Here is a 111328-nt window from a genome sequence, read left to right as displayed (position 1 = left end):
AGTACGTGGTCATTCCTGGCGTTCATCAGTCGGGAGGTTTCCTGGAGTGCCAGGTAAACAGCAATACCTGGGAAAGCTTGAGCGAGCAGCAGCAACAGATGCTGCGGCTGGCGGGCAAGATGTCCGTGTTCGAAACATGGTTGGCCAGCTCTTTTGCTGACCTGGATGCCTACCAGGAACTGGTCGATGGGCCGAATGAAATCATCGAGCTGGATCAATCGTTCATCGATGCCATCTATGCCGAAACAGAGCTTTGGGAAGATGAATACGCCGCCGAAAACGAATGGTTTGCCCGCGTTCTCGAATCCCAGCGCGACTTCAAGAATGACATGAACAACTGGTCCCAGTATCGCCTGCCAATTGGTGTGATGGGCCGCTGATCCCTTGGCACATGCATGAAACAAGGAGGCCTGACCAGGCCTCCCTTTTCGTTTGGCTGCCTATACGCTGAGAGTTGGTCATGAAACTGATTAAAGCAATCGAAGCGCTGACCCGCCTGTCGGGATGGTTGGGCGCATTACTGGTGTTTCCTCTTATCGGTGCCCTGATCGTGGAAGTGTTCAGCCGATATGTGGCGGGCAGGCCCACGCTCTGGGCATTCGAGGTTAGTTACATGGTCATGGGGGCCATGTTCATGCTGGGCATGGCCAATGCCCTGAGAATTGGCCAACACGTCAGTGTCGATATCATGGCGCTGAAGCTGAGCGCCAGGGCCAATGCGGCAATACGTGCGGTTGGCTACGTCATGTTTTTGCCCGTGCTGGTGTGGCTGGTGTGGGAGCTATCGAAATACGCGCTGGGTGCGTTTGAAAGCAACGAGCGCTCAGGCCGTTCGGCCTGGAACCCGGTGGTATGGCCAATCTTCACCGTCTGGTTCATTGGCTTTGCCATTCTCTCCCTGCAAGTGGTTGCCGAGTTTCTGAAATCCGTCTGCTTGATCCGTGGCAAGGCATCCGTGGAGGGCGGCAACCATGAGTAGTTATCTCGCGCTGCTAATGTTTCCGGCGCTGATGGCGCTGATTATCTCGGGCTTTCCCATCGCCTTTTCCATGATCCTGGTCGCCACCGGGTTCGGGATCATTCAGTTTGGTGATGTGGCGGCCTACCAGCTGTTGACCAAAATCGAAGATACCGCTTCGAACTCCATTCTGGCGGCGGTGCCTCTGTTCATCTTCATGGGCGCCATGTTGGAAAGGTCGGGAATCGCCGAGCGGCTGTTTGAAGCCATTCACATGTGGACCCGGCGGCTGCCCGGCGGGCTGGGCGTCGGTGCCATCATCATGGGCACCCTGTTTGCCGCATCGAGCGGTGTGGTTGGCGCCACGGAAGCCGTCATCGGCATGCTGGCCATTCCCGTCATGCTCAAGCATCACTACAGTAAAAGCCTCATATCGGGCACCATTTGTGCCAGTGGCTCTTTGGGAACGGCGATTCCGCCATCCATCACCGTAGTCGTGCTGGGCCCCGTGGCAGGCGTATCCGTAGGGTCGCTGTTCAGTGGCCTGTTGATTCCCGGCTTTTTGATGGCGGTGATGTTCCTGGTGTACATCGTCGGGGTGGCTTATCTGAAGCCTGACATGGCCCCCAGGGTGCAAGAGCAGGAGCCTGACGTGGCTTGGGGTGAAAAGATCAAGGTCACCCTGGTGGCGTTGGTGCCGACCATGCTGCTGATCTTCATCGTGCTGGGCACCATCCTGATGGGGCTGGCAACGCCCACGGAAGCCGCTGCGTGCGGGGCGCTGGGGTCCATCGTGCTGGCGGCGGCGTATCGCAACCTGACGCTGGAAGTGCTGTGGAACTCCGCGATCAAGACGGTCAATATCTCGGCCATGATTCTCCTGATCGTTCTGGGGGGAAGCATGTTCGCAGGCGTGTTCTTCGCTTCTGGGGGGATGGCGACCGTACAAGCCTTGCTGATGGACACGGGACTCAGCCCATGGATGATTTTGGGGCTGATTCTGCTCATCGCGTTCATCGCCGGTTTCGTTCTCGACCTGATTTCCGTGGTGCTCATCATCATTCCCGTGGCCATGCCGATCGTGCGGATGCTTGGGTTCGATGAAATATGGTTCTGCGTTGCGTTCCTGGTCGTGTTGCAGACCAGCTACCTTACGCCACCGCTGGCGCCTGCCATCTTTTACTTGAGAGCCATTACGCCGCCGGAGGTCACCCTCAGGCACATGTACATGGGGGTCGTTCCATTCATTCTGGCGCAACTGGTCGTGCTGGCGCTGGTGCTGAGCTTTCCGCAGCTGGCGCTATGGCTGCCGGATGTCATGGGTGGACCCTCCTGGCGTTGAGCACCTGCCGCTAACCAATCCCCCTGCCATTGACTGCCGCCGCAAGGCGGCAGTGTCGTTATGGGCCATTAGTATCTTGCCTTAATACTCTTATTGTTAGCCTGCTAATAAATTTGTTAGACTAAAGTATTCCTTCTGATGCTATCCCCGGGGCTACCCGAGGGCAGTGAGTGAGTACGCCAATGACTCCTGATCAACGTTTCAGCCGCTGGGTACGTATTGCGCTAGCGGCGTTTGCGGTGCTGTTCGTCTATTTTCTGGTGGCTGACAGCTTCATGCCGATGACCCCAGAGGCGCGGGTGATGCGGCCGGTGACCCAGATAGCCCCGGAGCTGGGCGCGCCCGTGCAGGCGGTACTGGTGAACGACCACCAGCGGGTAGCCGCAGGGGAGGTGCTGTTCCGGCTGGAGCCCGCGCCGTTCGAGCTGGCCCGGCAGCAGGCCTTGCTGAACCGCGAGCAGGCCGAGCAGGAGAATGCGCGGCTGCGGGCAGAGCTGGCGGCGGCCAGGGCATCGCTGGTGTCTGCACAGGCAACCCTGGAGGAGCGCAGCGGTGAGCGTCGCCGCGCCGAGGCGCTGCTGGGGCGGCAGGGCATCTCCCGCCAGCAGTACGACCAGCAGGTGGCCGCCGAACATACCGCCCAGGCGGCCGTGACCTCCGCCCGGGCGCAAATCGATAGCCTGGAGGTGCAGTTGGGGGAGGAGGGCGAGGCCAATCTTCGCCTGCGCCAGGCCAACAATGCGCTGGCCCGCGCCGAACTGGATCTGGAAAGAACCCAGGTACGCGCCCGCGAGGCGGGCGTGGTGGCCAACCTGCAGCTTCAGCCGGGAGATTATGTGCCAGCGGGGCAGCCGGTGATTGCGCTGGTGGCCGACCGAGCAGAGATCGTCGCGGACTTCCGTGAAAAGAGCCTGCGACATGTGAACGTGGGCGACGAGGCCCAGGTCGTGTTCGATGCCTTGCCAGGGCACATTGCCAAGGGGCACGTTACCGCCCTGGAGGCAGGCGTGCGCGAAGGGCAGCTGGCAGCCGACGGTCAGTTGACCAGCATTCCTACCTCCGACCGCTGGGTAAGAGACGCCCAGCGCATGCGCCTGCACATCGCGCTGGACGATCCCTTGAGCACCCACCTGGCCTCACTACCCCCCAGCGGGGCACGTGCCACCGTGCAGCTATGGCCGGGCCAGCATGCCCTGGCGGCGCCCTTCGCTTGGCTGCAGGCGCACCTGGTGAGCTGGCTGCACTATGTCTATTGATACGCCCACTGATATGCCTACGGATAGGTCTATGGGTCGGTTTGCCAGGCGGCTGACTCACCGATTCAAACAGCGTTTCCGTCATCCGCCCAAGGCGCGGCCCGCGAGCCGCCTGGACCAGAACGGCCTGCGCCAGTGCGTGCGAGTGGCGGGGGGAGGACTGCTGGGGTTCGTGGTCAGCCAGTTGATGGGCTGGAACTACGGGGTGTTTTTCACCGTGTTCCCGATGTTCCTGCTGGGCATGGTACCTGTATTGAATGCGGGCATCATCCGTCAGTTTCTGGCCAATGGCAGCCTCAACGCGCTGGAGGTCAGTGTGGTGGTGGGGCTGTTGAAGCACATGCCGGTGGTGATGACGCTGGTGGTGCTGGGGCTGTTTCTGCTGCGCTTCTCCTTGATGGCCAGAGGGCCGCTGTTTCTGTTCGGTGCCAACGGCGTCTTGACGCTGAGCATACTGCTGCACTTTGCCAGCTACCCCAGCGTAGACCTGGGCGATTTGCTGGCCAGCAACCTGATGGCCAGCGTGCTGGCGGTGTTCATCGCCATGTTGATGCATACCCTGTTCCCCGATACCGAGCCCCGCCAGCCGCCGCCCAGGGCGACCAAGCCGCTTGCCCAGGTGCGCCATGAAACCCTGCTGGGCGGGATCACAGCCACGCTGTCGTTCGTGGTGTTCCAGGTGTTCGACCTGCAAGGTTCATTGTCGGCGCAAATGGCCACTATCCTGATTCTGTTCACGCTGGGGTATCAGGGCGCTCGGGTATCGGCAGCCAAGCGCGCCGTGGGCACCTTGCTGGGATGCAACCTGGCGCTGGCCATGCAGCTCGTCCTCTATAACCAAAGCCACCATTTCCTGCTGGTGATACTGCTCTATTGGTTGGGGCTGATGCTGTTCGCCCGCGAGCACATTCTGGAAGGCGGCGGCTCTGGCATCGGGTTTGGCGGCTTGACCACGCTGGGCATTCTGTTCGGGCAGTCGCTGGGGCCACAGCAGGACCTGGTGTATAGCGCGCTGTACCGCTTCGCTTCCATGAGCGTGGCGTTGGTGGCAACGCTGGTAGTGATGGCGTGCGTGCAACGGGTGCTGAACCGCTTTGCGGCCACTCGGATTGCGTGAAGGCTGCTTGAACAGGAGCCAAGCCTTTGCAAAAAAGAAAATGGGCAACTTTGGCAATACCCGCTACGCTGATAACAGGCCGCACGGTCAGGTAGACCCGTAGCACAGCGGCCGATTCCCTACTAACGGATTAGAGGTGTTCGTCATGGCAGGTACTTCAGATAAAGCAAAAGGCACGGCCAACAAGGCAGCAGGCAAAGTGAAAGAAGCGGCTGGCAAGGCAACGGGTAGCACTGAAACCGAGGCCAAAGGCAAAGCGCAGCAGGCCAAGGGCGAACTGCAAAAAGGCAAGGGAGATGTGAAGGACAAGCTCGATAAATAAGCAGCGTTCGTATTCGTTGCCGGATCGCTAGCCTGCCCCATGGGGCCAAACCGTTCAGGTTATCGATCCGGCGGCCAATACCCTCTCAATAACAACACCGGAGCCCCAAGGCTCCGGTGTTGTTTTGTGCGAGCCGTCAAAGGGGCCAGCAGGCTTAGGCTTTGTACGAAAACTGCCTACGCTCGCCCATACGGCGTTAAAAATCGGCTCAAAGTACTCATTTACACCTTGTAAACTCCGTCTTTTCGCCGATTTTTGCCTTGTCTGGCCATCGCTCGCCGACCTTTCGTACAAAGCCTAGTGCCCGTGAGAGACGCCGGTGCCGCCCACCGCCACGATATTGAACGGCTTGCCTTCAAGGGCCATCTCATCGACCTTTTCGAAGGTTTCCGCACTGACGAAGTGCAGCGTTTCGGTAGCGGGGTCGGTGACCACGATATGCTCACCCGCCACGGCAATGCGTGGGCGCGGGTCGTTCCAGTGGCCATCCATGGAGTAGGGCTCGGTCAGGCGCAGCGACTGGGTCAGCTCGCCGTTCAGCACATCCAGTTGATGCAGCTGGCCATCTTCGGTGAACACATAGGCGTAGCGGGCGCGAATCGGGTCCACCGCAAAATGCACGCGACGGGTAGGCAGTTGCACCAGCTGGAAGCCTTCTTCACCCTCGGTGGGGTCGACCAGCAGCACCCGGTCTGGCCCGTAGTTACCCAGGAAGTACTGTAGCCCGGTGCCACCTAATAGCGTGGAAGCACTGCCTTCCGGCAGGGAACTCGGGTAGGGCAGATGGGTGATCTGGGGCGTGCCGTCTTCCGTGGCGATCAGAAGCAGGCCGGTGTGGCAGGCCAACGCATAGAGGCTGCCAGAGCCCGCCGAGCCGTGCAGCCCAGGGCAGGCCACTTCGTCGCCGACCAGGTGGCCATCGCTATCCAGCACCTTCGCACCGACCGGGCGCTGGGACGCATCTTCCGGGTTGACCACCGTCACCACCGCATGCTGGTGGAATGGCACGGCCACCCCGTGGTGCGCTGCCTCCACCGGCACTGTACGAATCTCGGGGGAGTCTGCCAACAGGCTGCTTTCGGTGAACAGGCGGGCTTCGTCTTCACCATCGAACCACTGGGCAATGTAGCCCTGGCGCTCGACGAAGTGGGCGGGGCGCTCTCCTTCCAGAACCGTGCTCAGCAGCGCCGGGTCGGCCACTTCGATATCGGCGTGGTCGCCGTGGTCATGGAAAGCGATGCCGGTATTGATCACCGACACCGTGTTTGCCGCCCCTTGCACGGCAAATACCGCCTCGCCGCTACGGGTGCGATGCAGCGCCGCCGGGCCTTCCAGCTCGAAGGTGTCCAGCAGCGACTTCTCCGTGGCGTCGATGACGTGGACCACGGCATCCTGCTGGTCGGCGACTACCAGCCGCCAGGCCGTGACGTTTTCATCGTCGCCATGGCTGTGGCTATGGCTATGGGAGTGGTCGTGGGCCTGCACGGCGGCACTGCCTACCGCGAAAGCGAGCGCGGTCAACGCTTTGCCTACAAACATCGGGGTCATCGTTTCTCTCTCCTTGAGCCCAGAAGGGGCGTGGTTAATCACCTGAGTGGCTACTGCAGCGCCGTCACCAGGGTGTCGACGTTATGGCGCATCATGTCGAGGTAGCTGGCCGCCGGGCCATCCTCCCGCGACAGCGCGTCCGAGTAGAGGGTGCCGCTGAGCGACAGGCCGGCCTCCTGAGCGATTTGCTCGACCAGCCGAGGGTTGGAAATATTCTCGGCAAATACCGCCACGGCGCTCTGCTGCTCGATGGCATCGATCAGCTGCGCCACATGGGCGGCCGTGGCTTCGGACTCGGTGGAGACCCCCTGCGGGGCCAGAAAGCGCACGCCGTAGGCCTCTTCGAAGTAGCGAAAGGCATGGTGTGCCACCACCACGGTACGCCGGGATTCGGGAATCGTGGCGATGCGCTCATGGATTTCCTGCTCCAGCGCTTCCAGGTCCTGTGCGTAGCGCTGCTGGTTGGTGCGGTAGGTGTCGCAGCCTTCCGGGTCCGCCTCGCAGAAGGCGTCGGCAATGCGCACTACGTACGCCCTGGCATTGGGCACCGACTGCCACGCGTGGGGGTCATAGGGCGCTTCATGGAATACCGCCCGGTCGCCATAAAAGTGGTAGTGCCCGCCCATGGGGTCTTCGAGATGCACCGCGTGCTCCGAGACGGTGACCACGCTGGCCTCGGTACCGCTGGCCTCGATCAGGCGGGTAAGAAAGCCCTCGAACATCAGGCCATTGATGAGCACCACGTCTGCCTGCGCCACCTGGCGAACGTCGGCGGGGGTGGGCTCGTAAACGTGGGCGTCGTCATTGGCGCCCACGATGCTGGTCAGCGCGATGCGTTCGCCGCCAACCTGGCGGGCCAGGTCTTCGATGATCGAGAACGAGGCCACCACGTTCAGTGCGGGCTCATCGGCCATGGCGTTCAGGCTGCCCAGCGCCAACATGCCCGCCGCCAGCAGAGAAGGTACGCGTTTCAACAGACCCACGGTGAGGCTCCTTGATTGAGTATATATGTTATAACATAACAATAAAGGGGCCGAACATCAAAGGGGCCGAACATCCAGTGGGTTTCTCCCCCCGCCCGCAGGCGGGGGGAGAGCGGTCACACCTCCTGGTATAGCTCGCTGCCTTCCCGGCGGAACTTCTCCGCCTGCTCCTGCATGCCGCGCTTCACCGCCTCAGCGTCGCTTTCAGCGGCGTTTTCCGGGGTGCGGTCGCGGTAGGTGTCGCGCACTTCCTGGCTGATCTTCATGGAGCAGAACTTCGGCCCGCACATGGAGCAGAAGTGGGCCACCTTGGCGGAATCCTTCGGCAGGGTTTCATCGTGGAATTCCCGGGCGGTGTCCGGGTCCAGGCCCAGGTTGAACTGGTCTTCCCAGCGGAACTCGAAGCGCGCCTTGGAGAGCGCATTATCGCGACGCTGCGCGGCTGGGTGGCCCTTGGCTAAGTCTGCCGCGTGGGCGGCAATTTTGTAGGTGATGATGCCGGTTTTCACGTCGTCCTTGTTGGGCAGGCCCAGGTGCTCTTTCGGCGTCACGTAGCAGAGCATGGCGCAGCCAAACCAGCCAATCATCGCCGCCCCAATGCCAGAGGTAATGTGGTCGTAGCCGGGGGCGATATCCGTCACCAGCGGGCCGAGGGTATAGAAGGGCGCTTCGTCGCAGTACTCCAGCTGCTTGTCCATGTTCTCTTTCACCAGGTGCATGGGCACGTGGCCGGGGCCTTCGATCATCACCTGCACATCGTGCTTCCAGGCAATGTGGGTGAGTTCGCCGAGGGTTTTCAGCTCCGCCATTTGCGCTTCGTCGTTGGCATCGGCAATGGAGCCGGGGCGCAGGCCGTCGCCCAGCGAGAACGCCACATCGTACTGCTTGCAGATCTCGCAGATCTCCTCGAAGTGGGTGTACAGGAAGCTCTCCTGATGGTGATACAGGCACCACTTCGCCATGATGGAGCCGCCACGGCTGACGATACCGGTGACGCGGTTGGCGGTGAGCGGCACGTAACGCAGCAGTACCCCGGCGTGGATAGTGAAGTAATCCACCCCCTGTTCCGCCTGCTCGATCAGCGTATCGCGGAAGATCTCCCAGGTGAGGTTTTCGGCAATGCCGTTGACCTTCTCCAGCGCCTGATAAATGGGCACCGTACCAATCGGCACCGGCGAGTTGCGGATGATCCACTCGCGGGTTTCATGGATGTTCTGGCCGGTGGAGAGATCCATGATGGTATCCGCACCCCAGCGGATGCCCCAGGTCATCTTGTCCACTTCCTCTTCGATGGAAGAGGTGACCGCCGAGTTGCCCAGGTTGCCGTTGATCTTCACCAGGAAGTTGCGGCCAATGATCATCGGCTCGCTTTCCGGGTGGTTGATGTTGTTGGGAATGATCGCCCGGCCACGGGCCACCTCATCGCGCACGAACTCCGGCGTGATCTCCTTGGGCAGGCTGGCGCCAAAGCTCTGGCCTGCATGCTGATGGCCCAGAATGCGCTCCACCTCCGCCGTACCCAACGCCTGGCGGCGCTGGTTTTCCCGCAGGGCGATAAACTCCATTTCCGGCGTGGTGATGCCCTGGCGGGCGTAGTGCAGCTGGGTCACGTTCTTGCCCGCTTTCGCGCGGCGCGGGGTGCGGGTCAAATCAAAGCGCAGCTGGGCAAGGGTGGGGTCGTTGGCGCGGCGGGTGCCGTATTCCGAAGTCGGGCCATCCAAAAACTCGGTGTCGTTGCGCTCTTCGATCCAGGCCCGGCGCAGCTCCGGCAAGCCCTGGCGTAAATCGATGCGGGCGTTGGGGTCGGTGTAGGGGCCGGAGGTGTCGTACACCAGCAGCGGCGGGTTCTGCTCATCCACGCCGCTGGTTCTGGTGGGCGAGAGGGTGATTTCCCGAAACGGCACGCGAATATCTGGCCGCGAGCCTTCCACGTACACCTTGCGCGAGCCGGGCAGCGGCGCCACGGCGGCGGCATCGACTTGGGCGGTTTCGGCTAAAAAGTGCGCGGTTCTGCTTTTGACGGTCTTGGTCATGACGGTTGCTCTGTGTTGTAGGAGGTTATTCAGAAAGGTCTAAGCCCATCTGCCAGAAGTCGATTTCCAGGCGGGTGGCATCGCGGAAGATCTTGCTCAGCTCAGCAAAACGGGCAGGGGTGACATCCGCCAGGCGGGTATCGAGCCACGCAAGCTCTGCCTGCATGGCGGCCTGGAACTCCTCGCCTTCGTACATGGCGATCCAGGCATCGAACGGGTTTTGCGCGCCGCGCAGCGTAGAGGGCTGCGCGTTCAGCCAGTTGGCGATTTCGCCGTAGCCCACCAGGCATGGGGCCAGCGCCACGTGCAAATCGAGCAGGTCGCCGCGGTTGCCGGTATCCAACACATAGCGGGTGTAGGCCAGCGTGGCGCGGGCTTCGGGGAGTTCGGCAAGCTCTTGTTCGCTGATGCCCCACTCCTGACAAAAGCCCACGTGCAGGCCCAGCTCCACATCCACAATGGCTTTCAGGCCCTCGTGGGCCTGGCGCAAATCCGCCAGGGTGGAGCTTTTGTAAGCGGCCAGCGCGTAGGCACGGGCGAAGTGGATCAAGAACAGGTAATCCTGCTTCAGGTAGTGGCGAAACGACGCAGCAGGCAGCGTGGCGGTGCCCAGCTGGCGCACGAAATCGTGCTCGATATAAGCGCGCCAATCTTGCTGGCAAGCGGTGGTGAGATCGGTAAAGCGGTAGCCCATATTTAATGCCTCCGGTGGTACAGCGAACCGGCGCACGGGCGAAAGGAGAGTGAGTTGGGGCAAGGTATCAGGTGAACACGGCGCACCCCAACCACCGCTTGATTCCTACGCCGGTACTAGCCGGATCAGGTTCAACGGGCCCCGCCGTGACGACTTGCTGTAGCAGCCAGCCGTATAGCGATCTCAGCCGGTTCCACCGGCACCCCGTCAAGCAGTATTCAGCGCAGTGTAGGAGGCGAGTGGGGGAGATGCAAGGGTAGGCTATTTTATTGGGCGCAAAGAGGTGGTCTGCCGTGAAAGCAATGAACGACAAGAAAAGACGATGGCATTGAGTGCTTGATTCTGTGTAGCCGCTGCCACGTGCCTTTCGATTGCCAGATACTCCAAAAATTGCCGTACTTCATGACCTGTTAGCGTGGCAGGGTGACGTAAATTATTGAACCGAATATAAAATCGAATCCAGTAACAATAGGTTTTTTCGGTGCGTAAGCTATAGCGCTTGACCCTCATGGTTGCCTTGACGCGTTCCATCAGTTTCATGGGAGAATGCCTCAATAATGCTGTACATAAAAACAGTATTATTGAGACGAGCAAAACGCGCAAGCCCGCGAATTTTGGCTACATCGCCAAAATTCTCTTTGCACGCTGTAGAATCAATGAGGTAGATTCAATTTGGTGGCTATGAAACCTCAGTCATTGTGATGTCACGTTCATTGAGGTTTCATGGCAGGGCGTATAATCACTGTTAGGCAAAATGGGTGACTAATGAGACAAATTAGGTATGTTCATCTCGATGAAATTGAGCCTGAAAAATTTCTCCCAATATTAAACAAGTTAAGTATTCGAAAGCATCTAGTTGCTCACGATGAGTTTGATTCTGTGTCAGTGAAGTATTGGATTAAGGATAAACTCAACGAAGACCGAATTGAAGGTTGTAAAGTAAGAGCTATAGAGTTAGATGAAAACTTAGTTGGTTGGTGTGGTATTCAGTCGTCGGAGTTGGGCTTTGAAGTTGCTATGGTTCTCGATGATAGTTGTTAGGGGCTTGGTAAGCAGGTATTTAAGTCACTTATGACTTGGTCTCGAAACTATGGTCACGAGATAGTATATATCCACTTACTGCATACGCGTCCAGAGTACGATTTCTTGCGTAGAAAGTCTCAAAGAGTGTTTTCAACAAAGATGTTGGGTAATAGATTTACAACTTACGAGTTGAGCGTTAGAAATTTTGCCTAACAAAGCGTTAAAGAGGGACAGCCAACGCGTGGCATTTTGACTGTGCGTTGATTTCGGTGGTTACGGTGTTATGCAAAAAGTTAGTAGTAGCGTTGGCTGCCCCTTAACGCGGCGTTAGCAATCCATAGGATTCACCGAGGTGATAATGGACTTTTTTGATAAGTCAGATATTCAAGGGTCTCTTAGACGAATTGAAGAGCTTTTAGACTGTGGGATATTCGATCCGGAAAACTCACCGCATGTACTTATGAGAGCGGCGTTCATTGAACTGCTGATTTCACTTAGGGATTTGATGTATAAGACAGAGAAATACTCTTCCCGCATAGCTTTTACAGACGATGTTCCCGTAGGAGGGCGGATAAATGATGTTAGTGATCTGATCAAGTACGTCAGAGACGCACTTTGTCACCCGGATTCGGATAATCACTACATCGAACAAGGTAATATGAAAGCCATATTCAATGTGGCTTTTGGTAGAGCAAAATTATTGAAAATAGGTGACTTCGAACAAGAGTCGCTATATGACGACGACATTTGCTTTTTCTTTGGGTCGAAAGGAATTTACCTCAGAAGGCATATAATCCGGGCGTTCGAAGAAGCGAAGGGTAAACTTGAGCCGATAGTAAATTGCTAACAAGCGCATGCAGCCGACAAGCGGCTGATGTGAGCGTTAGCTTGCAAGGCAGGTCTGCCGTATTTAATTCATACTTTTGGGATGCAGCAATATGAGTGGAAATAGATATCCAGTAAAAATATCTGACAAAAAAATAGAGGAAGAACTTGCAAAGGGCAATTTCAAAGAAGATGGAGTTTTGATTCGAGATTCCTCAAATGGGCAAATAGTAAAAATACTGAAGAAGAAAGAGGAAAGTATCAATAATATCCCTTCAACATTTATTCAGGTGAATCATAGCTATATATATCAAGCAGATTTGTCTCCAGTCCTTCAAGCAATTTCCCATGAAAGGACATTAAGTCTATACAACGATCTAGAGGAGCAATATAACCTCGTTTTAAATTATTTAGATTCATTTGACACCTACGGGACTGGAATCGAGAAGGTTCATCAAATCTGCCTTGAAATATCAGTTTCATTCGACAACAAGATAAGGAGAGAGATACAAGGGCTTGATGTCGATAAGCTAGAAGAAATTGATGCAGAACGATTCATAGGCTCACTGAATGCATATGTAAAAATTATATTTACTTATATTTTAAGTACTTATATCCTTCATAGGAAAAAATTTGCGAAAGATAAAGTTATTATTTCTAAGATTCTTGGTTTTGAGGATTCTGTTAGAGCCTTGTACGAGCAGCTTCTTGCTAAATCTAATCAGAAAGAAAACGCTGAAGGAGGCTTGACTACCTATTTTACTATGTGTAGGGTCCCGGATGATCAAATCGCCTATAAGAGTTATCCTCTGCTAGCCGCCAGGGAGCTTCTTCAGCAATTCATCCGGGAACAGGTTCATGAACATCAAGCTGCATAAACAAGCGACGACGACACCGAAGATCCGTGCCGAGATCCAGGCAGCGCCTTCCAGCATCACGGATAGCGAACTGGCCCGGCAGTATGGTGTCGCTACTGCGACCATCCGGCGATGGCGTTACCGCGACGATGTCCATGACCGACCGCATACCCGTCACAACCTCCTGGCCACGCTCACAGCTGAGCAGGAGGAGGTGCTGATCACGGCTCGTGAGTTCCTGCGCCTCGGCTTGGATGACCTCCTCGTTGTGGCGCGTGAGTTCCTGAGCCAAGGCTTGTCGCGCTCTGCCTTGCATCGCATGCTCAAGCGGCGTGAGGTGCCGACGTTGGCGGAACTGGCGCGGCAAGATGCCGGTGGCGACGAGAAGCCCCGGCACAAGCCCTTCAAGGACTATGAGCCGGGCTACGTGCATATCGACATTAAGCACCTGCCTCAAATGCCCGACGAGGAGCAGAAGCGCTACTTGTACGTTGCCATCGACCGTGCGACACGCTGGGTCTACCTGGAGGTCCGAGGCAGCCAGTCCGCGAAGGATGCTCGGGCGTTTATGAATCAGGTGGAGAAAAAGGTGCCCTTCAAGATTCAGACGGTGCTGACCGACAACGGCAAGTCGTTTACGGATCGCTTCACGCGGGCAGGTGAGCGCAAGCCCAGCGGGCGCCATCCCTTCGATCAGGAGTGCCTGGCCCACGGGATTGAGCACCGCCTGATCAAGCCGGGAAGGCCGCAAACGAATGGAATGGTGGAGCGCTTCAACGGCCGTATCAGCGACGTGCTAGCGACCCGGCGCTATACCTCAGGCGAAGACCTCGAGCAGACGCTTAAGCGATACTGCTGGCTGTACAATCACCACATACCGCAGAAAGCGCTGCATCATCAATCGCCGATCACGGCGATGAAGGAATGGCAGGCCAAGCGGCCTGAGTTATTTACCAAACGGGTGGTCAATCACACGGGACCCGACAACTATGGAAGATTCACTCTATAGTATGTACCTATTTGATGATTCATATGATATCAGAGGCTTGGAGCGCATAGTATCTCAGGATTCAAGATTTTCAACATCACTTCAAGTGGTTGATTTTTTCAAAAAACACTATAAAAGTTTTTTAGGGCCGAGGCGCAGTTATGACCGCAGTCACAATGAGTTCAAAATCTCCATTAAGACTAGAAGATTAGTGAGTGATGGAAATATAAATAAAATAGCAGTCGCACTAATGCATATCTTAGAGGATATAGATAAATTGAAGGAGTTAAGAGAGGAGGTGGTGAATTTAGAAGAGCTTTCTGATCAAGACGTGTTGGTTTATTTCAGTAGCTCTTCAGCTAACAATCAAAATCAGCCGGACGCGTGACCGCGCCGCTGTTTTGGGCGTTAGATTCAAGGAGAAGTATGGAATTAATAATTAAGTTTAATCAGTTCATGCAAAATGCTACCCCGTACATATTGTCGATATATGCATTGCTGATAATCCCTTTGGTTGCCCTAGCAATAAAAGAATATAGAAAAAGAAAGGTAGATGTATCAAGGTTTAAAAGTGCGATCCATAAAGTTTTAGAATCAGAATCAGAAAGCATTGCATACAAAACAGCACTAAGAATCGGGAAAGGGTTTTCATTGAAAGACTTTCAAGTTCATGCCGCCATGTCGGAAATTTACTCTGATTTAGCTGGGAGTGAAAAGTTAAAAAAAATCGAAACCATACTAGATGACATTGAAAAAATCGACCCTTACAAATCTCTACCTGACGACTTAAAGTCGGTATTATTGCAGGTTGAGAAACAGCTTGATTCAGTAAATAAAGAGTCATCGTCATTACTTATCCAGCCTATCAAAAGTCATTTGGCGAAGTACTCTGAATTAATTGATGAAAGAGATTCTCTTAAGAAAAAGAGTCGAAGGAACACTCAAATCACCGTTGTCAGTGCAATAGTTGGTTTGTTTGGTCTACTTGGCACAATGACATCTCCAAGTGTTTCAGATATAGAAGCTCTTTTAGAGAAAAACCTGCAAACGCAAATAGAACGTCCCGAAATTGAATCTAATAAGTCAAGTAACTCGGACGGCGCGAGCGCCGCCGGTTCTTGAAGCGTTAGGCATCAGAATTCAACCGTCTCGTTCGCCACCCGCAAAAAACAGGACCCTCCTCCATGTCTCCAAAGATATTTCTGAGCCACAACTACAACGACAAGCCCTTGGTCGAACCCGTCGCATTAAGGCTGTCTGACATCTTTGGCCAACAAGACGTTTTTTACGACTCGTGGTCCATTCGCCCTGGCGATGGGATCATTGACCAAATGAGCAGGGGGCTTGAAGCCCCAGAATTCGTCTTCTTCTTCGTATCCGCGACCAGCCTCGTAAGTGGCATGGTTAAGTTGGAGTGGCAAAACGCTCTTTACGCGGCGAGTAAGGGGAAGACCCGCCTCGTACCTATTCGAGTCGATGGCAGCGACATGCCCGCTGTTCTAAGGCAGACACTATTTATCGACATGCACACCATAGGTCTTGAGGCAGCGATAGCTCAGATTGTCAGCGTTGCCCAAGGAAGCGCTTCTTTTACGCCGCAACACCAAGGCTTCTCGAATCTAACCTATTCGCTAGCCACACCGAACGACAACACAATTGAAATTACAGTCCATGCCTCCCACATGATGGAGCCAAATCCGAATTTCGCCTTCCCTGTCATGAACGAGAAGGACGAGATTTCTTGGTGGATAAAAGGGCACCCTGGAATAAACAGCTTGTTCAGAGCGAACGCCTTTCAACTGAACGAAGGCGGGACAGCCAACGCTGTGATCATGAGGCCGATGTCCAGCTCACTTACTCCCACTCACCCGTTGACCTTTCAGTTTCACAGGCAAGGGACGAAACCAATAAACTTGATCGATGTCTTGCACGACAAAGGAAATGATCAGTGGGCCAAGGTTCCTCCTATGTCGCAGTAGTCGGAATTAAGTCCACAAGCGATGGCTAACCATTCGCTCCAGCGGACGGCTTCGCCGCCCGCTGAGCTCAAACGTTAGGCTGCCGATAAGCATCGGCGAAAAAACGAATACATAATGAAAGCGAAAATTTGTGCATAGAGTAGAAATCACCCAGAAAAATAAAGATTTATCTAACGTTAAGCTGAAGTGGGGGCGTCCGGCTTTCACTGCTGATGATGGCTTGGGGTCACTCGATAGTTTGCACCAAGCGAGTGATGCTATCGTATGCATAGCTGGTTATTTTGGCGACAAGCTTACTTCGATAGGTAGTGGAATAATGATCGGCCCAGGCATGGTGTTAACAGCATCTCATGTCTTTGATGAGTTTCCTAAAGCTGGGTCAGGCCCTGTCTTGCTTTCATTTTTGCCCGATAACAAAGCGCGTGCTTGGCTCCCAACGGGTATAGTCACTTGTTCAGGCCCCAGCAAATATCTCCCCGATGACCCAGAATGCAAGATAGTTTCTGACCTTACGATATTATCTTGTGATCTTCATTCAGATGCTCACCTAGCACACCCGCAGTCCCTAGTTCCGTTAGAATTGTGTCTCCCATTACCGGGCTCTAGATTATGGGCTGTTGGGTATCGTCATGGCGCTTTTGATGAAGATACAGCTTTGGTATCTCCACTCGTCACTTCTGGTTTGGTTACTAACGTATTCCCCCATGGAAGGGGGGAAAGAATGCCTTCTTCTTGTATTGAGATTGATATGGAGTCTTTGGGAGGAATGAGTGGAGGCCCTGTATTTAATGAAGACGGAAGAATAGTTGGCATTGTTTCATCGTCATTTGATGGAGGGCCAACTTACGTGACACTTGTCTGGGATGCTATGAGGTTCTCAGTCGAAGGCCTTCCACATGAAATATGGGGGGCGGAGCATTCAGGAATACTGGAAGGGATTGAGCTTGGACTAGTTCGGGTAAAGGGGAAGTTTAAGGCGGGCCAAGGTAGAGATATTACACTGACCCTTTCTGACGCGGAGATGGTTTACTTGGTTCAAAGAGAATGATTGCACTCAAGCCTAACAATACGCTGTTGCCGGACAATTTTTACACCGCTTCGCGGCTCCAAAATTGCCGCAAAGCTCTGCGTTAAATTTTTTGCCTACCCTCGCAGACTATGCTGTAATACATTGTAGTCACCCAGTATGAGGGGCATAGTGATGAGCGTCACCACGGTTCGCCTTCAGGCAGAAGTTGAACAGCGTTTGGAAGCAATCGCCAGCAGGCTGCACCGTAGCAAAAGCTGGGTGATCAACCAGGCATTGTCGGAATACATAGAAAAGCAGCAGCTTGAGCAAGAGCGTTGGAAACAAACGCTAGAGGCAATGGAGTCTGCTGCCCAAGGCAAGGTCGTTGATGCCAGCGAGGTTCACAGTTGGCTTAATAGCTGGGGAACCGAAAACGAGCAGGATGCGCCGAGGTCAGGTAAGTGAAGCTGGTTTACACGGATGAAGCCATTGATGATTTGAAACGCCTCAGGGAGTTCGTTGCAGTGCACAGCCCGCCGACGGCAGCCAGGGTTGCTACCGAACTGGTTGGCAAAATCGAATTACTTCCCGACTTCCCCAGAATGGGCACACCAGTTGAAATGGCACCGGTGCCTGACTCTGTTCGAGACATGGTGTTCGGAAAATACGTTGTTCGATATTCAGTTCATGCCAGTGCCATCATTATTCTCCGGGTGTGGCATGGCCTTGAGGGCGAACGATAGCAATTTAACCAAACGCGGCACTTGGACGCCCTTGTCTCCGCTTCGCTACGTCCTGGTCACGGGTGCACTTTGGGGTTAGCCCATCACATTGAGGGTTGTGTTCTCGTGATATTGCGCATCGCTGTTGGTTTCTTGATCCTGTTCTCGGCATCTGGCTCGGCGAGCGAGCCGCATGCCCCGGCGCAGCCCAGCGAATCGGATGTTCGTTTGGAAACCGCCACCGGCACCCTTTTTGGTTCTCTGCTCCTGCCGCCCTCTACCGGGCCACATCCGCTTGTGTTGCTGCATGCCGGTTCCGGTCCCACGGATCGCAATGGCAACAGTGCTATTTTACCGGAGGCAAACGACAGCCTGAAGCTGCTTGCCGAGGCGCTTGCTGTGCGGGGGATCGCCTCGGTCCGCTATGACAAGCGGGGAGTGGCGGCCAGTGCAGCTGCTGCACCCACGGAGAGTGATCTTCGCTTCGACACCTACATAGAGGATGCCGCCGCATGGGTTCGTCAGCTTCGAACTGATCCTCGCTTCGATACGATCACCCTGCTCGGGCACAGTGAGGGGGCACTGATCGGCATGCTTGCAGCAAAGCAAGCGCGTGCGGATGCCTTCATTTCGGTTGCTGCACCGGCACGTTCCGCGCCAGAGATTATCCGCGATCAGTTGCGCCCGCAGCTTTCGGATGAGCTGTGGCAGGACAGTGAGCGCATTCTCTCCGAGCTGGAGCAAGGTCGCACGACAGAGGGCGTGCCGTTAGCGCTGGCCTCGTTGTTCCGTTCGAGCGTGCAGCCGTACCTGATCTCTTGGTTTCGGTACGTGCCGACCGAGAAAATCCAGCATGCCCCCGGCCAGGTGCTGATCATCCATGGCACCACGGACGTACAGGTCAGTCCGAGCGAAGCGGAGGCGCTCAAGCAAGTGCGTCCAGATGCAGAACTGTTGCTCGTGGAGGGAATGAACCACGTGCTCAAGATGGTTTCGACCAATCCGGCGCAGCAAAGCGCTTCGTACTCAGACGCATCGCTGCCTGTAGCCCCACTGTTGGTGGAGCGCATCGTCGAATACACCGACCGTGTGCAGCGTCTACCTTAGAAGCCCAACCAGCCTTATCGCCATTCAGGCGCTCCTGCCCTGGGCCGCTGGGGGCTGATATGTTAGGCCTTAAGTGGCTTATCCTGACAGCATCTGTTTGAAAAGCTGGCTGGTGATCTTACGAGGGCCTATCCACATTGAGGGAAAGCTCAGCGTTAAATCAGTAGTGATACCGCAGTTGGGCAACAAGCAAAGCGTCGTCCGTGACCTTGTAAACGATGCGGTGCTCTTCGTTGATTCGCCGAGACCAGTAACCCGCGAGGCTATGTTTAAGGGGTTCTGGCTTGCCGACTCCTTCAAATGGCTCTCGCTTGATTTCTTTGATTAGCTTGTTGATTCGGTTGAGAATCTTTTTGTCAGTTTTCTGCCAGTACAAATAGTCTTCCCAGGCGTTCTCGGAAAAGATGAGCTTCATTCAAGAAGCTCCTTTTCCTGACCGTCCCCTTGCTCCAACTCGGCAACGGATTCCAGTAAACGGCGGGCGTTTTTGGGCGCGCGCAGGAGGTAGGCTGTCTCTTGCAGTGCTTCATAGTCTTCGAGAGAGATCATGACCACGGATTGCGCCTTATTGCGGGTGATGATCACAGGGGAATGGTCTTCACAGACCCGCTCCATGGTTTTTGCTAGGTTGGTTCTAGCGGCGGTGTAGCTGATGGCATCCATAAAGGGTACTCCTGTACGCGATCTTGTTAATGTACAGAATAGCGTACAGGGTTGGGGTTGCCAATTGGCTTCGCCGCGTTCGGTTTTCTCCGCTTTATAACAGCGGTTGAGCCGGTGATGCCCACGAATCGTATCCCACGCTAAGCCGTTGATAGGCGATTGCTCACACCATCATTAAGCCCTGCTTGCGTGTTGGCGGCGGATAGGCGGCATCAATCTGTGCCAAGTCCTCATCATCGAGCCTGACCTTATCCGCATCAGCGTTCTGTTTGAGGTGGTCCAAATTCACAGCTTTAGGAATCGCGATCACGCCGGGGTGGCGCAGTGCCCAGGCAAGCGCGATTTGCGCGGGGGTGGCGCTGTGTTTGTCAGCGATGCGTTGCAGGGTCGCGTCACGCAGGAGCGCGCCGCCTTGCCCGATGGGGCAGTATGCCATAAGCGGCATGTTTTGCTGGGCTTGCCAGGGCAGCAGGTCGTACTCGATGCCCCGTGCTTCGGGATTGTAGAGGACTTGGTTAGTGGCGCACGCAGGCGCGTTTAGCTCTTCCAGGTTGTCAACGTCGAAGTTCGATACGCCCCAACGCAGGATCTTGCCCTGCTCGCGTAGCCGCTCAAACGCTTCCACGGTGTCGCTCAGCGGGTATTGGCCGCGCCAGTGCAGCAGGTAGAGATCAATCGTATCGGTGCCCAATCGGCGCAGGCTGAGTTCGCAGGCGGCTTGAACACCTTGGGTGCTGGCATTGTGGGGGTAAACCTTGCTGACCAGATACGCCTGCTCGCGCCGCCCCCGAATGGCTTCACCCACGATTTCTTCAGCGCCGCCCTCGGCATACATCTCGGCGGTATCGATCAGCGTCATCCCCAAATCCAGGCCTTCACGCAGCGCCCAGACCTCAGCCTGCCGCTGCCTGGTATCCTCGCCCATGTGCCAGGTGCCCTGACCAATACGGGGTACGCTGGTGCCGCCTAGCTCAATCATCTGCATATCTTGCTCTCCTGGTGGCATTTCTGTTGCGATGTGGTTCTGACTGCCCGAGGCCATCGCCGTTCATGCACCCAGCGTAGACGATCCGTGCCTCGAAAATTTTCTATTTTGTCTCTTCAAGGATACGTTGCTATAGTCTATTGAAGTAACAGGCGTTAGAGATACCATGCCGGAAATTGATGCGTTGCTAGGCCTTTCTTTTTGCTTGTATTTTTTTGATAACAAGCAACATAAGCTACCCCACCTTCATGTGAAGTATGGTAGCTACGAACTGATCATTGCGATTGAAACGGGTGAGTGCCTGGAGGGCTATCTACCTAACACGCAGCGTAAGAGAGCGGAGAGCCATATTTTCGATCACCGTGAACAGTTGATGGTGATGTGGCACAAAGCAGTGAATGGCGAAAACCCGGGTAAGCTAGGTGACGTATGCTAAAAATCGTGGATGTTGATGTCATTTCAGGTCATGCCTTGGCGCTAACGTTCAGCGATGGCTACTTCGGCCGCGCTGATCTGACAGCTTACTTCAGTAAGCCTCCCTTTTCTGAGATCAAGGATTTCAAGCGTTTTTCCTTAACACCAGAAGGATCCCTCAATTGGAGCGGCAACGAGCTTTCTGCGGCAACACTGCGTGCTATTACCAAAGGTGAGCAAAAATCCGCAGACGTTTTTGTTAACGTTCAAGAAATGGAAGCCGTCATTAAGCAGGCTTCCTGGGAGTCGATGAAAGAGGGACGCGCCGATATTTTGCAAGCCGCCATTCGCTCTTATGTGGAACAATTTGGTCATAGTCAAGTGATTGCGAAAGCAGGTATCAAAAGTCGCACCAGTGCTTATCGTTCCTTAAAACCTGAAACCAGGCCCAATTTTGATACGCTGGTTCAACTGGGGCACGCAGTGATTGAGCTCGCGCAAGAGCGTGCTGTCAGTATCAACGAGTCTTCCATTTAAGCTGTATTCTGCGTTTACGCATTGAAGGTATTCGCACCCAGCGATTGAGCCAAAGGAACCCTCATGGCCGAATACACCGCTTCCATTCACTGGGCCCGTGGGGCCGATGAAGCCTTTATAGATCAGCGCTATAGCCGTGGGCACGAGTGGGTGTTCGATGGGGGCGTCCGCGTGGCGGCGTCGTCATCGCCCCATGTGGTGCCGTTGCCCTACTCGGTGGAGGCCAACGTCGACCCGGAAGAGGCGTTCGTGGCTTCGCTTTCCAGCTGCCACATGTTGTTCTTCCTGGCCCTTGCCGCTCAGCAGGGCTTGGTGGTGGAAAGCTACGTGGACCACGCCGTGGGGGTAATGGAGAAGGGCAGCGACGGGAAAATTGCCATGACCAGGGTGACACTGCGGCCCAAAGCGCTGTTTGCAGGAGAAACACCTTCAGTCGAGACGCTCGAACAGCTTCATCACGCCGCCCATGAAAAGTGCTTTATCGCCAACTCCGTCAAGACCGAGGTTATAACTGAGATTCAGGAGTAGGTGGTGCTTACCGCTCCCGAGTGTAAGAAACGTCCAAAAAGGATTTTAAAGTGACCGTAAGAGCAGCAGAAAGAAGCGATATTGCCGCCATGGCCGAGGTGTATCAGGCCTGTTTCCCCCGCGAGAAGAACCATGCCCAGTGGATCGAGGCATCGTTTAACGCCTACCCGCGGGGCGTGTACTACGTGGTAGAAGTAGCGGGCGTGGTGCGTGGCTATATTCTGTGGTGCGTAAAGAACGGCTTTCGGGAAAAAAGCATCATCGAGCTGGAGCAGATCGGCATTCATCCCGACGCGGCGGGCCAGGGGCTGGGTAAGCGGCTCATCGTGGAGTCATTGGCACCGTTCAAGACCCACGTGCGAGGCCTGGGCTGCGGTGTCGGGGCGGTGATGGTGACCACCTCGGAAGGCAACTTCGCGGAAAAACTGTATCAATCGACCCTGGGGGTTTCCCGCGCGGCGGTGGTCAGCGGTTATGGTGCCGGGGATGAGGTGATTCTGTATAACCCCAGCATGGCGTAGCCAGCGATGGCGTGCGGAGAATTTTCAAGGAGCAGAACATGAAGGGCGAGTGCCTGTGTGGGGAAGTGGCGTTCACGATCGAGGGTGAGCTGCCTCACCTGTACCAGTGCCACTGTTCGTTATGTCGCAAGGCCACCGGCGCGGCGGCCAATGCGGCCACCTTCGTGCCGGGGGAGCAGTTTCAGTGGCGCTCGGGGCAGGGGAATGTCCGCTCGTATCAGCGGGAAAGCGGCTATCGCAGCGACTTTTGTGCCACCTGCGGTAGTCCGGTGCCGAATCAACTGCGCGGCAGCGACTGGATGTGGGTGCCTGCCGGGCTGTTGGAAGGCGAGACCGATGCCAGGGTGGCAGTGCATTTGCATGTGGCCTCGGCGGCTACCTGGGAGCAAGAAACCAACCACTGCCAGCGTATCCAGGCCTCGCCCGAGAGCCTTCAGGCACTTCACGCTCTGCTTCAGTAGGCATGTCATGCACGCTCACTCACATCACTATCGTATTCGTGCCTTTCAGGCGGACGACATGGAGGCCGTGCTGGCTATTTGGCTGGCGGCGTCTATCCAGGCGCATGATTTTATCGAGCCTGACTTTTGGCACGCCCAGCGCGATGCCATGCGGGAGCGATACCTTCCCGCCTCAGAAACCTACGTAGCCGAAACCTCAGGCCAGGTGGTGGGCTTCTATAGCCTTTACGAGAACACCCTGGCCGCGATTTTCGTGCAGCCAGAGGGGCAAGGCCGTGGCCTGGGTAGTGCGCTACTGGAAGATGCCAAACGCCGTCGAGCATGGCTGGAACTGACCGTCTATGCCCAGAATACGCCCAGCATTCGTTTTTACGAAGCGCGCGGCTTTGTGCGCATGGGCGAACAGCAGGATGAACACACGGGAGCGCCGGAGCTGCTGATGCGTTTTAGCCCCTCGTAAGAATAGCGCTACACTCATGTTGTCTATTTTCCCTTACTGCCCAGGAAGGTTACCCATGAATCACCGCCAACCACGCTGGATGCGTGCCACGCTATCGGCGTGCGTGCTGTTCGCTTCGTCTGTTGCAATGGCACAAGACGACCCTATCAGCGCTGAGCTGGCGCGTATCGAACAGGCGCTGGACGCGCGCATTGGCTTTGCGGCGCATGATCTGGCCACGGGCCAGCGCTGGGAGGTGAACGCGGATGAGCGCTTTGCCATGTCCAGCACGTTCAAAACGCTGGCGTGTGGCGCGCTGCTGGAGCAGGTGGATGAAGGGCGGCTAGCGCTGGATACCGAGGTCAGTTTCGATGAATCGGCGCTGGTGACTTACTCGCCGGTGACCGAGCAGTATGCGGGGCACCAGCCAATGACGCTGTTCGAGCTGTGCGATGCCACCATGACCACCAGCGACAACACGGCGGCCAACCTGATACTGGAAGCCCTGGGCGGGCCGGAAGCCATCACGGCTTTTGCGCGCCGCCTGGACGATTCCGTTACGCGGCTCGACCGTTTCGAGACCGAGCTGAACGAAGCCACGCCCGGGGATGAGCGCGACACCACCACGCCTAATGCCATGTTGGCCACGCTGGAAACGCTGGTGCTGGGCGATGTGCTCACCCCGGAATCTCGGCAGCAGTTACAAGACTGGATGAAGGGCAACGCCGTGGCCGATGGGCTGTTTCGTGCCGCCATGCCTTTCGATTGGGTGATCGCCGATAGAACCGGCGCAGGTGGCTATGGCTCTCGTTCCATCACGGCCATCATCTGGCCTCCTGAGCAGGCGCCCACCGTGGCTGTGTTCTACCTCACCGAAACAGACGCATCGTTCGAGGCACGCAACGAAGCCATTGCGTCGTTGGGGAAGGTGGTGCAAGCGTATCTGGATGAGCGCTAAACATCGCTCCTGATTACCCGCAGGGTGGCTCATGGGCTACCCTGCGGGTGATGTACATGAGGCTACGCAGGTTACAGTGCCTGTAGCATACCGGTAACGCCACCGCCGGTATGCTCTATCAGTACCATCACCCCAATCCCGATCAATACTACCCCGCCTATCAGTTCTGCCCAGTGGCCTACGTAGCGCCCCAGTTTGTGGCCAAGCAAGGTGCCCATCGAGGCCATGACGGTGGTCGCCAGGCCGATGGCCAGGCTGGTGGTAATGATATCCACGTCGATAAACGCCAGGCTGGCGCCGACGGCCATGGCATCCAGGCTGGTGGCAATGGCGGTCAGTACCAGCAGCCATAGCGTTTGCTTGCGGTGGGCTACCTGCTCTTCTTTTTTGAGCCCTTCGTACATCATGTGCAGGCCAATGGCGGTCAGCAGTACAAACGCGACCCAGTGGTCCCAGGCTTCCACATACTGTTGAGAAGCCTTGCCTGCTACCCAGCCCAGCACTGGGGTGATCGCTTCGATGGTGCCGAATATCAGGCCAATGCCCAAGGCATGTCGCCAGCGTGGTTTGGTCAGTTCGGCCCCTTTGCTGAGTGATGCAGCAAAGGCATCCGCCGACATGGAAACCGCTAAAAAGAGCAGGGCTACAGGTGTCATCGCAAACGGCTCACGTTATCTGAAGAACCAGTGAATACCTATACCCGAGTATGTGGGTCGGGTATTTGAATGGACGGAATCCTATCAGGTTTTAGAGTGATAACAAGCGCGTTATTAAAAAAATAAAGTTTGCGTTAAGTAATAAATATAGCCTTGGCTAAGAATATGAATGTCAGCTTATTTTGTTGGTGTTTATTAATCTTGCAGGCAGGTTGAAACGAAGAAAAGGCCAAACGTGTTAGCTTGACCCGCTAACCCCACTCAAGCGTGGGGCGCGCAGAAGCAAGGGAAGGGCGGTCTCTGTCGCGTAATCAAAAAATGGCACCGTGCTGCTGAGTGCCGTGACAGCCACACATCGCCAGTGGTTGGTGGCTCTGCTCAAGCGTACTGTGCATTCAGAGGAGACTGGTTCCAGGTGATGATCTTGTGAGTTGGTCAGGACAGCGCTATTCAACTGCTTTTGTACGTAATGCCATTCAAAAAGACAGCTCTGACATGGGAGTGCTCGATAGCTTTCTATTTGTTTTTGGTGCAAGTAGCCAAATACTTGCACTGCCGTGGGGCGCTATTTAAAACGCTATAAGTGATTGTTCCTGCTGGCGTGGCGGCGACCATGAAATAATATTTCTCTTGACGATGAAGAAGGAAATCGATATGAAATAAAATTCCTATAAAGGCGTTACAGGGGAAATAAATTGCTTATTGATCGGTTTGATTTGAAAATTCTTGAACAGCTTCAGCGCGATGATAGTCTTTCTATTGCACAGCTTGCAGAGGGAGTAGGGCTCTCTGTAACGCCATGCTGGCGGCGCATACAAAGGCTGGAAAAAGACGGAGTCATCGAAAAAAGAATTGCCGTACTCAACCCTGAGAAGTTGGATCTGGGGCTGACCGTTTTTGTGATGATTAAAACGGATAAACATAATCAGGCCTGGCTAAGTGAGTTTCAGGAAACGGTGGAAGCCTTTCCTGAAATTATCGAAGTAAATCGCTTGGCCGGTGAATATGATTACTTGCTCAAGGTGATTACGCGCAATAACCAGTCTTATGACGCTTTTTATAAAACCTGAATCCGTGAAGCCGGCGCCGACACTTTCCCTATCACCGCCAGCGAGCACTTTTTGATCATTCGCCCCGTGCAAGTTGGCTTTCGCAAGCCCGTTATTGCCAAAACCCACCGTGCTGATCGGTGCTGACGGCCCGTTTTGTCATGCCTTTCCACCCGCCAGGCACGACATATCTGGCGATCGCGTGTCGCTTGGAACTGCTTGTGGATAGAGTGTCGCCGATTGACGGTCAGCATGGCGTTCCTCGTGGATAACGCAGTCGGCTCCGCAGCGTCTTGAGCACCGTCATGCGCCCGATATCCTGCCCGAAGTCGAGGATGATCTGCCGTGCCTTGTGAATCACGAGAGCCGCACGGTGCACCAACTCTTGTAGCACGGTGCGCAGCCGGCGCCGCTTGGCCGGGTGGCGAACCGGGCTCAGCTCGCCGGTCATGCCTAGCTGTCCCATCAGGCGCAGGATGTTGTAGGCCAACTGGGCGAGATGCAGGATCAGATCGTTGGTGGCGAACTTGCCGGACGGCAAGCGCTCCAGGTCGAGATCGGTCTTGATCTCGCTGTGAAACTGCTCATGGGTGGCATGCGCCTGGTAGCGCTTGATCACCGCCTCCGGCGCCTCGTCCAGGCTGGTCCACCAGCCTTCCAACTCATAGTCCGGTTCGAGCAGCAACTGGCCATCGCGATCGGCGGTGCGCTCTACCAGGCGCATCACGCGTTGGACGACGTATTCGGTCTTGTTGTCGTCGTGGATCGAGACGGTCTGCGGCCACAGCGCCTGGCGCTTGCCAGGACGCAGCTCTTCCCAGTAGTCCGCCGCCACCGCCAGCCAGGTATCTCGATCAGCCGTGGCCGAGCCGCGCGGGTTCCATTTGACGACATAGTCGAGCCGGCGCCCCTCGTCGGCAAAGACCTGGCGTTGCTGTTCGAGAAGCGCCAGGTGCGCCTGGCTGTCGAAGCCGCTGTCCTCGCGTAACAGGATCGGTTGCCTGGTCAGGCATTGGGCGCGAGGCAGTACCCGCTCCAGGAAGGCGTTGCTCTCCTTCATGGTGTGCTGCTTGCCAGGCCGCAGTTCCAGACCCAGGCACCACCCTTCGTTGCCCAGATAGGCGGCGATCGGGGTGTAGCCATCGACCTTCTGGTAGGTCCGCGAGACGCCTTCCTTCTTCGAGTTGCTGTTGTCCATGACGAAGGTGTCGATGTCCAGGCAGACGTGTGTCGTCTCGGCGGTGATCGGTGCTTCGATCAGTGACAGCAGGGTCGTGGACCAGGTGGCGGTGCGCGCCTGCAGGTCGTTGGCGGCAAGTTTTTCCAGCCGCTGTCGCAGCGTCGCCGCGCTCGGCACCTTCTGCAGGGTCAGCAGTTGTTGGAAGGGCTTGTCGCGGCGGAAGTTCTCGACAGCGTCATAGTCGCTCATGCCCAGACACAGCAGGCCCAGGTAGCTCTTGATCACGTCACTGGTGCGCATGCCCAGCGTGGTGGGGAAGCGGCTGTCGATGCTGTCGACGCCAGCGATCTCGAAGCATTGCCCGATGATGGACAGCCCGGCGTGGCTGGTGAGGGTGCGGCGACTGGCGCGGAACTTTATGTTGGGCATGGCACTGTCTGGGTGAATGGCGATAATGGCTATATTGCCATGCAGGTCAGTGGGTTAGAAGTGCTTCCGGGGGCCGGTCTCACGGATTCAGGTAAAAGGCTGATTGCCAGAATAGAGCTTAGTAATGTCACATCGTGCTTTTCAATGGAACAAGTCAAGAAAACGACCGAGCTGCCACTTGGCGACCTCTCCTGACGCCAGAGCGACGCTACAACAGGATGTGATTGGCGAGGGGCGCTGGATACCAGGGCCGTTTGGTGAGCGCCCTTTGCTGTATGCCGATTACACCGCCTCAGGCAGAGCGCTGGGCATGGTGGAAAGTGCGATACAGGAACAGGTGCTGCCCCTCTATGCCAATACCCATACCGAAACGTCGTTTACCGGCAAAATGACCACGCGCCTGCGTGAGGCAGCGCGGCAAGCCGTTGCTCAATCGGTGGGGGCCAATGATCAATATGCCGTCATTTTCGCGGGCGCTGGCGCTACGGCAGCGATTGATCGGTGTTGCCGTATTCTGGAGCTGTCAGGAAAGCCCGTATCTGAACCCTCCGCGAGACCCATCATCTTCGTAGGCCCCTTCGAACACCATTCGAACGATTTGGTATGGCGTGAGTGCGAAGCCGATGTGGTACGCATTCCCTTGGCTAACGATGGCTTGCCGGATCTGGCGGTACTCGAACAACGGTTGCAAGAAAATGCTCACCGCCATACCAAGATCGTCGCGTTCTCTGCGGCTTCCAATGTCACCGGTCTCAAGGTGCCGGTGGCTGAGGTGGCGAGGGTGGCGCATCGGCATGGTGGTATCGTGCTATTTGATTACGCCGCCAGTGGTCCTTATGTGTCGATCAATGTGTCTGGGACAGGAGCATCTGACTACCTGGATGCCATTTTTCTTTCCCCTCACAAGTGTGTCGGCGGCCCCGGCAGCTCGGGGGTGTTGGTGATACGCAAGGCTTTGTGCGTGAACCCACGGCCGTCTATTGCAGGCGGGGGAACGGTCTCTTATGTCACGTCGGAGCATCACCACTACGTTTCCCATATCGAGCGCAGAGAAGAGGCAGGGACGCCCAATATCCTGGGCGATATTCGGGCCGGCCTGGCATTCCGAATCAAGGACATGGTGGGCGCGGAGTCCATCGAGCAGCGAGAGCAGGAGCTGGTGGAACTGGCGCTGGCTCGGTGGGGGCAAGTCGATAACATTCAGTTGCTGGGCCCTCAGGATGCACCCAAGCTGGCTATTTTCTCATTCAATATCATGGCGGGTGAAAAAGCCATTCATCACAACCTGGTCGTGGCCATGCTGAATGATTTGTTTGGCATTCAGGCAAGAGGCGGCTGTTCTTGTGCCGGGCCTTATGGTCATGAGCTGCTGTCGATTGATAAGCACAGAGCTGAAATTCATGAGGGTTTAGTTCAAAAAGGCAGAAGCATATATCGTCCAGGTTGGGTAAGGCTCGGTTTTAACTTCTTTTTTAGCAATGAGACGGCTAACTATGTAATATCTGCGGTCGAGTTTATTGCGCGTTATGCCCCGATATTGATGAAACTTTATTCCGTTGATGAGCGCAGCGGCGTTTGGGTCGCCCAGCGTATCGCTGTTGGGGAAGCGCCGGATGCCGCTGCCTCACCCTGCCTGTTGGATGCGCTCCTGGCTCATGAGATATCGGTGAGCGAAACGCGTGCTACTACCACGCTGGACTGTTTTGCCAAGGGGCTGGAGTTGGTTGAGCATGCCACGACGCTTCCCTTGCCTGCCCGTCATGCTGGCGACGATGTGCCAATACGTTGGTTCTGGTGGCCAGACGAGGCTGAACAGGCGATGCAAACCCATGTAGAGATGATGCCATGACCCTCACTCCCTCTTTGGCCGGTGCTGGCCTCGCTGCCCTGAATGAACGGGTCAAATACGACCTGGCATGCCTGAACCTCCCCCCCGCCAATTGGGTGCCTGCCCCGTTGGCGAACGATGCCCAGCATGTACATGACGTCGTGATTGTGGGGGGAGGGCAGTGCGGGTTAGTAGCTGCGTTTGCTCTGCTGTCTGGCGGTATTTCGAATATTCGTATCTTTGATCGTAACCCTGCTGGTCTCGAAGGGCCCTGGTTGAATTATGCGCGCATGGAAACCCTGCGTTCGCCCAAGACACTGCCAGGCCCGAGCTATGGATTTGCTTCGCTGACCTTCCGTGCCTGGTATGAGGCCCAGTTTGGCGAGGCGGCCTGGGAAGCGTTGGACAAGATTCCGCGGCCTACCTGGATGGCGTACTTATGCTGGTATCGTGAAGTGCTCAACCTGCCAGTAGAGAACTGTGTCGAAGTCGAACACGTTCAACCCGAAGGTGAGCTGTTAAGCCTCTCGCTGTCGGGCTCGGGGGCTCCTGCCCAGCGTATTCTGACGCGTAAGCTGATCATGGCCACTGGTCGCGAGGGCACCGGTGCGCCAAAGATTCCCGGCTTTGTGAATAGCCTGCCCCCGCAAGCCTGGGCGCATACCTCGGATGAGATCGATTTTACTGCGCTCAAGGGCAAGCGGGTCGTGGTGATCGGCGTCGGGGCATCCGCCATCGATAACGCGGCGGAGGCCCTGGAGCAAGGTGCACGCGAGGTCCGCTTCCTCATTCGTCGCCATCAGATGCCTACCATCAACAAGATGATGGGCATTGGATCGTATGGGTTTACCCACGGCTATGCCACCCTGCCAGATGCCTGGCGCTGGCGCATCATGCACTACTCATTCATTACCCAAACGCCGCCGCCCAGGGGCTCCACGTTACGGGTTAGTCGCCATGACAACGCCTACTTCCATTTTGGATGTGGCATTGAGGGCATGCGCATGGAAGGCGATGAGGTGGCCATTACCACCCAAGCCGGTAAAGAGGTGCGCTGTGACTTCGTCATCCTGGGCACCGGGTTCGAAATCGACCCGTTGGCACGCACCGAGCTTGCCGGATATGCCGACCGTATTCTGCTATGGCGAGATCGTTATACCCCGCCTGCGGAGCTGCAGCACACCGAACTGGGCAATTTCCCGTACGTTGATCGTGATTTCGCATTCCAGGAGCGGGAGCCGGGAACCGCGCCATGGCTGAGTAATATCCATTGCTTCAATTATGGCGCTTCTGTCAGCCTGGGTAAGGTGAGTGGTGACATTCCGGGCATCAGCGAAGGCGCTAGCTGGTTGGCAGGCGCCATTGCGGCGAGCCTGTACCGTGAAGACGTCGAGCATCATTGGCAGTCACTCCAGCAGTATGACTCTCCGGAGCTGCTCGGTGACGAGTGGGCACCATCGCCCCTGCCGTAAGGGCCGCTCGGTTGTCGCGGTTCTGTCTAAATACGTTAAGGAATTCAAATGTCTAATGTTCTGGAATTGGCTGCCGGTGTGCCGAGCAGCGGGCCATTGGCAGATGCCTTGCAAATGCGCGGCAAGCTGATGGACTTGACTCAAGGGTCTTATGAAGCGGCTCTGTTGCCGCAAGATGCAGGCAATCTTCCCGCTAGCCTCCGTGCGGTGCTGGCTTGTCGTATGGCTCGCCTATGCCAGCAGGAAGGCCTGACCCAGCACTATGCCTCCTTGCTGACCAGCTACGACGAAGAGGCAGACCCTTACGGGCTGGCAGAGCCTGGCCGTACCCCTCCGGCTGATAATGTCCGACTGACCGCTATCGTGAATTACGTGGACCTGGTTACCCAGCGCCCCAAGGATGCCAGTGAGCACACCATTGCATCGCTGCGTGAGGCAGGCATCGAAGAAGCCGATATCGTGCGTCTTGCTGGCCTGGTGGCATTCATCAACTATCAGCTGCGCGTTGCGGCGGTATTACATGTCATGGGGAAAGGCGCATGAGTCGTGTCATTCATAAATTCACCACCCGTGTTCCCACTTGGCGCCCCCATGTCACGCCCATCGATTTTGAGCAGGCAACGCCTGCGCAACGCGAGGCGCTGAAGGAAACGCCCTCCAACACCAAAATTTCCGATTACGTGCTGGTGTTGGCCCACGACCCGGAGTCCCTGCGGGTTCGCACGTCACTGTTCAATGGCATCATGTACGACAAGGGCGGACTTTCACGCGAGGAGCGTGAGCTGGGCGCGGTGGCTGCCTCGGTAGTAAACCGGTGTATCTACTGTGCCGCAGTGCATGCTCAGCGCTACAACAACCTGACCCATGATGAACGGGTCATGCAGGAAATATTCTTCAAGGGGGAGCAGGCCGATATCGATGCTCGGCAACGTGCCATTCTGAAGTTTGGCATGCAGCTCTCTGAGTGCCCGCCCAAGGTGACAGAAGACGATATTGCCAGCTTGCGCGCTGTGGGGCTCGATGATCAGGAAATTCTGGACCTGACCTTATCCACTACATTGTTTGGTTGGGCAAATCGCTTGATGCACACCTTGGGTGAGCCTGTCTCAGGTTCTTGACCATGCTGGGTTCCGACAAAAACGATACGTACGATTTTGGCTCCAAAAAAAGGATGATCCCCATGACAACACGACATTTCTCTCGGCTGGCTTTGGTTGCAGCGACCTCTTTCCTGTTGGCAACACCTGCCCTGGCAGAAACGTTGCGCTTGGGCACCGTAGTGAGTGCTCCCCACCCCTGGATCGACGCTGCTGAAGCCTTCAAGGCAAGCGTGGAAGAAGCGACCGATGGCCGGGTGAACGTACAGATTTTTCCCGGTGGCCAGTTAGGCAACGACCAGACCATGGTGGATGAAATCCGCATTGGCACCACCGACATGCTGATCGGCGGCGTCATGAACATTTCTCCGTACGTATCCGACTTCGAGATTTTCAGTCTCAACTATTTGTTCGAAGACATGGATGACTTCAAGGCAGCCACTGCGCCTGACTCTGCGGTTTTCGAGTATTTCGATAACGCGGTCAGTGACGCTGGTGTTGGCTTGAAGCTACTCAGCCTGACGGGAGGCGGCACGCGTAACCTCAGCACCAATACGGGGCCCGTGACTGAGCCCTCTGATATGAATGGTGTCAGGATGCGTGTCACCGGCTCACGTCTGGATGCGGAGACATGGCAATCCGTGGGTGCATTGACCACGTCCCTGCCCTGGACGGAGATCTACACTGGCCTGCAAACCGGCGTGGTGGGCGCTTTTGAAAGCACCATCAGCGGCTACTACTCAAGCCGCCTTTACGAAGTAGCGCCCTATCACGCTAAAACCGAACACCAGGTAATGATGAGCCATATTTCCATCAGCGAGAATCGGTTTAACCGCTTCTCCGAGGAGGATCAGGCGATCATTCTGGAAGCCGCGCAACAGGCAGGCGTATTGGGTACCGATAAAGGGGTCGAATACGATGCAGAGTTGATTCAGGAGTTCGAAGACCTGGGCGTGACCGTTACCGAGGTCGACAAGCAGGCCTTCATCGACGCCGTTGTGCCACTGCATAACTCCTTTGCTGAAGAGCGCGGTCTGACCGAGCTGCTTGAAACCATTCGTAATCTGTAAACCGCGATCCATTGCTGTTTTGGTGCATGGCAGGCGGCTCGCCAGGAAAGCCTGGCTGGCGCTTGCCACGCACTAACCAAAGGGAAGAACCATGCGGAAAATCAATGACGTGCTCGAGTGGCTGCTGACATGCATGGCCGGCTCGCTGTTCGCGGCCTTTATTCTAACGGTGCTATATCAGGTGGTTGCGCGTAATTACCTGAAGATTTCTGTGTCATGGACCGATGAAGTGGCCATGGCCTGCTTTATCTGGTCGGTGTTCATTGGCGCGGCTGTTGCGCTGCGTAAGCGTAAACACTACGTCGTCGATGCTTTTCCGTCTCGGTTCGTGGTGACCCAGCGCGTATTGAGGCTGTTCGGTAGTGTGGCATGCCTTCCGGTGATCTATGTCCTGATCGTGCATGGCCATGTGCTGGTGGATATGGGGTGGAACCGTCGTTCGGTGGCCCTGGGCACTCCCATGGCTTATGTGTTTGCCGCTATCCCGGTGGCTGGCGTTGCCATGCTGCTGTTTTCTATTGAGACTATTCGCGATGACATTGCCATGCTGCGGTCGGGCAAGCGGGTAGAGAGCACAGAGGCCTCTGAATCATGAGTCCATTGGTTACCCTGATTGGCAGTTTTCTGATTCTGATAGGCTTGAGTGTACCCATTGCATTCGCTATTGGTTTGGCATCCATTGTTACCATCATGCAGTTGGGGCTGCCCCTGACCTCGGTGGTCAACCAGATGTTTGCCAGCATCAACTCCTTTCCCTTGCTGGCCGTTCCCTTTTTTCTTTTGCTGGGACGCTTGATGAATGACGGCGGCATTACCGATCGTCTATTGCGTTTCGCAGACAGTACCGTAGGGCATATCCGTGGCGGCTTGGGCCATATCAACGTCATGGTCTCGATGATGTTCGCCAGCCTGTCGGGATCGGCGGCTGCCGACACCGCCAGCGTAGGAGCGGTGTTGATACCGGCAATGAAAAAGTCCGGCTATCCTGCTCCCTTCGCGGTTGCTCTTACGGCGGCTTCATCTGTGCTGGGAGGCATTATTCCACCTTCCATTCTCATGGTGATCTACGGTGCGTTTGGAAATGTGTCCGTTGGTGCCCTCTTCATGGGAGGTGTATTACCCGGGATTCTCGTGGGCCTGATGCAGATGGGCTACGTCTATTACGTGGCGCGCAAACACGGTATCAAGGCAACGGGTAAGTTCTCTTTTGGCCAGATGGGACGTACTGCCGTGACGGCAGCGCCGCCGATGGTATTGCCGCTCGTGGTGTTGGGGGGGATTACCGCCGGGGTGTTTACAGCCACAGAAGCTGCGTCGGTTGCCGTGTTGGTGGGCATGCTGCTGGCGTTTGTGTTTTATCGCGCCATCCGCTTGCGTCAATTACCGGGCATTCTCGCGGACTCCGTCGTGGCTTTTTCACTACCCATGTTTGCTGTGGCGTCGGCGGGTATCATGGGTTGGCTTATTTCCTATCTGGGTATTGCCCAGGAAGTCGCCAATTTCATTCTCTCGGTGACACAGTCCCGTGTTGGCATCATGTTGTTGGTGATGTTTTTCATGGTGGTCATTGGCACGGTGCTAAGCCCGGTAACGGCAGTGATCATCTTCCTGCCGATCATTCAGGGAATTTGTATTGCAGCCGGTATCAATCAGGTCCATATGGCTCTGGTCGTGGTGCTTTCGCTCACCCTGGGGCTGATTACGCCTCCGTATGGGATCTGCCTACTCATCGCCAGCCAGATTGGTGAAGTGTCCATGCCACGGGCGTTCATTGCCGTATTGCCATTGATTGCCCTGATCATGTCCGTCATTCTGGCGATGATTCTCCTGCCTAGTGTCTTTCTTTTCCTGCCGCAAATGATGTTTCCGAAAGCGTTTTAAGAGGCTTCGGTAACGTTCACTTCAACCGTGATTGCTCTTGGCCTGGTAGATGTTCGGGCCAAGAGTAGCAATATCCTGCTCAGAATCTTCCGCGCTGATGAAAGTCTTTCGTTACCCCGCTGACTGCGGGGTATTGCGTATTTACTATACTTTGTCGCGTTTGGATAGTGATGGGTGTCGAAGATGGTTGGGTTGCGAGGATGCAGCTTTTCAAAACAGATGGTGATTCATGAAAGACAGCAGCAACAGCATGCCATCGCGCAGTGAGAACGTCGTATTGACGCTTCGCGAGTTCAGTGGCGCCTTGGGGGACATGGGAACGCTGCTGCCGCTGATGTTGGGCGCGATTGCGATTGCGGGCATGGCCCCGGGGCCAGTGCTGCTGGGCTTTGCTCTCTTTTACCTGTTCACTGCCGGTTATTATCGGCTTCCCATCCCTGTTCAGCCCATGAAAGCAGTGGCGGCGGCCCTGTTGACGGCAGGCTTGGCGCCGTCCAGCCTGGCGGCTGCCGGTGTCATCATGGGCATCACGCTATTGGTGTTAGGGTTGACGGGCTGGATCAGCAAAGTGGCTCGCCTGGTGCCTCAATCTGTGTTGGCGGGTTTGCAGCTGGGCCTTGGGATCATGTTGGGCACGATGAGTCTGGGCTTGATGGCGTCAGCACCCTGGGTGGCTGGGGCCACGCTAGTGTAACTCGTCGGGCTGATGACGTTCACCCGTTGGCCAGCCGTATTCATCGCGCTTTTGGCCGCTACGGGGTTGGCATACCTGCTGGGGGAATCGGGAGTCATGATCGAGCCTGGTGGCATGGGTTGGGTGGCTGTACCTTCACTGCCTTCCATATCGGAGTTGCACGAAGCGCTCTTTAGCCTCGTACTGCCGCAGCTATCTCTGACGTTTACAAATGCCATTCTATTGACGGCCTTGTTGGCTAGCGATCATTTTGGTGAACGTGCTGCTCATGTGACCCCTGCACGTTTGTCGGTGACCAGTGGGTTGGCCAATACACTATTGACGCCACTGGGTGCTTTTCCCATGTGCCACGGTGCCGGCGGCGTAACTGCACATTACCGTTTTGGGGCGCGCAGTGGGGGAGCGCCATTGATGCTTGGTTTGCTGCTGTTGGGGTTGGTGGTGCTGCCGGGCAATGTGGGCCTGACATTACTGTCTTCCATACCGATGGCAGGTTTGGGGGCATTGCTGCTGGTGACTGCCTGGCAGTTGGCCATCACAAAGCGTTTGTTTGACTGTAGAGCGTCGTGTGTGCCGGTCATCGTGGTGACGGCTGCACTGACGGTGTGGGTCAATCCTTTCTGGGGGCTGCTTGCGGGGGGAGTGACGGAGTGGGGGCGCAAAATGGTGCTTCGTCGCTTGAGCGAACGCACTGCCTGACGCCGTTATGGCCCATCGATCCAGTCCATGATGTCCCGTGGGCCGAACCATGATGCACGCGGTGGCTTGGGAGGCCGCGAGTGGGCTGACACGCGAAGTGTCGTTCGCGGGGGCTTGAGCCACCCGCGAACGCACTGATGTGCCAGGCGCTTAACCGTTTGAAACACGTTCATCAGGCAGGAACACGCGGCTGTAAGTAGGACGGATCCAGGCATCGCCCCCCTGTTGAAGGCCCAGCGAGCGGTAGCGGTGTTTGCTGAGTTCGGCATGTACGAGGGTTTCGCTGTTATCCGTGCGTAGTTCAAGCCGCACGGTGGGCCCCACGACCGATACCAGTTCTATCCTGGCATGCAGGGCGTCTGCATGTTCCGATCCCGCGAACACCTCGATTTCGTGTGGCCGAACGTAGGCTTGCCCCTGCTCGTTTTTGTACCCTTCGAACTCTGGAGCAGGCAGGTGTACCTCCCCGATCTTGGCGATGCCATCATGCACACGTGCATGGAACAAGTTGACGTTGCCCAGGAACTGATAGACGAACGGATTGGCCGGGTGGTCGTACACGTCTTCTGGTGAACCATCCTGCTCTACGCGGCCTTTGTTCATTACAACAACCCGGTCTGAGACTTCCAGCGCCTCTTCCTGGTCATGGGTCACGAACACGCTGGTCACGTGGATATCGTCGTGTAATCGACGCAGCCAGCGGCGCAGCTCGGCACGCACTTTGGCATCCAGGGCGCCAAACGGTTCATCGAGTAGCAGTACTTTAGGCTCTACCGCCAGAGCACGCGCCAGTGCAATCCGCTGGCGCTGGCCACCCGAGAGCTGATGAGGATAGCGGTGTGCCGTCCAATCGAGCTGTACCAGCTCAAGCAACCGCATGACTTTCTGTTTGATCTCGGCTTTGTTGGGTCGCGTTTTCCGAGGGCGTACCGTCAAGCCATAGGCAACGTTTTGAAACACGGTCATGTGCTTGAACAGGGCGTAGTGCTGGAAAACAAAGCCTACGCCTCGTTCACTGACGTGCAGGTCTGTGGTGTCTTCGCCGTGAAAGCGGATTCTGCCGGTGTCTGGCTGCTCCAGTCCTGCAATGATCCGCAGCAGGGTGGTCTTGCCCGAACCCGAAGGGCCCAGCAGGGCGGTCAGCTCACCATCGCGAAAGGTCAGGCTGACGTTGTCTACGGCCACGAAGTCGCGAAAGTGCTTGTTGACGTGATCGATCTCTATGCTCATGTGTCGTCTCTTGTAACGTAAGCGTTCGTGGTTCAGGCGGCGGCAAGCCGCTGCCGACGTTCTTCTTGCCACTCCACCACGCTCTTGATCGCAATGGTGACCAGGGCCAGGCCCGTGAGCAGAGAAGAGACGGCAAAGGCCGCGGTGAACATGTATTCGTTGTAAAGCACTTCGATATGCAGCGGCATGGTGTTGGTTTCACCACGGATGCGTCCCGACACCACCGCGACAGCGCCAAATTCGCCCATGGCGCGTGCATTACACAGAATCACGCCATAAATAAGGCCCCATTTGATATTGGGCAGTGTCACGTGCCAGAAGGTTTGCCAACCGTTGGCTCCCAGCGTCAGGGAGGCTTCTTCTTCCTCTTTTCCCTGCTGTTGCATGAGCGGAATCAACTCGCGTGCGATGAAGGGCAGGGTGCCAAAGGCAATCACGATCACGATGCCGGGGACGGCAAAGATGATGCGCAGGTCATGGGCTGACAGCCACGGCCCCAGCCAGCCCTGTGAACCAAACAGGATGACGAAGATCAACCCGACCACCACGGGTGAAATGGCAAAAGGCATATCGATCAGCGAGATCAGGATGGGCTTGCCTCTGAACTCGAATTTGGCAATGGCCCAAGCGGCCGCCACGCCAAACAGCGTATTGAGGGGCACCACGATCGCGACGATCAACAGGGTCAGGCGGATGGCTGACATGGCATCGGGATCGCGAATGGCGTCGTACCACACGCTGATGCCTCGCTCGAAGGCGCCATAAAGCACGACCGAGAGAGGCAGCAACAGAAATAGCGCCACGAAGATCAGCGAGATCGTGATCAAGGTGACACGTATCCAGGCAGGCTCTTCGGTGGCTCTGCGCCAGCGTTTGGCTATGGTGTCATTGGTATCTATTACAGTGCTTGATGTGGCCACGTCGTAGGCTCCTTTATCCATGGCGTCGGCTTGTCCACCACTGCAGGCCGTTGATGACCAGCAGCATCAGAAAAGCGGCCAGCAGCATTACCGTGCCGATGGCAGCAGCGCCGTGGTAGTCGTACTGTTCGGTTTTCGCGACGATGAGAAGCGGTGTGATTTCAGTGCGAAAGGGGATGTTCCCCGAAATGAACACGACGGAACCGTACTCTCCCAAGGCGCGTGCAAACGCCAGCGCGTAGCCGGTCAACAGGGCTGGAAACAGCGCGGGGAAGATCACGCGACGAATCGTGGTGAGCCGGTCAGCCCCCAGGCTCGCTGATGCTTCTTCCAACTCGGCTTCCAGGTCCTCCAGCACGGGCTGCACCGTGCGCACCACGAAGGGCAAGCCGATATAGGTCAATGCAATGATGACCCCCAACTGCGTGTAGGCAACGCGAATACCGAACACGTCCAGGTATTGGCCCACCCAGCCGGTACTGGCATAGAGGGTAACAAGTGCGATGCCTGCAACCGCCGTCGGCAGAGCGAAAGGCAGGTCGACCAGGGCATCGATGAGCCGTTTGCCTGGAAAGCGGTAGCGTACCAATACCCAGGCAAGAAGCGCCCCGAAGACCAGATTGATGGTCGCGGCAATGAGTGATCCACCAAACGAAAGTTTGTAGGAGGCCACGACCTGGCGCTGGGTAATGGCGCTCCAGAAGGTGTCCCAGCTCATGGTCGTGGTGTAAAGAAGAAACGCGCCCACGGGAATGAAAAACACCAGCCCCATGTATAACAGCGTGAAGCCCATGGTGAGCCCAAAGCCGGGTATTACCCGTCGTTTGACCAGCGTAGCCGCCATAATCCCCCCTTGATGTAACGCCAGCAAGGAGCCACCGTGGGCTCCTTGCCAAAGGCCAGAACGAAAGATCAACGCGCGTTGATGTCTTCCAGAATACGGTCAAAAATGCCGCCATCGTTGAAGTGGGTTTCCTGGGCGTGCTGCCATCCCCCCAACGCTTCATCGATGGTGAAGAGCGTCAGTTCAGGGAAGCTATCGCTGTACTCAGCCAAAATGTCCGGATTGCTGGGACGATAGTAGTGCTTGGCTGCCAGATGTTGAGCGTCATCGGTGTAGAGAAACTCCAGGTAGGCTTCTGCCACCTCTCGGGTGCCTTTACGATCCACGTTCGCATCCACGACGGTGACAGGGGGTTCTGCCAGGATACTCTGGGAAGGCACGATGATTTCATATTCGCCTTGCCCCAACTGCTCCACCGATAGGAAAGCTTCGTTTTCCCAGGCAATGAAAACGTCCCCGATGCGACGCTGTACAAAGGTGTTCGTTGCACCGCGCGCTGCTGGGTCCAGAACGGGTACGTTTTCGTATACTTGACGAACGAATTCGTAGGTTTGCTCTTCATCGCCGTCAAACTTGTCCAGTCCATAGCCCCACAGTGCCAGGTAGTTCCAGCGGGCGCCTCCAGACGTTTTGGGGTTTGGCGTAATCACTTCTACGTCGTCACGTACCAGGTCATCCCAGTCTTGAATATTCTTGGGGTTACCGTCACGCACCAGCAGCACGATGGTAGACGTATAAGGAGAGCTGTTGTTGGGAAGGCGTGATTGCCAGTCTTCCGGGATCAGCTCACCGCGCTGGTGGAGAGCATCGACATCGTAGGCCAATGCCAGCGTCACCACATCGGCATCCAGGCCATCGATCACCGCACGACCTTGCGAACCTGAGCCGCCATGAGATTGGCGAACGTTGACCGTCTGGCCATGCTCGGCTTGCCAGTGCTCAGCGAAAATCGTGTTGTACTCGCGGTAAAACTCGCGGGTAGGGTCATAAGAGACGTTGAGCAGCTCGACGCGGTCGCTTTGCGCATGGCTGGGGCTGCTGACCATCACGCCGGCGACCACTGCACTGCTGAACAGTACAGCGGCGGCCAGTTTGGTCAGCGGGTGTGCGTTGGAAAGCGTTTGACGGAATGACAAGGTTGGCATGTTTGCGGCTCCCAGGATGATCATGATGATCGTTTGTTGTGTCGATCAATGGTGTTGATGAACACAGCGTAAGGGAGAGTCGTTATGCAAATTAACCAATAAAAAAAGGATTGCTTATATTCTTTTGTGATTAAAGGGGCCGCCCTGCCAACACGCGCTGAACCGTCTCTTCGTCCAGGTTTTCGCGGCAGAGTTTCAAGAACTGATAGGCATATCCACGCAGGAAGTGGCCACGGCGCAGGGCAAGGTAGGTGGTGTTGCGAGGGAAGAGGGCGCTTGCATCCAGGAGTTTCAATCCTTGATCGCGCTGCTCGTGGTACGCCATGGAGGCAATGAGCCCAACGCCCATTCCCAGCTCTACGTAAGTTTTGATGACGTCTGCATCCAGCGCGGTAAGCACGATGTCCGGGTACACATCCGCGGCAGAAAAGGCGGTATCAATGCGTGCTCGGCCAGTGAAGCCTTCGTGGTAGGTCACGATCGGGTGTTCGGTAATGCGTGCCAGTGTGAGCGGCAGGCCATCGTTGAGGGGGTGTTCCTCAGGCACCACGACTCCATGGTACCAGTGGTAGAACGGGAAACAGGCAAACAGCTGCCCCTCCTCGTGCAGTGCCTCTGTGGCGATACCGATATCCACCTTGCCCGCTTTGAGCAGCGAGACGATCTCTTCCGGACTGCACTGATGAAGCTCGAGATGCACTTTGGGAAAGGCCTGTTTGAAACGGGCAATGATCGGTGGCAGCGCATAGCGTGCCTGGGTGTGGGTCGTGGCAATGGCCAGGCTGCCCTGGTCTTCGTGGGTGAGCTGATGGGCCGAGCGCTTGAGGTTTTCGACATCGAGCAGGATACGCTCGATGAAGTCCATCAGCGTACTGCCCGCAATAGTAAGCCCAAGAATGCGTTTGCCACGGCGCTCGAAAAGCTCGACGCCGAGCTCTTCTTCCAGATCTCGAATATGTTTACTGGCACCAGATTGCGAGGTGAAAAGGGCGTTGGAAGCCTCGGTCAGGTTGAAATGCTGGCGTACCGTCTCACGCACGATGCGCAGTTGCTGTAAGTTCATAGCGAGCGTTACCCAGTCCATATGTGATTTGATATTCTTGAAAAGAATATTTAATCAATGCTCTTATTCCATAATTATATTTTGCGATATCTTTATCGCTCGCAGCGGAATGGCGCCGCATGGCAATCAGCCCGTGGTCGTGCGGCGCCGTCGATACAGCCACCATACGTCTACCCCAAAGGAGTAAGCCAGGCTGAGCAGGGCTCCCAGGGCCAGCAGGCTGGCGTAGAGGGGGGAGGTGAAGGGAGTCAGTGCCAACAGGAGTGCCGTGACCTGCCAGACACAGATCAGTTTACGGCGGAAGCTGTCGTACAACGGCGCCTCTAGCCAGGGCAGCAGCCATCCTGCTGCCACGAAGCCATAGCGCATTGCGCCAATCAGCAATACCCAGGGGCCCAGGGCTTCTGCGCGCATCAGGGCCAGGCATAATAGCAGGATCAGCAGGGCATCCAGCTCCATGTCAAAGCGTGCGCCAAAGGGCGAGTGGCTGTGGGTGCGGCGGGCAATCCAGCCGTCCACGCCGTCCAGCAGCAGGGCAATCACGGCGACACCCAGCCATAGCCCAATGGCCTGTTGAAAGGCGCCGCCCACCAGGGCGCCAGCCACCAGTGCCACCAGTACACCACGCACGAGGGTGACTCTATTCGCCCAGCCCAGCGCACCGTAGGGCCAAAACAACAGCACTAGCGCGCTCATCACGGCATATAAGCCGACGGCTAACCACCAGTTGGCGGCACTCGCCATGAGCGGACCCATGAGCCATCCCAAACCGCCCAGTAACAGGCCCCCCAGCAGCAGCTCCAGGCCGCTATGAAGCCGGTTGAAGCGTGGCGATTCCGAAGTGTGTGAGGCTGGGGGCATGGAGGCTCTCGAAGCGGCATCGTCATCCGCAGTTGAAATTAGTGGTGCAATAATTTATCAATGTATCATTATTGTATAGATATGACGCGCTGCTTGTGCTTTGCTGGTCAGCTGTCGAGCCGCGTCACGAAGGTTAATAAACGTTAATAGACCGTTTTCTTTTCTAAGCTAAGCTATAGGTTAGCCCTTGAAAAGTCGCCAACTCTTGCAAAGGCTTGGGTCAACGCAGGGAACTTGCGCTTCAACGATAAGGAAATGTCATGTCAGTGCCTGATACCGCTCAGGCCTTTTGGGTCACCCGCCCAGGCCACGGTGCAATCCAGTCCGAATCTCTCCCTGCCATGGGCCAGAACGATGTGCGTGTGCGTGCGCTTTACAGCGGCGTCAGTCGAGGCACCGAGTCGCTGGTGTTTCATGGCCGTGTGCCGAGCAGCGAGACCCAGCGTATGCGCGCGCCCTTTCAGGTGGGGGAGTTCCCTGGCCCTGTCAAATACGGGTATTGCAGTGTAGGCCGCGTGACCCATGGCCCTCAGGCGCTGGTCGACCAGACCGTATTTTGTCTTCACCCCCACCAGGATCGCTATATCGTCCCGGCCTCCATGGTGGTGCCGGTGCCCGCTGACGTACCGGCTTACCGGGCGGTGCTGGCCGCCAACATGGAAACGGCCATCAACGGCGTTTGGGATGCCAACCCCATGCTCGGTGAACGGGTATGTGTCGTGGGCGGCGGCGTCGTGGGTGCGCTGGTGGCTTACCTGTGCGCGCGTATTGCTGGGGTGCAGGTGCAGCTCATCGATATCAATGGCGAGCGTGAGGCGTTGGCCGATGCCTTGGGGGTGCCGTTTGCCCTGCCGGAGCAGGCCCCTGCGGATCAGGATTGCGTGGTTCATGCCAGCGGTCATCCTGAGGGCCTTCGCCTGGCCATGTCATTGGTGGGCCAGGAAGGGCGCGTGATCGAAATGAGCTGGTTCGGGGAGGGTGACGTGGCGCTGCCCCTGGGCGGCGCGTTCCATTCCCAACGTTTGACCCTGCGCGCCAGCCAGGTGGGCCAACTGCCTGCCAAGCTGCAACCTCGCTGGAACTACCAGCGTCGCCTGGCCCTGGCGTTGCGCCTGCTGGCCGATCCGACGCTAGATGTCTTGATCAGCGGTGAGAGCAATTTCATGGACTTGCCTGCCCTGGCGCCGGCGTTGTTTGGCCCGGGCAGCAAGGCATTGTGCCATCGCATTCGTTACCCCGTTCAGGATGAACCTGAATAACCCAAGGAGTTGCCATGTACCGTTTATGTGTTCGTGACCATTTCATGATTGCCCATAGCTTCAAAGGGGAGATCTTCGGCCCCGCCCAGCGTACCCACGGGGCAACGTATGTGGTGGATGTCATCTTTCAGCGCCCCGCGCTGGATGAAGATGGCCTGGTCATCGATATCGGGCTGGCCAGTGAAACCGTCAAGGAAGTGTTGGCGGGATACAACTACCGCAATCTGGACGAGGTGAGCGAGTTTACCGGCCAGAACACCACCACCGAATTCATGGCCAAGGTGATTTTCGACCAGCTGGCCGAAGCGATTCGTGGCGGCAGGATGGGGGAGACTGCCAAGGGGCTGACTCGCATGGAAATCAAGCTGCATGAATCCCATGTGGCTTGGGCAAGCTACGAAGGCGAGCTATGAGCCAACGATTTACCCTGATCGTGGCCGGCGACCCTGGCCAGCGTACTGGCGGCTATCTCTATGATGCCCGCATCGTGGAGGCGCTGCGCGAGCAGGGCCACCAAGTGACGGTGGTGGGCCTGGAAGGGTGCTTCCCGTTGGCCGATGAGGTCGCGGCGAGCGCCCTGGCCCACGCGCTGGAGCAGCAGGCGTCAGGCGCCCGAGTGATACTCGATGGCCTGGCCGTAGGTGCGCTGCCCGACGTGGTCGCACGACATGCCGACAGGCTAGACCTGACCGCGCTGCTGCATCACCCGCTGGGGGATGAGCAGGGGCTGTCCAGCGATGAGCAGCAGCATCTGCACCGCAGTGAGCTGACGGGGCTTGGCTGCGTGGCGCGTATCATCGTGACCAGCCGTTTCACCGCGCGGCGCTTGAAGGCGCTGGCCGAGCAGTACGCCGTGCCGATCACTGCGCCGATCAGCGTGGTGGAGCCTGGCGTGGCGCATGCCCCTATCAGCCCGGCGCCGCGTGAGGGTGAACCCCTACGCTTGCTGTGCGTTGCCACCCTGACGCCACGCAAGGGGCAGGACGTGCTGGTGAAGGCGCTGGCAGGGCTGACCCATCTGCCCTGGCAGTGTGACTGCTATGGTGCCGAGCGAGACGCCGAGTTCAGCGCCAGCGTTCGCCAGCGCGTGGAAGAGCACCACCTGGGCGAGCGCATCGCGCTGCACGGTGAGTGTGATGCCGCCACCCTGGAAGCTGCCTATCACCGGGCTCACGCGCTGGTACTGCCTTCCTGGTACGAAGGTTACGGCATGGTGGTGACCGAAGCCTTGGCCCATGGCCTTCCCGTGATCACCACCACCGGTGGCGCCCTGAGCGATACGCTACCCGAAGGCGCTGGCTTGAGCGTTGCGCCTGGCGACGTGCCCGCATTGCAGGCGGCGCTGGAGCAGTTCTGCAGTGACCAGGCCCTACGCACGGCGCTGCGGGCAGGCGCTGCGGTTGCACGCGGAGAGCTCAATGACTGGCAGGCGGCGGGTGCCCAGTTTGCCAGCGCGCTGAACATGGGGGCCGCGCCGAACATGCCCGCAGGCAGCCAGTTTGCATCCAGTTGGCTCAGCCAGCGCGAGCGTGTGGATAGCCAGTCGCGCAGCAGCGCGCTGGTGGCAGGTTTGAATGCCTGGCTGGCCAACCGTGACAGCGTCACCCTGGCAGATTTGGGCTGTGGGCGGGGCAGCAACGTACAGTTTTTGGTGCCCCGGCTGAGCGTTCCTCAGCGCTGGGTATTGTTCGACCACGACCCTGAATTGCTCAAGGAAGCCCGTGGCCGTGCCATGCAGCTCCACGATGCCCGTGGCCAGCCCGTCCAGGTGGCAACCCACTGCACCTCGCTGGCGACGCTGGCGCACCCTGCCTTGCTGGAAGCCGATGTGGTCAGTGCCTCGGCGCTCATCGATCTGGTCTCCCAGCCGTGGATCGATGCGCTGGCCGCCCAGTGCGCCGAGCAGCGGCAGGCGCTACTGGTCAGTCTCAGCGTGACGGGGGAGTGGTGCTTCATCGATGCGGAGCACCAGCCACTCGATCACCCCGAAGATCGCTTCGTACGGGGCCTGTTCAATGCCCACCAGCAGCGTGACAAGGGGCTGGGCGAGGCGCTGGGAGGCCACGCCCATGCGGCGCTCGCGGAGGCGCTCAAGCGCCGGGGGTATAGCCTTGAAGAGGCTGCCACGCCCTGGCAACTGGCCGCAGGAGACGCCACCCATGAGCCGCTGATTCGCTCGCTGATAGAGGGCTGGGCCGCCGCCGCCACGGAGCAGGCGCCGGAAGCGGCCACGCGTATTGCCGAATGGCGCACGGCCAGGCTGGACTCTGTGGAGCGTGGCCAATGGGGTGTGTGGGTAGGCCATCACGATCTGCTGGCGCTGCCAGCGGTGGCGGGGTAGCAGAGTGCTCGCGCGTGGCTGGCGTGCGCCCTGGGTACGACGTTGCCTGGTCAGCGGCATGCTGCTGCTGGCGGTCGCCTTGTGGGTCGAACCTGCCGATATCATGGCTGAAGTGCAGCGCTTCTCGCTGGGCTGGATGGTTCTGGCGCTGGCCATCAGCGTGCTGCAAGTCATGCTCAGTGCGTGGCGCTGGCAGCTCACGGCGGGGCTGATCGGTGTGCCGCTGCGTTTTGGCTACGCCCTGCGTGAATACTACCTGGCGCTGTTGGTCAATCAGCTGCTGCCAGGCGGGGTGCTGGGAGATGCCGGGCGCGCGCACCGCCATGCGGGCCAGGCCACTTCTCGTGGCAGCGCCTGGCGGGCGGTGGTGATCGAGCGCGCGTCTGGTCAGGTGGCCGTGGCGCTGCTCACGCTGGCAGCGCTGCTGGCATCGCCGCTGTGGCACGCTGCGCTGGGCCCTACGGTGTTGATGTCATTGGCGGCTGGCGCCCTATTTGGCCTGGCAGGACTGGCGCTGCTGATACATTGGGCGCGTCGCCAACGGCTGGCGCTACCGCGCTGGTGCCAAACTCTGGGGCGCGACCTGCGCCGGGGGCTGTTCCAGCGTCGCGTATGGCCCCTGCAACTGGGCTCGTCGCTGACCATCGTGATCAGCTATGGCCTGGTCATGCTGTGCGCGGCTAGGGCCATCGGTAGTCCGATACCTGCCTTTGAACTGCTGGCGTTGGCACCGGTACTGCTGCTTTCCATGCTGGTGCCGCTCTCGGTAGCCGGGTGGGGCGTACGCGAAGGCGCCGCAGCAGGTTTATGGATGCTGGTGGGCATGCCGCCTGCGCAGGGCGTGGCCATTTCGCTGGCGTATGGCGTGCTGGTGCTGCTGTCCAGCCTGCCGGGTATCCCCGTGGCACTGGCTCGGCGCGGCCAAGCGAGCCCGGCAAGCTCCCCGGCCTCTTCGAGTGAAGGGGCCATGGGGGCTGCCGCGTCAGGAGCGGCGCAGCTCGACGTCGAACAGCGTGTCGGCGCCGCATCGGAACGAGCGCATCGTGGGGCGCAGCGCCTGCGCCAGGGTGTCGATGGGGGTCATCACCAGCCCGGGCCGCCCCGAACCAATCAACAGCGGGGCCACCAGCAGGTGCAGGCGATCCACGGCCTGGGCTTCGATGAACTGGGAAATGGTGATGCCGCCACCTTCCACCAGAACGCGGTGCAATCCGCGCTCTGCCAGCAGTGCAATGACATCGTGGGGTTGAAATTGCCCATGGGCATTCAGCGGCAGGCAGCACTGCTCGGCAGCGCTGTTCAGCGGGGCTACCTGAGGTCCGGTGATGTGCAGCGTCGCCACGTCGCCTGGTTGAAACAGCGCCAAGGTGGTGGGCATGCGACCGCGCGGGTCCAGCACCACGCGAACCGGGTTGGGCCCATCGACATGGCGCACGGTGAGCTGGGGGTTGTCGGCCGCAGCGGTGCCGGCGCCCACCACCACGGCATCGGCCAGGGCGCGCAGCCGGTGCAGGTGCACCAGGCTTTCAGGGCCGTTGATGTAGTGGGAATGGCCGCTTTCCGTGGCGATACGCCCATCCAGGCTCTGGCCCAGCTGCGCGACCACCCATTGGGGCCTGGCGGCCAGCGGGGTCAGGCACTCGAGCCACTGCTGAACGTCCGGCCCAGCGGCCTGTGGCGTCTGGGCCTCAGGGGGAAGAGTAGACGCCTCGGTCATGCGCCGTGCCGTGGCGATCAACCATTCCCAGGCAGCCTCATCATCGAGGGCCGGGGAGTATCGAGCAGAAGAACTGGAGTCGGGCATAACGCTTCCCTATTGGATACACCCACTGATCATGCGGGGCCAGGTAGCGCAACGCAAGTGACCTTTGTTCAGACGACTAGGCAATCCGGAGGCCTACATGTATCACATTGAACGCGCCATTTTTGATATTCGCCGTGGTTTACCTGTCGTGATTCGCAGTGGTGAGCAGCGCTTGCTGGTGCAGGCGCTGGAGGGTAGCCGCTCGGTGGCGGCGCTGGCGGCGCTATCGGGCTCACGCCCGGCCATGGTGCTGACCCGCCATCGGCTGGAGGCCATGGGGTTGTCGCTCAAGGCCGACGCTGCTTGCCTGCCACTGGCCGAACAGATCGGCGAGCATGAGCTGCACCAGCTGGCCCTGGCGCCTGGCCAGGCGCGTTCGAGCGCGCTGCTGAGCGGCTTGAAACCCGCAGGCGCGGCCGAGCGCGGTGCCGTCACCCTGATGCGCCGGGCGCTGCTGGTGCCTGCGGCCCTCACCGCCGAGGTGAGCGAGCAGGCCAGCCATGCCGTGGCCGAGCAGGTGCGCCAGGGGCAGCTGCTGGAAGTCAGTGCCGAAGAAGCCCAGCAGTGTCTGGCCGGTGCGCCGGGCATGCTCAAGCGGGTCAGTGAAGCCAGCATACCGCTGGAAGACGCGCCGCATAGCCGCTTCGTGCTGTTTCGCGAGCCCGATGGCCTGCGCGAGCACGTGGCAGTGGTGATCGGCCAGCCCGAAGCCCAGCAAAGCCCCGTGCCGCTACGCATGCACTCTGCCTGTTTGACCGGTGACCTGTTCGGTAGCCTGCGCTGTGACTGCGGTGAGCAGTTGCGTAATGCAGTGGCCGATATCCAGGGGATGGGCGGTGGCGTGCTGCTGTATCTGGCCCAGGAAGGGCGGGGCATCGGCCTGGCCAACAAGCTGCGCGCCTATACCCTGCAAGACAGTGGCCTGGATACCGTGGACGCCGACCAGGTGCTGGGGTTTGGCGACGATGAGCGGCAGTACGCGGTGGCGGTGGATATGCTCAATGCGCTGTCGATTCATCAGGTACAGCTATTGACCAACAACCCGCTAAAAATGGCGGCCCTGCGGGAAGGGGGGATCGAGGTCGTCTCGCGTCAGGCCCTGTATGGCAGCGTGACCGACCACAACCATCGCTACCTGAGTGCCAAGGCCAACCGGGCCGGGCATTTTCTGGACGACGTGCTGGAGAGCCGTGGCCACTGAAGCATCAGGCGTCAACCGCTGAACACGCAAGCGCTGCCGCTGAACATTTGAGCGCTGCCGCTTAGCCAGCACCCGGCTCAGCGGCATTATATGGTCAAGAGAGTCAGTTCAGGGCGGGCAGTCGAGCGGTTTCTTCCACCACGCGGGCCAGCAGGCCCGCATAGTGGCGCACCAATCGTTCGCCCAGGTCGGCGCTGGCGCCACGGGCATCGCCCGCCACTCCATGGGGGCTCAGGTCTTCTGCCAACCAGGCATAGGCCGCGCTGCCTTCGGCGCCCAGCAGGCCACCTTCGGGAGGCGTGGCGGGGGGCGTGGGCGTATATCCTTCGGTGTCTACCCATTGGGGGGCCAGGTGCAGCATCATCGAGGTCTCCAGCAGCCCTCCGTGCAGCCCATGGCGCAGCTCATCGGCGGCCAGGGCACCTTCCAGCGGCGGCAGCCGAGTATAGGTCGCCTTGACCACGCGCATGGCGTGGCGTTGGCGCAGAGTCAGGGCCGCCAGGTCCATCACGGCCTTGTTGCCGCCATGGCTGTTGATCATCATCAGCTTGTGGATGCCCGCCCGGGCAACGCTGTCGCCGTAGGCTTCCAACGCCTCGATGGCCAGCCTGGCGGGCAGGCTCAGGGTGCCTGAAAAGCTGGCGTGCTCATCGCTGGCTCCGATGGCCATGGGGGGCAGGCAAAGCACCTCGATGTCGTCGGGGAGCTGCGCCAGCATGGCCGCCTGCAGGCCCTCGCCGATTATCAGGTCGGTGCCCAGGGGCAGGTGGGTGCCGTGCTGCTCGATGGCACCCAGCGTGATGAGGGCGATGGGCTGGCGCTGGGCCAGGGCCTGAAGTTTGGGCGCGGTCAGATGTTGCCATTCATGAACCATAACAGTCTCTTCAAGGGTGATCGGTACGGCTGAGTGCTAGGCGTCGGTCAGTATCGGATGGTCGTGGCGGCAGGCGTAGATATCCCCCGATGCCAACTGTCCCGCTCCCTGGGCGAGCCATTGTTGCATGGCCTCTGGGGTTAGCCACTGCTCGAAGAGGAATCGGCGGCGCTCGCCTGCAATGGCGTTGAAACGATACTCCCCCAGCCGCTGTATCTCTTCCAAACAGGCATGGCTGACCTCCAGCATGCCCGCCACGAACTCCACGGAGAGGGCCGCAACGGGGTGATGGAGCCCCTGCAGTACCTCGGCCTCGAAGCCTTCCACGTCGATCTTGATAAAGCGCGGGGTGCCATAACGTTCGATCAGTGCGTCCAGGGTGGTCATGTCGACCTGCAGAGTCTGCTCCCAGCGCACGTGATGAAAGCCGGGGTTGCGCTCGCCTACCTGATGGCGCCAGTCGTTGGCCAGCGTGGACAGGGTGGGGTTGCCTTCGCTGATGGCGATCTCGGCGACGCCGAGCCGAGGCCCCACGGCCAGCGGCAGCAGGGTGATGTCAGGGCGTTTCAGCAAGCGCTGAAACCACTTGGCTAACGCTGGCTGGGGCTCCAGAGCAATGACCCTGGCCCCCAGAGCTTGAAATGCTGCGCTGCGATCTCCCAGATGTGCACCCACATCGAAGGCAGTGTCGCCAGGCGCGATGAAGGGGCGATAGAGGCGTTGCAGGCTGCGCTGCCGCCCCGGCCGCCAGTAGATGAACAGCGAACGGGCCATGCCGCCTGCGCGGCGCAGCGGTGCCAGGGTCAATGAAGGCATTTAATGAGGCTCCTTGGCACGGGAAGCGGCGTTTCGGCGCGAGGACACTACCTTCAACGGTTGGCAGGGCATGTCACCGAACTGCTCCCGTGGCGGCTGGTTGGGGGTGGTCGAGCCGCTGACGATCAGACTTTGGGAGTGACGTGCGCACAGGTCGGCGAAGTCCTGCAGCAGGGGCGGCGTCGGGCAGGCGGCGGGGATATGCAGCAACCCCAGCCGTTGGCTAGCCACCCCGCCCCAGGTGCCGCTGCTGGAGTACTTCACCAGCGGGGCTGCCGCGACCAGGCCCAGCCAGGCAGGTGTCAGCCAGCCAAAGGCCGAGGGTGAGAAAAGGATCATTGAGCCTGCCCAGAGGCTGCCGCACAGCGTCATCCAGCCAGTGTGCCGCCAGCTTTCCCGCCAGCTCAGCGAGCGCTCGCCCCGATGCTGGGTTTGCCAATCGATGGCGCGCCCGATCAGCACATTGATGATGAACAGGCTATGCCACGCCATCATCAACGGTGCGATCAGGGCGGCGAAGAGCATTTCCAGCAGCGTGCTGGCGATGAGAGCCAGGCGGCCATTGAAGGCGCGGGGGGCTTGCCACAGCGCCAGCACAAGGCCGAGTACCTTGGGCGCCAGCAGCATGCCTAGCGTCACGCCCAGCAGGCCAAGGGAGAGACTGTGCGGCAAGAGCGGAGGCGCGCCGTTGTCGATGGCCTGGTAACCCACCATGAAGCTGGTGCACAGCAAGAGCCCAAGCCATACCAGCGATGAGAGATAAGCGAAGGCGCCAAATAGAAAGTGCAATCGGCTAATCGGGTGAAACCCGGCACCGGTCAGCAGCCGAAGGTGCTGGAGGTTGCCTTGCAGCCAGCGCCGATCACGCTTGGCAAAATCCAGCAGGTTGCTGGGCATCGCTTCGAGGCTGTGATTGCCTGCCACGGGCAGGGGCGAGGCGGCGGAGGCCGTGGCCGAGGTATCCAGCAGCACTTGCCAGCCGCCCCGCTTGAGCAGAGCGGCCTCGACAAAGTCGTGGCTCAATAATTCACCGCCCAACGGGGGCTTGCCAGGCAGCGTCGGCAGCCCGGCATGGGCCATGAAGGCACGGGTGCGGATAATGGCGTTGTGCCCCCAGTAGTTGGCGGCGTCGCCCAGCCAGAAACTTTGACCTGCCGCCAGCATGGGGCTGTACAGCGCCGACGCAAACTGAATGAAGCGCCCGAACAGGGTGCGCTGACCTACCGGCAAGGGGACGGTCTGGATCAGTCCTACGCCCGCGTAGCGCTGCATCTGATGCACCAGATGCAGCATGGTGGTGCCGCTCATCAGACTGTCGGCATCCAGCACGACCATGTAGTCGTAGCGCCGCCCCCAGCGACGGCAAAACTCGGCAATATTGCCCGCCTTGCGGCCGAGATTGTTGGGGCGCCGCCGATAGTGCACGGCTACCTGGCCAGCCAGCCGCTGCTGCAGGGCGGCCACATGGGCGGCCTCTTCGGCCGCCTGGTCAGCCTGCTGCGTGTCGCTGAGGATGAACACCTCGAAATGCGCCTGTAACGGGGTGGCTGCATAGCGAGGGTTGCTGCTCATTTCCTGGAGCAGCGAGCGACAGGTGGCTTCGAGGCCGGCCAGGGTGGGGATGGGGGGTTCGGCATAAATCGGCATGATCAAGGCCGTTTTGCTGGATAGCTCATCGATGGCTGGCCCATGAGACTGCCGTTTCAAGGTCAGAGGGTCCAGCCGCAGGCTACACAAGATGAAGCCGCATACCGCTCCCCAGAAGGCCAGCGCAATCCAGCTGAAGGTCAGCCCAAACAGCACCAGCATGACGATGCGCCAGCCGAGCGCCAGGTTGGCGACCACGTTGGCCATGACCAGGCAGCCGACCACGCTGGTGCCGATGACCAGCGTGGCCAGCAGCGTACGGCGGGCATTCAGCCAGGGAATGAGGGGGCCAAGAGACGTCGAACTAGGCATCGGGATACCATACGTAGTTCCAGCTCTCGGTCAGTGGCTCCCCGTCGTGGGTCAGGCGCAGGCGTATATCGCTGGGGCGATCGGAGGGCAAACGGAAGGTGGCCCGCCAGCCATGGTCGGGTAGCCGCTTCACTTGGGGAAGCTGGGCTTCACCGTCCAGTACGCTGATGTCCAGCTCTGGTACGACATCCTCGGCCAGCGTTTCCAGGGGGCCGCCCATGAAGTCGACCACCAGCTGACGCTGGTCGGCAGACGCAGAATCGGCTTCTCCAGGAACGGCGGCACTGCCCTGGCGCGTGCGTATCACGCGGCCCAGCGTATGCTGCTCGGGCTGAGTGTTCAGCGTATAGGTGCGGTAGTGAAGCGTGCGTGATTCACCCGCCTTCAGTGGCGCATCGGCTACCCAGTAGGCAACGATGTTGTCGTGGGTTTCATCCGGCGTGGGGATCTCGACCAGCTCGACATGCCCCTCCCCCCAGTCGCCAATCGGTTCGACCCATTGGCTGGGGCGACGATGATAGTGAGCTTCCAGATCCAGATAACGATCGAAGTGGCGCTCTCGCTGCATCAGGCCAAACCCCTGTGGATCATGGTCCATGAACGCGGAGATACGCAGGGCCGAGGGGTTTTGCAGCGGGCGCCATATCCACTCATCCTGGCCGGTGTGAGCCAGCAGCCCATCCGAGTCGTGTACCTGAGGGCGAAAGTCGTCGGGTCGTTGAGCCGTTGCCTCCCCAAAGGTGAACATGCTGGTCAGTGGGGCAACCCCCAGCTTGGCCACGTCGCTGCGAGCAAACAGCTCGGCTTCCACTTCGGCTTCGGTCTGTTCACCGGGTGTCAGCGTGATGCGATAGGCGCCGCTCAGCGATGGGCTATCCAGTAGCGCCATGAGCGTAACGCTCTCGTCCTCCTGCTCGGGCTTGACCAGCCAGAATTCACGAAACTCCGGAAACTCCTCCCCCCGCTCGGAGGCGGTATCGATGGCTAGGCCCCGTGTGGAGAGCCCATACGCTTGCCCCTGGCCTACCAGCCTGAAGTAGCTGGCGCCGAGAAACACTGCAAATTCGTCCGCGTAGTCCGGGTCGTTGATAGGGTAGTGGAGCCTGAAACCGGCATGACCGCTGCCGCTCAGGTCGTGCTCCAGCAGTTCACTGGCCGCACCGTCGTAGGTGAAGTCCTGTTTGCTGAAGGCCAGGGGAGACAAGGTCTCACCATCCAGCACATTCAGGGTAACCGGCGTTTGAAACAGAAAGCCGCTATGAAAAAGCTGTAGGCTGAACGGGCTTTCGTCTTTCCAGTAGGCGCGCTCCGGATCGAAGCGAATCTGCCGATATCCGTCGTAGTCCAGTGATTGCAGCGCCTCCGGCAGGGTGGCTTCGGGTGCCTGATAGGGCGCATCGGCCAGCTGCTGGGCCTGCGATATGATAGCCTCGAAAAGTACTTGTTCCTGGCTGGCCATGGCTGAGGCAGAGCACAACCAGCTCAACGACATCATCCAGCTTGCAGCGGTACGACGGCCCATGATCGAGTTCCTTTCGTGGTCAACCCAAAGACGACAGCACAATGTGATATGAAATAATTAAACAAAAGCTGTACGCTTAACAAGTCCTGTTTATTGATTGTGGCACCGCAATGCGTTCTGACCAGCCAAAATGGGCAGGTCTGGCTTGTTCCATGGCCTTGTCAACGGCCTGTCAATTGCCCAAGAGGTGTGAATGTTTCGTCTCCTGCTCGCTATCCTGGTGGTCAATACATTACTGGTCATGCCGCTGTGGTGGCGTTTTGGCACCTGGGGGGGGGCGCTGTTGGCCTGGGAGGCTTGGGTGCTGGTGCCCGCCCTGTGGTTGCTCCCTGCCCGGCCATGGCGAAGTGCCGCTGGCCTACTGGTGGTCAGTGCGCTGGCCTTGTTCACGCTCATCAATCTTGGAGATGCCGCCACCCACAGCGCTTTTGGCCGTTCGTTGAACCTGTATCTCGACGTGCCGCTGATGCGCTCCGTTTACCACCTGCTTGTAGGTAATGTAGGCCAACTTGCGGCTATTTGCTTGATGCTACTGGCATTGGTGGTGCTGTTGGGGGGTGTATGGGGGTTGTTGCGCTTGCTGCTTCCCAGGGTGCCGCTTTCGCTGGCGCGCGGTCAGGGCAAGCTTGCTCTGGGGGTTCTGGTGGTGGCTGCGGGCCTGCTGCTGCTGGAGGCAAACCGCTACCGCTGGGTGCCCCATTCTACGCTGCCGGTGGTGAACACGGCGCGTTTTCAGTGGCAGCAGGTGGTTTCGACCCATCAGGCACGGCTGGCCTTCACCGAACAGCTGCAGGCTTCACCCATGGCCACCCGGGCGTTGCCTGGGCTGGAAGGGCGCGATGTGCTGCTGACCTTCATCGAGTCCTACGGCGTCACGGCGCTGGATGACCCGCGCTACAACCGGCAGATTCTGGCCACCCTGGCCGAGATCGAGTCGCGCCTGGAGCAACGCGGGCTATCGGTGGTGTCCGGGTTGATGGATGCGCCGATTCGCGGCGGGCAGTCGTGGCTGGCCCATGCCACCACGCTCAGCGGCCGTTGGATCGACAACCAGCTGTGGTATCGGCTGATGCTCGATAGCGACCACCCCACGCTGATCGATGATTTTCGCGCCACGGGCCAGCACACGCTGACCGTGATGCCAGCCATTACCCTGGCCTGGCCCGAAGGCGAAGCCTACGGTTTCGACCAGATCGTCGCTGCCAGAGACATGCCTTACGCAGGGCCGCCGCTCAACTGGGTCACCATGCCTGACCAGTTTACGCTGGACTATACCCAGCGCCACTTGCTGGGCGGCTCCCCGGTGTTTGCCCAAATCGCGCTGATCTCCAGCCATGCCCCCTGGACGCCCATCCTGCCCGTGCTGGAGAACTGGTCGATGGTGGGGGATGGGTCGATTTTCGCCCCTTGGGAGAACGCGGCCGACCCGCCCGAAGTGATCTGGCGCGATATCGAGCGTATTCGTGACCACTATGCCTGGTCTGTAGACTACGCTGTGAAAGTCACCGGGCGCTGGGCAGAGCGGGTGGCCGATGAGCAAACCCTGCTGATTGCTCTGGGTGACCACCAGGCGGCGCCCCTGATTACCGGAGAAAACGCCAGCGCGGCGGTGCCGGTGCATATCGTCAGCGGCGACCCTGAACTGTTGGCCCCTTTCATGACGCGTGGCTTCGTGAACGGTATGCTGCCCGACCTGTCAGCCACCTTCGATGCCCCACCCATGAGCCAGTTACGCCACTGGCTGCAAGAAGATTTTGGCGCAGTGGAACCGTTACCGGGTACGCAACCAAGGACGACACCATGATTCAACCCGTCATTCTCAGCGGCGGCAGCGGTACACGGCTGTGGCCGCTTTCCCGCGAGCAGATGCCCAAGCAGTTTTTGCGCCTGACCGGCGAGCAGAGCCTGTTACAGCAGACACTGGCTCGGCTTGCGGACATCACCGCACAGCCCGCCATGTTGATGGGCCATCACGCGCATCGCTTTTTGATGGCCGAGCAGCTTCGCGAAGCTGGCCAGCAGGGGCAGGTAGTGCTGGAGCCGGAAGGACGCAATACGGCCCCGGCCATCGCCTGTGCCGCGCTGTTGGCACGCCAGAAGGGGGACGACCCACTTTTGCTGGTGCTGCCCGCCGACCATGTGATTGGCGATGTGGCAGCGTTCACCGACAGTGTGCGGCGGGCCACGCCGTTGGCTGAGCAAGGTTATCTGGTGACCTTTGGCGTCGTGCCGACTCATCCGGAAACCGGTTACGGTTACATTGCCTGCGGCGCGGCGTTGGGGGATGGCCACCATCTGGATGCCTTCATCGAAAAGCCCCCTCTTGAGAAAGCCAAGGCCCTGCTGGCCGAAGGCAATACGCTGTGGAACAGCGGCATGTTCCTGCTGCGGGCATCGGACTATCTCGCCGAGCTGGCACGGCTACAGCCCGACATGCTGGCGGCCTGTCAGGTAGCGGTAGACGAGGCGCACCACGATCTCGATTTCCTGCGCTTGCACGAGGCCTCTTTCAAGCGCTGCCCCAGCGAGTCCATCGACTATGCGGTGATGGAGCACTGTGCCAGGGCCGCCGTCGTGCCGCTGGACGCGCGATGGAGCGACATCGGTAGTTTCGATGCGCTGATGGCCACGCACACCCCTGATGCGTCTGGCAACGTGGTGACCGGTGACGGCGTATTGCGAGATACCCAGCGCTCGCTGGTGGTGGCCAATCATCGCTTGGTGGCGACCCTGGGCGTCGAAGACCTGGTAGTAGTGGAAACGTCGGACAGCGTGCTGGTGGCTCGCCGCGATCATGCGCAGGGGGTCAAGCAACTGGTGGCGGCCTTGAGCGAGGCAGGGCGGCGTGAGCCCTGCTCGTCACCGCTGGTGCACCGCCCCTGGGGCAGTTTTCAGGCCATGGACAGCGGCCAGCGCTATCAGGTTAAGCACATTACCGTGCGCCCCGGTGCACGGCTGTCGTTGCAGCGCCATCATCATCGCGCCGAGCACTGGGTGGTGGTGAGCGGCACTGCCAAGGTCACCGTGGAGGAGCGCACCTTTCTGGTCAGCGAGAACCAATCGACCTACATCCCGATAGGAGCGCTGCATCGCCTGGAGAACCCGGGCAAGATTCCGCTGGAGCTGATCGAGGTGCAGTCCGGCAGCTACCTGGGCGAAGATGACATCGAACGGCTGGACGATGTTTACGCGCGCCACAGCGACGACTGAGCTGGCCGCCTTCTTCAACACAGCCAGATGCTTCTTCACCACAGCCAGCTGCCAGGCCTTGCCGGGGGCAGGCCCTTGCGTACCGCCAGCCAGCCAAGCGTGCAGCGCACGCCCAGCCAAAGAGCCAGCAGCGGCCACAGCAGCGCGCCGAGAAACATCAGGGTCAAGGTGAACGTGACCAGGAAATAGAGGCTGCCGATCCAGAACGTACGAATCAGGTAGCGGTAGTGGGCCTGCAGCCAGGGCGCTGCCTCGCGACGGTACACATACGCCACGATCACACCTATCAGCAGGGTGATGTTGGCGGTGACCAGCCCGGCCAGGTACAGCGCATAGACGATCTGCGGCGGGCGCGTATCCTGTGGCGGGTTAGGCGGGTGGGGAGAAGATTCGGTCATGCCACTCTCGTGTTCAATAAAGGCGGAAATTGTTGGCGTTGGCGAGCCCTTGCTGCTCCTCCACGACCTTGCGGTAGCGCTTGTATTCCCATTGGTACTGGGGTGGGTCCAGGGCAATCGAAGCTTCCACGCTGGCGTTGACGCCGGTGGCTGACAGCGTGTCGTCCTCGCTGTAGACCCGTTCGTCGGCATCCAGAAAGTGAATCTCGAACCCCTTGCCGGGAATACGTCGTGCCACCCCCGTGACCACGCGAGCCTGGGTCCGAGCGACCAGCTTGGGTAGCAAGGTGGCCGTGTAGGCCTCGTGCCCGTAGAACGGCGCGAATACGCCACTGCCCCAGGCGGGTTCCTGGTCGGGCAGGATGCCGATGGCTTCGCTGCGCTTCAAGGCTTTCAGCAGGGCGGCGACGCCACGTGGGTTGGTCGGCACCAGCTGTGCGCCCATGCGCTCCCGGCCGTGGCGCGTAATGGCTTCCAGGTCAGCGATTTTGGGCGGTTCGTACATGGCCGTAAACGGAAAGTGGCTGGAGAGCCAGAAGTTGAGCACTTCCCAGTTGCCAAAGTGGGGCGCCAGTACGATGACGCCGCGCCCTTCGGCCCGTGCGCTGTCCAGCTTGTCGCGCCCGTGCACGGCCAGAATGCTGGCTTCCACCTTCTCGGGAGGCGTCATCCAGGCGTGGCCAAGCTCCAGCATGGTGGCCGTGGAGTGCTGCAGGCTCTGAATCGCAAACGCCTTGCGCTGCTGAGCGGACTGGTCTGGAAAAACCCGCGCCAGGTTCAGCTCGGTCACGCGTCGCTCACGCTTGCTGAAGCGGTAGATCTGAGGCCCCATGAAGGCTGCAATGCGCCATAGCCGAGTGACGGGCCAGCGGGAGAGCAGGCGCCAAAGCCCGGCGATGGCACGGGCCTGATACTGCGCCCGGCGGGTGTGTAACGGTTCACTCATGGGATCACAGCAGCCAACTGTCGACGTTGGAGGGCGCGCGCTTCTCTTGCAGCCCTTTGAAGCCTTTGACGCAGCGCACGATAAACCACACGGCAAAGGCCAGCAGCAGCGGAAAGCCGATGAGGATGAGCGTCAGCAGCGTGGCGATACTGCCGTACAGTAGCCCGATCCAGAACGTACGAATTTGATAACGGTAGTGTTCGTCCAGCCAGACAGGGCCCTTGCCGCGATACACGTAGGCAATGATCACCCCGATGACTGAGGTGAAGCCCACCACGAAACTGGCCAGATAAAGAGCATAGATCACCATGGCCATGGTGGTGTCGGGAGCCGGTGAGGGCGTTTCAGATGTGTCGGTGCGGTTGACCACTTCACCTTCGATGGGGGTGTCGTCGCGCATGGGCGTTCCTTCTTTTCGATTCGACGATAGCATCCAGCGGATACCCTGTTAGCCCGCCATGATAGCGTGGGCAGGGCGACTTATCACCCGTCGGCCCGCCCAGTATGGCGGTCTGGCTCAGGGCTGGCGTGCTGCTGGCCGACAGATTTCGAGCAGGTTACCGTCGGGGTCGCGCAGGTAGAGGGATTCGATGGGGCCATTGGCGCCCTGGCGGGCCACCGGACCTAGCTCCACATCGACTTCGAGCGCGTCCAGATGCTGCTTGAACTCATCCAGCGGCAGTTGGCAGCGCAGGCACAAGTCCAGACTGCCAGGCGTTGGGGTGGCCGACACCGGGGCAATGTCAGTGTCGGTTTGATGCAGGCGCAGGGCGGTATCCCCCAGCAACAGGTCGACCCGTTGGGCATCCCGATAACGCACATCCAGACCCAGCACACGGGAATAAAAATCCACGGCGCGACCCATATCGGTCACGGTTACAACAAGATGGTCCAGACCTGAAAGCATGCCTCTTTCCTTAAATACGAACGTAAAACCAGAGAATACGATGATGCGACGCTGCCCGCCATGTCAGCGGCAGTCGCATGACCATCGCGCCGTCGCAAGGCCGTGACTGGGTCACCGACAGTGTCATCAGTTTGCCACGGTTGCATGGCTATGTGGGGTTTAAGGTGCTCATGGGTCGCGCGATGGGCGCCGGGCAGCTATTTTGGGAAGGGCAAGAAACGTCATTCCATGGCTTGGGATAGACGAATTTTCTGCCAATGAAGCATTCAGTTATCAAAAACACCAGACTGCTGGGCATTGGGCTGAAAAAGCATTGACTTTATGCCGCTGGCAGCAATAATTGCGCGCCCGTTTTCTGCCTGCCGGTGCGATAGGCGTACAAACGGCCATCGATTCATACTCAATGCAATGTGAGGTACGCATGTCGCGGCAACTGCTGGCCATGGCGCTGGCGCCCCTACTCGGGCTGTTCATTCTGGGCATTGGCAACGGTTTTCTCGCCACCTTGATCACCATTCGACTGGACGCTGCGGGCGAGTCGGCCACGGTGATCGGTATCGTGTCGTCTGCCTATTTCATTGGACTGGCCCTGGGGGCCATGTTCAATGATCGCCTGTTGCTGCGCATTGGCCATATTCGTGCTTACGGCAGTTTTGCGTCGCTGGTGGCTGTCACCGTGCTGTTGCAGGGGTTGTTCTTCGACCCTTGGGCGTGGTTTGCCCTGCGCCTGGTGGGCGGTTGGGCCACGGTAGGGGTCTATCTGGTCATCGAGAGCTGGCTGTTGACCGCGGGCGATCAGAAAGTGCGTGGCCGTCTGCTGGCGCTCTACATGATTTCTCTTTATGCCGCTGGCGTGCTGGGGCAATTGATGCTCGGCGTGACCAGCGCCATGGGTGACACCGCGCCCTTCATGGTGATCGGTCTGCTGGCGTCACTGTCGGTACTGCCGATGGCCATGATCCCCCGCGTATCGCCGTTGCTCGAACACGCCGAACCGCTACCCCCGCACCGGCTGATTACCATGACCCCGACCGGCGTGATGGGCAGCCTGGGGTCGGGCATGGTGGTGGCGGCGGCTTATACACTGCTGCCGCTCTACCTCCAGCGCATTGGCATGAGTGTCAATCAGGTGGGGCAACTGATGGCGGTAGTGATTCTCGGCGCCATGCTGCTGCAATACCCCATTGGCCGATGGTCGGACCGCCACGATCGCCAGATGGTGCTGATCGGTATCAGCGCGTTCTGTGTGGTGATCTCGGCAGCCATGCTGTGGCTACCGCTCTCTACTCCTTTGTTGGTCGCGCTGCTGTTCCTGCTGGGTGGGGGCGTATTTGCGCTTTACCCGGTGGCCGTGAGCCACGCCGCCGACCGTGCGCCAGCAGGGGCGCTGGTGCGCATGAGCCAAGGCCTGTTGCTGATCAACTCCATCGGGGCCACCATCAGCCCGCTGATGATTTCGCCGGTGATGACCGCCATGGGCGATGCCGGACTATTCTGGGCGTTTGGCTCGCTCAGCCTGTTCTTCGTGCTGTTCTTCACGTGGCGCCGCAGCGTGCGCCCGGCGCCGGTCCCCGTGGCGCCGTTTACCGCCACGACGCCCATGACCGCTGCCGGTGCTGAACTGGTGGTGACCGAAGAGCTGGTGCAGGGGGCGCTTGAGCATGAGCATCTGGAAGACCTTTCCGATGTCGTGCCGGAAGTGGAGGTCGCCGAGCCGGTAGTGGGGCCGCCCCAGGAAGACGAAAGCCATATCACTTATTACGACGACGTAGAAACCGAGGTGCGCAAATAAGCCGCTGAGGCGGCTATCAGGTGAGACCTTGGGCTAATGGTATGTCGGGAGTAGTGAAACTACTATCGAGGATAGTGTTTTTGCTACACCGATCCTTTTGCCCGAGGTATTGCCATGAATTACTACGCCGCGCCGGTACGCGACCTGCGCTTTGTGCTGGAAGAGATGCTGGCGCATCGCTCGCTGTCGCTGCCAGGCTTCGCAGAAGCCACCCCGGATCTCGTTGAAGCCGTGTTGGAAGAAGCTGCGAAGCTGGCAGGTGACGTCTGGGGGCCGCTCAATAGTACGGGAGACCGTCAGGGAGCCCAACGTCACACCGATGGCAGCGTCACTACCCCCGAAGGCTTCGCGGCCGCTTACCTGGCGTATGTAGAGGGTGGTTGGAACGGCATTGGCGTGTCTGAAGCACTGGGCGGTCAGAACCTGCCCGAAGTGGTGGCCAGCGCGGTACAGGAGATGCTCCACGGCGCGAACATGGCGTTAGGGCTGTGCCCGATGCTCACCGCCGGTGCCATCGAGGCGCTGGCCCATCACGGCAGCGATGCCTTAAAAGCGACCTACCTGCCCAAATTGGTCGAGGGCTCCTGGACCGGCACCATGAACCTCACCGAACCCCAGGCGGGGTCGGATCTTTCCAAGGTGCGTACCAAAGCCGTTCCAGAAGGCGATCACTACCGCATCAGCGGTCAAAAGATCTACATCACCTGGGGCGAGCACGACGCTGCCGAAAACATCATTCACCTCGTTCTTGCCCGTAAGCCCGATGCCCCGGAAGGCAATAAGGGTATCTCACTCTTTTTAGTGCCTAAGTTCCTGGTCAATGACGACGGCTCGCTGGGCGAGCGTAACGATGTCACCTGTGCCTCCATCGAGCACAAGCTCGGCATTCACGGGTCGCCCACCTGTACCCTCAGCTTTGGTGAAAACGGCGGTGCCGTGGGCTATCTGGTGGGCGAGGAGGGGCGCGGGCTCAACCACATGTTCACCATGATGAACGAGGCGCGTCATAAGGTCGGTATTCAGGGCATCGGCGTGGCCGAGCGTGCTTGCCAACACGCGTTTGCCTACGCCAATGACCGCACCCAGGGGCGCTCACCCAGGCAGCGTGGCGGCAGCGACTGCACCATCAGCGACCACTTCGATGTGCGCCGTATGCTGCTGTCCATGCGTGCCCGTACCGATGCGCTGCGTGCGCTGGCCCTCTACTGCGCTGGCCAGCTGGATGTTGCCCGCCATGCGGCCGATGACGCCGAGCGCCAGTCGGCCCAGGCCTGTGTGGATGTACTGATTCCTATCGTCAAGAGCTTCTCTACCGACCAGGCCGTGGACATTGCTTCCATGGGGGTTCAGGTGCACGGCGGCATGGGCTACGTGGAAGAGACCGGCGCTGCGCAGCTGCTCCGAGATGCCCGCATCGCGCCCATCTATGAAGGCACCAACGGCATTCAGGCGCTGGACCTGGCAGGTCGCAAACTGCAGCGCGATGGTGGTGCCGCCTTGCTGGCCCTGTTGGCCGAGGTGCGCAACACCGCTGACGAGCTGGGCAAGAGTACGCGGCTGAATGCCATGGGGCCGCTGTTGAGCGATGCCGCTGACGACCTGCAGGCCGCCATGGAAATCGTGCTGGAGCAGGGTAGCCACCCTGAACAGGGGCCGGATGCTGTGCAAGCCTACGCCACGCCTCTCTTGAACCTGGCGGGCCATGTGCTGTGCGCCTGGCAGATGGGCCAAGCGGCGCTGCATGCCCAGCAAGCCATTACCCAGGGCAGCGACGATCCGTTCTATCGCACCAAGCTGTGCAGCGCCGAGTTCGTCATCCACCAGTGGCTGCCGGTCGGGCGTGCCCAGCGCGCGGTGATCGAGGCCGGCATGCAGTGTTTGAGCGACTTCGATAGTCAGCAGTGACGTTGACGCTTTGCTATCTCTTTCCATGGCATCTTCGCCGACCGTCAAGGTCGGCGTTTAACTTTTAATAACAATGAAACGGTCGTTTTGATTTTCATTGAACATCAATGTTTCATTCCGGCCTTGCATCTTAAAAATTAACAATATTTATAACCAAGGAGTTTTTATGCAGTTGAAACATCGCCAACATGGAGAAGAACAGCCCTACTGGCCTTTAGGGCCATTTAAAGTCCGCCTACCATTTGTTCATTACCGATGGGAAATGGCTGAAATGATCCAAGGGCTAATAATGTTTGTGGTTAGCCTTGCCATGATACCGTTGCTGGAGCAGTACCTGGGCCTGCCTTACGATATAGCGTTAGCCTTCGTGGTGGTTTGTGGCATTGGATTTATGCTGCCAGCATTACTTGGGGTGCCTATGGTGCCAGGTTGGATTACCCCCGCAGTGCCGGTGGTGCTGGTCTTTTTAGGTGACTTTGAACCGGGTGATGAAGCCATTCAGGCTCTGTTTGCGCTACAGTTTTTAGTGTTTTTGATTTTCTTCTTTTTAGGTGTTACGGGGCTCGGGCGAAAGCTGGTGCACCTGGTGCCCAATTCACTACAGGCCGGGATCATTATCGGGGCTGGTATTGCAGCAATTACAGGCGAGATACAGCAAGGTGGGCGCTTGGCGGAAACGCCAGTTTCTTTGATTGCAGGTATGCTGATTGCTATTTTTATGCTGTTCTCCGTAGCGTTTAAACGCTGGGTTGCCGACCACCTGGTCGTACGCAGGATTGCTAATTATGGCATGGTGCCCGGCATGGTGGTCGCTATTTTGATTGCTTGGGCAATAGGCGAGTATCCACGTCCAAGCATTGAGTGGGGGGTGACGCAACCCAACTTTTCAGATATGTGGGCCTACCTGCCCTTTAGTGTCGGCTTTCCGGGCATTGATGTGTTTATGCTGGCGCTGCCTACCGCGGTGATTGCTTATGTCATTGCTTTTGGTGACATCGTCGTGGGTCGTACGCTGATGTCTCGTGTTGACCATATACGCACGGATGAAAAAATCGATTACAGCACGGATCGCATTCACCATGTCACTGCTAAGTGGCTATTCAAAATTTATCGTGCGTTCAGACCCGTAGCCGTCGAGTAGGCGACAGACCTCCTTGCTGAGGTGGTCAAATGAGAGATAGGCACTCAACGGTAGCCATGCGTACTTCATCTGCCGCCACAGAATCTCTATCAGGTTAAGCTCCGGCGAGTAAGCCGATAGGTAGACCAGATGCACACGATGCGACATCCACTCCATAATCTTACTTCTGAAGGCCTTGGAGCGATGCATGCTGGCATTGTCGAGCACCACGATGGCGAAGGTATCGGGGTCTTTCTGGGCCACAAATTGATCAAATGCTTCGATGACTGTCTCGGTAGTCACCGGCTCCGTGGAGGTATGGTAGACCAGCTTCCCGGCTCGGCTGAGGAACCCCAGTACGTTCAACCTTCGGCTATGGGAGTAGGCGGTCATCTCAAAGGGCTGCCCAATGGGACTCCACGCGTATGGAACCGGTGACGACTGCGAAAAGCCCGACTCATCGAAGTAATAGAGCTCGTGCTCACCCAGGTCTTCCCGCTCCTGAAGCACCTTGAGAAGGCCTTGAGTGTTGCGGAAATCCGTTTCGTCGCGCCGTGCCTTCAGTGAATGCCGAATACGCTTGAAGCTGAGCCTATTTTTTTTCAGCGCCCTGCGGAGCGTCACCATGCTGATGTTTTTCCCGGTCTCTTCCTGAAAGCGGGCATGCAAGGAGCGGAGCTGGTGGGGCTGTTCGGCGACAAGTTCCAGCAGCCGATGGTGGTCGTCGTCATCCAAGGCCGGCGTGCGGCCACTGCGCGGCTTGTCGATCAGCCCATCAAGCCCTGCTACCTCCCACTGTTTGAGCCATCGAGATACGGCATCGCGGCGGACCCGCAATATCTCACAGATCTGAGCGATGGTATGAATCTAGGTTGCTCAGCAAGATGGCATGCGCACGTCGACGTAGGGCGCGCTTCTCACCATGGTGATAGGCGGAGGACAGCGTCTGCTGCTCAGACTCAGTGAGAGGTGCAACGAAGCGCCTTGCCATGGTTCCGTCCGTGTCAGTTATCCTACACACATTATGCACGAAAACTTTCGGTTAGGCACTTATTCGTAATGGTATACATGCTTTCTTTGCTCCCTATCCTGGGTTGGCAGGCCCCATCTGGACAGCGGTGACAGCCACAATGGCTGAACGTTACAAAAATGGTCGCAATGCCATGGAGTCGATTTACAGCGGAGGAGGTACTTTCTGGATTACGGGGTTCATTGCGCTCTTTACTCTACCGTTAGTAAGTATGTTTCAACCCGTGCTGCCGATAGCTTTATCGTTAACGTTACTGCTCACTGGGTATATTTGCTTGATGGTTGGTATAGAGCAAACTAAAAATACGGCAGAGCGCGGCGTGGCGGGCACTATGGCAGTTGTGCTTGCTGTGTATGGGGCAGGGTGGGGGTTGGCTGCTGGTGTCGTGCTTTATGTGCTTGTACAAAAGCAGAACATGTTCGGACGCGAGCCTCGTTCTGATAGCGACCTTGAACGTCATGACAACCACTAACAATAGGCCTTTTCAGGTTTTCGTTAATTAATGAGGTAATGTATGAGTCTTTCAATTTTCGAGCAGGACTTACCCCCCACACCGGCCAATCACGTGGCGCTTTCCCCTCTAACGTTCATCGAGCGTTCGGCGGCGGTGTATCCCGATTACCCGGCCGTGGTGCATGGCCAGACGCGCCGCTCCTGGGCAGAGACCTGGGCACGCTGCCGTAGGCTCGCATCCGCGCTGGAAAAACGCGGTATTCAGCCGGGCCAGACAGTGGCGGCCATGCTGCCCAATGTACCCGCAATGTTCGAGGCCCACTTCGGTGTGCCGCTGGCGGGCTGCGTGCTGAATACGCTGAATATCCGCCTCGATGCCGATGCCATCCGCTATATGCTGGCCCATGGCGAAGCCAGGGCGATTCTGGTGGATCCTGAGTTTGCCGAAGTGATTCAAGCGGCGGTGGCCACGTTGGAGAGCAAGCCGCTGATCATCGACGTGGCCGATCCGGAGTTTTTGGGTGAGACCCAAGGCATTGGCGAGTTGGAGTACGAGGCGCTGCTGGCCGAGGGCGACCCGGAGTACGCTTATCAACTGCCCAGCGACGAGTGGCAGGCGATTTCATTGAATTACACGTCTGGCACCACGGGCAAACCCAAAGGGGTGGTGTATCACCATCGCGGTGCCTACCTGAACGCGGTGAGCAACATTCTCGAGTGGGCGATGCCACACCATCCTGTCTACCTGTGGACGCTACCCATGTTCCACTGCAACGGCTGGTGCTTCCCCTGGACCATTGCCGCCAATGCAGGCGTCAGCGTTTGCTTACGCAAGGTAGACCCCAAACGCATTACCAATTTGATCGCTGAAGAGGGCGTCACTCACTTTAGCGGTGCGCCAATCGTGCTCAATGGGTTGGTGAACCTGCCCGCCGAACAGAAGCGAGTGTTCGATCATCCGGTGAAGGTGACCACCGCCGGTGCCGCGCCACCCGCCTCGGTGATAGCCGGGGTAGAAAAGCTGGGCATTGAAGTGACCCACGTTTATGGCTTGACGGAAGTGTATGGCCCGGTCACGGTATGTGCCTGGCACGCGGCCTGGGACGAACTGCCACTGGAGTCGCGGGCCAAACTCAAGTCACGCCAAGGCGTGCGCTACCACATGCTGGAAGCGCTCTGCGTCGCCGATCCGGTCACGCTGGAACCTGTTGCCAAGGATGGCCAAACCATCGGCGAAATCCTGATGCGCGGCAACAACGTGATGAAGGGATATCTCAAAAACGCCGAGGCCACGGAAAAAGCGCTGGAGGGCGGCTGGTACCACACGGGCGACTTGGCGGTATGGCATGCCGACGGCTATATCGAGATTAAAGATCGCTCGAAAGATATCATCATCTCGGGCGGTGAAAACATCTCCACCATCGAAGTCGAAGATGCCATTTACAGCCATCCAGCGGTGGAAGAGGCCGCCGTGGTCGCGAAGCCGGATGAAAAGTGGGGCGAAACGCCCTGCGCGTTCGTCAAACTGAAAATAGGTTACGGCGAAGTCACCGAGGCGGATATCATTGCCCACTGCCGTAAGCATCTTGCGAGCTTTAAAGTGCCGAAAACGGTGGTTTTTAGCGAACTGCCCAAAACGTCCACGGGCAAAATTCAAAAATTCGTGCTGCGTGAAGAAGCCAGACAGCACCAGTCAGGGGAACAGCAATGAGCGAACAGCGGATTGGCGTGGTAGGCGCAGGCACCATGGGGCAGGGGATTGCTCAAGTGGTGGCCACCAGTGGCTTTAACGTACGGCTGTACGATGTCGCCGATGAGCAGCTCACCCGCGCCAAAAATGCGATCGATAAAGGGCTCGAGAAGCTCGTTGCCAAAGAGAAGATGACGGCAGAGGGCAAGCAGGAAGCGCTGGCTCGGCTTTCGACCACCACGGCGCTGGATGCGCTCAGCGACTGCAGCGTGATCATCGAAGCTGCCCCCGAGCAGCCCGCATTGAAAGAGAAGCTGTTTCGGGATCTCAGCCATTTGAGCAGCGACGCGATTCTGGCGTCGAACACATCGTCTCTCTCGTTGACCCGGCTGGCGGCGGTCTGCGAGCGCCCTGAGCGGGTGGTAGGCATGCACTTCTTCAACCCGGTGCCGGTACTCAAATTGGTCGAGGTGATCCGCGCCGAGCAGACCTCGGATGCCACCGTAGAGCGCATCGAAGCGCTGACCAAAGCGCTGGGCAAAACCGCTGTGCCGGTGGGCGATGCGCCGGGCTTTGCCGTGAACCGTTTGCTGGTGCCGATGATCAACGAGGCCGCGTTTATCGTGCAGGAAGGCACCGCCACGCCGGAAGCCATCGATGACGCCATGAAGCTGGGTGCCGCCCATCCCATGGGGCCGCTGGCGCTGGCGGATTTGATTGGCCTGGATGTGTGCTTGGCGATCATGGAGGTGCTGCAGGAAGGTTTTGGCGATCCCAAGTACCGCCCCTGCCCGCTGCTCAAGCGCATGGTGGCCGCAGGCTATCTGGGCCGCAAGAGTGGCCGTGGGTTCTATATCTACGAATAGCAGGCTGCGAGCTTAGGGGGCGACAAAAGAAGTGATTGCCACCCAACCAAGCGTTCGCTAGGGTTGAGTGGTAACCACTTCTACGCGCAATAACAATTAAGGAGCCGCCATGAGCGACGCAGTGATCGAGAAGGTTGATAACGATGGCGTGGTACGCCTGACCATTAATCGTCCCAAAGCCTTGAACGCGCTGAACAGCGAAGTGCTCAGCGCTTTGGAAGCGCACCTGGTCGAGTTGGAAGCTCACCCCAGCCTGCGGGCGGTATTGATTACGGGGGCCGGAGAAAAATCTTTCGTGGCCGGGGCAGACATCACCGAGATGCGTGATAAAACCCCGGAAGAAGCGCGCGCCTTTGCCAGCCAGGCACTGCGCACCATCAAACGCCTGGAAACCTTGCCCGTGCCGGTGGTCGCGCTGGTCAACGGGTTTTGCCTTGGCGGCGGCTGCGAACTGGCGCTGGCCTGCGACTGGGCCGTCGCCAGCGACAACGCCATCTTCGGCCAGCCGGAAGTCCTGCTAGGCGTCATTCCCGGCTTTGGCGGCACCCAGCGCTTGCCGCGCCGAGTCGGTCCCGCCATGGCCATCGACCTGGTGACGACCGGGCGCAAGATCGATGCCCAGGAAGCGTTGCGCATCGGCCTCGTCAACCGGGTAATGCCCCAGACCGAGCTTGAGAGCTATGTTGAAGAGCTTACCAAGCAGCTGAAGGGGAACGGGCCGCAGTCGGTACGCGGCGCCAAGCAGGCCGTGCATGACGGCATGGATCAGGACCTCGATAGCGCCTTGGCCCTGGAAACCAGCCTGTTCGCCTTCTGCTTTGCAGGCCAGGAGCAGAAAGAGGGCATGAGCGCATTTGTCGAGAAGCGTAAACCCAACTTCTAGGGTTTATTTTTCGAGTTTTACTTATTCAAGGGGTGGCGCATGCGTCGCCCCTTATTTTATTCTCAGGCTTACTATTTTTCAGAGAAGGGAGTCACCGCGATGCAGTGGGCCGCTTTTGTGGTTGCCGCGCTGGGGTTTGCCTACTTGCCTGGGCCTGCGATGCTGTATACCGCCGCGCAAACCCTGGGGCGTGGCCGACGCGCAGGCTGGCTTGCGGTGGCGGGAGTGCATCTAGGCTGCTACGTGCATGTAATAGCGGCCGCGCTTGGCCTGGCCCTACTGTTTGCCGCCATTCCGCCTGCGTATCTCGCCATGAAGATCATCGGTGGGCTCTATCTGCTCTGGATGGGGGTGCGCTTGTGGCGGCAGGGCATTCGCACGAGTGGCGATGAGCTGCCGTTGGCCACCACCCGGCGGGTGCTGCGCGATAGTTTCCTGGTAGAAGTGCTCAACCCCAAAACGGCGCTGTTCTTCGTGGCGTTCCTGCCCCAGTTCGTGCAGCCCGACAGCGCTCTGCCGGTGGCATGGCAACTGCTGTGGCTGGGGGTAGCCACCAACGTACTGTTTTCGTCGGCGGACGTGGTCGTGGTGTTGCTGGCCAGCCCGCTGCGCGCTTGGCTGCAAAAGTCCAATAGCTCCACCCGTTGGGTACAGCGGATGGGCGGCGGCGTACTGATGGGGCTGGGCGGGAATACGCTGGTCCAGGCGGCACGCTAAAACGATCACTCGCAAGGCTATTAATCGCTAAAGCGATCAATGATGTGTTCACCACAAGGAGCGCACCATGTTTGATCTGTATATCGCCAACAAGAACTACTCTTCCTGGTCGCTGCGCCCTTGGGTGCTGCTGAAAACGCTGGATATCCCCTTCAACGAGCATCTGATGCCGTTCGAAGGGGGCTTTGGCGAGAGCCTCGCGACCTTCAAGCGTTTTTCTCCTTCGGGGCTGGTGCCGTGCCTGGTGGATAGTGAACACGAGGTGGCCGTGTGGGACTCGCTGGCGATTGTCGAGTACGTGGCCGAAGCGAATCCTGACGTATGGCCACAGCAGCTTGCCGCACGGGCCTGGGCACGCTCCGCTAGTGCCGAAATGCATAGTGGCTTTGCAGCGCTGCGCGATGAGTGTTCGATGAACTGTGGTGTACGGGTAGCGATGAACGCGATTTCCCCTGGGCTGAAAAGCAACCTGGCCCGGCTGGATGCGCTATGGCAGGAGGGGCTTGAGCGTTTTGGTGGCCCTTTCCTGGCGGGTGAGCACTTTACCGCCGTGGACGCGTTTTATGCCCCGGTGGCGTTTCGTGTGCAAACCTTCGGCCTTCCGCTGGGCGATGCCTCGCTGGCCTACGTGCAGCGCCTGTTGGCCCTGCCTGCCATGCAGGCGTGGTATGCGGCGGCGCTGAAAGAGACCTGGCGGGAGCCCATGCATGAACAAGAGACCCTGAAGCAGGCCACGCTGCTGAGCGACGAGCGGGCGACCGCATAGTACTTTAAAGAAAGTACTTTACAGAAAGTACTTTACAGAAAGTACCGTGCAGGAAGTCCTGTACAGAAAGTACCGTGCAGGAAGTTCCGGGCTGGAGGGAGGACGGCGCGGAGAGGGCGTAAATCCGCTACACTGACGCCTCTAATATTTCGCAACACGATTGAGAGTCATCAGATGGCGCTAAGTGCTACCCCCTACAAAGTGGATGTGAACCTGACTGACCTGGACCGCAACGTCTACGAAACGCTGCGGTTCACGGTGGCGCGCCACCCTTCCGAAACCGAAGAGCGCCTGTGCACACGGCTGATCGCTTATCTGCTGTGGTACAGCGAAGCGCTGGCCTTTGGACGCGGGCTCTCAGACGTGGACGAGCCAGCCTTGTGGGAGAAGAGCCTGGACGGGCGCGTGCTCCACTGGATTGAAGTAGGGCTTCCCGATGCCGAACGCATGACCTGGTGTTCTCGGCGTGCCGAGCGGGTTTCCCTGCTGGCCTATGGCCGTGTCGACCTGTGGGAGAGCAAAGTGCTGCCTGTGGTCGCATCGCTGAAGAACGTTCACGTGGCCGGGTTACCCGCCGATGCGCTGTCTACGGTGGCGACGAACTTGCCCAGGGCCATCAACTGGGCCGTGATGATCAGTGATGGTGCGCTGTTCATTACCGATGAGAACGGCCAGCACGAAATCACCCCTGAATGGCTGCTGCGCGAGCGCTAATCGAGGGTATTGGCGGTGAGGGATAACTGCCAGACTCCGCGCAAGTGGAAACAGCGTTGAGCGAGCCATAAGCGGCTATAAAAGTAGCTTGCTATCTTTTTGCAAGATTACATACAATCAGCAATGTTTGTTACTCAAGGAACGAGCCATGAAACCTTCCGTTGTATTACGTACTCTGGTACTGCCATTGAGCCTGCTGCCTGTGCTAGCCATGGCCAGCGACAGCGCCTTGACCCTCAAGCTCGAAAACGATGGCCTGGCCAGCAGCGATGACGGCCACTTCACCAGTGGCTTCGAACTGAACTGGATGACGACGCCCTCCGAACAGAACTGGTTGCAGCGGCTTGCCGTGGTGCTGCCAGCGGGGTTGATGGGGCAGGCTGACCGGGTGGCGTATCGCTTCGTGCACCAGATTTATACGCCCGATAACATCGAACGGCGCTCCCTGATCGAAGATGACCGCCCCTATGCAGGGCTGGTATACGGTGGTGTGTCGCTATATGAAGATGTGCCGGTGGGGCAGTGGCAGCGGGCCACCGATCTGCACCTCGATGTGGGGCTGGTTGGGCCCTCCTCGTTGGCGGACAGCATCCAGCGTGAGGTACACCGCGTCACCAATAGCGACCGCCCGCGGGGGTGGCGTCATCAGCTGGGTGACGAAGCGCTGGTCAACCTGACGCTGCGCCGCCAGTGGTGGCATGACACCCCGCTGGCGGGCAAACAGTTTGCCCATGGGCCGAGCGTCGGGGCGGCGTTGGGCAATCTGTACACCTACGCCAGCGCTGGCTACAGCGTGCGCTGGGGAGACGACGCTCAAGGCATTCCTACCCTGACCCCCAACCCCGGTACGCGCCATCTGATGAGCGAGAGCCGTGGCTGGCAGTGGTATCTGTTTGCCAGCGTCGAAGGCTATTACATGGCCCATAATCTGACCCTGGACGGCAATACCGTGCGCGATAGCCATTCGGTAGACCGCAAGGAGTGGGTCGCTGATGCCTCCACGGGCTTGGCGCTGGCCTGGGAAGACTGGCAGGTGACCTACGCCGTCGTACAGCGCACCCGCGAGTTCGAAGGGCAGGATGAGCAGGATGTGTTTGGCGCCATGACGCTGACCAAGCGTTTCTAGTGCAGTAGGCCGACGCGCAAACGACCGAGAGGGGCAGCATGAGCAGCAAGTACCCACAGACACCGGATGGACGCTACTTCGTTGCCAGGAACCGGCTGTGGCGCTGCACCGATCCGCGTCTCTCGGAAGACACCCGGCGTCTTCATGTCAAGGCGTTGATGAAGGCGCGGCGTGCGGTGCGCAGTGCCCAACAGCATGACGATGAGCACGCGCTTCGCCAGGCACGTCAGGCCGTGCAGGAAGCCAAGGAAGCACTGGGTGAACGAGGGCCTGTTTGGTGGCAGGATGGAGCACCGGACGAAGGCGGTCTCGCTCCCCACAACAGCTCCTATGCCGACTGGTGGGCCTCGCGCTCCTGAATCCTGGCGTGTGGTAATCTGCACGCCACTCTTACTGCATCGATAGGCACCCCTGTGACCATCAAAGCCAATCTGTCCATTCTGGATATCGTGGGCCACCTGCTGGTGTGGCTGTTACTGACGATTTTTACGCTGGGGATCGCGCTGTTTTTCTTTCCGTACTCCTTTGCTCGCTTTGTCATCAATCGTACTAGCGTGGTCGACCATGCCAGTGGGGTAGAGCGAAAAATGGTCTGCGATATCAATATCTTCAGCAATATCGGCCATATCATCCTGTGGATGGTGATTTCGTTTCTCACCTTGGGAATTGGCTACATCTTCTACTTTTACCGTGTCTGGAACTACGCGTTGAACAACTCACGCGTGCTGTAGTTCTGCCGGTTCCTCCGCCCGCTGCCTGTCAGCGGGCACCCCCTTTCACAGGTTCACGTTGACAACCCAACGTTCGGATTCTATATTTTGCGCGAATAAAAATTACTCTCATTAATATTATTATTCGCTCTGGGATCCAGGATGAACCATCTACCTACCTTTCGGCTGCGCACCTTAGGCGTGGCCGTTGCGCTGGCGGCGAGCACCACGTCGCTACAGGCGCAAGAGAACCCCGTTGGCAATGTGGATCTGGAAACGGTGGAAGTCACCGCAGACACGGCGGGCCGTTTCGGTTATATCGAAGCCGAACGCCAGCCTGGCGTTGGCAAGCTGGACGTGCCGATGGCCGAGCAGCCCTTTTCGATGTCGGTGATCGATCAGGAATTCATTCAGGACAGCGGTGCGAAGAATATTCAGGACACGCTGCTCTACACCCCGGGCGTCCATGCGGGGAATTTCGGCTTCGATACCCGTGGTGACAGTGCCAAGGTGCGAGGGTTGGACGCAGGCCGCTATCTGGACGGGTTACGCCAGATCTATGGTTCATACAACACCGTGCGCACCAATGTCTATGCACTGGAGAGCGTCGAGGTTCTGCGCGGGCCCTCGTCGATGCTGTACGGGCAGGCAGATCTGGGTGGCATCATCAACGGTGTCTCCAAGCTTCCCCAGGAAGAGCGCAGCGGTGAGATATGGGCACAATACGGCACCTTCGATCGCAAGCAGCTGGCCTTTGATTTTACCGGGGCCGCCGACGAGGAGGGCGTATTTCTCTACCGGATCGTGGCGCTCGTGCGTGACAGTGACACCCAAGTCGACCACGTCAGGGATGACGGGTATGTCCTGGCGCCTTCGTTTACCTGGCGCCCCAGTGACGATACCCGCGTGACGCTGCTGCTGAATCGCCAGCAGGACAAAAGCCAGGTATCTGCGCAGTTCCTGCCGCAGGTGGGCACTTTGCAGCCGGGCTCCTTGGGATTCATTGGCTCAGAGCGTTTCGTGGGTGAGCCCGGCTGGGACCGTTACGATAGCGAGAAAACCGAGACCACGCTGTTCGTTGATCAGCAGCTCAACGATGCATGGGCCTTCTCGGCCACGGCGCGCTACACCAACTCCAGCACCGAGACACGCGAGCACTGGGTCGATATTCCCAGCGTTCCGGATGCCAACGGTGAGGTCAACCGGACGATCTTCACGGCCGATGCCGACACCCGCATTTTGAACCTGGACGCTCGGCTTGCCGGTGAATTTGCCCTGGGGGCGACAGAACACACCCTGGTGGCCGGGATCGATCGCCAGGATGCCCGCTGGGCACAAGACAACTACAGCTATGTGACGGGGGGTGGCGGTCGCTTCAATGTCTACCAGCCACGTTACGGTAATCTGCAATTGGATTCACTGTCGCCAACCAACCAGCCCGATAACCGGATCGAGCAGGTCGGGGTTTATCTGGCCGATCACATCGAAGTGGGGCCGGTGGTGATATCTGCGGGCCTGCGTCGTGACTGGGCCGAGAACCGCACGCTGGCGCTGTCGGGGCCCGATACGGTCAGCGACGAAGCACAGACGACCGGGCGTATCGGGCTGATGTATCGCTTCGACAACGGCTTTTCACCTTACGTCAGCTACTCCGAAGCGTTCTCGATGAATCTGGGCAGTGACGGGACGGCAAATCCGAGCCCGCTCAAGCCTACCACGGGTGACCAGGAAGAGATTGGCTTCAAGTATGTGTCACCTGATCAGTCGTTGGCGGTCAGTGCGGCGTATTTCGACATTACCCAGCAGAACCGGATCAGCGATGGCGCCACGCCCGGTGGCGTCGAGCAGGTGGGTGCCGTGGTGGATGGTTGGGAGCTGCAGGTCAACAAGCGTTGGCAGCAGTTCGAGACGCAGCTGGCTTATACCAACCTCAATGCCACCAATGATGCTACCGGCGCGAGGCTGCCCTACGTGGCTGAAGAGCAGGTCTCCTGGTGGAATCGTTTGTACGTGGGCAACCACTGGCGCGTGGGCGCAGGCGTGCGCTATGTGGGTGATAACGTGGGCGCTGCCGAAGCACCGCTGGTGCCTTCCAGCACGTTGTACGATGCGATGGTGGGTTACACCCTGGGCGAGTGGGATTTCTCGGTCGACCTGAAAAACGCCACCGACGAAGAGTACATCTCCTGGTGCCGCTATGACGGAGGCGACTGTGGCTACGGTGATCGTCGCAGCGTCACGGCCAACGTGCGCTATCAGTTTTGATACACGTGCCGCGTGAGATACGGCGGCATACCGCCATATAAACAACGGGGCCTGCGATGAGCAGGCCCCGTTGTTTATATGGGTCTCTTCGTGAGTCGATGCTTAGCGTGGCTGTTTGATCAACAGCTTCACCAGCCGTCGCACGATAGGGGAGACCAGATTGATCACCGGCAGCGCGACGGCAAAGGCAAACAGCCACGCTTTGAGCCAAATCATCACGATCCCATCCACGAGCCCCACGTTATATAGCGTAATCACCAGCGACATGATGCATGACATGAACAGCGCCATGAGGCATGAAAATATCAGCTGGGCGTATTTCGGATCGAACATCGTAGGTTTTCCTGATACGCGAATTAACGCTTGTCTTCGGTTTTTTCAGTGAAGTCGCTGGCATCGTGGCGTTCATGAAGCTGCTCATGGGGTTCTCCCCAGGTGCGGTTGACCATGCGGCCCCGTTGCACGGCGGGACGGGCATCGATCTCTTCGGTCCAGCGCAGCACGTGGGTGTAGGTGTGGGCCTCCAGAAATTCGGCTGCCTCATACACACGGTTCTTGACCAGTGCGCCATACCAGGGGTGGATCGCCATGTCGGCAATCGTGTATTCGTCGCCCGCCATATAACGGTTGTCTGCCAGGTGGCGGTCGAGTACGTCCAGTTGACGCTTCACTTCCATGGTGTAGCGGTCGATGGGGTACTGATACTTTTCCGGCGCATAGGCATAAAAATGGCCAAAGCCGCCGCCCAGCATCGGTGCGCTGCCCATCTGCCAGAACAGCCAGGAAAGGCATTCGGTACGCTTGGCGGGGTCGCTGGGAAGAAAGGCACCAAATTTTTCGGCCAGATAGAGCAGGATGGCCCCTGACTCGAAGACCCGCTGGGGTGGCTGGACGCTATGGTCCATCAGTGCCGGGATCTTCGAATTGGGGTTCACCTCCACGAACCCGCTGCCAAACTGGTCGCCTTCACCGATCTGAATCAGGTGGGCATCGTATTCGGCGTCGATGATGCCTTTTTCCAGCAGCTCTTCGAGCATCACGGTGACCTTGACGCCGTTAGGCGTGGCCAGCGAGTACAGCTGCAGCGGATGCTTGCCGACGGGTAGATGTTTATCGTGGGTGGCACCTGCGACGGGGCGGTTGATGTTGGCAAATTTGCCACCGCTGCCGGGTTCCCATTGCCATACCTTGGGCGGCGTATAGGTTGGATCGCTCATGAGGTCCTCGCGTTTAGCGGTCATGCGTTGTCGTAGTGAATCTATGGGGGCGCTTGAGCCTGGCTACAAGGGTATGTCGTTAGCGAGTTAATTAAATGGCAAGGGTAGGACAAAGGCAACGCTGGCAAAAGGGGGGGACGTCGGGGTCACTCAAAAAATATAGCCATTCGCGTTTACTGGGCAGAATGTATCGCGTGCAGCGACCACTGACCATCCCCGGGTTTGTCTGAACACATGTGCCACCGCCAGAGATTATTTTCTGATGAGCCGTTGGGCCAGCGCTTGCAGGTAAGGAGCGCCTATCAGAATCAAGCTAAAAGCGATTGGCCATGCGATGTAAAAGGCTCTCCACCAGCGGGCCAAAAAATCACCAGACAACCCTGTGTTGGCCCATGTGATGACAAAGGTCATGATCGTCACCATGTAAAGTGACATGACGAGAGGAAATACGAAGCGAGAAAGGCTGCGCGGAAAAATCATGATCGCTCCGGTCAATCGTTAGTAGCAGGGTAATGGCGCATACCCCGGCGGTACCAAGACTTTACATGGCATCAGGAGTTGTCCAGGCATGGATATTATACGCTGGCCTCACTGGTCCGTAGTGAGGCCGTCAAAGGTCGCTTAAAAGCTAAAAACGGGGATGCTGGGGTCACGCATCATTTCAGCCATGGATCCAGGCTCTGCAATACCCACGCCGTCTCTAAGGTCTTCTTGAGTATGGTCTGTGTTGGGTAAATAGATTGCACAAACATCGACTTGCGCACCCTCTGCCATGAGCATTCCCAGAATACCCTCAGGCGTTACCTGGCCAGCGGGGTTGCTGGGTGGGGTGTTCACGGTGTTTTCGCTTTGATAATCGTTGATAGCAAGGTCGCCTGCCGCATCGCAAAGCAAAATATTCAATTCTGTGCCCTGCTGATACATGGCATTGCCGAGTATCATCGCCATGGTTTGAGTCTGCAGAGACTCGCTTGTCAATATGATCAGAGCTTTTTCATGCTCATCGCCGTGCTGTTCGGCAGTTGCCATCATGGGGGCGAAGAGTGTCACAGCGCTGGCAGCCAATAGTAAATGACGCATCATGTATTCCTTTGGATTGTCGTTGGAGTTCAATGGCAGGCTGTTATCGGGCAGCAGGCACATGGGGTGACTGGTTAATAACAAAAGGCCATAAGTTAATAACTTAAAAGATAGGCTATTTCACTGCCGGATGCACGAGGCATTTGGTCGCATATTGAGGAGCAGCGCACCCGCCACCGTTTTAGTTTCCATATCGAGTCTGTATCCAATGAGGTGTTCGCGTGCTGCAGGGCGCGATTGGTTGTGCAGACGACTCCTGGACGTTGGTCGCAAATCACCATATTTGTTTTGACACGCTCAGAGGCCGCCGCTAGCCTTCATACACTCGATGTTACCGGTAACAAATCAGCATCTCGCCTGACACACATTATCGGCAAGCCATCGAGCTACCGCATCGCTCGGCAGCCTGGTCATTCAAGCACTGGTCCTTCAAAAACTGGCCATGCACAACCCGGCCACTAACAACAATTCTGCGTGGAGAAACAACGATGACAACGATTTGGCGTAGCACATTGACCCTTTTGGGCGCCACCACTCTGACCTTTGGCATGGCGCATGCCCAAGGCCCGGAGCTTTCCGCGCCGCCCGCCATCGAGGGCGAGGTCCTGGCAGACCACGGCCGCCATACGCTGCGCATGGGTATCGGGCTGTCCGAAACCTCCCCGCAGTTCTTGTCCAGCCAATATTTCGGCGAGATTCTGGCGCAGCGTACCGATGGTCGGATTACCGTCAATGTCTTCCCCAATAGCCAATTGGGGGATGACGTGCAGATGATGGAGATGCTGCAGACCGGAACGCTGGACATGACTTACCCTTCCAGCTCGGCCACGACCGGCTACGTGCAGGCGCTGTCGGTGTTCGATTTGCCGTTCCTGTTGCCCAGCCGTGAAGCCGCCATTGCCGTCATGCAGAGCGATGCGGCCCAGAACATGCTGGATGCTTTTGAAGGCACTGGCTTGAAAGCGCTGACGTTTTCCGAGAATGGCTACCGCCAGCTGTCGAACAGCGCCCGCCCGGTGGCGACTCCTGACGACGTGGCGGGCCTCAACGTGCGCGGTTTGAGCGTACGCACCATGCAGAACCCGGTGCATCTGGCCATCTGGGAAGCGCTGGGCGCCAACCCGACACCCATGGCCTTCGGTGAACTGTTCTCGGCGTTGGAGCAGGGCGTCGTGGATGGGCAGGAGAACCCCTGGAGTACCATCCTGACCTCGAACTTCAACGAAGTGCAGGATTACGGTACGGAAACGCGCCACGTTTACACGCCATTCATCATGATGCTCTCCGAGCGCACCTGGAATCGCATGGCGCCGGAGTATCAGGCACTGGTGCTGGAAGCCGCCCGCCAGTCTGCCGAGTATGAAATTCAGCTCTCTGCCGAATACGACGACTGGTCCCGTGAGCAGTTGGAAGCGCGGGGCATGCAGATCACTCGGTTGGACGATGAGCAGCTGGCCGCTTTCCAGGAAGCCGTTCAGCCCGTCTACACCCAGTGGGCACCGCGTATCGGGGAAGACCTGATTGCTGAAATTCAGCAGATCGTGGCAGACCATACGTCTCAGTAAGCCATTGCCGTGGGCGTTCGGGCAGGCCAGTGGCCTGCCCGATTCGAGAGTGCCCCAGGAGTTTTTATGACATCCCCCTCGCATACTCCCCAGGCCGAGCCTGTGCTGGCAACGCCCGACCCGACAGACCCCTCGACCTATCTGGACGACCCTAACCGACGGTGCCTTGAAATCGACACCGATGTGGGTCAGGGGCCCGCCCTGTTTCGCTGGCTCACGCTGGGCATGGAGTATCTGATCGGCGCCATTCTGGTCGCGCTGATCGTCTCGGTATCCAGCAACGTGGTGGGGCGCTCGCTGTTCAATCACTCGCTTCCCTGGGTCGATGAGCTGGCGCGCATGCTGTTCATCTGGCTGGTCTTCATTGGCGCGGCGGCGGCCTTTGCGCGCTATGAGCATATTGCGGTGGATGCCCTGGTGCGCCGACTGCCGCTGCGCCTGGCGCATCTGCTGTATGCGCTTCAGCACCTGATCATCACGGGGCTCATGCTGGTGATGGTGTGGGGCGGGTATCAGGTGCTGTCTCGCTCCAGTGGTCGTTCTGCCATTCTGGGCGTGCCGCTCAGTTGGGTCAGCCTGTCTCTGGTGCTGTGTGTGATCTTCATTGCTGCCGTGTCGCTGTGGCGGCTATGGGTCAGCCTGCGCCTGGTGCTCGCGCCGCGCGACCCATCCACCGATTCTGTGGGGGAGTAACCACTATGTTATGGATTTTTCTGGCGATCCTGTTCGCATCCATCGTGATTGGCCTGCCTATTGCTTTTGGGCTGGGAGTGGCGGCACTGGTCATGGCCATACTGTCGGACATTCCGCTGTCGATCATGATCGAGCAGTCCATCCGGGGCGTGAACAGCTTTCCCCTGCTGGCCATTCCGTTCTTCATTCTGGTGGGCGAAGTGATGAGCCAAGGGGGGATTGCGCGGCGTCTGATGGAGCTGGCGGGGGCGCTCGTCGGCTTCATGCGTGGTGGGCTGGGCCAAGTGGCCATCACCGGCTCGATGTTCTTCGGCGGAATCAGTGGCTCGGCGGTGGCGGACACGGCGGCGACCGGCTCCATGATGATTCCTTCCATGAAGCAGCAGGGCTATAGCGCAGCGGATGCCACGGCGATCAATACGGTCTCGTCGGTGATCGGGATCATCATCCCGCCCTCCATTCCGCTGATTCTCTACGGTATCGTCACGGAAACCTCGATCAGTCGCCTGTTCATTTCCGGTATCGTGCCGGGGCTGCTGATTGGCGGTGCGCTGATGATGACGACGTTTCTGCTGGCTTCCCGACAGGGCGGTGGCGTGCGCCAGTTCCGCTGGGACGTGCTGTGGCAGGCGTTCAAGGCGGCCTGGCTTGCCCTGGTGCTGCCGGTGATCGTGATTGGCGGCATCATTGGCGGCGTCTTTACGGCCACGGAAGCGGCCGTGGCGGCGCTGCTCTATTCGCTGGCCATTTCCCTGCTGGTCTATCGGGAGTTCAAGCTGGCAGCGCTTGGTGGCATGCTGATTCGCACTGCTCGATTGACTGGCATGGTCATGATGTTGCTGGCGTTTGCCACCGTGATCGCATGGTTCCTGACTATCAATATGGTGCCCCAGACGCTGGTGCGTCAGGTTCAGGCGATTACCCAGGAGCCTTTCCTGCTGCTGCTGATCGTGGCGGCGCTGCTGTTGCTGGTCGGGTTCGTCATGGATCTCACGCCCGCCATGGTGATCATGGCTCCGATGCTGGCGCCCATCGTGACCTCGGTGGGGGTGGACGCGGCTTACTTTGGCGTCTTGATGGCCTTCATTCTGGGCATCGGGCTACTGACGCCCCCGGTAGGCACCTGCCTGTATGTGGGGTGTGGCGTGGGCAAGGTGTCGATGGAGTCGCTGGTCAAGGCCATGTTGCCGTATTACGCGGCGCTGCTGGTGGTGCTGGTGCTGTTGATTGCCTTCCCGGGGTTCGTGACATGGTTACCCAACTTGACCGCCGTGCGCGGCAACTGACAGGAGAGCAGTGTGACGAGCACTTCACAGCGTATTCTTGTCATGGGGGTTTCGGGCTCCGGCAAGACTCATATTGGCCAGCAGTTGGCGTCTTCGCTGGGGGCCACGTTCATCGATGGAGATGACCATCACAGTGCCGCAAACGTGGCCAAGATGGCCAGCGGTACGCCGCTCAACGACGACGACCGCCAGGCGTGGCTGGCAACGCTATCGGCCCTGCTGGAAAGCTATCGCACCCGGGATGCCTCGGTAGTGGTTGCCTGTTCCGGGCTCAAACGGCGTTATCGCGACCGCTTGCGGCAGGGCGATGGTGACCTGCGTATCCTCTACCTGAAGGGTACGCCCGATGTGCTGCGCGAGCGGCTGGCCACTCGTGCCGGCCACTTCTTCAAGGGGGATGACATGCTGGCCAGCCAGCTGGCGGACCTGGAGCCGCCGCTGGCTGATGAGGCCGTCACGCTGTCGATTGAGCTGCCGCCTCGCGTGATTGTCGAGCGCTTTTGTGCCACGCTGTCCCGGCAACCGCAGCGCTCGTCAAGCTAAAGGAAGGGATAGGCGACGGGTCGCAGGATTCGTTAAGGTAAGACCCGTGCCCATCCACGATATCAGGCAGTGACGCCATTGAAGAAAAAACGCCCCACCTTGCAAGACATCGCCGACCGCGTCGGCGCCACCAAAATGACCGTGAGCCGCTGCCTGCGCGACCCGGAAGCGGTCTCGGAAGGGCTGCGCGAGCGCATTTTCAGTGCCGCGGAGCAGATTGGCTACATTCCTAACCGGGCGCCGGACCTGCTGTCGCGGGCCACGAGCCACTCCATTGGCGTGCTGGTTCCTTCCTTGACCAACCAGGTATTTGCCGACGTGATCGTGGGCATCGAAGCGTACACCGAGCCTGCGGGCTATCATCTGATGCTTTCCCACTACGGCTACAGCCCCGAGCTCGAAGAGCGTAGCCTGGCCTCGCTGCTCTCTTATAATGTCGATGGTGTGATTCTCTCGGATCGAGACCATACGCCGCGCAGCTTGCGCATGCTGGAAACCGCGGGTATTCCTATCGTGGAGATCATGGACACCCATCGCCCACCGCTTCAGCAGGCCGTCGGGTACGACAACGTGAGTGCCGCCTACGAGATGGTCAGCGAGATGATACGGCGTGGCCGCCGCCACATTCTCTATCTGGCCGTGCGTCTCGATGAGCGGACGCGCCAGCGTGAGCAAGGCTATCGACAGGCCATGCAGGCGCATGGGCTTTCCCCCGTCACCTTGCAGCGTAGCCAGCGCTCCTCTTACACCGTGGGCGCTGCATTGATGCAACAGATTCAGCAGGATTACCCTCAGGCGGATGGGGTGTTCTGCACCAACGATGACGTGGCGGTGGGGGCGTACTTCGAATGCCTGCGCCAAGGAGTTGCCGTCCCCCAACAGATGGCCATTGCCGGTTTTCACGGTCATGATGTGGGGCAGGCCATGACGCCGCGTCTGGCCAGCGTCGTGACCCCCCGCGAGGCCATCGGTGAAAGGGCGGCTCAGGCCCTGCTGGCACGTATTCGTGGCGAAGGGGTGGACCAGCCCGTCATTGACCTGGGCTACCGTATCGAAGCAGGCGATACGTTATAGGTAGTCTGTGTGAGCTAATCTATGTGAGGTAGGCTGTATGAGGTGGGCTGTGTCTAGTCACCGCTGTTTTTTATTCTTCAAATGAGGCTGCCGTGAATATCACTCAACTGACGGTCTATCCGGTCAAGTCGCTCAAGGGGATCGACCTGCAACAGAGCGAGCTCTACACCCACGGGTTGGCCTGGGATCGTCGCTGGATGCTGGTCGATGCGCAGCAGCGTTTCGTCACCCAGCGTCAGCTACCCGCCCTGGCCACTATAGGCGTGGCTCTCGACGAGCGCTCGCTGGTGCTCTCGCATCCCTCGGTGGCGCCTATCGCCATTTCACTGGATGAGCCGCAAGGTAATCTGCGCCACGTGACCGTCTGGAACGATCACTGCAAGGCGCACCAGGAGGGCGAGGAAGTCTCTCGATGGCTGGAGGCTGCCCTGGGGGATACGGCCCGGGGCTTGAGTCTGGTGCGCTTTGCCAGCGACTTTCCACGGCCCGTGGAAGCGGACTTCCTGGCAGGCGACAGCGCGGATACTTTCTTCTCGGACGGCTACCCTTTCCTGGTTACCACCACCGGCTCGCTGGATGCGCTCAATCAGGCACTGGTGGCTTCTGGGCAGTCCCCCATCCCCATGAACCGGTTCCGGCCCAACATCGTGGTGGAGTGTGCCACCGCTTGGGCGGAAGACCGCTGGGCCGGGCTGCGAGTACCCACTGGTGGTATTGAACTCACCCTGCGCAAGCCTTGCCAGCGCTGCAAGATCACCACTGTGGATCAGCAGACCGGTGCGGTCCCTGCCCAAGGCGAGCCACTCAAGACGCTGCTGTCACTCAATACCCAGCCGCATCTGAAAGGCGCTTTTTTTGGCCAGAATGCCACGCTGACCAAGGGGCAGGGCGCGACTATTCGTGTGGGGGACGCCGTAGAGGCATTACCACGCGAGGTTTGAAGCGCAGTAGCCCCGTGGCCACGGCGGTGCCCATCAACGTAATCACCATGCCGAGCCCTACCTGCAGCGAGAGCGTTTCTTCCAGCAGCAGATAGCCCCACAGCAGCGCGCTCACCGGCACCAGAAAGGTGACCGTGGACGTGGCGGTGGCCCCGGCGCTGGCCAGCAGTCCGAAATAAAGTAGAAAGGCCACGGCGGTGCTCAGCACCGCCAGGGCCAAGGCGTTACCCCAGGCCAGCGTGCTGATGGGCTCGCTGGGCCATAGCAGCAGGCCGGGGATCAGCAGCACGAGCGCCGACATGGCGCTGCTGCCCGCGGCCAGTACCCGCGTGGGTAAATGGCCCAGTCGGGTTTTCGAATAATTGCCCGCGACCCCATAGCAGAAGGTGGCACCCAGCACGGCCACGATGAACCAGCCGTCTCCCCCCAAACTGAAGTCCAGACGATGTGCCGACAGCACATAAACTCCCACCAGCGCCAACGTCAGCCCCAGGTATTGCTGGCGCTTCACGGGCGTGGCAAAAAAAGCCGCCCCCAGCAGCGCGGTAAAAATAGGCGTAGTGGCGTTGAGCAGCGAGGTAAATCCCGCTTCCAGGCGCGTGGTTGCCAGTGCCAGCAGGGAAAAGGGCAGCACATGGCTGACCACGCCCAACAGAAGTAGCGGCCCTTTGTGCTGCCAGATCAGCCGGGCGTAGTGCAGGCTCAGCAGCAGCGGCACGAGCAGCAGGGCGCCAATGGTCATGCGTATCCACACCAATGGGACAGAGCCGAACTCCGGTGCCGCCACGCGCATGAAAATAAACGAAAGCCCCCATAACGAAGAGAGCAATATTAAGCGCAGCGCGTCGGCTGTGGACATGGCAGTTCCTTGGAGTAAACACCGGTATAGAGAGCAACCGCTCAGCATAACCATAATATGAGCACATGCGAATACGTCTTAAGGGTTAGCAGTTTCATTTGTCAATAATGGTTACATCATGGTTTTGGCGTTGACGCTTGGGGGTTTGGTCTCTACTGTCTCAGCAAACGTTGGTGGCTAATATTGACACACTGAGGATACACCGTGGATCTCGCGACGCTGATTGGTCTTGTAGGTGCTGCTGTACTGGTAGGGGCTTCTGTGATGCTGGGCACCTCGCCCGAGGTATTCCTGAATCTTACTGGGCTACTGCTGGTCGTGGGGGGAAGCTTGTTCGTGGTGCTGGCCAAGTTCAGCATTACCCAGTTCAAGTTCGCGCTCAAGGCGGCGGCTCGGGCGTTCAAGTTTCAGCTACCCAGTACTCAAGACAGCATCGACGAACTCGTTGAGTTAGCCAAAGTGGCACGTCGCGAGGGCATGATCGCGCTGGAAAGCCGTGAAGTCAGCTCGCCTTTTCTCCAGCAGGGGTTGCAGATGCTAGCGGATGGCTTCAGCGCCGACATGATCAAGGAGATGATGGAAAAAGAGCGCCTGCTGACGCTGGAGCGCAACGAGGCCGGAGGCCAGGTGTTTTCCGCGCTAGGGGAAGTATCTCCGGCCATGGGCATGATTGGCACCCTGGTAGGACTGGTGCAGATGCTCGCCAATATGAACGACCCGTCACTAATTGGGCCCGCCATGGCCGTGGCGCTACTGACCACCATGTATGGCGCCATGATTGCCACTATGTTTGCCAACCCCATTGCTGAAAAGCTATGGGTACGCATGAATCAGGAAGCCAAGATGCAGGAGCTGTGGATCGACGCGCTGCTGGCCATCAAGGGCGACAAGAACCCCCGTGTACTGGAGCAAATGCTGGCCCTCTATTTGCCGCCAGAGCATCGTGTAGAGTCCGACGAACGTAAGACAGCGAGCGAGCGGGGATAAGTCGGTGGCAAAAAGAAAGAGCAATATCCCAGCGTGGGTGGTGACCTATGCGGACTTGATGTCACTGCTGCTGTGCTTTTTTGTGCTGCTGCTCTCTTTTGCTGAAATCGATGCGCAAAAATTTCGGCGCGTGGCCGAGTCGTTGTCTGAGGCCTTCGGTGTACAGCGGGATATCGAAGCGATGCAGATACCCATGGGCACCAGTGCGGTCATGCAGCACTTTTCGCCAGCGACGCCCGACCGTACCTTGATCGAGGAAGTGCGCCAGCGGACGCAACAGCCGCAACCCCAGTTGGAAACCATGCGCACCGTGCTGGAAAACCAGCAGCGTCAACGTACTCTGCAAATAGCTAACAGTATCGAAAAGTTGTTGGCTACTGCGTTATCTGAAGGGGGCGTGGAGATTGAAGTGGAAGAGGCGCGGATTATCATCCGAGTCGCCGAAAACGGCACTTTTGGTTCAGGCACCGCCACGGTGACGCCTGCGTTTGCCTCACTGCTGGTAGAACTTTCCAGTCTCCTCAGTGGTTTGAGTGGCACGCTATCAGTGCATGGACATACCGATAACGTGCCTATCCGCACGGCGCAGTTTCGCAGCAATTGGGATCTTTCCGCCATGCGTGCTGCGTCCGTGGCTAATGTGCTGATCGAAGACGGCAATATGGCGCCTGAGCGTCTGATCATCCAGGGGTTTGCCGAAACACGGCCGGTGGCCAGTAACACCACCTCCGATGGCAGGGCGGCCAATCGGCGCGTCGAACTGCTCATCGATGCCAGTGCACCCGTCGAGTTGGCGGCGATGAGCAGCGAGTCCTCAGGTGATATCACGCCGTGACATTCGGCAAGCCCCGGAGAAATCAGCTACCCTGAAAAGGCTGAACGCTCTCTTGCGCTCAGTTCGCCATTAGCGAACTACCCTGGGAAAGGAGAACAGAATGGATAGCAAAGCAAGCGCACGTTGGGAAGGTGGTTTGAAGGACGGCCAAGGGCATGTATCTACCGAAAGTGGAGCGCTGGACGCCAACTACTCGTTCAAGCAGCGCTTCGAAGGCGCGCCGGGCACCAATCCAGAAGAGCTGATCGGTGCTGCCCATGCGGGCTGTTTCTCCATGGCGCTCTCCATGATTCTTGGCGAAAAAGGCTACACGGCGGAGTCTATCGATACGCAGGCCAGCGTGACGTTGTCACAGGGCTCGAATGGTTTCGATATTTCGAAAATTCATCTTGAAGTAGAAGCTAGCGTGAGCGGAGCGGATGAAGCCGCTTTTAAAGAAGCCGCAGAGACGGCAAAAGCAAATTGCCCTGTTTCAAAAGTATTGAATGCCGAGATTACCATGACCGCAAAGTTAAAAGGTTGATTTAATAACTTGTGTTATGGAAAAGGCGTCAAGTGCTTCTTTTGACTTTTGGTCGAGTTGGTTTTAAAGCTTAATGGAAGTGTTGCTTGGCGCCTTGCAGAGTGGCAAGGCTTTAGATGTCGCCTGAAAATATTGCTGTATGGATGCTAAAAGGCCTTGGCAATTGCCAAGGCCTTTTTTAACGCTTACCGTTATCAGCGTTTAGTCACGCTCATACTCTTCGGCAGCTTCCAGTGCATCCTGTGATGCATTGACGCGAATCACGTAGTCATCGCCGTCATCATCTTTCGTCAGTTCCAAAGAGTCCCACTCGACGGCAACGTCTTTCTCGCCCATGCCGAGGAACCCACCGATACCCATGACGACAGCCTGGATCTGACCATCTTCATCGATGACCAAGTCAGAAATGGTACCGATATCCTCATCTTCTTCCACGGTGCTTTTCACGTTGTTGCCGATCAGCGAATCAGCATGGAACGTGTTTTCAGGCTGCGTGGTGAGGTAGGTAGCTTCAGCTGCCACGGTTTCCTGAGCGCTGACCGAGCCAGCGGCAAACATGAAAGCAGGCACCATCAACGTACCGAGGAAAGCAGGTTTGATCATTTTCATGGCTATTGCTCCTTGCGCTTGCATTAGGACAGGGTGTGGTTGCACCGGTGTCTAAACAAATTAACGGTCATGGCTCATCAAACAGTGTGGTTTGATAAAGGCAGTATCTAATTGCCTGGCGCTATTCCTATAGCGCCCACCATTTACGTTACTCCTGAGGCGATTCCTCTCATGCCAACGATTCTATCAATAACCCGTATTACGGGTGGGCTAACAGAAACTGGTATTAAGGAAAAGCAACGTCTTGTCTTGCGCGTCACTGCGTCAAGACACTTATCAAGGTAGACGCTCTATAATGTTTTGCAAGATGAATGGCCATCTTTTTGTCATGGATTGAACTCAAGTATCGGTGTTAAAGAGGTGAGAGCGCCTGCCCATGCGACAGTCTGTCGGATTGACCCACCGGTAGCCAGTCGGCATATTAGCCGTAAAAAAGGAGAACCCATGACGACCACGACGCATTACCCTGCCAGCCGACGGCTCAAGCGCTCCTGTTTAGGCAGTCTGGCGGTCAGCGCTTGGCTGCTGGCGACCAGCGCGTTGGCCAATGCCAGCGAGCTTCCCAAAGGGCACTTTTTGCTGCCCGAAACAGGCAACATGATTGGCGAGAACTACACGGTCACGGCCAGTAACGAAGATACGCTGCTGGATATCGCCCAGGCACACAACGTGGGCTACGAGGAAATTCGCATGGCCAACCCGGATGTCAGTATCTGGGTGCCTGGCGAAGGTACCGAGGTGACCATTCCCGGCCAGTTCATTCTGCCTGACGAGCCGCGTACCGGCATCGTGATCAACGTCGCTGAACTGCGCCTCTACTACTATCCCGAGGCAGCGGCTGGCGAGCCTGCCGTGGTCGAGACCTACCCCATCGGCATTGGGCGCGATGCCTACAACACGCCTCTGGGGATTACCAAGACCACCATGCGGCTCGAAAATCCTGCCTGGTATCCGCCGGCGTCCATTCGTCGTGAGGCCGCCGAGCGGGGCGACCCGCCACCTGCTGTCGTGCCCCCAGGCCCTGATAACCCGCTGGGGCAGTTCGCCATTCTGCTCGATATACCGGGCTACTTGATTCATGGGACCAACCAGCCGGACGGCATCGGTATGCGCGCTAGCCGGGGCTGTATCCGGATGCACGGGGACGATATCGAGTCGATCTTCTGGCGCGTGCCTGTCGGTACTCAGGTCAATATCATCGATGCTCCCATCAAGCTGGGCTGGAGCGAGCAGGGCAATGCCTATATTCAGGCATTTTCCTCTACCGACGAGAAGGCTTTCGGCATGGACACCCTGCTGAATGTGATTGGCCTGATCGAAGAGCATAACGGCCAGGGCAGTGCCAATTACGAGCAGGTCAGTCGTGTGCTCGAAGAGGCCAATGGTCAAATCGTCCCCCTCAGCTAATGCTCAGGGCGGTAGCGCGGCCACCAGGCCCAGCGCTACCGCCTGACGCACCCAGTCTGCCACATTGCCCGCCTGCATCGTTTTCATGGCCCTCAGCCGATAGACTTCCACGGTTTTAGGGCTCACCTCCATGTGTTCGGCAATTTCTCGGTTGGTCAACCCACGAGCCACATGGGTCATGATCTGCTGCTCCTTTGGCTTCAGCGCCGCATAGCGCGCCTGCAGATCAGCCACTTGTGCCTGTGTCTGCTGCCGTTGGCGAGCGTATTCGAGGGCCCGCTGCACGATCTCGATGAGCTGCTGATGGTTGAAGGGCTTCTCGATAAACTCGAACGCCCCGGCTTTCAGGGCGGCCACCGCCATGGGAACATCGCCGTGGCCGGTCATCATGATGATCGGCAGGGTGTCCTGCTGATCCAGCAGGGCCTGCTGTACCTGTAGGCCGCTGAGGCCGGGCATACGCACATCCAGCAGCAGGACGGCTATGTGATCGCGCTGGGCCGCCAGAAACGCGTCTCCGCTGGCAAAGGGCTGGGCAGTCAGGCCGACCGACGACAGCAGCCATACCAGCGATTCGCGCAGGTCGGTGTCGTCATCGACCACGGCAATGGTGGAAAGGGGCGGTTCCATCAAACGTCTGTCTCCGTACGTAGCAGTACTTCAAAACAAGCCCCTTGGGGGCAGTCGCGAAGCGTCAGGGCGCCGCCCATGCTTTCCAGCAGGGTTCGGCTGATGGCCAGACCCATGCCCAGCCCATCGTCCCGGGTGGTGTAGAAGGCATCGAAGATGTGCGGGCGCTGGGTATCGGGCACGCCTGGCCCTTGGTCTTCAACGCTCAGCGTTAGCTGGCGATGCCCGCTGGGTCGAACCGTGATGACCACGGGGGGGCGGTCGGGCATCTCACGGCTGGCGGTCAGTGCATTCAGCAGCAGGTTGACCAGCACCTGCTCCAGCGCGATGGGGTCGCCATAGACCCTGGGGAGCGCGTCAGATAACGGGCGCTGCAAAGGGATCGCTGCCTGCTGATACTGCCACTCACAGAGCTGACAGGCCGCCTCGATCACCGGAGCCAGCGCGACCGGGTGCACACGATGGCTGCGTTTGCGTACGAAGCTGCGCAGATGTCGCAAGCGTTGTGCCAGGCGGTCGACCTGCTGGTTGATACGTTCCAGCGGCAGACGCAGTTCTTCGGCAGAGGGGGCAGGTTGCTGCTGACACTGCATCAGCGCGCCGCTGGCGTAGTTGGCGATGGCGCCCAGCGGCTGGTTCAATTCGTGGGCAATGTTGGACGCCAGCTCACCCGCGGCCGCCAGTCGGTTGGCATGGGCAATGTGCTCCTGATGGCGGCGCGCCTGGGCTTCGGCCTGCTTGCGCGCGCTGATATCGCGGTTGATGAGCGCGAAGTGGCCGGGCTCGGCGCCCTGAGCCCGGTGGGCCAACACGACGCTGAGCACGGGCAGCAGGGCATCTGGTGCGCGTATCTCCAGCTCGCCGCTCCAGGAGCCGTAACGCTCGACGGCAGGAAAGACCACCTGCCGAAGCAGCCGCAGCGACTCGCAGGAGTATACGGTCTCCAGGGGAGCTTGCAGGGCCTCGTCGGGCAGTGCCAGGCAGCGCCGAGCGGCTTCATTGGCGCTGAATACCCGCTGGTCGGGCCCCAGAAACAGCACGTAGTCGGTGGTGGACTCGACCACCTGCGCCAGGCGTTCTCGGGTGGCTTCGGCTTCGATGCGCCGCCCCACGTCCCGTGAGACACAGAGAATGTCCAGCAGCTCCCCCGTGTTGGCGTCTCGTCGGGTCCGGCTGGTGGTTTCAAACCACACGTAATGGCCCGCCTTGGCGCGAAAGCGATAGGTCTGCTGGTAGAACCCATCATGGTAATAAACCCGTGGTGACTTGTTGAGCAGCGCGCTCAGGTCGGCGGGATGAAAGAGCTGATAAGCCGAGACGCCAATCAACTCCTCGGGCGCGTACCCCAGCAGGTCGCGGGCGGCTTGGGAGGCATACAAAAACGTGCCGTCGCGGGCATGCCGAGAGATCAGGTCGGTGGTGCTTTCCGCCAGCCACTGGTAGTGGCGCTTCTCCTCTTCCAGGGCGGCATTGCGCGCCTGTAACGAGGCGATTTCTGCTTGCAGGCGGGCTTCCAGCGGCGTGGTCATGGCATTATCGCGCGGGGTCCAGTACGCCACCCAGCGAGGCATTGCGGCGGAACCAGCCAGCAATGCTGGTGCGCGGCAGGCGCGTGGGCAGCACTTCGTGAGGGATGGTTTCCGATAAAAAGCAGGCAAACGTTCCCGCTTCGGGTACGACCCGGGCCACTTCCCGGCTGGGGTCTTCGGGGTCGTAGATGACCATTTCGCCTCCGCCGTCGGCGGGCCAGTCGGGGGTGAGGTAGCCGACGGTCGAGATGACACGATTGGCCCGCCCGCGAAAGCTGTCCAGATGGCGTTGGTAAAACGCCCCGGCAGGGTAGTGGGCAAAATGTGCCTCGTACTCGAATAGACCAAGAAACAGCGCCTGATTCAACGAGCGTTGCAGCTCGGCCATGGCGTCGAGATAGTGCCGCTGGGCTTCGCTTTCACGGTCCAGCCAGTGGATGGCGTCGCCGCGAATATCCTTGCGCAGCAGGTGCTGCTGACCACGCCCAATGCCTGCTTCATCGAGCGCATCGTGGGCTGCCAGGTGCAGCAGCTCGCCTTGCAGCGCCTGGCACAGGGCCGGGTCGATGACCCCTTGGCCCACGTACCAGCCCTGTTCCACCAGGGCGTCGACCAGAGCCACGTGGGCATCGGGGGCAAGAGCATGGGGGCGGGTGTCCATGGAAGCGATCATGTGGTGTGTCTCGTGACTGGCTTGTCGTTGCGATTGACGGTGGCTGGGCGCTGAGGAGAGCGCCGTTCGGGGTAGTGGCGCAAGGCGCCGACCGGGCGGCGGTAAAGGTCGATGTCCATGCCAAACCCTTCGGCCAGCAGCTCCACCAGCATCATGGCCGAGAGCCCCCAGATCACGTGGCTGTCTACTCGGTAGCTGGGCACGTAGTGAGCGACGCCATCCACGGTGATGACATCGGTATGGGTGCGCTGGTCCTCCAGAAAATGGCTGAGCGGCACTTCGAAAATGGCATCCAGCTCCGCCGGGTCTGCCACCAATGGCAGGTCGGGGGGGATCAGGCCTACCCAGGGGGTGACCCGTATCCCGTGCAGCGAAATCACATCGGACAGGCGCCCCAGCGGTTGCACTGCCTGCGGTGCTAGCGCAATCTCTTCCTGTGCCTCCCGCAGTGCGGTGGCGTAGAGGTCTGCATCGGTGGCTTCGCGCTTGCCGCCGGGGAAAGCGACCTGGCCGCTGTGGGTAGTCAAGTGGCCCGCGCGGCGGGTAAACAGCAGCGTCGGCGACGGCCGCTCGACGATGGGCATCAAGACGGCGGCCTCTGGCAGAGTAACGTGGTCCAGCCGTTGAGGCGTATGCAGTTGCAGCTGTTTGCGCAGTTTCTCTAACATAGGGGATTCCCGTGACTTTGTTCTCTTTTACCCAGCCATGACGATCAGCGTCAAGCGCGTTGATAGCTCGCCCTTCCAGCCATAGAGAAAACGCGATGAACTTTTGTAGTCAGTGTGGTGAAAAAGTCCGCTTTGCGGTGCCTGAAGGAGATGACCGCCCCCGCTACCTGTGCGATGCCTGCGGTACCATTCACTACCAGAATCCGCGCATTGTGGCGGGTACGCTGCCGGTGAGCGGCTCGAAGGTCTTGCTGTGCAAACGCGCCATTGCGCCGCGCAAAGGGTACTGGACGCTGCCGGCAGGCTATATGGAAAACGCCGAAACCACGCAGCAGGCCGCATCCCGGGAGACCTGGGAAGAGGCCTTCGCCGACGTCGCGCTGGGAGACCTGTACACCTTGATCGACCTGCCGCACATCAATCAAGTCTACATGATTTTTCGTGCCGACCTGGTGGGTGGCTTCAGTGCCGGACCAGAAAGCCTGGAGGTGGCGCTTTTCGAAGAGCACGAAATCCCCTGGGACGCGCTGGCCTTCCCCACCATCGAGCGGACCCTGCGGCACTACTTCGAAGATCGCCAGCAGGCGGAATTTCCGCTGCACATCAGCAAGATCACACCCGAAGACCGCGAGCGCTACTTCGGCAGTGCCTGATGAGGCAGCGGAGAGGACGCCTACAGGTTGGCCAACTGCCACACGTCGTAGGCCACTTCCTCGTAGGGGTGGGCCAGCTTGAGGGCGGCAATGGCCGCCTGGATGTGCGCGTCGTCACAGACCAGCTCCACCTTGAACTCTTCCACCCGCTCCAGGGTGCCTACCTGACCGATATGCGGTTCGGCACCCTCCATCGGCCGAAACTGGCCGGTGCCGCGGGTCTGGAAACAGACGTGCTCATAATCACCGATACGCCCCGCACCCGCGTCGAACACGGCGCGCTTGACGCTCTCCACATGGTCAACAGGAACAAAAAAAGCGAGTTTATACATGGATCATGACCCTTTTTGAGCGGCGAAAGTCAGCAGAGGGCCACATGATACGCGATTTGGCGGTAGGTTGGGCACCGCCACCCTGTCAGGGGGCGGTGCCCTGTCGCTGGCTTACCAGGATTTATAAGGCAGGAACTTGCCGTTCAGGGTGAGCAGCACGCGGTCGCCTTTGGGGTCTTCGATCTTTTCCATATCCATGGTGAAGTCGATGGCGCTCATGATGCCGTCGCCAAACTTCTCCTGCACGACATCCTTGAGGGTTTCACCGTAAACGCCGACCACTTCGTACAGGCGGTAGATGAAGGGGTCCTGGGGAATGGCCTCATCCCACGCCTTGGTGGGGAAGGCGGTCAGCGCGGTGGCCACGTCGCCATCGACTTCCAGCACGTCGCACAGTTTATGGGCGACATCGGCACTGGCACTGTTCATGCCGTAGCAGGCTGACGCCACCCAGACCGGTGACATGCCGACCGCGCTGGCAATCTCGTCCCAGCTCATTTGCTTGCGTGCCTTGGCGGCCAGAAGGGTGTGACGCATTTCAAGCTTATCCATGACGGATCTCCTTGGGAGTAAATGTGACCAGCTTTTCCTGGGGCGGCACCGTCGTCGGTGCCGGAGTAGAGACGGGCGTGGCGCTGCCTTCTGCCAGGGTCACGGGGTTGACCGGTGTGGGGTAGCGCAGGCCCTTACCGTCGGACTCCTGGGTACGTAGCTCACTGGAGCGGTTCACCAGGAAATCGACGAGGTAGTTGCGAATCGTATAAAAGTGGGGATGCTTGACGATCTCCGCCCGCTGGCGCGGCCGTGGCAGGTCGATTTCGACCGCTTCGGCAATCCGCGCCTGGGGGCCGTTGGTCATCAGGAAGATACGGTCGGCCAGCAGAATGGCTTCGTCCACGTCGTGGGTGATCATGAACACGGTCTGCTGGTCCTGGCTCCAGATCTTGACCAGTTCGTCCTGGATGACGCCGCGAGTGAGGGCATCCAGGGCCCCAAAGGGCTCATCCAGCAGCAGCAACTTAGGCTTGGTGGCAAACGCACGCGCGATGCTGACCCGCTGGCGCATGCCGCCAGAGAGCTGGGCGGGCTTGCGGTCGACCACTTCTTTCAAGCCCACCAGGGTCAGATATTGCATGCTGTGTTCGGTGATCTCGTGCTCGCTCCAGGCGGGCCAGCGGGCACGTACGCCAAAGCGCACGTTGTCCAGCGCAGTGAGCCAGGGCAGCAGGCTGTAGTTTTGAAACACCACGCCACGTTCGAGGCTCGGCCCATGGATCTCCTTGCCATCCATGACCATGGAGCCTTCGGAGAACTGATCCAGCCCGGCCAGCGCGTTCATGATGGTGGATTTGCCACAGCCGGAGTGGCCAATGATGCAGACGAACTCGCCCTTCTTGAGCTGAAAGCTGATGTCTTCGAAGACCGTGAGCGGTGCAGCGTCCTTGCCAGCGCCGGGGAAGCGTTTGGCGGCCTTCTGCACCTCTACAAAGGCATGACTCATGACAGGCTCCTTATTCGGCGTAGGTGACGAAACGGGCGACATAGCCCAGCGACATATCCAGCAGCATGCCGACGACGCCAATCATCAGGATGGAAAAGATCACGCTGGTCAGGTCCAGGTTGTTCCACTCGTTCCAGACGTAGTAGCCGATGCCGGTACCACCCACGAGCATTTCTGCGGCGACGATGACCAGCCAGGCAATACCGATGGAGATGCGCATGCCGGTGAGAATGGTCGGGGCCGCGGCGGGCAGAATGACCTTGAAGGCCGTTTGCAGCGGCGACAGTTCATGGGTGCGTGCCACGTTCACCCAGTCGCTGCGCACGCCGGCCACGCCAAAGGCGGTATTGAGCAGCATCGGCCAAATGGAACAGATAAAGATCACGAAGATGGCCGAGGCTTCGGCATCCCGGATGATGAATAGCGCCAGAGGCATCCAGGCCAAGGGAGAAATCGGCCGCAAGACCTGAATGAACGGGTTGAGCGCTTTATACGCCAGCGGTGACATGCCAATCAGAAAGCCGATGGGGATCGCCACCACGGCGGCCATGAGATAGCCGCTGAGCACGCGGTAAAGGGAGTAACCCAGTTGGATGCCGATCCCCTTGTCGTTGGGGCCTGCATCATAGAAAGGGTTGGAAAGCTGCTCCCAGGCCCGCTCGAAAATCGCTGAAGGCGGGGGAACGCGGGCCGTTTCATCGGCCCCGCCCAGCAGCAGCTCGTATTCGCTCAGCTCTTCCGTGCCGCCCATCAGCGGCGAGCGGTCGAGTCCTTCCCAAAGCCCCAGCAGTACGGCGAGCAGGACGAAGGCTAACAAGCCAGCGCGCACGTTCAGGCTGATGTTCCAGTCGGTGGTGGTGCGGTCCATGATTAGCTCCTGCGGATATCAAAGCTGGCCAGATACCCTTCGGGGTCGGTGTAGTCGAAGGTCTTGCCCATGATCTGGTAGTTGCGCGAGGTCTCTTCGGGGGCGTCGTAGCCCAGCTCGTTCATCACCGTGCGTGCTTCGCTGGCCAAAAAGACATCCCGGGCAATCTGCTGATAATCGACGCTGCCCTCGATGTAGCCCCAGCGTTTCATCTGGGTCAGGATCCAGACGGCCATGGATTGCCAAGGGAAGGGGTCGAAGTCGATCCGGTCCGGCACGTTCTGAACATTTCCCAGGCCATCGGCAAAACGCCCTGTCAGCACCTGCTCGATCACCGTGACCGGCTGGTTCAGGTAGTTGGTCGGGGCAATGGCCTCGGCGATTTCCGAACGGTTGGCCGGGTCGGACGAGTATTGGGTGGCATCGATGATCGCCCGCAGCAGCGCGCCGTAGGTGTTGGGGTTTTGCTGGGCAAAGCGAGCGCTGGTGGCAAAGGCGCAGCACGGGTGGCCGTCCCAGATCTCCTTGGTGAGCAGATGAATGAAGCCGATGCGCTCGAACACGGCGCGCTGATTGAACGGGTCGGGGGAGAGAAACCCATCGATGTTGCCCGCGCGCAGGTTGGCGACCATTTCGGGGGGCGGAATGACGCGAATCTGAATGTCCTGATCCGGGTCCAGGCCATGCTCGGCCACGTAGTAGCGCAGCAGGAAGTTGTGCATGGAGTATTCGAAGGGCACGCCGAAGGTGAAGCCTTTCCACTGCTGCGGGTCACGCTTGTCCTGGTGGTCGTTGTGCAGCACGATGGCTTGCCCATTGACGTTCTCGATGGCAGGCGTCACGAAGGCCCGCTGGGTCGAGCCTGCTCCCAGGCTCATGGCCAGCGGCATGGGGGAGAGCATGTGGGCGGCATCGTACCGGTCGTTCAGCGAGTTATCGCGAATCAGCGCCCAGCCAGCGGTCTTGATCACATTGACGTTCAGGCCGTAACGCTCATAAAACCCCATGGGGTGGGCCATGATGATGGGCGTGGCGCAGGTGATCGGAATGAAGCCGATGTCCAGCTCGGTTTTCTCCAGCGGGCCCAGGCTCTCCTTGACCGCCGCCTTGATCGACTCCATGGGCAGCAAAGTGGCCAGGGCCGCTGCCGCGGTGCCGCCGCCTACCAGCTTCATGAATTGCCGACGGTGCATGTCGCTATGGCCAAAGATGCCGCGAACCAGCGCGCTCTCCACCACCCGGTCCATGATCTGTTCGGCATTGCTGGGCGGCGCTTCACCACTGGCCAGGGTGGCCTGATGGGAAGATACGCTGGGGCGGGCAGGGTGGCACTGGTGGCAATCACACTGGCGGCCATGGATCAGCGATTGACGGTGATCGAAAGGGTTGCCGAGACTGCTGTGGTCATTGTTCTCTTTCATGGGCGTTCACCTCTCAGGAGCAAATGGGCTTCTAGCTGCGCCGTCTTGGTGCGAAACAGAGCGTTGCGGCACTGTTTCGATAGTGCGACTTGTGTGCCACAACCGTCCGTTTTGTTTAAAAATTCATAAATTCAATGAGTTGTGGTGTTTGGTGGAATCTTGGAGGCCATGCTTGAAAACGACGATTTTTCGTTAATAACGATATTTCGTTGTTTAAATGACGAAATCTCGTTATTGGCCCGCTGTTTGTATGGGTAGTGGGTATGTCGCCGCCATCGCCAGGAGATGCAGATGCCCCCCATGCCCATGACGACCGAGCCTTTGATGAGCGAGCCGTCGCTCAAGCTCATGGCCAGCCATGCCCCGCTGGCCATGCTGGTGATCGACCCGCTGGCCGATGAGCTGGTGGCTGCCAATGCGTCTGCCTGCCAACTGTTGATGCTGGAAGAGGGCGATTGGCGAGCGTCGCCGTTCAGCCATCGGTTGAGTGCCTCCTTGCCGCTGTGGGTCAGCTTTACCGATGAGGTATTGACTACCGGGCAGGCGTGGTCGGATGACCTGGTGGTGCTGGACAGCGTGCGTCAGCCACGCCGGGTAGAAGTTTTCGGTGAGCGTTTGCCGGACACCCCGCGGCTGTTGTTGACCCTGATCGACCGGCAGAAGGCCGAACAGCGGCGCGCCCGAGCCGAGCTGGGGCGTCAGCATCGCCAGGGGGATGTAGGGTGGCAGCGCGTCGAGCAGGTGTTCGAGCGAATCGAAAGGCAGAACCAGCTGATTCTCAGCGCCGCCGGAGAGGGCATCTACGGGCTGGATGCGCAGGGCAGAACCACTTTCGTCAATCCAGCGGCCGAGCGCATTCTGGGCTGGAGCACCGAGGATATGGTGGGCCACGATGCGCATTTGATGTTTCACCATACCCATGCCGATGGCTCGCATTTCCCGGTGCAGCAGTGCCCCATCCATGCCTCGTTCAGCGATGGCCAGGTGCACCACGTCGACGATGAAGTGTTCTGGCACAAGAACGGTGAGGCGATTCCCGTCGAGTATACGAGCACCCCCATTTTCGAGATGGGGCGGCTGGTGGGGGCCGTGGTGCTGTTTCGCGATATCCGCGAACGCAAGCGGGCAGAGCAGCAGTTGCGCGATGCCCTGGAGGAGGTCGAGTCGCTGAAGCGGCGGCTGGAGCTGGAGAACGAATACCTCCAGGAGGAGATCAAGGCAGAGGTCAATCACCGCAATATCGTGGGCAACAGCCCGGCGGTGGCCAAATTGATCCAGCAGATTGCCATGGTGGCGCCGACCGGGGCCAACGTCTTGATCAGCGGTGAGTCCGGCACGGGCAAGGAGCTGATCGCCAGGGCCATTCATGCCGGGAGTGGGCGCAGCGACCGGCCGCTGATTCGGGTCAACTGTGCCGCCATACCGCGAGATCTGTTCGAAAGCGAGTTCTTTGGCCATGTCAAAGGGGCCTTTACCGGGGCGATGCAGGACCGTCCGGGGCGTTTCGAGCTGGCTCACGGCGGTACGCTGTTTCTTGACGAGGTGGGAGAAATTCCGCTGGAGCTGCAGAGCAAGCTGCTGCGCGTATTGCAGGATCAGCAGTTCGAGCGAGTGGGAGACAACCGCACCCGCGAAGTGGACGTGCGCGTGATTGCGGCCACCAACCGTGATTTGAAAGAGATGATCGACGCCGGGCATTTCCGAGAGGATCTCTATTTCCGGCTCAACGTGTTTCCTATCGATTCAGTGCCGCTGCGTAAGCGCATCGAGGATGTGCCTTTGCTGGCGCGACATTTTCTGCACCGTGCCTGCTTGAAGTTCAACAAGCCGGGCGTGCGTATTCCTCCCGCCCAATTGGAGCTGCTGACCCGCTATCCATGGCCTGGCAATATCCGCGAGCTCGAAAACGTCATCGAACGACAGGTGATCGTGACCCAGGACCGCCGACTCTGCTTCGACGACCTGTTGCCGCCGGAGCCCAGTGTGCCGGGGCAGGTCATGGCGGAGCGTGACAAGGGCGCCGAGCCCCTTGCCGAAACGCCGATGACCGAACAGGCGCTACAGCAGCACCAGCGGGACAATGCGCTGAAGGCGCTGGCAGCGACACAGGGCAAGATCTCTGGTGCGGGTGGGGCGGCGGAGCTATTGGGCGTCAAGCCAACGACGCTGGCCTCCCGGCTGCAAAAATGGGGCATCGACCCTCGGCAATTCAAGTGCCGTGAGCGTAAAAAGCCCCCCACCAACGGTGCATTGGACTAAGGTAAAAGGGCCTGGGCTGGGTAGGCGCTTTGTACACACAAATTCGCCAAGTTCAAGGCTAGCATACATACATGAATGTAACTATAATGCCCACTCTTTCAGACTGGCGCTGTGCGTCTTCCAACGTTGACACCTAGAGGCAATCCCATGCGACTAGCACACTGGGCAGTCAATGCCCCTTTACGCCCCTTGCTACTGGCCGTGCTGACCTCCTCCTTCATTCTGCCTGCCCAGGCGGCTGACCTGGTCACCATTACCCGTGATGCGTTGAACAACAACGCCGCCCTTGCCTCGGCACGCGCCGAATTTTCTGGCGTAGAGGCGGGCCGGGACGTGGTGCGCGGTGGCTTGCTGCCCCAAGTGAATGCTTCCGGGAGCGTCGTGCATAACCAGCAGTACGAAAGCCAGGGCTCTGCGCGGGGGGCAGGCGTCGACGTAGGGGCCGACCAGGCTGCAGTGGGGGTCAGCGATGATCGCTTCAACACCGCATCGCTGTCGTTGGAAGCGACCCAAGCGCTGTTCAATGCCGTGACGCGCCAGGAACTCAACCAGGCCGAGCGCCAGATCGATCAGCAGGTTTACCTGCTGGCCGCGACGGAACAGCAGCTGCTCATCGACGTGGTCAGCGCTTACTTCGATATTCTGCGCGCCCATGAGGTTCTGGAAGCGCGTCAGGCGCAAGAGCGCGCCATTGGCCGCCAGCTGGAGCAGGCCCGCGAGCAGTTCGAAGTCGGGCTGATTGCGATTACCGAAGTGGAGGAGGCGCGGGCCAGCTTCGACCAGTCTCGGGCCGACCGCATTGCCGCCGAGAGCAGCCTGCAAGTGGCGTTCGAAGCGCTGGAGCAGTTGACCGGGCAGCGTTACGCCAACATCGATGCCTTGGGCGACGCCATGCCGATTGCGCTACCTGCGCCCACCGACCGTGACTATTGGGTCGACCAGGCACTGGAGCGCAACCCGCAGGTACTGGCCCAGCGGGCAGGCATCGAGCTGTCTCGGGCCGGTGTGGAAATCGCCCGGGCAGGACGTCTACCCACCGTGCAGGCGTTCGCCAACTATCAATACTCGGAAAGCGACAGCGATGTGGTCAGTGGCTACAACTCTTCTAGCCAGGTAGGCGTTTCCGCCAACCTGCCGATTTACACCGGTGGCAGCACCAGTGCGCGTATTCGTCAGGGCACCTTCCAGCTCGAAAGTAGCCAGTACGACTTCGAGTCCCAGCGCCGCACCACGATTCAACAGGTGCGCTCGCTGTACACCCAGGTCAGCAACAACGTGGAAACCGTGGATGCTCGCCGCCAGGCCATCGTGTCTACCCGCAGCGCTCTGGAAGCGACGCGCGCAGGCTACGAGGTGGGTACCCGCAATATCGTCGATGTGCTGAATGCCGAGCAGAACCTCTATAACGCTATCGCCAGCTACGCCGAAGCGCGCTACGACTACGTGGTGAATCTGATGTCGCTGCGCCAGCAGTCGGGCATGCTGGACGTGGCGGCCATCGAGGAAGTCAATGCCTGGCTGACCGGTGACAGCGTCAACTTCACCCTGCCTGAAAGCAACGCGCCTGACACTTACCAGCGCGCGATGGACATTGGTGCTCCTCCTACCCCAGGCGCCTGAGCGCGGCCAGTGGGGGCACGCCTGCGATCCGTCAACGTACAGAAAAAATGAATGGGAATTCGACGCATGAAAAGAGTGATGCACTCCACCCGGGCGAGCCTGGTGACGCTGATCGCCGTGCTGGCGCTGACCGCCTGTGGCCAGGAACAGCCATCCCAGGAGCCGCAGGGCCAGCAGCAGGAAGCGCGGCCCCACGCGGTGGAAGTCGCTGAAGTAAGCCGTCAGGACATTCCGCTCAACAAGTCCTACCCTTCGCTGCTGCGCAGCGACAGTGAAGTCACGCTGGTGGCGCGGGTCAACGGCTTTCTGGAAGAGCGGCATTTCGAACCCGGGCAAATGGTCGAGGAGGGAGATCGCCTCTACACCATCGAGCCGGACTTGTACCAGGCCACGGTGAACCAGCGTGAAGCAGACCTGCAGAGCGCCCGGGCAGAGCTGGCACGCGCCCAGCGGGATGCGCAGCGTTTCGAGCAGCTGCTGAGCCAGAACTCGGTCAGCCGCCAGCAGTACGACCAGGCGCTGGCAGAGCAGCGGGTTGCGCAGGCCAGCGTGGCACAAGCGGAAGCCGCCCTCACCAGTGCCAATCTGGACCTGGGCTACTCCAACGTCACCGCGCCCGTTTCGGGCATGATCAGCTTGAGCCAAGTCAACGTGGGCAACCTGGTCACGTCAGGCACTGAGCTGGCCACCATCACGCCTCTGGACCCGCTGGAAGTGCGCTTTCAGCTACCTCAGCGCGATGCCTTCGAGCTGCGTCGCCAGTTGGCCGCAAGCGCCGGTGACATGTCCTCCATTACCGCCCATCTCAGCGTGCCCGGGTTAGCGGGTAGCGCTGGGGGTGAGCTGGCGGGACGCTTGAACTACCTCGGTTCCCGCGTGGATACCGGTACCAGTACGGTGCAAGCCTCGGCCACGTTCGACAACCCCAATGGTGATGTGTTGCCTGGCCAGTTCGTGCGCGTTCGCCTCGAAGGCCTCAAGCGGTTCGACGTCATCGCGGTGCCTGAAATTGCCGTTACCCAGGGGCTGATGGGCCCTCGTGTCTTCGTACTGGATGACGAGAGCAAGGCGCGTGAGCGGACGGTTCAACTGGGCGATGTGGCTGGCCCCTGGCAGATCATCGTGGATGGCCTGGAACCTGGCGAGAGCGTCGTAGTGGGTGACCCGGCGGGTCTCGAACCGGGCATGGTGATCGACCCGGTGCGTTTCGATGGCGATGCAGAACAGCTGGTCGATGACGTGGAAGAAGCCGAAGCGCAGGAGCAGCAGGAGCAGGCCGAAGCGGCTGCCGAGATGTCCGAAGGCGCTGGTGAAGCGCCCGCGGAAGGGGAAGAGGGTGCTCAATAATGAATTTCTCTAACTTCTTTATCAGTCGTCCGATATTCGCCACGGTGCTGGCGATTATCCTGACGCTGGTAGGCGCGATGGCGATGCGGATACTGCCCATCGAGCAGTATCCCAGCGTGGTGCCGCCCACGGTCTCGGTACAGGCACAGTTCCCCGGTGCCGATGCCGAGACCGTGGCACAGACCGTGGCCGCGCCCCTGGCGGAAGCCATCAACGGCGTGGAGGATATGCTGTACATGACCTCCAACAGCGCCGACAACGGCCTGATGAGCCTGAGCGTGGCGTTCAACATCGGTACCGATGGTGATATCAACACCATCAACGTCAACAACCGCGTGCAGGGGGCCTTGTCCCAGTTGCCAGAGGCCGTTCAGTCTCAGGGTGTCACCGTGGAGCTGCGTTCCGACTCCATTCTGATGCTGGTCGCGCTGACCTCGCCCAGCGGTGACTACAACAATGTTTACATGCAGAACTACGCCACCCTCAACATTCTCGATGAGCTGCGTCAGGTGCCTGGGGTGGGCAATGCCGAGGTGCTGGGGGGAGGCGAGTTTGCCATGCGGATCTGGATGGATCCCGACAAGCTGGCCCAGTACGACCTGACCCCGAGCGAAGTGGCCAGTGCCATTCGCGCTCAGAACACCGAAATTCCGGCCGGTAATCTTGCCGCGACGCCCCAGAGCGAGCCGCGTGCCTATACCTACACCATTACCGCTGGCGGGCGTCTTTCCAGCCCGGATGATTTCCGCAACATCTTCCTGCGCACCAATGCCGATGGTTCTTCGCTGCGCCTGGAAGACGTGGCGCGGATCGAGCTGGGCGCCTCCTTCTACGGTGTGGATGCGCGTTTGAACGGCGCGACCATGACGCCCATCATCATCAACCAGCAGCCGGGCGCCAACGCGCTGGAGACGGCCAACTCGGTTCGGGCGACCATGGAAGAGCTGGCTGAACGCTTCCCGCCGGGGCTCGAGTACGTGACGCCTTACGATACGACGCTGTTCATCGATGCGTCCGTCGAGACGGTGCTCAAGACGTTCATCGAAGCGTTCCTGATCGTTATCGTGATTCTGTTCATCTTCCTGCAGAACTGGCGCTTCACGGTCATCGCCATGTCGGTGGTGCCGGTCTCGGTGATTGGTACCTTTGCCGGCTTCTACCTGTTCGACTTCTCGATCAACCTGTTGACGCTGTTCGCGCTGGTGCTGTCGATCGGTATCGTGGTGGATGACGCGATTCTGGTGGTGGAGAACGTCGAGCGGGTGCTCAGCGAAGAGGACGATATCAGCGTTCGCGATGCCACCATTCGCGCCATGAAAGAGGTCGGTGGGCCGGTCATCGCCACGTCACTGATCATGGCGGCGGTGTTCGTGCCGGTAGCCTTCATGGGTGGCTTCACGGGCCAGATCTACCAGCAGTTCGCGATTACCGTGGCGATCTCGGTGGCGTTGTCGGCGCTGATGGCACTGACCTTCACCCCGGCGCTGTCCGCGATCTTCATCAAGCACAACCTGCACAAGACCCGTCAGTCCGCTTTCAAGCGAGCCATTACCACGCCGCTGCGCCTGTTCGATCGTTTCTTTGCAGGCTTCACGGCGCTCTACATGTGGTTCGTGAAGAAGCTGGTGCGCTTCTGGGTGCTGGCGCTGGCGCTGACCGTGGCGGTAGGGGCGGGCTCTTACTGGCTGTATGCCAATACGCCCTCCACGCTGGTGCCCGAAACGGACCAGGGGATCGTGCTGGTCAGCGTGTCGCTGCCGGACGCTGCCTCGCTGGATCGTACCCAGAACTACATGGCCGAGCTAAGTGCTGCCATTGAAGATATCCCCGGCGTGCAGTACTCCTCGGCGGTGGCGGGGTATGACATTCTCTCCAGCGCGGTGAACACCGCACGCGGGATCATGTTCGTCAACATGCAGCCTTGGTCGGAGCGCGACCTGACCGCCAACGAGCTGGTGGGCCGTATCATGCAGCTGGGTGCCAGCATCGACGGTGGTTCGGCCATGGCCTTCAACGTGCCGCCCATCATGGGGCTGTCGACCACTGGGGGCTTCACCGGCTACCTGCAATCCTTCGACGGCGCATCGCCCCGTGAGCTGTATGAAGCATCGCTGCAGATCATGGGGGCGGCGAACCAGCACCCTGCGCTGAATCAAGTATTCTCCACGTTCAACGTGAACGTTCCCTCGTTCCGGGCGGAGATCGACCAGCAGAAAGCGTTGAGCTACGGCGTGGCCCTGGAGAATATCTCTTCGGCACTTTCCAATACCTTCGGTAATGGCTTCGTCAACTTCTTCAGCTACCAGAACCGTAACTTCCAGGTGTATCTGCAGAACGAGGACGAGTTCCGCAAGACCCCCGAAGACATCAACAATGTCTACGTGCGGGGCGGCAACGGTGAGCGCATCCCGTTATCCGAGTTCGTGACGCTGGAGCGCCAGGTCGGGCCTTCGGTGGTGTCACGCTTCGGGGTGTATACCGGGGCGCAGTTCCAGGGCGGGGCGGCTCCGGGCTACAGCTCGGCGCAAGCCATCGCGGCCATGGAAGAAGTCGTGCTGGAAACGCTGGGGCCGAACTGGGGCATGGGCTGGACCGGTACCGCGTATCAGGAAGCCAACCTGGGCAATACCGCCATGCTGGCCATCGTGTTCGGTATCCTGATGGTGTTCCTGATCCTGGCAGCCCAGTACGAGAGCTGGTCCTTGCCGCTGGCGGTCTTGACGGCCACCCCGTTTGCCTTCCTCGGGGGGATTGGCGGTATCGTGCTGCGCGGGCTGGATACCAGTGTCTACGTGCAAATCGGTATGCTGGTGGTCGTGGGGCTGGCGGCCAAGAACGCGATCCTGATCGTCGAGTTTGCCGAGCTGCAGCGTAAAGAGCAGGGCAAGACGATTCGTGAAGCCGCGATCACGGCGGCCGAGCTGCGCTTCCGGCCCATCGTCATGACCTCGCTGGCGTTCATCTTTGGTACGCTGCCGCTGGCCCTGGCCACCGGGGCCAGTGATGTCAGTAGCCACCATATCGGCACCACGGTGGCCGTGGGCATGGCGTCTGTCGCTATTCTGGGCAGCCTGTTCATTCCCAGCTTCTACGCCATGATTGCCACTGTTTCTGACTGGCTCTACCGCAAGCGTCATCCTGAACGCAAGGAGGATGAGCAGGCGGCGCTGGGGCACGATCAGGCCTGACCTGATCGCCAGCGATCCACCAGACGGGCACCCCACGGGGTGCCCGTTTTTTGTGGGCGTCGGGCCAAAGGCTGATACGGGTCAATGCCCGAGCTACTGACATGGCTAAGATGAGCTAAGCTGAAAGTGACCATCGTTTTAGCCTGAGTAGCACAATAATGGTCGACAATAGGCTCAGGCGAGAACAAGACCGGGCAACTTGCCCGGAGGAGAACACGCCATGCAAACCTTCATGTCTGCTGCTCTGCAGTTTCCAACCATCGTCTTTGCCCTGTTGCTGGTGCTGGGCACGCTCTATTGGCTGCTGGTGTTGTTGCGATTGGCGCCGTTGGAGCTGTTCGAACGCGATAGCCTCCGCGATGACCACATGGCGAGCACGCTCGTCTCGCTGGGGTTTGCAGGCGTGCCGGCCTCGCTGGCGCTGAGCCTGCTCGTTCTATTGGCAGGCACCATCTCGCTGGCCGTCGAACTACTGGTGCTACGCTGGCTACCGCTGGGCATGTTGAGAGTGCCCGTGGGCGTGCTGGTGCTGTGGGCTTCCTTTGCCGTTGCTTCGCCGCTGGCGGCCGCCGTGTGTCACGCCCTGCAGCGTGGGCTGCATCGCTACGCGCCGTTCCAGCGCCGTTGCCTGCTGGGCGCTACCGCGGTGGTGATCGAGCGAGACCAGCAGGGCGGTGCCACTGCTCGATTGCTCAATGAGCCGGACAGCGTGGTGCGCTTGCATTGCAAGGCGGGGGATTGCCCCCAGCCGGGTGAGCACCGGGTATTGGTCAAATATCTGGCCAGTGAAGGGGCCTACCGTAGCGTCATGGAGCAGGACTACCTGGATACGCGGGTACGCCTCAACAGACTGCGCTTGCAGCACAAGCACCATCCCAACGGCTACCCGACGTAACCAGCCCTATCTACCGCCTCTCAGGTAGCGCCACACATCTGCCAGCCACTGGCTGAACGTGCCAGCTGGCTGGGCAGGTGTTGCCGTGGACGGCGCAGCTAACGGAGTCGTCAGAAAGCGCTGTATGGGCTTGACCTGCTGGGCGTCGTTGAGCATCGGCGCATGCCCGCAGCCTGGCACGGTCATGGTCACCAACGACGGCTGTGACTCGGCCATTTTGGGCAGCGTCTCGGCGGCCAGCAGAGCCGACGTTTCACCCCGAATGACCATGAGCGGGCAGCGTATCTTGGCCCAGTCGGCCCAGGTATCCCGGGGGGTATCGTGGATAAACTGCTCGCCTATGCGAGGGTCGAAGTGGTAGGTCCAACTGCCATCGGGCAGGCGTCGTGCGCTATTGAGCGCCAGCTCGCGCCACTCCGCCTCGCTGGTGATGCCGAAGCTGGCATAGTGCTTGATCAGCTCTGCCTGCAGGTTGGCAAAGTTGTTGAAACGGTGGGTGACGCCAAAGTAGCTCGACAGCGCAATCAGCCCTTCCTTGTCGAGCTCGGGCCCAACGTCATTGAGGACCAGCCGCGCAATGCGCGGGGCGTGTTGCTCGTCGGCGGCGATCAGCATACCAAGCAGCCCTCCCATGGAGGTGCCCAGCCAGTCCACCTGCTCCAACTGGTAGTGATCCAGCAGCGCGATGGCAACGGTGACATAGTGGCTGTAAAGGTAGTCATGGGCGGGAAACAGCGACCAGCTCGATAGGCCGCGCCCTGGGGTGTCCGGGGCCAGTACGCGCCATTCGCTGCCGAGCTCGCGGGCCAGGGCGGCAAAATCACCGCCGTGGCGAGCCAGCCCGTGCCAGGCAATCAGGGTTCGTTTGGCATCGGGGTTCCAGATGCGAACCGCAATCTCCAGCTCACGTACGCGAACAAACTCCAAGGCATCCATACACGGCTCCTGTCATGGGGTGCCTGTAGTATAGATGCAATGCTGCGGTGCAGTAGAGCCTTTACTTGCGCATCATGCGGATCAGGGCATCGATGATTTCTGCGCCGCGCTCGGAGACAGAGAAGGCATCCGGCGTGCGCAGCCAGTCGTGAAACAGGCCGCCGAGTGTACACTGCATCAGGCGGGTGGCGGTTTCCGGGCTGATATCTTCGCGCATATCCTGCTGTTGCTGGGCCAGTTGGAACACCGGCAGCATTTCGTCGAAGCACTCTTCGCCGATTTCATCCTGCATGGCAATGGGGTTGATATCGCTGAAGAATTCACAGCGGTGAAGCAGGATCGACAGAATACGCTGATGGGAAGGTTGCTCGATACGCTGCAAGCCTGCGTGGCAGGCCAGGCGAATGGATTCCAGCGGCGAGACGTGTGGGTCGGCGTTATTGACTTCATCGATCAATGACTGGAAGGGCATGCGCACCCGCTCCACCAGTGCCATGAACAGATCGCCCTTGTTCTTGAAGTGCCAATAGACGGCGCCGCGGGTCAGCCCCGCATGGCGGGCAATCTGCTCAAGCGAGGTGCGAGCAACGCCTTTTTCGAAAAACACCTCTTCAGCCGCATCCAGCAGCGCTTCGCGCGTTGCCGCAGCCTCCGCTTTGGTTTTTCTTGCCATGGAACCTCACCTCACTCTCGACACGTATGCGGCGTATTTTATATGAACTCGCCGGTTTTTTACATTCAAAAGTGTATGGTTAATCGCAGAACTTCATAGCGTGCGTTAACAAAGATGTCGGATAATGCTAAATAGAGTTGTCAGACATCAGGTTTTCCAACCTTTTAGCTACTGCACGATGCTTGATCGAGGAGTTGTCATGGGGCGAGCGCCTTTTACGCTAGCCGGGCATGAGGTGTTGCCCGGCCAGCGGTTACAGATCGATGTGCCGGTGGCACGCCTCTACACCCACACACCGCTGCATATTCCCGTCGAGGTGGTGCATGGCCGCAAAGAGGGGCCGGTCATGCTGGTCTGTGGCGGTATTCATGGGGATGAAATCAACGGCGTGGAAATCGTGCGGCGCGTGCTGCGCTCGAAGTCCATCAACAGCCTGCGCGGAACGCTGATTGCCGTGCCGGTGGTCAATGTCTTCGGTTTCTTGCAGCAGACCCGCTACCTGCCCGACCGCCGCGACTTGAACCGCTGCTTTCCGGGCAGCGAAAAGGGCTCGCTGGGGGGGCGTATTGCGGCGTTGTTCAGAGATGAGATCGTCGATCATGCGACGCATATCATCGACCTGCACACGGGGGCGATTCATCGCACCAACCTGCCGCAAATTCGTGCGCAGTTGACCCCTGGCAGCGAAACAGAGCGCATGGCCGATGCCTTTGGGGCCCCGGTCATTCTGAATGCCGAACTGCGCGAAGGCAGCCTTCGCCACTACGCGCAGAACCTGGGCATTCCCGTGCTGACCTATGAAGCCGGTGAGGCACTGCGTTTCGATGAGTGGGCGATTGCGCCTGGCGTCAAAGGCATTCTCAGGGTCATGCGCCGCCTGGGCATGCTGAGTGGCGAGCAGCGCCGCCGTACTCCCGCCCCCGCCGAGCTGGCCAATGGCTCCAGTTGGGCGCGTGCACCTATCGATGGCATTTTGCGGCCCCAGGTGCGCCTGGGGGCGCGCGTGGCCAAGGGCGAAGTGCTGGGCAAGGTAGCGGACCCCTTCGGCAATGATGAGGGCGAGGTGCTGGCCATGGCCGATGGCATCGTAATTGGCATGAGCCGTTTGCCGCTGGCCAATGAGGGCGAAGCGCTTTATCACATCGCTCGTTTCGATGAGATAGAAGAAGCCGAGACGGCCATCGAAAGCTTTCAATCCAGCCTGGAACCGCCTCCCGACTCCCTGTATTGAGCTTTTTTGATAGCAAATATTGATCGCTTCAATAGCCAACGTTAAGGCGCCATGGATGGCGATATGCCTGCTTGTTGACTATACCTGTGGGGGAGCCAGCCAGCGCAAAGGCGAAAGCCTCGTGCGCTGTGGGCCATTTCCAACGACGCAACGGCGTCTGGTCGAATGTGACAAGGAGGAAGCGCCATGAGTAGCCACCAGCACCCCACCACCAATGAAGCCGGTATTCCGGTTGCCAGCGACGAGCACTCGCTTTCGGTCGGGGCCGATGGTCCCATCGTCATGCATGACCACTATCTGATGGAGCAGATGGCGGCCTTCAACCGTGAAATGATTCCTGACCGTCAGCCCCATGCCAAAGGCAGCGGGGCGTTTGGTCATTTTGAAGTGACTCAGGATGTCAGCCAGTACACCAAGGCAGGCTTTCTACAGCCGGGCAAGAAGACCGATGTGCTGATCCGCTTCTCGACCGTGGCAGGCGAGAGCGGAAGCCCAGACACTTGGCGGGATCCCCGCGGGTTTTCCATCAAGTTCTACACCGAAGAAGGTAACTTCGACATGGTGGGTAACAACACCCCCGTGTTTTTCGTTCGCGACCCGATGAAGTTTCAGCACTTCATTCACTCCCAGAAACGTCGGGCTGACAACGGCCTGCGAGACCACGACATGCAGTGGGATTTCTGGACGCTGGTGCCCGAGTCGGCCCACCAGGTGGCATGGCTGATGGGAGACCGGGGCGTGCCTGCCACGTGGCGGCACATGAACGGCTATTCCAGCCATACCTATATGTGGGTCAATGAGGCAGGCGAGCGGTTTTGGGTGAAGTATCACTTCAAGACCGACCAGGGCATCAAGTGCATGACCCAGGAGCAGGCCGACCAGATGGCCGGTAGCGATGCCGACTACCACCGTCGCGACCTCTTCGAAGCCATTCAGCGGGGGGATCACCCTACCTGGACTTTGAAGATGCAGATCATGCCCTTCGAAGATGCCAAAACCTACCGCATCAACCCTTTCGATCTGACCAAGATCTGGCCCCATGACGACTATCCGCTGATCGAGGTGGGCAAGCTGACGCTGGACAGGAACCCCACTGATTTCCACAGTGAAATCGAGCAGGCCGCTTTCGAGCCCAACAGCATGGTGCCGGGGACGGGGCTGTCGCCGGACAAGATGCTGCTGGCAAGGGCGATCTCCTATGCCGACGCGCACCGTGCTCGGCTGGGGGTGAACTACAAGCACATTCCGGTCAATACGCCCAAATGCCCGGTGTACAGCTATGGCCAAGGGGGCGCAATGCGTATTCGTCACGCCACCGACCCTACCTATGCACCCAACAGCAAGGGTGGCCCCAAGGCAGATGGGCAGCGCTTCCCGGAAGACGCCGTGTGGTCGACCGACGGCCAGTTCATACGGACGGCCTACACGCTCAGAAAAGATGACGATGACTGGGGCCAGGCCCACGCGCTGGTGCGCGACGTGATGGACGACGCCCAGCGTGAGCGGCTGGTATCCAATGTGGTCGGGCATCTCTCGGGCGGCGTCTCTGAACCGGTATTGGCCCGGGCGTTTGAGTATTGGCGCAATATCGACCAGGAGGTGGGAGAGCGTATCGAGCAAGGCG

At 59.0% G+C, this 111328-nt stretch carries 115 protein-coding genes, 1 pseudogene and 1 riboswitch (1 of these 117 cut by a window edge); of the genes and pseudogenes, 73 read left to right on the top strand and 43 right to left on the bottom strand.

What is annotated here, in order from left to right:
- The 6 genes from dctP to HSS18214_RS18665 all read left to right on the top strand — a co-directional run.
- A protein-coding gene (dctP, locus tag HSS18214_RS0107445) for a TRAP transporter substrate-binding protein DctP (protein ID WP_016914663.1) crosses the window boundary here: on the top strand, positions 1–380 show its 3' end. It extends 673 nt beyond the left edge of the window; only the last 380 of its 1053 coding nucleotides appear in the window; its start codon lies beyond the left edge, outside the window; its stop codon occupies positions 378–380.
- Positions 381–460: 80 nt separating this feature from the next.
- Complete coding sequence (locus tag HSS18214_RS0107440; RefSeq protein WP_016914662.1) at positions 461–979, top strand: TRAP transporter small permease subunit; 519 nt, start codon at positions 461–463, stop codon at positions 977–979.
- On the top strand, positions 972–2300 hold the full coding sequence (locus tag HSS18214_RS0107435; protein ID WP_026001796.1) for a TRAP transporter large permease: 1329 nt from the start codon (positions 972–974) through the stop codon (positions 2298–2300). Before HSS18214_RS0107440 ends, HSS18214_RS0107435 begins: the two co-directional genes overlap by 8 nt.
- A 182-nt stretch (positions 2301–2482) precedes the next feature.
- Positions 2483–3556, top strand: a complete 1074-nt coding sequence (locus HSS18214_RS0107430; RefSeq protein ID WP_016914660.1) for an HlyD family secretion protein — start codon at positions 2483–2485, stop codon at positions 3554–3556.
- Positions 3557–3587: 31 nt separating this feature from the next.
- Positions 3588–4673: a DUF2955 domain-containing protein gene (locus HSS18214_RS0107425; RefSeq protein ID WP_016914659.1), complete on the top strand. Its 1086-nt coding sequence runs from the start codon at positions 3588–3590 to the stop codon at positions 4671–4673.
- A gap of 145 nt (positions 4674–4818) precedes the next feature.
- Complete coding sequence (locus HSS18214_RS18665) at positions 4819–4995, top strand: CsbD family protein (RefSeq protein WP_016914658.1); 177 nt, start codon at positions 4819–4821, stop codon at positions 4993–4995.
- Between the two features lie 297 nt (positions 4996–5292).
- Here HSS18214_RS18665 and aztD read toward each other — a convergent pair whose 3' ends face one another.
- The 5 genes from aztD to HSS18214_RS18660 all read right to left on the bottom strand — a co-directional run bounded on the left by aztD (position 5293) and on the right by HSS18214_RS18660 (position 10793).
- Positions 5293–6543: a zinc metallochaperone AztD gene (gene aztD, locus HSS18214_RS0107415; RefSeq protein ID WP_016914657.1), complete on the bottom strand. Its 1251-nt coding sequence runs from the start codon at positions 6541–6543 to the stop codon at positions 5293–5295.
- A 50-nt stretch (positions 6544–6593) separates the two neighbouring features.
- A complete protein-coding gene (gene aztC / locus HSS18214_RS0107410; RefSeq protein WP_016914656.1) occupies positions 6594–7526 on the bottom strand; it encodes a zinc ABC transporter substrate-binding protein AztC in 933 nt (310 codons plus the stop codon).
- A gap of 116 nt (positions 7527–7642) precedes the next feature.
- Complete coding sequence (gene thiC / locus HSS18214_RS0107405; protein ID WP_016914655.1) at positions 7643–9559, bottom strand: phosphomethylpyrimidine synthase ThiC; 1917 nt, start codon at positions 9557–9559, stop codon at positions 7643–7645.
- 25 nt (positions 9560–9584) lie between these two features.
- Positions 9585–10253, bottom strand: coding sequence for a thiaminase II (tenA, locus tag HSS18214_RS0107400; protein WP_016914654.1), 669 nt, complete (start codon positions 10251–10253; stop codon positions 9585–9587).
- 85 nt (positions 10254–10338) lie between these two features.
- Positions 10339–10470: riboswitch (TPP riboswitch) on the bottom strand.
- A 44-nt stretch (positions 10471–10514) separates the two neighbouring features.
- The gene (locus tag HSS18214_RS18660) at positions 10515–10793 is read right to left on the bottom strand and encodes a site-specific integrase (RefSeq protein WP_083844173.1); all 279 of its coding nucleotides are present in this window, start codon (positions 10791–10793) and stop codon (positions 10515–10517) included.
- Between the two features lie 225 nt (positions 10794–11018).
- Between HSS18214_RS18660 and HSS18214_RS19045 the strand changes: the two genes are divergently transcribed.
- From HSS18214_RS19045 to HSS18214_RS0107350, 11 genes are all read left to right on the top strand, one after another.
- Positions 11019–11294, top strand: coding sequence for a hypothetical protein (locus tag HSS18214_RS19045; protein ID WP_156808491.1), 276 nt, complete (start codon positions 11019–11021; stop codon positions 11292–11294).
- 340 nt (positions 11295–11634) lie between these two features.
- Entirely contained in the window at positions 11635–12123 is a 489-nt protein-coding gene (locus HSS18214_RS0107395; protein WP_040460894.1) for a hypothetical protein, read from the top strand.
- 91 nt (positions 12124–12214) lie between these two features.
- Entirely contained in the window at positions 12215–12979 is a 765-nt protein-coding gene (locus HSS18214_RS0107390; protein WP_016914652.1) for a hypothetical protein, read from the top strand.
- Entirely contained in the window at positions 12960–13967 is a 1008-nt protein-coding gene (locus HSS18214_RS0107385) for an IS481 family transposase (RefSeq protein ID WP_016914651.1), read from the top strand. The genes HSS18214_RS0107390 and HSS18214_RS0107385 overlap by 20 nt, the downstream gene beginning before the upstream one ends.
- A complete protein-coding gene (locus tag HSS18214_RS17955; RefSeq protein WP_156808490.1) occupies positions 13948–14334 on the top strand; it encodes a hypothetical protein in 387 nt (128 codons plus the stop codon). The genes HSS18214_RS0107385 and HSS18214_RS17955 overlap by 20 nt, the downstream gene beginning before the upstream one ends.
- A gap of 38 nt (positions 14335–14372) precedes the next feature.
- Positions 14373–15068: a hypothetical protein gene (locus tag HSS18214_RS0107375; protein WP_016914649.1), complete on the top strand. Its 696-nt coding sequence runs from the start codon at positions 14373–14375 to the stop codon at positions 15066–15068.
- 62 nt (positions 15069–15130) lie between these two features.
- Entirely contained in the window at positions 15131–15925 is a 795-nt protein-coding gene (locus HSS18214_RS0107370; RefSeq protein WP_016914648.1) for a toll/interleukin-1 receptor domain-containing protein, read from the top strand.
- 130 nt (positions 15926–16055) lie between these two features.
- Entirely contained in the window at positions 16056–16973 is a 918-nt protein-coding gene (locus tag HSS18214_RS18655) for a S1 family peptidase (protein WP_083844172.1), read from the top strand.
- A gap of 153 nt (positions 16974–17126) precedes the next feature.
- Positions 17127–17399, top strand: coding sequence for a CopG family ribbon-helix-helix protein (locus tag HSS18214_RS0107360; RefSeq protein ID WP_016914646.1), 273 nt, complete (start codon positions 17127–17129; stop codon positions 17397–17399).
- Entirely contained in the window at positions 17396–17677 is a 282-nt protein-coding gene (locus HSS18214_RS0107355; RefSeq protein ID WP_016914645.1) for a type II toxin-antitoxin system RelE/ParE family toxin, read from the top strand. Before HSS18214_RS0107360 ends, HSS18214_RS0107355 begins: the two co-directional genes overlap by 4 nt.
- Before the next feature lie 105 nt (positions 17678–17782).
- Positions 17783–18763, top strand: coding sequence for an alpha/beta hydrolase (locus tag HSS18214_RS0107350; RefSeq protein WP_016914644.1), 981 nt, complete (start codon positions 17783–17785; stop codon positions 18761–18763).
- A gap of 160 nt (positions 18764–18923) precedes the next feature.
- Here the strand turns inward: HSS18214_RS0107350 and HSS18214_RS0107345 are convergent, their stop codons facing one another.
- The 3 genes from HSS18214_RS0107345 to HSS18214_RS0107335 form a co-directional block, all read right to left on the bottom strand.
- Entirely contained in the window at positions 18924–19178 is a 255-nt protein-coding gene (locus tag HSS18214_RS0107345) for a Txe/YoeB family addiction module toxin (RefSeq protein ID WP_016914643.1), read from the bottom strand.
- Complete coding sequence (locus tag HSS18214_RS0107340; protein ID WP_016914642.1) at positions 19175–19426, bottom strand: type II toxin-antitoxin system Phd/YefM family antitoxin; 252 nt, start codon at positions 19424–19426, stop codon at positions 19175–19177. The genes HSS18214_RS0107345 and HSS18214_RS0107340 overlap by 4 nt, the downstream gene beginning before the upstream one ends.
- 163 nt (positions 19427–19589) lie before the next feature.
- Positions 19590–20411 carry an aldo/keto reductase gene (locus HSS18214_RS0107335; protein ID WP_016914641.1) on the bottom strand — a complete coding sequence of 274 codons (822 nt, stop codon included), beginning with the start codon at positions 20409–20411 and terminating at the stop codon, positions 19590–19592.
- Positions 20412–20577: 166 nt separating this feature from the next.
- On the opposite strand from HSS18214_RS0107335, the gene dhiT reads away from it, so the two are divergent.
- The 7 genes from dhiT to bla all read left to right on the top strand — a co-directional run bounded on the left by dhiT (position 20578) and on the right by bla (position 24269).
- A complete protein-coding gene (gene dhiT, locus HSS18214_RS0107330) occupies positions 20578–20847 on the top strand; it encodes a type II toxin-antitoxin system toxin DhiT (RefSeq protein ID WP_016914640.1) in 270 nt (89 codons plus the stop codon).
- Positions 20841–21362, top strand: a complete 522-nt coding sequence (gene dhiA / locus HSS18214_RS0107325; protein ID WP_016914639.1) for a type II toxin-antitoxin system antitoxin DhiA — start codon at positions 20841–20843, stop codon at positions 21360–21362. Before dhiT ends, dhiA begins: the two co-directional genes overlap by 7 nt.
- 63 nt (positions 21363–21425) lie before the next feature.
- Positions 21426–21890 carry an OsmC family protein gene (locus HSS18214_RS0107320; protein WP_016914638.1) on the top strand — a complete coding sequence of 155 codons (465 nt, stop codon included), beginning with the start codon at positions 21426–21428 and terminating at the stop codon, positions 21888–21890.
- A gap of 50 nt (positions 21891–21940) precedes the next feature.
- A complete protein-coding gene (locus tag HSS18214_RS0107315; protein ID WP_016914637.1) occupies positions 21941–22411 on the top strand; it encodes a GNAT family N-acetyltransferase in 471 nt (156 codons plus the stop codon).
- 38 nt (positions 22412–22449) lie between these two features.
- The gene (locus HSS18214_RS0107310) at positions 22450–22872 is read left to right on the top strand and encodes a GFA family protein (RefSeq protein ID WP_016914636.1); all 423 of its coding nucleotides are present in this window, start codon (positions 22450–22452) and stop codon (positions 22870–22872) included.
- Between the two features lie 7 nt (positions 22873–22879).
- On the top strand, positions 22880–23332 hold the full coding sequence (locus HSS18214_RS0107305) for an N-acetyltransferase (protein ID WP_016914635.1): 453 nt from the start codon (positions 22880–22882) through the stop codon (positions 23330–23332).
- Between the two features lie 16 nt (positions 23333–23348).
- Positions 23349–24269: a class A beta-lactamase gene (bla, locus tag HSS18214_RS0107300; protein WP_371827789.1), complete on the top strand. Its 921-nt coding sequence runs from the start codon at positions 23349–23351 to the stop codon at positions 24267–24269.
- A gap of 71 nt (positions 24270–24340) precedes the next feature.
- Here the strand turns inward: bla and HSS18214_RS0107295 are convergent, their stop codons facing one another.
- Positions 24341–24925, bottom strand: a complete 585-nt coding sequence (locus HSS18214_RS0107295) for a manganese efflux pump MntP (RefSeq protein ID WP_016914633.1) — start codon at positions 24923–24925, stop codon at positions 24341–24343.
- A 695-nt stretch (positions 24926–25620) separates the two neighbouring features.
- Here HSS18214_RS0107295 and HSS18214_RS17950 point away from each other — a divergent pair.
- On the top strand, positions 25621–25995 hold the full coding sequence (locus HSS18214_RS17950; RefSeq protein ID WP_083844171.1) for an Lrp/AsnC family transcriptional regulator: 375 nt from the start codon (positions 25621–25623) through the stop codon (positions 25993–25995).
- A 226-nt stretch (positions 25996–26221) separates the two neighbouring features.
- Here HSS18214_RS17950 and HSS18214_RS0107285 read toward each other — a convergent pair whose 3' ends face one another.
- Positions 26222–27583, bottom strand: a complete 1362-nt coding sequence (locus HSS18214_RS0107285) for an IS1380 family transposase (protein ID WP_016913634.1) — start codon at positions 27581–27583, stop codon at positions 26222–26224.
- Between the two features lie 220 nt (positions 27584–27803).
- On the opposite strand from HSS18214_RS0107285, the gene HSS18214_RS0107280 reads away from it, so the two are divergent.
- The 9 genes from HSS18214_RS0107280 (at position 27804) to HSS18214_RS19355 (ending at position 36324) form a co-directional block, all read left to right on the top strand.
- A complete protein-coding gene (locus HSS18214_RS0107280; RefSeq protein WP_016914631.1) occupies positions 27804–29432 on the top strand; it encodes an aminotransferase class V-fold PLP-dependent enzyme in 1629 nt (542 codons plus the stop codon).
- Positions 29429–30883 (top strand): NAD(P)-binding domain-containing protein, encoded by a 1455-nt coding sequence (locus tag HSS18214_RS0107275; protein ID WP_016914630.1) that lies wholly within the window; start codon positions 29429–29431, stop codon positions 30881–30883. The genes HSS18214_RS0107280 and HSS18214_RS0107275 overlap by 4 nt, the downstream gene beginning before the upstream one ends.
- Before the next feature lie 48 nt (positions 30884–30931).
- A complete protein-coding gene (locus HSS18214_RS0107270; RefSeq protein ID WP_016914629.1) occupies positions 30932–31426 on the top strand; it encodes a CMD domain-containing protein in 495 nt (164 codons plus the stop codon).
- Positions 31423–32001, top strand: coding sequence for a peroxidase-related enzyme (locus HSS18214_RS0107265; protein WP_016914628.1), 579 nt, complete (start codon positions 31423–31425; stop codon positions 31999–32001). The genes HSS18214_RS0107270 and HSS18214_RS0107265 overlap by 4 nt, the downstream gene beginning before the upstream one ends.
- Before the next feature lie 62 nt (positions 32002–32063).
- Entirely contained in the window at positions 32064–33050 is a 987-nt protein-coding gene (locus HSS18214_RS0107260; protein ID WP_156808488.1) for a TRAP transporter substrate-binding protein, read from the top strand.
- Between the two features lie 91 nt (positions 33051–33141).
- Entirely contained in the window at positions 33142–33645 is a 504-nt protein-coding gene (locus HSS18214_RS0107255; protein WP_016914626.1) for a TRAP transporter small permease, read from the top strand.
- Entirely contained in the window at positions 33642–34931 is a 1290-nt protein-coding gene (locus HSS18214_RS0107250) for a TRAP transporter large permease (RefSeq protein WP_026001793.1), read from the top strand. Before HSS18214_RS0107255 ends, HSS18214_RS0107250 begins: the two co-directional genes overlap by 4 nt.
- A gap of 229 nt (positions 34932–35160) precedes the next feature.
- The gene (locus tag HSS18214_RS19360) at positions 35161–35625 is read left to right on the top strand and encodes a putative sulfate/molybdate transporter (RefSeq protein WP_016914624.1); all 465 of its coding nucleotides are present in this window, start codon (positions 35161–35163) and stop codon (positions 35623–35625) included.
- A gap of 96 nt (positions 35626–35721) precedes the next feature.
- A complete protein-coding gene (locus tag HSS18214_RS19355) occupies positions 35722–36324 on the top strand; it encodes a putative sulfate/molybdate transporter (RefSeq protein ID WP_202801280.1) in 603 nt (200 codons plus the stop codon).
- A gap of 150 nt (positions 36325–36474) precedes the next feature.
- Here the strand turns inward: HSS18214_RS19355 and HSS18214_RS0107240 are convergent, their stop codons facing one another.
- From HSS18214_RS0107240 to HSS18214_RS0107215, 6 genes are all read right to left on the bottom strand, one after another.
- Positions 36475–37554 (bottom strand): sulfate/molybdate ABC transporter ATP-binding protein, encoded by a 1080-nt coding sequence (locus HSS18214_RS0107240; RefSeq protein WP_016914622.1) that lies wholly within the window; start codon positions 37552–37554, stop codon positions 36475–36477.
- Positions 37555–37586: 32 nt separating this feature from the next.
- A complete protein-coding gene (gene cysW, locus HSS18214_RS0107235) occupies positions 37587–38474 on the bottom strand; it encodes a sulfate ABC transporter permease subunit CysW (RefSeq protein ID WP_016914621.1) in 888 nt (295 codons plus the stop codon).
- 13 nt (positions 38475–38487) lie between these two features.
- Positions 38488–39318, bottom strand: coding sequence for a sulfate ABC transporter permease subunit CysT (gene cysT, locus HSS18214_RS0107230; protein WP_016914620.1), 831 nt, complete (start codon positions 39316–39318; stop codon positions 38488–38490).
- 68 nt (positions 39319–39386) lie between these two features.
- Positions 39387–40463 carry a sulfate ABC transporter substrate-binding protein gene (locus HSS18214_RS0107225; protein ID WP_272942909.1) on the bottom strand — a complete coding sequence of 359 codons (1077 nt, stop codon included), beginning with the start codon at positions 40461–40463 and terminating at the stop codon, positions 39387–39389.
- 130 nt (positions 40464–40593) lie between these two features.
- The gene (locus HSS18214_RS0107220) at positions 40594–41526 is read right to left on the bottom strand and encodes a CysB family HTH-type transcriptional regulator (protein ID WP_016914618.1); all 933 of its coding nucleotides are present in this window, start codon (positions 41524–41526) and stop codon (positions 40594–40596) included.
- 126 nt (positions 41527–41652) lie between these two features.
- Positions 41653–42387 (bottom strand): CDP-alcohol phosphatidyltransferase family protein, encoded by a 735-nt coding sequence (locus tag HSS18214_RS0107215; protein WP_016914617.1) that lies wholly within the window; start codon positions 42385–42387, stop codon positions 41653–41655.
- Positions 42388–42647: 260 nt separating this feature from the next.
- Here HSS18214_RS0107215 and HSS18214_RS0107210 point away from each other — a divergent pair, with 260 nt between their 5' ends.
- The 4 genes and pseudogenes from HSS18214_RS0107210 to HSS18214_RS19485 all read left to right on the top strand — a co-directional run.
- Positions 42648–43646, top strand: coding sequence for a zinc-dependent alcohol dehydrogenase (locus HSS18214_RS0107210; protein ID WP_016914616.1), 999 nt, complete (start codon positions 42648–42650; stop codon positions 43644–43646).
- 14 nt (positions 43647–43660) lie between these two features.
- The gene (locus tag HSS18214_RS0107205; protein WP_016914615.1) at positions 43661–44059 is read left to right on the top strand and encodes a 6-pyruvoyl trahydropterin synthase family protein; all 399 of its coding nucleotides are present in this window, start codon (positions 43661–43663) and stop codon (positions 44057–44059) included.
- A complete protein-coding gene (locus HSS18214_RS0107200; RefSeq protein WP_016914614.1) occupies positions 44056–45987 on the top strand; it encodes a glycosyltransferase in 1932 nt (643 codons plus the stop codon). The genes HSS18214_RS0107205 and HSS18214_RS0107200 overlap by 4 nt, the downstream gene beginning before the upstream one ends.
- A 58-nt stretch (positions 45988–46045) precedes the next feature.
- A pseudogene (locus tag HSS18214_RS19485) lies at positions 46046–46855 on the top strand (lysylphosphatidylglycerol synthase transmembrane domain-containing protein); the annotation flags it as partial.
- Positions 46856–46969: 114 nt separating this feature from the next.
- Here HSS18214_RS19485 and HSS18214_RS19480 read toward each other — a convergent pair.
- A complete protein-coding gene (locus HSS18214_RS19480) occupies positions 46970–47704 on the bottom strand; it encodes a RibD family protein (protein ID WP_237718595.1) in 735 nt (244 codons plus the stop codon).
- A 184-nt stretch (positions 47705–47888) separates the two neighbouring features.
- On the opposite strand from HSS18214_RS19480, the gene ribA reads away from it, so the two are divergent.
- The gene (gene ribA / locus HSS18214_RS0107190) at positions 47889–48992 is read left to right on the top strand and encodes a GTP cyclohydrolase II RibA (RefSeq protein ID WP_016914612.1); all 1104 of its coding nucleotides are present in this window, start codon (positions 47889–47891) and stop codon (positions 48990–48992) included.
- 103 nt (positions 48993–49095) lie between these two features.
- On the opposite strand, the gene HSS18214_RS0107185 is transcribed toward ribA, so the two are convergent.
- The 4 genes from HSS18214_RS0107185 to HSS18214_RS0107170 are packed head-to-tail and all read right to left on the bottom strand — an operon-like array spanning position 49096 to position 54163.
- On the bottom strand, positions 49096–49866 hold the full coding sequence (locus HSS18214_RS0107185) for a creatininase family protein (protein WP_016914611.1): 771 nt from the start codon (positions 49864–49866) through the stop codon (positions 49096–49098).
- 36 nt (positions 49867–49902) lie between these two features.
- Positions 49903–50682 carry an FkbM family methyltransferase gene (locus HSS18214_RS0107180; protein ID WP_016914610.1) on the bottom strand — a complete coding sequence of 260 codons (780 nt, stop codon included), beginning with the start codon at positions 50680–50682 and terminating at the stop codon, positions 49903–49905.
- Positions 50683–52641 carry a glucans biosynthesis glucosyltransferase MdoH gene (gene mdoH, locus HSS18214_RS17940; RefSeq protein WP_016914609.1) on the bottom strand — a complete coding sequence of 653 codons (1959 nt, stop codon included), beginning with the start codon at positions 52639–52641 and terminating at the stop codon, positions 50683–50685. It abuts the gene before it with no gap.
- A complete protein-coding gene (locus tag HSS18214_RS0107170) occupies positions 52634–54163 on the bottom strand; it encodes an OpgD/OpgG family glucan biosynthesis protein (protein ID WP_016914608.1) in 1530 nt (509 codons plus the stop codon). The genes mdoH and HSS18214_RS0107170 overlap by 8 nt, the downstream gene beginning before the upstream one ends.
- Before the next feature lie 193 nt (positions 54164–54356).
- Here HSS18214_RS0107170 and HSS18214_RS0107165 point away from each other — a divergent pair, with 193 nt between their 5' ends.
- Positions 54357–55967 carry an alkaline phosphatase family protein gene (locus HSS18214_RS0107165; protein ID WP_016914607.1) on the top strand — a complete coding sequence of 537 codons (1611 nt, stop codon included), beginning with the start codon at positions 54357–54359 and terminating at the stop codon, positions 55965–55967.
- Positions 55964–57373 (top strand): mannose-1-phosphate guanylyltransferase/mannose-6-phosphate isomerase, encoded by a 1410-nt coding sequence (locus HSS18214_RS0107160; protein WP_016914606.1) that lies wholly within the window; start codon positions 55964–55966, stop codon positions 57371–57373. The genes HSS18214_RS0107165 and HSS18214_RS0107160 overlap by 4 nt, the downstream gene beginning before the upstream one ends.
- 35 nt (positions 57374–57408) lie before the next feature.
- Here the strand turns inward: HSS18214_RS0107160 and HSS18214_RS0107155 are convergent, their stop codons facing one another.
- The 4 genes from HSS18214_RS0107155 to HSS18214_RS0107140 form a co-directional block, all read right to left on the bottom strand.
- Positions 57409–57771 carry a DUF4870 family protein gene (locus tag HSS18214_RS0107155; protein ID WP_016914605.1) on the bottom strand — a complete coding sequence of 121 codons (363 nt, stop codon included), beginning with the start codon at positions 57769–57771 and terminating at the stop codon, positions 57409–57411.
- A 13-nt stretch (positions 57772–57784) separates the two neighbouring features.
- Complete coding sequence (locus HSS18214_RS0107150) at positions 57785–58717, bottom strand: lysophospholipid acyltransferase family protein (protein WP_016914604.1); 933 nt, start codon at positions 58715–58717, stop codon at positions 57785–57787.
- Positions 58718–58721: 4 nt separating this feature from the next.
- Positions 58722–59117: a DUF4870 family protein gene (locus tag HSS18214_RS0107145; protein WP_016914603.1), complete on the bottom strand. Its 396-nt coding sequence runs from the start codon at positions 59115–59117 to the stop codon at positions 58722–58724.
- Positions 59118–59234: 117 nt separating this feature from the next.
- Positions 59235–59624 (bottom strand): VOC family protein, encoded by a 390-nt coding sequence (locus HSS18214_RS0107140; RefSeq protein ID WP_016914602.1) that lies wholly within the window; start codon positions 59622–59624, stop codon positions 59235–59237.
- A 421-nt stretch (positions 59625–60045) separates the two neighbouring features.
- On the opposite strand from HSS18214_RS0107140, the gene HSS18214_RS0107130 reads away from it, so the two are divergent.
- The 3 genes from HSS18214_RS0107130 (at position 60046) to HSS18214_RS17935 (ending at position 64462) form a co-directional block, all read left to right on the top strand.
- Entirely contained in the window at positions 60046–61416 is a 1371-nt protein-coding gene (locus HSS18214_RS0107130) for an MFS transporter (protein ID WP_016914600.1), read from the top strand.
- Positions 61417–61530: 114 nt separating this feature from the next.
- Positions 61531–63321 (top strand): acyl-CoA dehydrogenase, encoded by a 1791-nt coding sequence (locus HSS18214_RS0107125; protein WP_016914599.1) that lies wholly within the window; start codon positions 61531–61533, stop codon positions 63319–63321.
- 166 nt (positions 63322–63487) lie between these two features.
- Positions 63488–64462 (top strand): solute carrier family 23 protein, encoded by a 975-nt coding sequence (locus HSS18214_RS17935; RefSeq protein WP_237718594.1) that lies wholly within the window; start codon positions 63488–63490, stop codon positions 64460–64462.
- Here the strand turns inward: HSS18214_RS17935 and HSS18214_RS18640 are convergent.
- A protein-coding gene (locus HSS18214_RS18640; protein WP_156808487.1) for an IS630 family transposase occupies positions 64418–65432 on the bottom strand; the annotation gives its coding sequence in 2 pieces (ribosomal slippage) (positions 64418–65305 and positions 65307–65432; 1014 coding nt in all). The two genes, HSS18214_RS17935 and HSS18214_RS18640, sit on opposite strands and share 45 nt — an antisense overlap.
- A gap of 139 nt (positions 65433–65571) precedes the next feature.
- Here HSS18214_RS18640 and HSS18214_RS0107110 point away from each other — a divergent pair.
- The 11 genes from HSS18214_RS0107110 to HSS18214_RS0107060 all read left to right on the top strand — a co-directional run bounded on the left by HSS18214_RS0107110 (position 65572) and on the right by HSS18214_RS0107060 (position 75661).
- Positions 65572–65943: a hypothetical protein gene (locus tag HSS18214_RS0107110; RefSeq protein WP_237718593.1), complete on the top strand. Its 372-nt coding sequence runs from the start codon at positions 65572–65574 to the stop codon at positions 65941–65943.
- Positions 65944–65985: 42 nt separating this feature from the next.
- The gene (locus HSS18214_RS0107105) at positions 65986–67635 is read left to right on the top strand and encodes an acyl-CoA synthetase (RefSeq protein ID WP_016914597.1); all 1650 of its coding nucleotides are present in this window, start codon (positions 65986–65988) and stop codon (positions 67633–67635) included.
- Entirely contained in the window at positions 67632–68480 is an 849-nt protein-coding gene (locus HSS18214_RS0107100) for a 3-hydroxybutyryl-CoA dehydrogenase (RefSeq protein WP_016914596.1), read from the top strand. The genes HSS18214_RS0107105 and HSS18214_RS0107100 overlap by 4 nt, the downstream gene beginning before the upstream one ends.
- A 109-nt stretch (positions 68481–68589) precedes the next feature.
- On the top strand, positions 68590–69363 hold the full coding sequence (locus HSS18214_RS0107095) for an enoyl-CoA hydratase/isomerase family protein (RefSeq protein WP_016914595.1): 774 nt from the start codon (positions 68590–68592) through the stop codon (positions 69361–69363).
- 39 nt (positions 69364–69402) lie between these two features.
- Positions 69403–70080, top strand: coding sequence for a LysE family translocator (locus tag HSS18214_RS0107090; RefSeq protein WP_237718592.1), 678 nt, complete (start codon positions 69403–69405; stop codon positions 70078–70080).
- Positions 70081–70147: 67 nt separating this feature from the next.
- A complete protein-coding gene (locus HSS18214_RS0107085; RefSeq protein WP_016914593.1) occupies positions 70148–70846 on the top strand; it encodes a glutathione S-transferase family protein in 699 nt (232 codons plus the stop codon).
- Between the two features lie 174 nt (positions 70847–71020).
- Positions 71021–71560, top strand: a complete 540-nt coding sequence (locus HSS18214_RS0107080) for a YaeQ family protein (RefSeq protein WP_016914592.1) — start codon at positions 71021–71023, stop codon at positions 71558–71560.
- 148 nt (positions 71561–71708) lie between these two features.
- A complete protein-coding gene (locus HSS18214_RS0107075) occupies positions 71709–72686 on the top strand; it encodes a lipid A deacylase LpxR family protein (protein ID WP_016914591.1) in 978 nt (325 codons plus the stop codon).
- A 38-nt stretch (positions 72687–72724) separates the two neighbouring features.
- Complete coding sequence (locus HSS18214_RS0107070) at positions 72725–73045, top strand: hypothetical protein (protein WP_016914590.1); 321 nt, start codon at positions 72725–72727, stop codon at positions 73043–73045.
- A gap of 54 nt (positions 73046–73099) precedes the next feature.
- Positions 73100–73417 carry a DUF6693 family protein gene (locus HSS18214_RS0107065; protein ID WP_016914589.1) on the top strand — a complete coding sequence of 106 codons (318 nt, stop codon included), beginning with the start codon at positions 73100–73102 and terminating at the stop codon, positions 73415–73417.
- A 141-nt stretch (positions 73418–73558) separates the two neighbouring features.
- Complete coding sequence (locus HSS18214_RS0107060) at positions 73559–75661, top strand: TonB-dependent siderophore receptor (RefSeq protein ID WP_016914588.1); 2103 nt, start codon at positions 73559–73561, stop codon at positions 75659–75661.
- A 102-nt stretch (positions 75662–75763) separates the two neighbouring features.
- Here the strand turns inward: HSS18214_RS0107060 and HSS18214_RS0107055 are convergent, their stop codons facing one another.
- From HSS18214_RS0107055 to HSS18214_RS0107040, 4 genes are all read right to left on the bottom strand, one after another.
- Positions 75764–75994 carry a DUF2798 domain-containing protein gene (locus HSS18214_RS0107055; RefSeq protein WP_016914587.1) on the bottom strand — a complete coding sequence of 77 codons (231 nt, stop codon included), beginning with the start codon at positions 75992–75994 and terminating at the stop codon, positions 75764–75766.
- A gap of 23 nt (positions 75995–76017) precedes the next feature.
- Positions 76018–76878 carry a glutathione-dependent disulfide-bond oxidoreductase gene (yghU, locus tag HSS18214_RS0107050; RefSeq protein WP_016914586.1) on the bottom strand — a complete coding sequence of 287 codons (861 nt, stop codon included), beginning with the start codon at positions 76876–76878 and terminating at the stop codon, positions 76018–76020.
- A 252-nt stretch (positions 76879–77130) separates the two neighbouring features.
- Positions 77131–77358, bottom strand: coding sequence for a DUF2798 domain-containing protein (locus HSS18214_RS0107045; protein ID WP_016914585.1), 228 nt, complete (start codon positions 77356–77358; stop codon positions 77131–77133).
- A gap of 141 nt (positions 77359–77499) precedes the next feature.
- Positions 77500–77958 carry a DsrE family protein gene (locus tag HSS18214_RS0107040; RefSeq protein WP_016914584.1) on the bottom strand — a complete coding sequence of 153 codons (459 nt, stop codon included), beginning with the start codon at positions 77956–77958 and terminating at the stop codon, positions 77500–77502.
- A 488-nt stretch (positions 77959–78446) separates the two neighbouring features.
- Between HSS18214_RS0107040 and HSS18214_RS0107035 the strand changes: the two genes are divergently transcribed.
- The 6 genes from HSS18214_RS0107035 to HSS18214_RS0107010 all read left to right on the top strand — a co-directional run bounded on the left by HSS18214_RS0107035 (position 78447) and on the right by HSS18214_RS0107010 (position 84060).
- On the top strand, positions 78447–79523 hold the full coding sequence (locus HSS18214_RS0107035; protein ID WP_016914583.1) for a TRAP transporter substrate-binding protein: 1077 nt from the start codon (positions 78447–78449) through the stop codon (positions 79521–79523).
- Positions 79524–79589: 66 nt separating this feature from the next.
- Entirely contained in the window at positions 79590–80216 is a 627-nt protein-coding gene (locus tag HSS18214_RS0107030; RefSeq protein ID WP_016914582.1) for a TRAP transporter small permease, read from the top strand.
- Positions 80217–80221: 5 nt separating this feature from the next.
- Complete coding sequence (locus HSS18214_RS0107025; protein ID WP_016914581.1) at positions 80222–81502, top strand: TRAP transporter large permease; 1281 nt, start codon at positions 80222–80224, stop codon at positions 81500–81502.
- A gap of 12 nt (positions 81503–81514) precedes the next feature.
- Positions 81515–82045, top strand: coding sequence for a gluconokinase (locus tag HSS18214_RS0107020; protein WP_016914580.1), 531 nt, complete (start codon positions 81515–81517; stop codon positions 82043–82045).
- 78 nt (positions 82046–82123) lie between these two features.
- A complete protein-coding gene (gntR, locus tag HSS18214_RS0107015; protein ID WP_016914579.1) occupies positions 82124–83119 on the top strand; it encodes a gluconate operon transcriptional repressor GntR in 996 nt (331 codons plus the stop codon).
- A 92-nt stretch (positions 83120–83211) separates the two neighbouring features.
- Entirely contained in the window at positions 83212–84060 is an 849-nt protein-coding gene (locus HSS18214_RS0107010; protein WP_016914578.1) for an MOSC domain-containing protein, read from the top strand.
- Here HSS18214_RS0107010 and HSS18214_RS0107005 read toward each other — a convergent pair.
- A complete protein-coding gene (locus HSS18214_RS0107005; protein WP_016914577.1) occupies positions 84014–84919 on the bottom strand; it encodes a DMT family transporter in 906 nt (301 codons plus the stop codon). The two genes, HSS18214_RS0107010 and HSS18214_RS0107005, sit on opposite strands and share 47 nt — an antisense overlap.
- A gap of 204 nt (positions 84920–85123) precedes the next feature.
- Between HSS18214_RS0107005 and HSS18214_RS0107000 the strand changes: the two genes are divergently transcribed.
- The 3 genes from HSS18214_RS0107000 to HSS18214_RS0106990 all read left to right on the top strand — a co-directional run bounded on the left by HSS18214_RS0107000 (position 85124) and on the right by HSS18214_RS0106990 (position 87264).
- Complete coding sequence (locus tag HSS18214_RS0107000) at positions 85124–85906, top strand: MotA/TolQ/ExbB proton channel family protein (RefSeq protein ID WP_016914576.1); 783 nt, start codon at positions 85124–85126, stop codon at positions 85904–85906.
- Positions 85907–85910: 4 nt separating this feature from the next.
- A complete protein-coding gene (locus HSS18214_RS17925) occupies positions 85911–86741 on the top strand; it encodes a flagellar motor protein MotB (RefSeq protein WP_083844169.1) in 831 nt (276 codons plus the stop codon).
- 100 nt (positions 86742–86841) lie between these two features.
- Positions 86842–87264, top strand: coding sequence for an OsmC family protein (locus tag HSS18214_RS0106990; RefSeq protein ID WP_016914574.1), 423 nt, complete (start codon positions 86842–86844; stop codon positions 87262–87264).
- 201 nt (positions 87265–87465) lie between these two features.
- Here the strand turns inward: HSS18214_RS0106990 and HSS18214_RS0106985 are convergent, their stop codons facing one another.
- Entirely contained in the window at positions 87466–87873 is a 408-nt protein-coding gene (locus HSS18214_RS0106985) for a PRC-barrel domain-containing protein (RefSeq protein WP_016914573.1), read from the bottom strand.
- A 444-nt stretch (positions 87874–88317) separates the two neighbouring features.
- Here HSS18214_RS0106985 and HSS18214_RS0106980 point away from each other — a divergent pair, with 444 nt between their 5' ends.
- A complete protein-coding gene (locus tag HSS18214_RS0106980; protein ID WP_016914572.1) occupies positions 88318–89280 on the top strand; it encodes a L,D-transpeptidase family protein in 963 nt (320 codons plus the stop codon).
- 3 nt (positions 89281–89283) lie between these two features.
- Here HSS18214_RS0106980 and HSS18214_RS0106975 read toward each other — a convergent pair whose 3' ends face one another.
- From HSS18214_RS0106975 to HSS18214_RS0106960, 4 genes are read right to left on the bottom strand one after another with little or no spacing between them, the layout of a single operon-like run.
- The gene (locus tag HSS18214_RS0106975; RefSeq protein WP_016914571.1) at positions 89284–89910 is read right to left on the bottom strand and encodes a response regulator transcription factor; all 627 of its coding nucleotides are present in this window, start codon (positions 89908–89910) and stop codon (positions 89284–89286) included.
- The gene (locus HSS18214_RS0106970; protein ID WP_040460901.1) at positions 89910–91439 is read right to left on the bottom strand and encodes a PAS domain-containing sensor histidine kinase; all 1530 of its coding nucleotides are present in this window, start codon (positions 91437–91439) and stop codon (positions 89910–89912) included. The genes HSS18214_RS0106975 and HSS18214_RS0106970 overlap by 1 nt, the downstream gene beginning before the upstream one ends.
- A gap of 4 nt (positions 91440–91443) precedes the next feature.
- Positions 91444–92112 carry a 2OG-Fe(II) oxygenase gene (locus HSS18214_RS0106965; protein ID WP_016914569.1) on the bottom strand — a complete coding sequence of 223 codons (669 nt, stop codon included), beginning with the start codon at positions 92110–92112 and terminating at the stop codon, positions 91444–91446.
- On the bottom strand, positions 92109–92780 hold the full coding sequence (locus tag HSS18214_RS0106960; RefSeq protein ID WP_016914568.1) for a CoA pyrophosphatase: 672 nt from the start codon (positions 92778–92780) through the stop codon (positions 92109–92111). Before HSS18214_RS0106960 ends, HSS18214_RS0106965 begins: the two co-directional genes overlap by 4 nt.
- Positions 92781–92875: 95 nt before the next feature.
- Between HSS18214_RS0106960 and HSS18214_RS0106955 the strand changes: the two genes are divergently transcribed.
- Positions 92876–93433 carry an NUDIX hydrolase gene (locus HSS18214_RS0106955; protein ID WP_016914567.1) on the top strand — a complete coding sequence of 186 codons (558 nt, stop codon included), beginning with the start codon at positions 92876–92878 and terminating at the stop codon, positions 93431–93433.
- 20 nt (positions 93434–93453) lie between these two features.
- On the opposite strand, the gene HSS18214_RS0106950 is transcribed toward HSS18214_RS0106955, so the two are convergent.
- From HSS18214_RS0106950 to HSS18214_RS0106930, 5 genes are all read right to left on the bottom strand, one after another.
- On the bottom strand, positions 93454–93765 hold the full coding sequence (locus HSS18214_RS0106950) for a YqfO family protein (RefSeq protein ID WP_016914566.1): 312 nt from the start codon (positions 93763–93765) through the stop codon (positions 93454–93456).
- Positions 93766–93876: 111 nt separating this feature from the next.
- Entirely contained in the window at positions 93877–94317 is a 441-nt protein-coding gene (cynS, locus tag HSS18214_RS0106945; RefSeq protein WP_016914565.1) for a cyanase, read from the bottom strand.
- Positions 94310–95266: an ABC transporter ATP-binding protein gene (locus tag HSS18214_RS0106940; RefSeq protein WP_016914564.1), complete on the bottom strand. Its 957-nt coding sequence runs from the start codon at positions 95264–95266 to the stop codon at positions 94310–94312. The genes cynS and HSS18214_RS0106940 overlap by 8 nt, the downstream gene beginning before the upstream one ends.
- 10 nt (positions 95267–95276) lie before the next feature.
- Entirely contained in the window at positions 95277–96134 is an 858-nt protein-coding gene (ntrB, locus tag HSS18214_RS0106935) for a nitrate ABC transporter permease (protein ID WP_016914563.1), read from the bottom strand.
- A gap of 2 nt (positions 96135–96136) precedes the next feature.
- On the bottom strand, positions 96137–97555 hold the full coding sequence (locus HSS18214_RS0106930; RefSeq protein ID WP_016914562.1) for a CmpA/NrtA family ABC transporter substrate-binding protein: 1419 nt from the start codon (positions 97553–97555) through the stop codon (positions 96137–96139).
- A 300-nt stretch (positions 97556–97855) separates the two neighbouring features.
- Here HSS18214_RS0106930 and HSS18214_RS0106925 point away from each other — a divergent pair, with 300 nt between their 5' ends.
- The 5 genes from HSS18214_RS0106925 (at position 97856) to HSS18214_RS0106905 (ending at position 106864) form a co-directional block, all read left to right on the top strand.
- Positions 97856–99814 (top strand): sigma 54-interacting transcriptional regulator, encoded by a 1959-nt coding sequence (locus HSS18214_RS0106925; RefSeq protein WP_371827790.1) that lies wholly within the window; start codon positions 97856–97858, stop codon positions 99812–99814.
- Between the two features lie 147 nt (positions 99815–99961).
- On the top strand, positions 99962–101434 hold the full coding sequence (locus tag HSS18214_RS0106920; protein WP_016914560.1) for a TolC family outer membrane protein: 1473 nt from the start codon (positions 99962–99964) through the stop codon (positions 101432–101434).
- Positions 101435–101500: 66 nt separating this feature from the next.
- Positions 101501–102781, top strand: coding sequence for an efflux RND transporter periplasmic adaptor subunit (locus HSS18214_RS0106915; RefSeq protein WP_026001788.1), 1281 nt, complete (start codon positions 101501–101503; stop codon positions 102779–102781).
- Complete coding sequence (locus HSS18214_RS0106910) at positions 102781–105969, top strand: efflux RND transporter permease subunit (RefSeq protein ID WP_016914558.1); 3189 nt, start codon at positions 102781–102783, stop codon at positions 105967–105969. Before HSS18214_RS0106915 ends, HSS18214_RS0106910 begins: the two co-directional genes overlap by 1 nt.
- A 220-nt stretch (positions 105970–106189) precedes the next feature.
- Positions 106190–106864, top strand: a complete 675-nt coding sequence (locus HSS18214_RS0106905; protein WP_016914557.1) for a hypothetical protein — start codon at positions 106190–106192, stop codon at positions 106862–106864.
- A gap of 6 nt (positions 106865–106870) precedes the next feature.
- On the opposite strand, the gene HSS18214_RS0106900 is transcribed toward HSS18214_RS0106905, so the two are convergent.
- Positions 106871–107800: an alpha/beta fold hydrolase gene (locus tag HSS18214_RS0106900; protein ID WP_016914556.1), complete on the bottom strand. Its 930-nt coding sequence runs from the start codon at positions 107798–107800 to the stop codon at positions 106871–106873.
- A 61-nt stretch (positions 107801–107861) separates the two neighbouring features.
- Positions 107862–108473, bottom strand: a complete 612-nt coding sequence (locus HSS18214_RS0106895; protein WP_016914555.1) for a TetR family transcriptional regulator — start codon at positions 108471–108473, stop codon at positions 107862–107864.
- Positions 108474–108672: 199 nt separating this feature from the next.
- On the opposite strand from HSS18214_RS0106895, the gene HSS18214_RS0106890 reads away from it, so the two are divergent.
- A complete protein-coding gene (locus tag HSS18214_RS0106890) occupies positions 108673–109704 on the top strand; it encodes a succinylglutamate desuccinylase/aspartoacylase family protein (RefSeq protein ID WP_016914554.1) in 1032 nt (343 codons plus the stop codon).
- 186 nt (positions 109705–109890) lie between these two features.
- Positions 109891–111328 (top strand): catalase (locus HSS18214_RS0106885; RefSeq protein WP_016914553.1); only part of this gene is annotated, 1438 nt, incomplete at its 3' end.

This window comes from Vreelandella stevensii S18214, assembly GCF_000275725.1.
Lineage (GTDB): Bacteria > Pseudomonadota > Gammaproteobacteria > Pseudomonadales > Halomonadaceae > Vreelandella > Vreelandella stevensii.
The sequence above is the reverse complement of the archived record's forward strand: the minus strand, read 5'-3'. Positions and strand labels throughout refer to the sequence as shown.

Coding starts and splice junctions, on each gene's coding strand:
- HSS18214_RS0107150 (WP_016914604.1), bottom strand. CDS start 58,717: ATGAGTGAACCGTTACACACCCGCCGGGCGCAGTATCAGGCCCGTGCC.
- HSS18214_RS0106890 (WP_016914554.1), top strand. CDS start 108,673: ATGGGGCGAGCGCCTTTTACGCTAGCCGGGCATGAGGTGTTGCCCGGC.
- HSS18214_RS19355 (WP_202801280.1), top strand. CDS start 35,722: ATGATCGAGCCTGGTGGCATGGGTTGGGTGGCTGTACCTTCACTGCCT.
- HSS18214_RS0107090 (WP_237718592.1), top strand. CDS start 69,403: ATGCGTCGCCCCTTATTTTATTCTCAGGCTTACTATTTTTCAGAGAAG.
- HSS18214_RS0107390 (WP_016914652.1), top strand. CDS start 12,215: ATGAGTGGAAATAGATATCCAGTAAAAATATCTGACAAAAAAATAGAG.
- HSS18214_RS0106905 (WP_016914557.1), top strand. CDS start 106,190: ATGCAAACCTTCATGTCTGCTGCTCTGCAGTTTCCAACCATCGTCTTT.
- HSS18214_RS0106985 (WP_016914573.1), bottom strand. CDS start 87,873: ATGAAAATGATCAAACCTGCTTTCCTCGGTACGTTGATGGTGCCTGCT.
- HSS18214_RS0107275 (WP_016914630.1), top strand. CDS start 29,429: ATGACCCTCACTCCCTCTTTGGCCGGTGCTGGCCTCGCTGCCCTGAAT.
- HSS18214_RS0107220 (WP_016914618.1), bottom strand. CDS start 41,526: ATGAACTTACAGCAACTGCGCATCGTGCGTGAGACGGTACGCCAGCAT.
- HSS18214_RS0107435 (WP_026001796.1), top strand. CDS start 972: ATGAGTAGTTATCTCGCGCTGCTAATGTTTCCGGCGCTGATGGCGCTG.
- HSS18214_RS0106915 (WP_026001788.1), top strand. CDS start 101,501: ATGAAAAGAGTGATGCACTCCACCCGGGCGAGCCTGGTGACGCTGATC.
- HSS18214_RS0106970 (WP_040460901.1), bottom strand. CDS start 91,439: ATGACCACGCCGCTGGAAGCCCGCCTGCAAGCAGAAATCGCCTCGTTA.
- HSS18214_RS0107140 (WP_016914602.1), bottom strand. CDS start 59,624: ATGCTTTCAGGTCTGGACCATCTTGTTGTAACCGTGACCGATATGGGT.
- HSS18214_RS19045 (WP_156808491.1), top strand. CDS start 11,019: ATGAGACAAATTAGGTATGTTCATCTCGATGAAATTGAGCCTGAAAAA.
- HSS18214_RS0107060 (WP_016914588.1), top strand. CDS start 73,559: ATGAACCATCTACCTACCTTTCGGCTGCGCACCTTAGGCGTGGCCGTT.
- yghU (WP_016914586.1), bottom strand. CDS start 76,878: ATGAGCGATCCAACCTATACGCCGCCCAAGGTATGGCAATGGGAACCC.
- HSS18214_RS0107375 (WP_016914649.1), top strand. CDS start 14,373: ATGGAATTAATAATTAAGTTTAATCAGTTCATGCAAAATGCTACCCCG.
- HSS18214_RS0107335 (WP_016914641.1), bottom strand. CDS start 20,411: ATGCAGATGATTGAGCTAGGCGGCACCAGCGTACCCCGTATTGGTCAG.
- aztD (WP_016914657.1), bottom strand. CDS start 6,543: ATGACCCCGATGTTTGTAGGCAAAGCGTTGACCGCGCTCGCTTTCGCG.
- HSS18214_RS0106955 (WP_016914567.1), top strand. CDS start 92,876: ATGAACTTTTGTAGTCAGTGTGGTGAAAAAGTCCGCTTTGCGGTGCCT.
- HSS18214_RS0106980 (WP_016914572.1), top strand. CDS start 88,318: ATGACGACCACGACGCATTACCCTGCCAGCCGACGGCTCAAGCGCTCC.
- HSS18214_RS0107395 (WP_040460894.1), top strand. CDS start 11,635: ATGGACTTTTTTGATAAGTCAGATATTCAAGGGTCTCTTAGACGAATT.
- HSS18214_RS0107165 (WP_016914607.1), top strand. CDS start 54,357: ATGTTTCGTCTCCTGCTCGCTATCCTGGTGGTCAATACATTACTGGTC.
- HSS18214_RS19360 (WP_016914624.1), top strand. CDS start 35,161: ATGAAAGACAGCAGCAACAGCATGCCATCGCGCAGTGAGAACGTCGTA.
- HSS18214_RS0107295 (WP_016914633.1), bottom strand. CDS start 24,925: ATGACACCTGTAGCCCTGCTCTTTTTAGCGGTTTCCATGTCGGCGGAT.
- HSS18214_RS0106895 (WP_016914555.1), bottom strand. CDS start 108,473: ATGGCAAGAAAAACCAAAGCGGAGGCTGCGGCAACGCGCGAAGCGCTG.
- HSS18214_RS0107030 (WP_016914582.1), top strand. CDS start 79,590: ATGACATCCCCCTCGCATACTCCCCAGGCCGAGCCTGTGCTGGCAACG.
- HSS18214_RS0107285 (WP_016913634.1), bottom strand. CDS start 27,583: ATGCCCAACATAAAGTTCCGCGCCAGTCGCCGCACCCTCACCAGCCAC.
- HSS18214_RS0107215 (WP_016914617.1), bottom strand. CDS start 42,387: ATGCCCCCAGCCTCACACACTTCGGAATCGCCACGCTTCAACCGGCTT.
- tenA (WP_016914654.1), bottom strand. CDS start 10,253: ATGGGCTACCGCTTTACCGATCTCACCACCGCTTGCCAGCAAGATTGG.
- HSS18214_RS0107240 (WP_016914622.1), bottom strand. CDS start 37,554: ATGAGCATAGAGATCGATCACGTCAACAAGCACTTTCGCGACTTCGTG.
- HSS18214_RS0107095 (WP_016914595.1), top strand. CDS start 68,590: ATGAGCGACGCAGTGATCGAGAAGGTTGATAACGATGGCGTGGTACGC.
- bla (WP_371827789.1), top strand. CDS start 23,349: ATGTTGTCTATTTTCCCTTACTGCCCAGGAAGGTTACCCATGAATCAC.
- HSS18214_RS0107425 (WP_016914659.1), top strand. CDS start 3,588: ATGGGTCGGTTTGCCAGGCGGCTGACTCACCGATTCAAACAGCGTTTC.
- HSS18214_RS0107105 (WP_016914597.1), top strand. CDS start 65,986: ATGAGTCTTTCAATTTTCGAGCAGGACTTACCCCCCACACCGGCCAAT.
- mdoH (WP_016914609.1), bottom strand. CDS start 52,641: ATGCCTAGTTCGACGTCTCTTGGCCCCCTCATTCCCTGGCTGAATGCC.
- HSS18214_RS0107180 (WP_016914610.1), bottom strand. CDS start 50,682: ATGCCTTCATTGACCCTGGCACCGCTGCGCCGCGCAGGCGGCATGGCC.
- HSS18214_RS0107160 (WP_016914606.1), top strand. CDS start 55,964: ATGATTCAACCCGTCATTCTCAGCGGCGGCAGCGGTACACGGCTGTGG.
- HSS18214_RS0107045 (WP_016914585.1), bottom strand. CDS start 77,358: ATGATTTTTCCGCGCAGCCTTTCTCGCTTCGTATTTCCTCTCGTCATG.
- HSS18214_RS17955 (WP_156808490.1), top strand. CDS start 13,948: ATGGAAGATTCACTCTATAGTATGTACCTATTTGATGATTCATATGAT.
- HSS18214_RS0106965 (WP_016914569.1), bottom strand. CDS start 92,112: ATGATCGCTTCCATGGACACCCGCCCCCATGCTCTTGCCCCCGATGCC.
- HSS18214_RS0107125 (WP_016914599.1), top strand. CDS start 61,531: ATGAATTACTACGCCGCGCCGGTACGCGACCTGCGCTTTGTGCTGGAA.
- cysT (WP_016914620.1), bottom strand. CDS start 39,318: ATGGCGGCTACGCTGGTCAAACGACGGGTAATACCCGGCTTTGGGCTC.
- HSS18214_RS0107305 (WP_016914635.1), top strand. CDS start 22,880: ATGCACGCTCACTCACATCACTATCGTATTCGTGCCTTTCAGGCGGAC.
- HSS18214_RS0107320 (WP_016914638.1), top strand. CDS start 21,426: ATGGCCGAATACACCGCTTCCATTCACTGGGCCCGTGGGGCCGATGAA.
- cynS (WP_016914565.1), bottom strand. CDS start 94,317: ATGGATAAGCTTGAAATGCGTCACACCCTTCTGGCCGCCAAGGCACGC.
- HSS18214_RS0107255 (WP_016914626.1), top strand. CDS start 33,142: ATGCGGAAAATCAATGACGTGCTCGAGTGGCTGCTGACATGCATGGCC.
- HSS18214_RS0107385 (WP_016914651.1), top strand. CDS start 12,960: ATGAACATCAAGCTGCATAAACAAGCGACGACGACACCGAAGATCCGT.
- HSS18214_RS0107340 (WP_016914642.1), bottom strand. CDS start 19,426: ATGGATGCCATCAGCTACACCGCCGCTAGAACCAACCTAGCAAAAACC.
- HSS18214_RS0107170 (WP_016914608.1), bottom strand. CDS start 54,163: ATGGGCCGTCGTACCGCTGCAAGCTGGATGATGTCGTTGAGCTGGTTG.
- ribA (WP_016914612.1), top strand. CDS start 47,889: ATGTATCACATTGAACGCGCCATTTTTGATATTCGCCGTGGTTTACCT.
- HSS18214_RS18665 (WP_016914658.1), top strand. CDS start 4,819: ATGGCAGGTACTTCAGATAAAGCAAAAGGCACGGCCAACAAGGCAGCA.
- HSS18214_RS0107225 (WP_272942909.1), bottom strand. CDS start 40,463: ATGCCAACCTTGTCATTCCGTCAAACGCTTTCCAACGCACACCCGCTG.
- HSS18214_RS0107265 (WP_016914628.1), top strand. CDS start 31,423: ATGAGTCGTGTCATTCATAAATTCACCACCCGTGTTCCCACTTGGCGC.
- HSS18214_RS0107360 (WP_016914646.1), top strand. CDS start 17,127: ATGAGCGTCACCACGGTTCGCCTTCAGGCAGAAGTTGAACAGCGTTTG.
- HSS18214_RS0107080 (WP_016914592.1), top strand. CDS start 71,021: ATGGCGCTAAGTGCTACCCCCTACAAAGTGGATGTGAACCTGACTGAC.
- HSS18214_RS0107260 (WP_156808488.1), top strand. CDS start 32,064: ATGACAACACGACATTTCTCTCGGCTGGCTTTGGTTGCAGCGACCTCT.
- HSS18214_RS0107055 (WP_016914587.1), bottom strand. CDS start 75,994: ATGTTCGATCCGAAATACGCCCAGCTGATATTTTCATGCCTCATGGCG.
- HSS18214_RS0106925 (WP_371827790.1), top strand. CDS start 97,856: ATGCCCATGACGACCGAGCCTTTGATGAGCGAGCCGTCGCTCAAGCTC.
- HSS18214_RS0107430 (WP_016914660.1), top strand. CDS start 2,483: ATGACTCCTGATCAACGTTTCAGCCGCTGGGTACGTATTGCGCTAGCG.
- HSS18214_RS0107070 (WP_016914590.1), top strand. CDS start 72,725: ATGAGCAGCAAGTACCCACAGACACCGGATGGACGCTACTTCGTTGCC.
- HSS18214_RS0107155 (WP_016914605.1), bottom strand. CDS start 57,771: ATGACCGAATCTTCTCCCCACCCGCCTAACCCGCCACAGGATACGCGC.
- HSS18214_RS0107210 (WP_016914616.1), top strand. CDS start 42,648: ATGTCAGTGCCTGATACCGCTCAGGCCTTTTGGGTCACCCGCCCAGGC.
- HSS18214_RS0106940 (WP_016914564.1), bottom strand. CDS start 95,266: ATGAGTCATGCCTTTGTAGAGGTGCAGAAGGCCGCCAAACGCTTCCCC.
- HSS18214_RS19480 (WP_237718595.1), bottom strand. CDS start 47,704: ATGACCGAGGCGTCTACTCTTCCCCCTGAGGCCCAGACGCCACAGGCC.
- HSS18214_RS0107110 (WP_237718593.1), top strand. CDS start 65,572: ATGGCTGAACGTTACAAAAATGGTCGCAATGCCATGGAGTCGATTTAC.
- HSS18214_RS0107130 (WP_016914600.1), top strand. CDS start 60,046: ATGTCGCGGCAACTGCTGGCCATGGCGCTGGCGCCCCTACTCGGGCTG.
- thiC (WP_016914655.1), bottom strand. CDS start 9,559: ATGACCAAGACCGTCAAAAGCAGAACCGCGCACTTTTTAGCCGAAACC.
- HSS18214_RS0106930 (WP_016914562.1), bottom strand. CDS start 97,555: ATGAAAGAGAACAATGACCACAGCAGTCTCGGCAACCCTTTCGATCAC.
- HSS18214_RS0107440 (WP_016914662.1), top strand. CDS start 461: ATGAAACTGATTAAAGCAATCGAAGCGCTGACCCGCCTGTCGGGATGG.
- dhiA (WP_016914639.1), top strand. CDS start 20,841: ATGCTAAAAATCGTGGATGTTGATGTCATTTCAGGTCATGCCTTGGCG.
- ntrB (WP_016914563.1), bottom strand. CDS start 96,134: ATGGACCGCACCACCACCGACTGGAACATCAGCCTGAACGTGCGCGCT.
- HSS18214_RS0106960 (WP_016914568.1), bottom strand. CDS start 92,780: ATGTTAGAGAAACTGCGCAAACAGCTGCAACTGCATACGCCTCAACGG.
- HSS18214_RS0106975 (WP_016914571.1), bottom strand. CDS start 89,910: ATGGAACCGCCCCTTTCCACCATTGCCGTGGTCGATGACGACACCGAC.
- HSS18214_RS0107025 (WP_016914581.1), top strand. CDS start 80,222: ATGTTATGGATTTTTCTGGCGATCCTGTTCGCATCCATCGTGATTGGC.
- HSS18214_RS18660 (WP_083844173.1), bottom strand. CDS start 10,793: ATGAAACTGATGGAACGCGTCAAGGCAACCATGAGGGTCAAGCGCTAT.
- HSS18214_RS0107205 (WP_016914615.1), top strand. CDS start 43,661: ATGTACCGTTTATGTGTTCGTGACCATTTCATGATTGCCCATAGCTTC.
- HSS18214_RS0107345 (WP_016914643.1), bottom strand. CDS start 19,178: ATGAAGCTCATCTTTTCCGAGAACGCCTGGGAAGACTATTTGTACTGG.
- HSS18214_RS0106920 (WP_016914560.1), top strand. CDS start 99,962: ATGCGACTAGCACACTGGGCAGTCAATGCCCCTTTACGCCCCTTGCTA.
- HSS18214_RS0107005 (WP_016914577.1), bottom strand. CDS start 84,919: ATGTCCACAGCCGACGCGCTGCGCTTAATATTGCTCTCTTCGTTATGG.
- HSS18214_RS0107185 (WP_016914611.1), bottom strand. CDS start 49,866: ATGGTTCATGAATGGCAACATCTGACCGCGCCCAAACTTCAGGCCCTG.
- HSS18214_RS0107250 (WP_026001793.1), top strand. CDS start 33,642: ATGAGTCCATTGGTTACCCTGATTGGCAGTTTTCTGATTCTGATAGGC.
- HSS18214_RS17935 (WP_237718594.1), top strand. CDS start 63,488: ATGCAGTTGAAACATCGCCAACATGGAGAAGAACAGCCCTACTGGCCT.
- HSS18214_RS0107145 (WP_016914603.1), bottom strand. CDS start 59,117: ATGCGCGACGACACCCCCATCGAAGGTGAAGTGGTCAACCGCACCGAC.
- HSS18214_RS0106900 (WP_016914556.1), bottom strand. CDS start 107,800: ATGGATGCCTTGGAGTTTGTTCGCGTACGTGAGCTGGAGATTGCGGTT.
- HSS18214_RS0107100 (WP_016914596.1), top strand. CDS start 67,632: ATGAGCGAACAGCGGATTGGCGTGGTAGGCGCAGGCACCATGGGGCAG.
- HSS18214_RS0106950 (WP_016914566.1), bottom strand. CDS start 93,765: ATGTATAAACTCGCTTTTTTTGTTCCTGTTGACCATGTGGAGAGCGTC.
- HSS18214_RS0107075 (WP_016914591.1), top strand. CDS start 71,709: ATGAAACCTTCCGTTGTATTACGTACTCTGGTACTGCCATTGAGCCTG.
- HSS18214_RS0106990 (WP_016914574.1), top strand. CDS start 86,842: ATGGATAGCAAAGCAAGCGCACGTTGGGAAGGTGGTTTGAAGGACGGC.
- dhiT (WP_016914640.1), top strand. CDS start 20,578: ATGCCGGAAATTGATGCGTTGCTAGGCCTTTCTTTTTGCTTGTATTTT.
- HSS18214_RS0107040 (WP_016914584.1), bottom strand. CDS start 77,958: ATGCGTCATTTACTATTGGCTGCCAGCGCTGTGACACTCTTCGCCCCC.
- HSS18214_RS0107270 (WP_016914629.1), top strand. CDS start 30,932: ATGTCTAATGTTCTGGAATTGGCTGCCGGTGTGCCGAGCAGCGGGCCA.
- HSS18214_RS0107200 (WP_016914614.1), top strand. CDS start 44,056: ATGAGCCAACGATTTACCCTGATCGTGGCCGGCGACCCTGGCCAGCGT.
- HSS18214_RS0107370 (WP_016914648.1), top strand. CDS start 15,131: ATGTCTCCAAAGATATTTCTGAGCCACAACTACAACGACAAGCCCTTG.
- HSS18214_RS0107310 (WP_016914636.1), top strand. CDS start 22,450: ATGAAGGGCGAGTGCCTGTGTGGGGAAGTGGCGTTCACGATCGAGGGT.
- HSS18214_RS0107035 (WP_016914583.1), top strand. CDS start 78,447: ATGACAACGATTTGGCGTAGCACATTGACCCTTTTGGGCGCCACCACT.
- HSS18214_RS0106910 (WP_016914558.1), top strand. CDS start 102,781: ATGAATTTCTCTAACTTCTTTATCAGTCGTCCGATATTCGCCACGGTG.
- HSS18214_RS0107085 (WP_016914593.1), top strand. CDS start 70,148: ATGTTTGATCTGTATATCGCCAACAAGAACTACTCTTCCTGGTCGCTG.